Genomic DNA, 87,726 nt, shown 5'->3' with positions numbered 1-87,726 from the left:
GTTGACATATTGTCATTCAGTTTTCAATGTTCATAAATATTAAATGGAGCGGGTGATGGGAATCGAACCCACAACATCAGCTTGGAAGGCTGAGGTTTTGCCATTAAACTACACCCGCATGTAGTATTAAATATATGATTTGGTGCGGCCGAGAGGACTTGAACCTCCACGGGATTAACTCCCACTAGGCCCTCAACCTAGCGCGTCTGCCATTCCGCCACGACCGCTGGCAAAACGCATAATTAAACTTTTAATTATCGAGAACAATAACCATTGTAAATTGTCGGTTACATTTTGTCAACACAAAATTAACTTAAAATTAATATTGTTAATTAAGGTTTGTTTTGCTTTCCTTGTTAAGACAACGATATCTATAATATATCATGTAATAATTATTGTCAATGTTTTTCACAACAAAATTTATATCAATTATAAAAAAGGTTGTTAGAAAACAGCATCTGCTTTTAACAACCCTTTTACTAAATATATATTTATATTTTTTCTATTTCTCAAAAACTTTAACTAATTTAAGTTTGCCACCGCAATGCCCGCATCTCATTATTTGAGTGTTCACTCTTTTAATACGTAAATAATTAGCTTTACAACTGACACATTGATATTTGTAATTAGCTCGACTTTCATATGTTTCAGTCGGATTGCAAAACCTTGGTGCACCTACTTTAGCGCTTAAAGCTTTAAAATCTGTATCTCTGTGTTGATACCCTTTACCAGCAAGATGAAGAAAATAATGACAAAGTTCATGTTTAACTATTTGAACTATTGCATCTTCTCCAAAATGCTTTAATTGTTTAGGGTTTATTTCTATATTGTGGCTTTTTAACAAATATCTTCCACCTGTAGTACGTAATCGTTGATTAAAATAAGCCTTATGTTTGAAAGGTACTCCAAAGTATTTGATGGCCAAGTTTTCAGTTAATCTTTGAAGTTCAATATTATTCATTTGGATCAATCATCGTTAAAAATACTTTGCCTTTATTTTCATCGATATCCAGAATCCAAACATCCACAATATCTCCCACACTTACAATATCCATAGGATTCTTTACAAATTTCTTAGAAAGTTTAGAAACATGGACTAATCCATCTTGTTTAACACCTATATCAATAAATGCACCAAAATCTACTACATTTCTAACAGTACCATTTAATTTCATGCCTTCATTTAAATCTTCAATGGATAATACATCAGATTTAAGGATTGGTGTCTCAAATTCATCTCTTGGATCTCTATTAGGCGCAATAAGTGATTTGATAATATCTTCTAGAGTGGGTTCACCAATATTCAATTGTTTCGCAAGCCCTTCAATATTCACATCACTTAATGTTGATTTTAATTGATCCGTACCTATATTATCAGCGCCTAAACCTAGTTGCTCTAATATTTCATAAGTCACTTCATAACTCTCAGGGTGAATCGCAGTATTATCTAATGGTTCTGAGCCATCAACGATACGTAAAAAGCCTATACTTTGTTCAAAAGTTTTAGAACCCAACCGTTTAATTTTACTAATTTCTTTATTATGTTTAATAGGTCCATTTTCTTCTCTATAATCAATAATATTTTGCGCAATAGTTGAAGATAGTCCTGAAACATATTGAAGTAAAGATTTTGAAGCTGTATTTACATCTACGCCTACTTGGTTAACTGCAGTTTCAACTACGAAAGTAAGCGCATTGCTTAATTCTTTTTGATTTACATCATGTTGATATTGACCTACCCCAATAGATTTTGGATCTATTTTAACTAATTCGCTTAATGGATCTTGAACTCTTCTACCTATAGATACAGCGCTTCGTTCTTCAACTTGAAAATCTGGAAACTCTTGTCTGGCAATTTCTGAAGCAGAATACACAGAGGCTCCCGCTTCATTGACAATGATGAATTGAGCATCTAATTTATATTTTTTAATTACATTTGCTACAAATTGTTCAGTTTCACGGCTAGCTGTTCCATTTCCAATCGCTAGTAATTCAATTTGATAATCTTTAATCATGTTGACCAGTTCTTTTTCAGAAGCTTCGATTTTAGATTTTGGAGGATGAGGATAAATGACGCTTTTAGCAATAAACGTTCCAAAAGGATTAATAACTGCTAACTTACATCCCGTTCTAAATGCCGGGTCCACACCGAGAATTTGTTTTCCTTTCATAGGTGGTTGTAAAAGTAAGTTTCTTAAGTTCTCACTAAAAACATCGATGGCATGTGTTTCTGCTTTCTGAGTTAAATCTCCTCGAACTTCTCTTTCAATCGAAGGCATAATTAATCGTTTAAGACTATCTTCAATAGCCTCTGCAATATAAGGACTTGCTTCATTATTTACTTGAATTAATTGTCGTTCAATGTCTTTTTTAATTCTTGATGTGTCAAATTCTATTTTAACGTTTAATACTTTTTCTTTCTCCCCACGATTCATAGCTAAAATTCTATGATTTGCAACACGCTTTACTGGTTCAGAATAATCATAATACATTGAGAAGATTTCTTTTTCATCTTCTGCTTTTTTCTTCTTAGCAGACACAATTTGACCTTGATGATATACATCTTTTAAAAGTCTTGAACGATATTTAGGGTCATCTGAAACTTGTTCAGCAATAATATCCTGTGCCCCTTTAATAGCATCTTCTACTGTAGAAACTTCTTCATTTATGAATTCTTGTGCTTTTTCATCAACATTCTTATCTAAATTCTTCTGAAGTAACCATTTTGCTAAAGGCTCCAACCCTTTTCTTTTAGCTTCAGTAGCACGTGTTTTCTTTTTCTGTTTATAAGGACGGTATAAATCTTCAACTCTTTGTAGTTTTGTCTGTTTAATAATATCTTTTTTTAAGTCTTCAGTTAGCATGCCTTGTTGTTCAATACTATGTATCACTTCATCTTTTCTTTTTTGAAGATTTTCCATATATCTATATTCATCATCAATTTGCTTAATTTCAACTTCATCTAGACCACCAGTTGCCTCTTTACGATATCTTGCAATAAATGGCACAGTGTTGTTATCTTCTAAGAGTTCAAGAACTGATTTAATTTGTTTCTCTGAAAAAGAATACTTTTCAACGATTGTTTGAATTAAATTTTTGTCCATTGTTCTACCACGCTTTTCTTTAAAAATTTCTTCACTAGTTTAACATAATTTTATAACTAGATTCTTCCTAGATATAATTTAGAATGCTTTAATCTTTTTTAAAGTTAAAAATTCTAACATATAAAAAGAAGTTCATTAACTCAGTCAATGAACTTCTTTTTATATTTATTGTTTAGCTGCTTCTTGCAACTTTTTGATTGCAGTACGTTGCAAGCGAGAGACATGCATTTGACTTAAGCCAATACGTTCGCCTGTTTCCTTTTGGCTTAAACCTTCTATAAATGTACATTGAATAATTTGTCTTTCTCTATCAGATAATATAGGTAAAATACGTTCTAGAATCATTCTCTTTTCAGTTAAATCATAATTATCATCTTGTTGACCCATAATATCTAATAGAGTGACAGTTGATCCGTCTTTATCTGCTTCAATAGAATGATCAACACTGAGCGCATTATAACTTTGACCCATCTCCATCGCTTCCAAGACTTCTTCATCCGAAACTTCAAGTCGTTGAGCAATTTCACTGATGGATGGTGAACGCTCAAGCTCATTTGTAAGTTCGTCACTTATCTTTTTAATTCTTGGACCAATTTCTTTAATACGTCTTGGTACATGAACACTCCATGTTTTATCTCTTAAATACCTTTTTATTTCACCAATTACGGTTGGAACTAGGAATGCTTCAAATTTTCGATCAAATGACAAATCAAATCTATTGATGGCCCCTATTAAACCAACCATACCAACTTGAACTAAATCTTCATGATGTGATTGCCCTTTTGAATATTTATATGCTAAAGATTCTATTAGTTTGCGGTAATGCGTAACTAATTTATCTTGAGCTTGGCTATTTTCATTTTCTTGGTGCTCTTTAATCCATTGGTTAATTTGTTCAGGTGATACATCATTAGCTGATTTCGACTCTTTCGCCATTATTTCGCACCTGCTCTTTTTTAATATACTTAATCATACTGATTGTAACACCAGATTCTTTATAGACCTTCACTTCGTCCATTAATGATTCAATAAGGAATAATCCTAAGCCGCCTTCGCGAAGAAAATCAATGTTTTCGTTATCGTCGTAAGGACCTAATTTTGATTTTGTTGTTTCATAATCAAAGCTTTCACCTTGATCTGAAATAACTATTTTTATTTTATCATCAAATATCTCAAAACATAAATTAATCATACCGGTTTCAGTATTTTGTTTATAAGCATGTTTTACAGCGTTAGTCACTGCCTCACTTACAGCTATTTTAGAATCTTCAATATCGTCATAAGATGCTCCAGCTCTTGAGAATACACCAGATAATGTTAAACGTATTAAACTTACGTATTCCGCAGAGGCTGGTAACCGCATTTCAATGTAATCTTGTCTTGATTGCATGTTATTCAACCTCCGTTCCTTCATTAACATGCATTAAATCTTTCAAACCGGTAATATCAAATAATCTACTGATTCGATCAGAAACACCTAATATATATAAATCTTTATCATTTTGGTTTAATGCTTTTAACGTTCCTACAAATAAACCTAATCCTGTAGAGTCCATGTAACTTACGTTAGCTAAATTAACATGAATGTCATGAGTCCCTTCTTGTCGCATTGGTACAAGTACCTCTTCTAATTCAGGCACTGTATATACATCTAATTCTCCGCCAACTTTAACTTCATAATAATCGTCATGAGTTACAGTTTCTATATTAAGATTCATTCGATACACTCCTAGTCTTTATCAAATCTGCTTCATTTCTACATTTGTGTTCAAAAATATGTATACCCTACGACTTGAAACTTTAATCTAAATTAGTTAAATTAATTTACTCTTTTTATAATTAAAATTGTCATATCGTCTTTTCTACTAGGATTTTGAACTTTTAAAATTCCTTCATAAATAATTTGAACTATATCTTGTGGATGCATATGTTTATATTTTTGTATTAAATTTAACAATTTATCTTTATCGATAAATTCACCTTCTCTATTTCTTGCCTCAGTTACTCCATCAGTAAAGATAATTATTAAATCTTCGAGATAAATAGGTATCTCTTGTTGATTATATCGAGTCTTCTGACTTACTCCAAGCACACGCCCACGAACGTCAATCTCTTCAAATTGTTCTGTTTCAGCTCGATAAATATAACCAGGCTCATGCCCTGCAGAACTACAATATAAAAGATGATTCATTTCTTCATACAAGCCATAAAACATCGTTACAAACATATTTTGGTTGACGTTTTTTTCGACAACTCGGTTAAGACGCTTTAATCCATCACTAGGCAATTGAGAGTGACCATATGAATCCATTCCAAATTTAATCATACTCATAGCTAAAGCAGCAGGTATACCTTTACCGATAACGTCCGCAACAGCGAAACTCATAGTCCCGTCTTTATGATCAATTAAATTAAAATAATCGCCACTTACCTTTTGAGCCGCTACGGAAATTACACCGATTTGTATACTATCGAATTGAGGTATATCTGTTTTAAGCATAGTTTGCTGAAGTCTAGAAGCCAAATCAATTTCTTTGTCGTGAACTTGTAATTTATTAACTAATCTTTGATAATCTCTATAACTATAACCGAATCCTTTTACTACCTCTTGAAGGACATCTAATGTACCGAGTATTTCTTTTTCTTCTAAATCTAATTGGTTAATATATGATTTATGAATTTCTACAATATCTTCTGGCAGTAAATCCTTTTTAATTACTTCATTTGTAAATTCTTCGCACTTTTTTATAAGTTGCGTTCGGTTTTCAGTAGTTAAACTTTCTTTTACAAGTTCCATATAATCTTTCTTAAATTCTTCCACAAGATGTGCCTCCTTACTTCCAATTCACAATTCCATATGCTTTTAATCTGGTACTTTTTGGAATTCTTTTTTATCTATAAAATGAATAGCAAATAACTAAAAAGCCACAGTTTCTTAATATCTAAAAAAGACTTTAGGATTGGAATACCTAAAGCCGAAAAACTCAAGACATTCTTTTATAATAAATGTATTTACATAATAACTATAATTATATGCTATTTAACTAATGAGAGGTAGCACTAGTCTTGATTTGCAAAAATTCTTGATGTAAGCAATCGGTCTAAAGTTACCTAGTTAATTAAGAGTTATAATTATTATAAAGTTATTGTCTTTAAATTCATTATTTTATTTATGTTAACTACATATAAAACGCTATAATCATTGATGGTCAAAATTATGTAATCCTAGACTGATATCTAGGGCGTTGTCAACTTCCTTCATCTTACTTTCAGACAAATAGGTCAACTTCTCTTTTAAACGTTTTTTATCTAGTGTTCTAATTTGTTCAAGTAAGATAACAGAGTCTTTATCTAACTTATATTTTTTCTTTTCAATTTCTACATGGGTTGGTATCTTCGCTTTATTAATCCTACCTGTAATAGCAGCAACTATGACAGTTGGACTATATTTATTACCAGTATCATTTTGTATAATTACAACAGGTCTTACTCCCCCTTGTTCAGACCCTTGAACTGGTGATAAATCAGCTAAGTAAACATCGCCTCTTCTAATCATTCATTCTTAGAGTTAGAAGTAAGATATGTTTCATTACAATCGCAAGCTTCACATTCGATGGGAAAAGCTTCCGTTGCTAGGGAGAGGTTTAAATCGGCCATTTGTGCATAGCCTTCTTTTAATGATTGTTCAAGACTGTGACTCCTAGATTGATTAAAAGATAACATATGAAGAACCTCCATCTGATTCCAAAAAAGTTGTTATTTAACCTTTAATTTATGTTTATAATAACAAATTTTTAACGCAGTGACTATACTATTTTAACAAATCGTTCGTAACCAATTGTTCTTCATTATGGTGATAAATTCTTGGTAAACGTTTTGATAAGCTACACAATACTTCATAATTGATTGTATGTTGCTTTTCAGCTAGAGACTCAACGGACTGTGGTGAATCTATATGATTATCCATCAATATCACTTTGTCTCCCATCTTCACATCATCAGGCACGCTCACAATAGTCTGATCCATACAAACCCGACCTACCACTTCACATTGATGGCCATTAACATTCACATAAGCACCTTGCATAGCTCTTAAATAACCATCGGCATATCCAACTGGTAGTATAGCAATTTTCATTTCTTTTTCAGCTGTAAAAGTTCGTCCATAGCTCACAGTTTCGCCAACTTTAAGAGATTTCACTTGTACTATTTCAGTAACGAGTTGAGCACTTGGGCGAAGATGTACTTTGACATTATCCCTAACATATTGTGAAGGATAATACCCATATAATGAGATACCTAATCTAATCGCATTACAAAATTGTCCATCCATTAATAAAGAAGCTGCAGAGTTTTGTGAATGAATGTAATTTGGTTTTTCAACTTGATTAACAATATCTTTAAAAAATTCATACTGTTCATTCATAGAATCCCCTGGTTCATCTGCGCTAGCGAAATGGGTAAACACGCCTTCAAAAACAAGATCATCTTTTTTATTAATTATATCAACAACATCTTTATACTCTTCAACATCTTTCATACCTAATCGACCCATACCAGAATCTATTTTGGCATGTAACCAAAGTTTTTTCTCATTTTTTTCAGGTATATTTCTAATAGCTTCTTTAAGCCAAGCTTTTGAAGGTACAGTAAGAGCTACACGATGTTGAATAGCTTTACTTATGTCTTTAGTTGGAATGACACCTAAGACTAGTAGTTTTGCATCAATTCCATGCATTCTTAATTCAATAGCTTCATCAAGTGTTGCAACTGCGAAAAACGAAGCCCCATGTTCCTTTAGGTGATGTGCTACTTTTACACTACCTAATCCATAACTATTAGCTTTAATGACTGATATAACAGTCTTGTTATGATGTAACTGATTGAATGTTTGATAATTGTTTAATATTGCATCTAAATTAACATTTAAATAGGTTGATCTATAGAATTTTTCCGACATGAAAAGGTCCTCCTTGAAACTACTCGCTTAATACTAAAATATTAATACATTTATTATATAACGCCTTTATTCTAATTTTTCTAAGGTAACTTGACTCATTGCATAATTATCTGTATGGGTAATGCTTACATGAGCTCTAAATCCATCATAGTCGATACATGGCTTACCTAATTCATCGTTATAGCAATTGATATCTTTAAAAGATATCGTCTGACCTAACCCTGTACCCAATGCTTTACTAAAAGCTTCTTTAACAGCAAAACGACCTGCTAAAAATTCAATCTTACGCTTTTCATGAGTGAATTTTTCAAACTTTAGCTTTTCATTTTCAGTTAATACTCGGTCAACTAATTTAGGTTGTTTATATAACACCTTTCTAATACGCTCAATTTCTATCAAATCTATACCTATTCCATGTATCATAACTTCGCCTCTTTAATCACTTTCAATATAGTTTCTATTCATAGTATCTTATTCATCATCGCCGTTTAACATATCATGCGCATCTCTAGTTTTATTTTGTTTAATTAATAACTTTAATTTTTGAGCTTCATTTTTATCTATCAATTCAATTTCACTATTACCACCAGCTGTTGATAGCGTGAGAGTAGCTAGTTGATATCTTCTCATTATAAAGCCCTCATTAATATCGATGTTCTGAATTCTAAAGTAGGGAATGATATTTGTCTTTATGAAAATAATGCCTCTTCTAACATGTACTTCATCTTCTTCAATTGCGTATCTAAAATTTTTATATCGAAATATGGGCATTACAAATATAAAAAAGACTCCTAAAATAACGACTCCAACTATTTCAGCAATGATGAGTGTACGATTATCTATCCAATGAAATTTCAACACATTAAAGATGCTAAATACGATTAATGCAATAGTAAAGATTGTTATCCATAGCAAAGCATTCATTCGCATTGCTTTTAAACCCTTTTTATTCATATAGTTATAATTACTCATGAGTATCACCTCTCATGTACCACTCTTTAAATTCATTAACTTTAGAAACATCTGTGTATTTAAGACCTATTTTTTTATTTTCAAAACCTTTGGCGATTATAAATTTAAAATTGGCCAAATGCTTTCTTTCTAATAAAGGATGCTGTCTAATTTCCATACCTATGACTTTATTGAGTTTGAAGTAGAATCTTTTCATATTAAGTAATGATGCTTTTTGGATAACAATTTCTTCATTTTCAAGGTAATAACCACTATATCGCACATATAATACGGCCCTCATTATTAATAAAATGATTAATAACCCCGCAATAGCAAACGACCACGTAGACCAGAAATACCATCCAATAAAACTAGCAATAATAAGGATAAGTGATGGTATAAGAAAATGTCGATGAAAACCTCTAAGTGGCATGCCAGTATGAGCTGTATTATAACGCATTTCTGGTACCAGAGATTGAATCACTTCATAAGCTTGTTGCCGTTTAATAAAAGGTAAAATCATTATACGTCCATTAACATCACTCGTCTCTGCAGAAGTAACAACGTCACTAGTAATATAAAAATGAATAGAAGTATAACCAAATAATCTTCTTAGATATGATTGATGTTCAAGTACACCTTGAAGTCGATTTGTTGGTACAGTGACATTCTTTTTTGTAAATAAGCCATATTGAATTTTAAGTTGATGACCTTGTTGCGTTACTTTATATCCATAGTATCTTATGAATGCGAGACACGTACCGATGATATAGCTCATTATTAAAACGACAACCACTATAGCAATAATTATGAAGAAAGTAGATTTTAAGACATATGAGAGTTCCCCACCTAATTTTTCCCAAGGTATAATGTCCGAGAAACTTCCCACAATTGGAGACAATGTTATTAATGTAATACCAATCGCACCACTAGTCATTGCCATAAATAATAATTGTTTAAATGACATTTTAAAAATTGATTTAGTAGGTACATTTTTTAAGGATTCATTATCCTCGTCTTCATCCTTTTCAGAATCAACATTCACTTCAGCTTGTTGCGTTGCGTTCAATTGTTGTTGTATGTTTTTAATCTCACTTTCAATCGATACACTTTGCTTCTTTGATATTGTACTTAGTTCAATACCGTCACTTGGAGTTTTAATAATAAGTTCTACGCCACCTACTATTTGATTCACAAAACCTTCAGTGGTATCAACTGATTGAATTCTACTAATATTGAGTTCTTTTCGCTCTTTATTTAATACACCTGTTGTAAGGATGAAATGATTGTTTTCAATCCAATATCTAGTATTATAAACTTTGAAAATATTATAAAAGAAAGTTATTAAAAATATTAATGTCATGATACCTGGCCATAAGTATGAATAGAAATCATCATATTTAAAATCTTTAATATTAAACAGGAAAATAATAATTACAATAAAATTATTTTTAATAACATTAATTAGACTCGTTACATATGAGACCGGATGTAGCTTTTGTGGATTATACATCGTCATCTACACCTCTCAATCTATTTAATGCTTGATGCTCTATTACGTCTGCTTCTTTTTCTGAAACCATCGGCAGTGAAATTTCATGACCCGCTGTAACCAATTCAATTGTATTTATTTTAAATATTTTTGCTAGCGGATTTGTACTGACTGTAATATATTGCAACCTCTCTATCTTACTTAGTTCTTCCTTTTTAAAGAAAAAAGCTTGCTTCAAAATAATTGAATCGCCTTCAAATTTATAAAAATAGTATTTATATCTCAGAAATGGCCCAACAATAAAGTTTATAACTGAAATCACCGCAACTGTAATAAGTATGTATAGAATAAAGTTCCACCAATTATAAGTAGACCAACAATAATATAATATGCTCAAAATCACTAGTACTACAATTAAACCAATAAAACTAGTGATGTAATAGTACTTTAATGCATTTTTAGGACTGCGATGAAACGTACTATCAAGATTCATATTAAAGCTCCTTTAATTAATTTACTCACATTATAGCATAGAGTGTGATAGGTCTAAATAAAGCTTTAAATCTAAAAAAACCAGCTAAGTCAATAGACTTAACTGGTTAATAACATCATCGATTATTTTTGATGATCGGCAAATGTACGGCCTCTCATTGATTGGTTTGAACCTTTATTTTGTTTATCACGACGTTCGAATTTTTTATTATTTTTCTTTTTATTTGAATGACCTTTAGACCCTTTTGAACGTCTATTTTTATTATCAAATTTGCCATTGCCACGTTTGTTATTGTTACCTCTTCTTGAACCGCCACCTCTACTATTGCGATTCTTACGTGCTAATGGTTTCTCGAACGTTAACTGTACTTCAACTTCATCGTTTGCTTCTACTAATTCTTGTAGCAATGATGCAACTAACTCAGTGCTGTCATATTCTTCAAGTAATTCACTTGAAATGCGTTGTAAACGAGGTTCACTGTCTTTAGACATCCAGTTTTGAACTTTTTCTTTAATATCGTCTTCACGAGCTTTAAGTACTTCTTTACGGTGTGGTGGTCTTAAAGCGTTCATTCGACGTCCATTGACATCTTCAATTTGACGTATATAATCCATTTCAATTGGATTTACAAATGTTACCGCGATACCTTCTTTACCTGCACGTCCTGTTCGACCTATACGATGAGTATAACTTTCTGTATCTTGAGGGATGTCAAAGTTATAAACGTGACTTACACCTGAAATATCCAAACCTCTAGCTGCTACGTCAGTAGCAACTAAAATGTCAATTTGGTCATTTTTGAATTTCTTCAAGACTTCTAAACGTTTAGCTTGAGTAATATCACCATGCAAGCCTTCTGCTTTATAACCTTTAGATAATAGCGCACTAGTTAATTCATCAACACGACGTTTCGTACGTCCAAATACAATCGCTAAATCTGGTTGATGCACATCAAGGAAATTTGTAAATGTATCAAATTTCTCTAATTCTTTAACAATAGTATAGTATTCATCTATTTGTGGATCTGACATTTCATTATTCATTGTTTTAATGATTTTAGGCGTCTTCATAAATTGTTGAACTAAGTCTTGAATTGCTTTAGGCATAGTCGCTGAGAATAACATTGTTTGACGCTGGTCAGATGGAATTTTGTCCATAATAAATCTCATATCGTCGATGAATCCCATATTCATCATTTCGTCAGCTTCATCTAAAATTAATGTATGAATACCATTAGTTTTTAAAGTACGACGATTTAGGTGATCAATTACACGTCCTGGAGTTCCTACTACTATTTGTGGTCCTCTTTTAAGTGCTTTTATTTGTCGTTCAATCGGCATTCCACCGAAGACCGTAACGACTTGAACATTTTGGCCTTTACTAAACTCTCTTAATTGTTCCGCAACTTGCATAGCAAGTTCTCTTGTTGGCGCTAAAATGAGTGATTGTACGCCTTGTTGGCCTACAACTTTTTCAATTAAAGGAATACCAAAAGCCCCTGTTTTCCCCGTACCTGTTTGGGCTTGACCAAGGATGTCGTCTCCTTCTAACGCATAAGGGATACTGTCTTTTTGGATAGGTGTAGGTTCTTTAAATCCCATAGATTCCAGTGTTTGAACCGTTCTATCCGAGATCCCTAATTCTTTAAAATTTTGCAAAATAATTCTCCTTTTTAAGTGTTTATTTCTTAATATACGTTTTTGCATATATGTTCACTTTTGTTTCATCAACTTCTATATAGTACCACCTTAAAAATATTATAGCAATAAAGCAGTTACTTACTTTCTTTGTTTTACTCTTAAATTTTAAATTTATTACTCTTAAAAAAGATAGCGCATCACATGATGTAAGCGGTTAAAATTTTTAAATCATTTTCAACGCAAAAAAACATGCATTTCAACTTACTCATCAACGTTTAGATCGAGAATATTGAAATATGCATGTTCATTTACTTTAAAATATTAAATTAATGCTTCGACTACTTCTTCAAGTTTCATACCTCGTGAACCTTTAACCAATATTTTATCGTTTTCTTTCACAATAGTCTTCAATTCTTTAATCAGTTCACTTTTATCATCAAAGTGTTGTGCAGTAGGTACTTCATTTTGACCTGTGTTAAAAATAAATCGTGCTTCATCACCATAAGTGTATAATACATCAATTGCTTTATTATTGAGATAAGCCCCGACTTCTTCGTGCATAGATTGACTATTTTCACCTAGCTCTAAAACATCTGCTAGAATAAGGATTTTTCGCCCTTCCATACTACTTAGCGTATCGATGGCAGCTTTCATACTTGTCGGACTTGCATTATAAGCATCATTAATGACAGTTACGTTATTAGTAGTCTGGTGACGCTCCATACGCATACCTGTTAACTTAACATGATTAATATTGTCTTTTATTGTTTCATATGACAAACCAAGTTCATGTCCTATCGCAATGGCTATCGTCGCATTTTTCATATTGTGCGTACCTAGGATAGGTAGTGTAAAGCTTTCTTTATCATTTATTGTAAAAGCGATACCTTCTGTTTCTATATCATCAACATGACATACGAGCGTATTACTATTACCTAAACCTACACTTATTAATTTTGCTTTATTTAATTGTTCGAGATGCGGATTTAGTAATGGTTCATCACCGTCGTATATGAATGTCCCATTCTCTTTAAGACCAATAGTAATTTCAGACTTGGCTTTAGCAATACCCTCTCTTGAACCTAAATCTTGCATATGTGATTCACCAATATTTGTGATGACTGCAATATCCGGTTGAGCAATTGAAGATAATAACTCTATCTCATGGAAGCCAGACATGCCCATTTCAAGAATAGAAATTTCTGTATCTTCATCTAAGTCTAATATTGTTAAAGGCATTCCAATCTCATTATTATAGTTACCTTGTGTTTTCTTTACTTTAAATTCTGTCGTTAAAACACTCTCAATCATATCTTTTGTAGTCGTTTTACCGTTTGATCCAGTTACTGCAATCACTTTAGGGTTCACATATTTAAGATATGCTTTGGCTAAGTCTTGTAATGCTTTAAGTGTATCTTCAACCCAAATAATTGGACCTTCGATATGCTCGCTTAACTCAGTTCCCTTTTCTGAAAATGAAGCACCAGCACCATCCTTTAAAGCTTGTGCAACAAATCGATGGCCATCTACGTTCTCACCTTTGAATGGGATAAAAAGCATATCCTTTTCAATGTTACGAGAATCAATAGTTACACCATTGATAGAATGGCTTAAATATTGTTCATCAATTTCGCAAGGTATCCAATGTTTGATTTGTTCTAATGTAACGTTAATCATATTTAAAATCCTCTATTAATCAATTTTATATTTATTTTTCTTTTTATCTTCATGACGTTCTTTAGCGAGATTTATTAATTTTGCAATTAAATCTGGATATGATAATCCCATATTCTCCCACAAGCTTGGATACATACTGAATGAAGTAAATCCTGGCATAGCATTTGTTTCATTAATATAGATTTGGTTGTCTTCTGTAACAAAGAAATCTGCACGTACTAAACCTGAACAATCAGTGGCTTTAAAAGCCTCTAACGCCATATTACGTAATGTCATTTGAACGTCTTGATCTAAATCAGCTGGTATTTGAAGCTGAACTTTACCATCTTTATATTTAGATTTGTAATCATAAAATGCCACATCTTTAACAACTTCTCCAGGCCATGTAGTTTCAGGATAGTCATTACCCAATACAGCCACTTCAATTTCACGTGCTTCAATTCCTTGTTCAATTACAAGTTTACGGTCAAATTGGAAAGCTTCCTCAATACCTGATTTAAGTTCTTCTTCATTATTACATTTACTAATACCAACACTTGAACCTAAGTTAGCAGGTTTCACGAAAACTGGGTAAGTTAATTTATCATTAACTAATTTAATAATGTTGTTCTCATACTTTTCATATTCACTTCTTAAGAAACTAATGTATGGTAATTGAGGTAATCCTCTATGTTCAAACAATTGTTTCATAACTAATTTGTCCATAGAACTTGAAGCTGCTAACACACCATTACCTACATATGGAATATCTAATACTTCGAATAATCCTTGAATCGTACCGTCTTCACCATTAGGTCCATGTAAAAGTGGGAATACTGCATCATAAGAACGTCCAGTACTACCTTTACTTAATAATTGTGATATTTCTCCCGCTTCAACATTATTTAAAACTAATTCGTCAGTAGATTTAATTTCATCAGTGATGTTTTCTTTCTTCTTCCATTCACCATCATTTGTAATATAAATAATATCTATTTGATATTGATCTTTGTTAATTGCGTTTAATACGTTTTGTGCTGTTAATATTGAAACATCATGTTCAGCACTTTTTCCTCCAAAAACGATACAAATATTCTCTTTTGTCATTTCGTTTTCCTCCATTACAATTACTCGGCTTATATGCCATTTATCTGTTTAATAATTGTGATATTTTATTTATTATGTATAGCTCAATGTACATAACGGTCTCTGAAACTTAATATTATCATATTTCTAAAATCAATTGCATTTGATAATCCATCAATAAATCTAATTTTTAGTGACTGTTTTAATTCCTCTACCTTTGAATGGAAAAGAAAGCTTATTTCTATATAATTTGTCGACTTGCCACTTTGATATTCTAGCAAATTTAAAAAAAGTCATGTAAAATCAATGTAGACTATTTATTAACCGTTAAATTGTGATTTTATATAGATTCATGAATGGTTTATGCTACAAATGAATCATTCATATATCATATTAATACGCGCATGATTATAAAGGAGTAGGAAATGAATTATTCATCTCGTCAACAACCAAGCAAACATTGGTTTCGTAAAGTCGACTGGATATTAGTACTGGTAATTACTGTGTTAGCAATCATAAGCGTAACACTAATTAGTTCTGCAATGGGTGGCGGACAATATAGTGCGAACTTCAGTATCAGACAAATTATTTATTACATTCTCGGAGCTATTATGGCATTTCTGATTATGATAGTTTCCCCTAAGAAAATTAAACATAATACATATCTCTTATATTTCATTTTTTGTATTTTACTCATAGGATTGCTTATTTTACCTGAAACAGCCATCACACCTGTGATCAACGGTGCGAAAAGTTGGTATAGCTTTGGACCTATAAGTATTCAACCTTCAGAATTTATGAAGATTATTTTAATTTTAGCCCTAGCTAAAACAGTTTCTAGACATAATCAATTTACCTTTAACAAATCGTTCCAGTCAGATTTAATGCTATTTTTAAAAATTATAGGTGTCTCAATATTTCCTATGCTATTAATTTTATTACAAAATGACCTCGGTACTACGCTTGTTATTTGTGCAGTTATCGCCGGTGTTATGATGGTTAGTGGTATTACTTGGAGAATCCTTGCACCTATATTTATCGCAGCAATTGTAGGTGGTGCTAGTATTATTTTAGCTATCATTTTCAAACCTACATTAATTGAAAATCTATTAGGAATTAAGATGTATCAAATGGGACGAATTAATTCTTGGTTGGATCCTTATACTTATAGTAGTGGCGATGGATATCATTTAACTGAATCACTTAAAGCAATTGGATCTGGTCAATTAATAGGTAAAGGTTACAATCACGGTGAAGTTTATATCCCTGAAAATCATACAGACTTTATCTTCTCAGTTGTAGGCGAAGAGATGGGCTTCATTGGGTCTGTTGTGCTAATTCTCATATTCTTATTTTTAGTGTTTCATTTAATTAGATTAGCAAGCAAAATCAATAGTCAATATAATAAAGTCTTTATTATCGGGTATGTTTCTCTTATCGTCTTCCATGTACTTCAAAATGTTGGAATGACGGTTCAATTATTACCAATTACTGGTATACCTTTACCATTTATTAGTTATGGTGGGAGCTCTCTTTGGAGTTTAATGACAGGCATAGGCGTCATTCTATCTATTTATTATCATGAACCTAAGCGTTATCAAGAACCTGATACTTTAGATACTGCTAAAACTGCATAATTTACAAACAAAAAAGCACTCACACATAGTGAGTGCTTTTGATCATTTAAGCAAATTATTTTAACTCATGACTTACTTGATTAGATGTAGGTAAAGTATTAATAATATCTAAACGAGATTTAGTTTTTTTAATATTCACACCTAATGATGACAATAATTTGACTACGTTTTGAATCTTATCTGGATTCTTCACTATAATCACCTCGTTTGGATTGACTTCAAAATTATCATACCCCAATTTATACTACTTTACTACATCAATTGTTAAATTTTAAAAAATTATTTACAAATCTATAAATATGCTATATGTAAGTAAATTGAACATTACTCTAATAACGCACGCGAAAGCCAGAATCATATACTTCTTTTTCAATACTATTTAAATTCGCAGGTGTTTCAAATAATACCTTTATTTCTCCTACTTTACTATCAATATCTACTTTTTCGACACCAATCATATTTTCTAAACGTGTCTTTAATTGGTTTTCTTCCTCTATAGTCTCAATATTAGCAACATAAACAATTCCATTTTCCATTGTATTCTACCTCATTAATCTTTAATTAATTTTTGAAAAGTAACCAATAGTTCTTCCATCGCTTCTTCTTGTGCACCATTATTCACTTTATTCATAATACAACTTTTCATATGATGATCTAACAATTTAGTAGCCACACTGTTTAAAGCAGAGCGTGTCGCTCTTATTTGAGTTAAAACATCATCGCAATACACATCGTCTTCAATCATTCGATTAATTGCACGTACTTGACCTTCGATACGATTTAATCGTGACTTTAAATTTGCTTTCGTTTGCTCTGAGTGATGTGCAGTTTCATTTTCAGTCACAAGCGTCACCTCGTTTCTTTATTCTTCATCATCGTATTATTCAATAATTATTAAGTCAATTGATTCATTCACTTTTTAAAATAAAACCGACTATGATATTCAACATTCTTCATGCTATAATTGTATAGTTAAAACTTTTTTGAATATCTTCAACGAAATTATGAGAAATACAAAGGAGGTACCATATGTTAGAAGTCTTTACTATGGCGCTTCACCATTCAAATATAATCATTAATGTTATCTTAATTGGCGCTTTCATTTTAAACTTGATCTTTGCATTTACAATTATCTTTATGGAGAGACGTACAGCTAATTCTATATGGGCATGGTTACTTGTGCTCGTATTTCTACCTTTAATTGGGTTCATTTTATATCTATTGCTAGGTCGTCAAATCCAAAGAGATCAAATCTTTAAATTAAATAAAGAAGATAAAGTCGGTTTAGAAATGATTGTCGATGAGCAATTGGAAGCGCTCAAGAAACAAGATTTCTCTAAAGGTAACCATCAAATAGTTAAATTTAAAGAAATGGTGCAAATGTTACTTTATAATAATGCTGCCTTTCTAACGACTGATAATGATTTAACTATTTATACTGATGGTCAACAAAAATTCGATGATTTAATTAATGATATCCGTAATGCTCAAGACTACATACATATTCAGTACTATATCTTTCATAGTGATGGACTTGGGAAACAAATTCTTAGTGAACTTGAAAAGAAAGCCGAAGAAGGCATTGAAGTGAAAATGCTATATGACGATATGGGTTCGAGGGATTTACGTAAAAAAGATTTAAAACATTTTAGAAATAAAGGTGGGCATGCTGAATCATTCTTCCCATCAAAATTGCCATTAATTAATTTACGTATGAATAACCGAAACCACAGAAAAATCGTTATTATCGACGGTAAAATTGGTTATGTTGGTGGTTTCAATGTAGGTGATGAATATTTAGGTAAATCTAAGAAGTTTGGTTACTGGCGTGACACGCATCTACGTATTGTAGGTGATGCTGTAAATGCATTACAACTTCGATTTATTTTAGATTGGAATTCACAATCTACCCGAGACAATTTAACTTATCAAGAACGATATTTCCCTGATGTTAATTCTGGAGGAACAATCGGCATTCAAATCGCTTCTAGTGGACCTGATGAAGATTGGGAACAAATCAAATACGGTTACTTAAAAATGATATCATCAGCTAAAGAATCAATTTATATTCAATCCCCCTACTTTATACCAGATCAAGCATTTTTAGACTCGATTAAAATTGCTGCACTTGGTGGTGTGGAAGTCAATATTATGATTCCAAGTATGCCAGACCATCCATTCGTATACTGGGCTACACTTAAAAATGTCGCATCTTTACTTGAGGCCGGCGTAAAGGTGTATCATTACGAGAATGGCTTCCTACATTCTAAAGTATTGGTCATCGATGATGAACTCGCAAGTGTAGGTACTGCTAATATGGATAATCGTAGTTTCACATTGAATTTTGAAGTAAATGCCTTTATTTATGATGAGAGTGTCGCACGCTCCCTTAAGCAAGCATTTATTAACGATATGAAAGTGTCATCTAGACTTACAGAAGAAAGATACGAGCAACGCAGTACTTGGATTAAATTTAAAGAAGGTATTTCTCAATTATTGTCACCAATTCTATAATAAATTGAAAGGTCTGGGTTGTTCCTAGACCTTTTTAATATGTGAAGGAGACTTTTATGGAAAATGAATTAAAAATTAAACACGCATGTAACTATATGAAAATGGTTCATAAAGATGATCACACTGGGCACGATATCGCGCATGTAGAACGGGTTCATACATTAGCAAAGTATATCGCTTTAAATGAGGGTTTAGTACATACAACGATTATAGAACTTGCCGCTTTATTACATGACACAGTGGATAGCAAAATAACGAATGAACAACAAGCATATGATAAACTTTCTACTTTTCTAGAAACGATTGACTTAACCCAAGATGATATTCAACATGTTTTACATATCATACAAAATATGAGTTACCGTGGTGGGAAAAACAATCAAGCCACATTATCAATTGAAGGACAAATCGTGAGAGATGCTGATCGTTTGGATGCGCTAGGCGCAATCGGAATTGCTCGAACTTTTCAATTCGCTGGATATTTCGGCGAACCAATGTGGACTGAATCTAACGTGCCATTCGAATCACTACATACTGATAATATTGAAGCATTTGATCCTTCAGCAATTAAGCACTTTTACGAAAAATTATTAAAACTTAAAAGTTTAATGCATACCTCAACTGGAAGAAAGCTTGCTGAAGAACGTCATCATTTTATGCTTCAATTCTTAAAACAATTTTTACACGAATGGAATTTCAATAACAACACAAATTTGTAAATTTGACATATGAAAAAGCCAGCAAATCATAATTTAATTTGCTGGCTTTTCTTATAACCTATTTCTTATTCTTTTTAGAAACAACTTGCGTATTTTTGCCTTTTTTATTAGAAGACGGATTATGTTCTTTTTCATATTGTTCGATGAAAGGTTGAACTTCTTTTTTAGCAAGTTTAGAGTAATACATATTTGCAAAATGCGTTTGTATTACTAAGAATAAGGCACTGACTGACCAATATAAACCAAGTGCAGATGACGCTTGTAATGAAATCCAAATAATCATGATTGGTGAAACAATCATCATCATGTATCCCATTTGGCGTTGCTCTTGAGGCATCGTTTTACTTGAAACATATGCTTGAACAAAGTAAAGAACACCGGCAATAATCGTAATCCAAATATCTGGTTTAGTTAAATTAAACCATAAGAAATGTGGATGATCAGAAAGTCCATTAACAAGTTTATCTTTTAATACGAAATATAATCCCATGATAATTGGCATTTGAATAAGCATTGGTAAACAACCGAGCATGCTCTTCATCGGATTCATATCATATTTTTTATAAACTTCCATCAATTCTTGGTTTGCCGCCATTTTCTCTTCTTGAGTACGAGCACGTTTAACTTTTTCTTGAATACCATCAACTTCTGGCTTAGCTACTTTCATTTTTTCACGCATCATATGACTATTTTTATAGTTTGATAACATGAATGGTAACAAGATTAAACGTATAACAAGAACTAAGATAATAATCGCTAGTCCATAGTCGTTATTAAATACATCATTTCCTAACCATTGTAAGAGATGTTTCATTGGCTGAACGAATGTATTAAAGAAGAATCCGTCCTGCTTTTCAGGTTTAGAGTAGTCACACCCTGCTAGAAAAACCATTATCCCTAAAAACAAAGGTAGTAACGCTTTTTTCTTCATTTTTCCACCTCTATTGTAATATTCACATAGGATTCATTTTATCATACTCATACTATAGTAGAAAACAAAAAGTGGAAAAATATATTGATTAATTAAAGTATTTACGAAAATGCTTAACAGTCTTGTCAATATTCTTACTTCTAGTTATTGCAGAAATTACTGAAACGCCATCAGCACCGGCTTCAGCAATTGGTTCAATATTTGTTTCATTAATACCACCTATTGCTACAATAGGTAATTCTCCAACATAATCTCGCAATTTTGTAATCATATGAGGACCAACAGGAGCGTTAGCATCATCTTTTGACGAAGTGGTATACATAGGCCCTACACCTATGTAATCCACTTGAGATAAATCCGATTGTTGATACTCATCTAAATTACCCACACTCAAACCTATAATTTTATTTCTAAACTGCATAGCAAAATCTTTAACTTCTTTATCATCCTGACCAACATGAACGCCATCAGCATCAATATCTTTTGCTAACTCTATATCGTCATTGACAATGAATGGTACGTGATATCTCTCGCATTTTCGTTTTAAATTTATTGCTAACTGTTTCTTCTCTTCACCTATTAAAGATGATGGGCCCTTTTCACGAAATTGATACATAGTGATTCCGGCTTTCAAAGCCTCATCAAGTACTTGTTCAATGGTTCTATTTTCTGGTATATCTTGAGTTCCACAAATAAAATATACTTGTAATTGCTCTGAGCTAAACATATAAGATTAAACCTCTACTTTATGTACATATTTTTCAAATGTTGTCTCATCAATTTGATACATTTGATCGAGCAATTCTGGTAAAAATGATCCAGGGCCATGGACATGGTTTTTATTTTCAGCTAATTCTGCAGCAATATTGTACACACTAACCGCTTCAATTAACTGTTCAATTTCTGGTCGAGTATTTCTAAATAAGAAGCTTGCCACTACTCCTCCTAAAAGGCAACCTGCACCGGTAATTTTAGCTAGAAGAGGTGAGCCATTAGCAAGTTTAACAATTTGATTATTTTGTGCGACAACGTCTTCCTTACCTGTAATGACAATTGCTGTTTCGAGATTTTTATGGGCCTTTCTAGCAATTTCAACTGCATCAAGTGAACTATCACTATCTGTTCCTTTCATCGTAGTTTGAGAGTCAACAAGCGTAAGTAGTTCTGATGCGTTTCCCTTTATTACAGAAACTTCAATTTGTTCTAAAAATCTCTTACAAAATTGTTTTCTGTAAGAAGACGCGCCTACTGCCACTGGGTCGAAGACAATTGGCGTACCTTGTTCGTTAGCGATTCTCCCTATTTTCATAATATCTTCTTCATTATCATGAGTTAGTGTACCTATATTAATCACTAATGCACTTGCCACTTTGTAAAATTCTTCTGCTTCTTCAGGTGCTTCACTCATTGCTGGACTTGCTCCTAAACTAAGTAACCCGTTAGCTGTAAAATTTTTAACAACGTCATTGGTATAGCAAACAATAAGTGGATTTTCTGAACGTAATCTTTCTAAATTATTCATCATCTAAACCTACTTTCTTTAAATATGCAAAGTGATTCACTGGACCTCTTCCTTTACCAATTTCAGGCGTATGTTCAATACTCATTGAAATAAACGACTTAGCTTTTTCTACTGCTTGATATATAGAACGACCTTTAGCTAGTTCTGCAGTGATTACTGCTGAAAATGTACAACCAGTTCCGTGTGTATGTTTAGTATCGAAGCGTTTATTTTCAAAAGTATAAACATCGTCCTTCGTAAATAAGAAATCTTTAGCGTTATTTAAATCAGCAGAATGACCACCTTTAATAACAACGCCTTTACTACCAATCTCATTGATAAAAATATCTCCTGCTTTGCGGATATTGTCTTCACTATCTATTTTCAAACCAGTAATTTCCTCTGCTTCAGGAATATTTGGTGTTACAACATCAGCTAAAGGTAATAAGGTAGTTTGTAAGTGAGATTTAGTATCATCGTCCATGAGTGAATCTCCACTCTTCGCCAACATAACAGGATCAATAACATAAGGAATATCTGAATACTTTTTCAAATAACTTTGTATCAGTTCCATTGTTTCTTTAGTCGCAATCATTCCTGTTTTTATAGCATGTGGTAATTCATCATCAAAAACACTATCAAGTTGCTCTTGTACCCAACTTGTTTCCAAATTATGAATGCTCTGAACACCTAGAGTATTTTGCGCGACAATGCTAGTGTTTGCTGCCATACCGTATACGCCACATGAATGGAAAGATTTTAAATCAGCCATTACCCCTGCGCCACCAGTGGGATCTGTTCCAGCTATCGTTAATGCTATTTTAGGTTTATTCATGGTTTTCTCCTCCAAAATCCCATTTTTCATCGATATAAGCCATATTAAAGAAATGACGCTCATGTACTGTACTTTGCAAGAAGTTTTCTTTGATTTCTTGCTTTTCTTTGTCAGTACATTCTTCTGTTAAACGGTCCATCAATTGATCGAAAACATCAACAAGTGGATCCATTTCAGTACTATAAAAATCAAACCACTTTGCGGTAATTGAATCTTTATTTAATTTAGGATCTTTAATCGCACGCTTAGCTATAACTGCATAGACGTAAGGACAAGGTGCCATTGCAGCTATAGTGTATGCTGCATTTTCGTGAGCATAAGCATTATAATACATATGCTTAATATAGTGATCTCCACTTGGTGGCCAAACTTTTTCTTTAACAATTTCTTCATAAGATTCATTGATATAATCAGCCAGTACTTCATGTGCCTCTACTTCACCATCTAACATGAATTCAATCTGTTCAACTAAGAATTTTACATCTTGCATAGTGTGAACCTTTGGAATAAGTAAGGCATATAAGTTTGTAAATTCTTTTAAATATGATGCATCCGCTCTTAAATATTGACGTACTGCTTGTTTAGGTAAAGTCCCAACTAATAATTCTTGAATAAAGTTATCATTGTAAATTCTTTCAATAATTGGTTGAGCTTCTTCCCTTAATTCTTGTGAAAATTTCATTAAATAAGCCTCCTTGGATAATAAAAAAACTACTTTCCAACAATGAAAAGTAGCTAAATCTGGGCATAGCGATGCTTATTTGATAAAGACTACTTTCCTACGTTGGTACTAACCAAATCAGGTTATAAGGGTCTGAATCATATCATCTCAGCCTTGTGGCTCCCCTAGTAGTTAATATTTATTTAATTCAATAATTACATTATCAAACGACTCTCACTAAATCAATTAAATGTGCTTCTAAATAAAAAACCATCTTCTCATATTGAGAAGATGGTTAATAATCATATATTTAAATTATGCAGTTACCCATTGGCTAGCGCCTGCAGTGTTGTATAATTTAACTGCTGCAGCGTCTTGTACGCTTTCAGGAGCGTTAGCTGGAGATTGACCTTTATATTGTTCTGGAGCTACTGAATCCCAAGTTGATTGTAAGAATTGGAATTTACCAGCTGCGCCAGTTGAAGGGTTGATAGCGTGGATGTCGCCACCTGATTCACGTTGAGCAATTTGTTTTAAGTGTGAATTTAAGTTTACTGATGAACCACTTGAAGCTTGGTTTGATGAAGCTTGACTACTTGCAGTGTTGTTAGTTGGTGCACTGTAAGAAGTAGTTGCTTTAGCTTGTGGTTGTTGAGTTTGCTCAGTTTGTGGAGCAGAAGTTTGTTCTGGTTGAGCTTGTTGAGCTTGGCTAGTTTGTTGTTGTGAACTTACTTGGTCAGCTGAAGTTTGGTTGCTTACATCTTGTTGTGGAGTAGCTTGACCATTTTGTGCATAGTTCCAGCTCCAGTGAGTACCATTTGATTCAAAGTGATAATTGAAACCATTGTAATCAAAGTTTACGTTATAAGCACCTTTTTGGATAGGGCTTTCGTTTAATGATTGGTCATTTGATTGAGCTTTTTGAGCTAATTCTGCTTTATCAACGTTTGTTGCTTCACTTGCGTGTGCGTCGTGTCCAGCATTACCTGCTACAACGCCTAATCCTACTGCTAATGATGATGCAATAATTGTCTTTTTCATTATTAAAAATCCTCCTAAAAGTGATTTGTTTTCTTAACTAATTTACAAGTACTACTCTAACATCTGTATAAACAGTGTAGGTTACAGTGAAATAAAAAAAACAAGCTCTTTTTTACACTCGAATTACATTGAATATTAATTATAATTGGAATTAAATTTCTACTCAAAACTGTCATGACAGTTTTGAGATTGTATCGATTCTTAAACAAGTTTGTAATATAATTGAAATCTGTCAGATAATTATAAGTTGATTGAATGATTGATGACTTAAATATTAAAAGCGACCTTACTTTAATATTGGCCGATCAAAGTAGGTCGCTTGAGTATAATTGAAAGAAAAGGATAATTTAATTTTTATTAAAAATAGGATGGAGTTTAGGGAGAGAATTAATTTTTAGATATTAATAATTTCAATGTCGTCTGAATGATAAGTGTCTTCATCGTATTGATTTTGAGAGAGGATTTCATTATGTTTAGTTTTTGGAGACATAAATTTAATTGTTTCTACATATAGTTCGGTTACAAAATGCGTTTGTCCTTCTTTTTCATATTTTCTTGAACGCATTTGTCCTGTTATACCTACTAATGTACCTTGACTAGTATATTTTTCGATATTGGTTGCTGTTTTGCCGAAAGCTTTACACAATAAATAATCACTTGATATTTCATTATTTTCATCTTTGTAATTTCTTTCAGTTGCTACACAAAATGTTGCGACCTTACTATCCTCCTTCTCATAAATTTGAGCATCTTTAGTCAACCTTCCTACTATTACTATTTTGTTTAACATGTGTCACCTCCTTCTTGTAATACATAATAATTGACGGGTTATAATTTGGTCAAAATTACAAATACCCTTAAAATGATAGCTATTTGTAGTATGTTTTTGATATATTTAAAGAAAATAATCATTAATTAAGTTCATAACTGCTTATAATTTAATTTATTGTATATTTAAAAAACAATTGGGATGTGAAATAATGAAAACATTTAAGGCTGTTCGGTTTCAAATTGTAAATGAGAATGGTGGCGTTTCAGAATATGAAATCGAAGATGGCGTTATTATAAATAAAGAAGGTAGTGGAACAGGCTGGTTACTTGAGATTGTTATTTCAAATGAGCACTATGAAACATTTAAAACATATATGGAAGATAAACAATTATTAGATATTAGAGTAGTCATCACTAGACCTGCAAATGATCCAGCTTTATTTGATGCTACGGTTAAAAATGTCGCTAATTTTAAAAAATCAATGTCTGTTGTTTTTGAATGTCATATTTATACTTTAAGACAAGTCTATGCCGAAAGCTTGCTAGAGGAATTGGTAGATGATGGTTTAACTGGTGAAGAGCTCAAGAAGACCTTTAATCGAATGATGCAATCTAAACCTAAACTAAAAGAAGAAAAATTCGAGAGAAATTAAATAAATAAAAAAAGGAGTGTAAAAGGAACTAATTCATTTTAATTAGTTCTTGATACACTCCTTTTATAATATGGAATAGTTTAAGCATCTTGAATAGCAAATGTTAGTTCACAGCTACAAGCAAGTTGACCATCGACTGTAGCTTTCGCACTACCTTTACCGATTGGTCCTTTAATTTTAGTAATTTCTACTTCTAACATTAACGTATCACCAGGTGTCACTTGTTTTTTGAAACGACATTTATCAATACCAGCGAATAAAGCTATTTTACCTTTATTCTCTTCATTGTTTAACATCGCTACGGCTCCAGTTTGAGCTAGTGCTTCAGTTATTAATACACCTGGCATTACTGCGTATTCAGGAAAATGCCCTTGGAAAAATGGTTCATTACCAGAAACTTGCTTTAAACCCACGCAACGTTTTCCTTCTTCATATTCAACAACTCTATCAATTAATAAGAACGGTTGTCTATGAGGGATAATTTGTTTAATTTGATTATAGTCAAAAATTGTTTCCATTATATTAAACCTCCGAAATGTAAACTTTGATGTTTAAAAATGATTTAATCATTAATACGCTTAATATCTGCACCAAGGTCTTTTAATTTTCCGTGTAAATTTACATAACCTCGATCTAAATGCTTAAGTTCAGTAACTTGTGTAGTACCATCTGCAACTAAACCTGCTAAGATCAATGCTGATGCAGCTCTTAAATCTGTAGCTTTAACTTGCGCGCCTTGTAATTGACTTTTTCCTTCAATTTTAGCGCTTCTACCTTCAACATTAATATTTGCATTCATTCTTCTAAACTCGGCTACATGCATAAATCTATTTTCAAAGACCGTTTCAGTAATAACTTTATGCCCATTTGCTGTAAGTAATAAAGCCATCATTTGTGATTGCATATCAGTTGGGAAACCTGGATGTGGTAATGTTTTTACATCAACAGGCTTTAAGTCACCTTCAGCAGAAACTTGAATACCGTCTTCTTTGAAGTCTAAATTAACCCCCATCTCTTCAAGTTTATATACTAAGCTTGCCATATGCTCTTTGATGGCACCTCGAACAAAGATATCTCCACGTGTGATTGCACCGGCGATTAATAATGTTCCCGCTTCAATTCTATCTGGAATGATTGAATGTTCTACACCATGTAATTTATCAACACCGTGTATAGTGATTGTATCTGTTCCAGCACCAGTAATTTTACCACCCATTTCATTAATATAGTTGGCTAAATCTACAATTTCTGGTTCTTTAGCAGCATTTTCAATAATTGATTTACCTGATGCAAGTGAAGCTGCCATGATAATATTTTGTGTTGCTCCTACACTTGGAAAATCTAAATGAATTTGAGTACCTTTTAATCCATTTTTAGCATTAGCATAAATATTACCATTTTCTAAATGAATTTCGGCTCCTAGTGCTTCAAATCCTTTGATATGTTGTTCAATCGGTCTACTACCAATTGCACAACCACCAGGTAACGCTACAATTGCATGTCCGAGTCTAGCAAGTAATGGCCCCATTACTAAAATACTCGCTCTCATTTTACTCACATATTCATATGGAGCCTCTTCATTCAATTTTTGAGTAGCATCAACTTTAACTGCATTTTCTTCTTTATTATATGAAACATCTGCATTAAGTGTTGATAAAACATTATTTATCGTCTCTACATCACTTAAAGCTGGAACGTTAACAAGTTTACTTTGCCCCTCTGAAGCTAATAAAGAAGCTGTTAATACTGGTAATACAGCATTTTTTGCACCTTCAACTTTAACTTCACCTGTTAATCGGTTTCCACCATTTATTACTATTTTATCCATCTTAAATCCTCCACTTATAACTCCTATTACTTATTCATTTCCCTGATTAATAAGTTAATATTCATTTTATAATTATATCCAGTTTTTGATATAAATAACAGTTTTTGAATTACTTTAATAAATACTTAACTTGAGTTGAATATTGTAATAAATCGACAATAAAATTACTTACCGATGTACCTATTAAAATAGCTACAAATATCATACAAATTTGCACTTGTAATGCATAACCTTTTTTAAAAAATTGATCTAATCTAACAGAGTTTAGAGCCCAATAGGCTATACAGATACATATTACATGCAAGATAAGGTGTACAATTGCAAATTGACCAAGATAATCCATGTTCTACTCCTTCGTAAGATTACTGTATAACATTGTACACGAAATAACTTGATAAAGATACTTTAATAATTCCGATTGTGAAATTAAAATATTTAATAAAAAAAGGTTCGAAGCGTATATAACGCCTCGAACCTTTTTTGTTATTTTAATTCAGCCACACGTAAACGGTTATTAGCTCGTTCTAACGCTCTTTTGGCTCTATTAATGTCACTGTTATCATCATCATCTTCTAAATGTGATTCTGCTCTCGACTTAGCCAATTTAGCTCTCTCAACATCGATTTCGCTAGCAGTTTCTGCTGTTTGGACGATAATTGATAATTTATGTTGTCTAACTTCAACAAAACCATCACTAACTGCTACATATTCGTTACCATTATGAAAGTTAACTTTAACATAGCCAGTTTTTAATGCGGCAACTGTTGGAATGTGTCCACTCATGATACCCATTTCACCAGCTGTTGTTTGTAATACAGCTAGTTCTACATCTTCTCGTTCGTAGACAGAACCATTAGGAGTGACAATATTTAGGCTTAATGTATTCATTATCCATACCTCCTAATTATTAGACTTCAACACCCATATCTTTGGCTTTTTCAATTACGTCTTGCATACTACCTACTAAACGGAAAGCATCTTCAGGAATATGATCGTATTTACCATCTAAGATATCTCTGAAATCTGATACTGTTGTTTTAACTGGTACATAAGAACCTTTTTGACCAGTGAATTGCTCAGCTACGTGGAAGTTTTGTGATAAGAAGAATTGAATTCTACGAGCACGTTCTACAGTTTGTTTATCTTCATCTGATAACTCATCCATACCAAGAATTGCAATAATATCTTGTAATTCTCTGTATTTTTGTAAAGTAGACTGAACTTCACGAGCTACATCGTAATGGTCTTGACCAACGATTGATGGTTCTAACGCTCTAGAAGTAGAAGCTAATGGATCAACCGCAGGATAAATACCCATTTCAGTTAATTTACGCTCTAAGTTAGTTGTCGCATCTAAGTGAGCGAATGTAGTTGCTGGCGCAGGGTCTGTATAGTCATCGGCTGGAACGAATACCGCCTGAATTGAAGTAACAGAACCTTTATTAGTTGAACTAATACGTTCTTGTAATTGACCCATTTCAGTAGCAAGTGTTGGTTGATAACCAACGGCTGAAGGCATACGTCCAAGTAATGCTGAAACTTCAGAACCTGCTTGTGTGAATCTGAAGATATTATCAATGAATAATAATACGTCTTGGCCTTCTTCATCACGGAAATATTCTGCCATTGTTAAACCTGATAATGCAACACGCATACGAGCACCAGGTGGCTCGTTCATCTGACCGAATACCATCGCTGTTTTCTTAATTACACCACTATCGCTCATTTCATAGTAAAGGTCGTTACCTTCACGTGTACGTTCACCAACACCGGCGAATACTGAAATACCACCATGCTCTTGAGCGATATTATTGATAAGTTCTTGGATTAAAACTGTTTTACCAACACCGGCACCACCGAATAATCCAATTTTACCACCTTTAATGTAAGGTGCTAATAAGTCTACTACTTTGATACCTGTTTCTAAGATTTCTACTTTAGTAGATAATTCATCGAAGCCAGGTGCTTGTCTATGAATAGGATCACGACGTACTGAATCATCAATCTTTTCATCTAAATCGATTGTTTCTCCTAATACGTTAAATACTCTTCCTAAAGTTGCATCACCAACAGGTACGCTAATATCTTTACCTGTATCTTTAACTTCCATACCTCTTTGAACGCCGTCAGTTGAGTCCATTGCGATTGTACGTACTACATCATCACCTAATTGAAGTGCAACTTCTAAAGTTAAATGAAGTGTGCTATCTTCTTTAGGAACTTCGATGTGTAAGGCATTGTTAATATCAGGAACTTCATTATGTTCAAAACGAACATCGATTACTGGACCCATAACTTGAGTTACACGGCCAATTCCCATGTTGATTTCCTCCTTTTAATATTATTCAAGAGCTGCTGAACCACCAACAATTTCAGTGATTTGTTGAGTGATCGCTGCTTGTCTCGCTCTATTATATTCTAATGATAAATCATCAATAAGTTCAGTCGCATTATCAGAAGCATTTTTCATTGCAGTCATACGTGAAGCATGTTCACTTGCTTTAGCATCTAAAATAGTTCCATAGATTAAGCTTTCGACATACTGCGGTAGAATAACACTTAAAATAGATTCTTTGTCAGGTTCAAATTCGTAAGATGACATTTGACCATGACCTTGGCTAGAATCTTCTTGAGATAATGGTAATACTTGCTTAGTTGTTGGTTTATTTTCAAGAACACTAACATAGTGACTATAATAAATTGTCAATTCATCAATATTTTCTTCGCTATATAAATCAATTGCGTGCTTAGCAATCGCTTGAACTGATTTAAATGAAGGTTGATCCGGAAGGTCAACTAAAGAACTTTCGATTTCATAACCTCTATTATTAAAGAAATCAACACCTTGTTGACCTAAAACAATAATACTGTATTCACTACTGTCATTATGTTTCGCTTTAATATCATTCACTAAACGTTTTAATACATTTGTACTATAAGCACCTGCAAGTCCTTTATCACTAGTAATGATTAAATAACCACTACGTTTTACATCTCTAGCTTTAAGCATAGGATGGTTAGAAGAACTATTAGCACCTGCTACTGCAGTAATAGCATCTTGCATTTTTTCCATATAAGGTCTGAACTGCTTCGTATTCTTTTCTGCTCTACGCAATTTAGAACTAGAAACCATGTTCATCGCCTTAGTGATTTGCTTCATCTTTTTAGTCGATTTTATTCGATTATCAATCTCTTTTAGAGAGCCCATTATCTCACCACCTTTTTTAATTAGAGTATTAACGTTGAAAATGTACTCTCATATTTGCAGTTACAATTTTTCAATTAAGAATTATTGTTCTGATTTACTAAAACCTTTTTTGAATTCTGTAATAGCAGAATCAAATTTATCAGCATCTGGTAATGCACCAGTTTCTCTGATTTCATTTAATAAGTCAGTTGCATTTGCATCTGCCCAGTGGTTTAATTCGTCTTCAAATCGAGTAATATCTTCTACTGGAATATCATCTAAATAACCTTTAGTTAATGCATAAATTGTTAAAACTTGATATTCAACTGGTAGAGGGTGGTTTTGGTCTTGTTTTAATACTTCAACAGTACGTTTACCACGTTCTAATTTTTGAGCAGTAAATTCATCTAAATCAGAACCGAATTGTGCGAATGATTCTAACTCACGATAAGAAGCTAAGTCTAAACGTAGCGTACCAGCTACTTTCTTCATAGCTTTAATTTGAGCAGAACCACCAACACGAGATACTGATTGTCCAGCATTAATAGCTGGTCTTACACCAGAGAAGAATAAATCTGATTGTAAGAAAATTTGTCCATCAGTAATTGAAATAACGTTTGTTGGGACATAAGCTGAAATGTCACCAGCTTGCGTTTCAATAATAGGTAAAGCAGTGATTGAACCGCCACCCAATTCATCATTAAGCTTCGCTGCTCTTTCTAATAATCTACTATGTAAGTAGAAAACGTCACCTGGGTAAGCTTCACGACCTGGTGGTCTACGTAATAATAATGATAATTCACGATAAGCTGCTGCTTGTTTAGTTAAATCATCATATACGATAAGAACATGTTTACCATTAAACATGAATTCTTCACCCATAGTTACACCTGAATATGGTGCGATATAAAGTAATGGTGCTGGATCAGCTGCAGAAGCAGAAACAACGATTGTGTAATCTAAAGCGCCTGCTTGTCTTAATTTCTCAACATTTGCACGTACTGTTGAATCTTTTTGACCAATAGCTACGTAAATACAAATTGTATCTTGATCTTTTTGGTTCAAGATTGAATCGATAGCAACAGTTGTTTTACCAGTTTGACGGTCACCAATGATTAACTCACGTTGACCACGACCAATTGGTACTAAAGCGTCAATTGCTTTGATACCTGTTTGTAATGGTTCATCAACTGATTTACGATCCATAACACCAGTTGCTTTTTTCTCAACTGGACGTGTTTTAGTTGCATTGATAGGACCTTGTCCATCAATAGGTTGACCAAGTGGATTAACGACTCTTCCAATTAATTCGTCTCCAACTGGTACTTCCATAATACGGCCTGTACGTTTAACTTCGTCACCTTCACTAATATCGTTGTATGGTCCTAAAATAACCACACCAACATTTGATTCTTCAAGGTTTTGTGCTAAACCTAATACGCCGTTGTGGAATTCTACTAGCTCACCAGCCATAACGTCGTTTAATCCGTGAATTAATGCGATACCGTCACCAATTTGAAGTACAGTACCAACATCAGTTACGGACATTTCAGACTCATAATTTTCAATCTGTGAGCGAAGTAATGCACTGATTTCTTCAGCTTTGATGGCCATCTATGTCACTCCTCTTTAAATATTAATTAGCTCTTTCAAATTTTCTTTGTAATTGAACAAGGTCATTCTTAACACTACCATCCATAACAGTTGTGCCGACCTTAACTCTAAATCCACCAATTAAATCTGGATTGATTTTAGTGCTAACAATTACTCTAGATAAATGTGTTTGATCTTTAATCAATTGTTCTATCCTTGCTAATTCATCTTCATTTAATTCATAAGTAGATTCTACAATTGCAAAGTCTTGGTTATGATGCGCATTATATAAACTTTGAAAAGCTCTAAATACATCTTCAATTAATGATAAATGACGATTATCAGCTAAAACTTTTAGCGTATTAACGACGTATTGATTTGCACCACTATATACTTCATTAACGAATGATTTACGCTCATCTGCTGTTAATGAAGGATTACTATCAATTGCTTTTAAACTTTTATTATAGTCGAAAGATGAATGGCTGATTGTTTCTAAATCTTCATAAACTACATCTAATTGATTTGTATCATTAGAGACATCAAATAATGCTTTGGCATATTTATTTGCTACCTTTACCATTATTTATCCCCTGCCTCTTTTAAATACTTTTCAACTAAATCTTTTTGATCTTGCTCTGAAATTTCTTTTCTAAGAACTTTAGATGCGATTAATACTGATAGTTCAGATACTTGATTATTAATATCAGCAAGTGCACGTTCTTTTTCACTGTTAATTTCACTTTGAGCAGTCTCAATCATGCCGTTAGCTCTTACATTAGCTTCATGAATAATTTCTTCATGTTGCTTACGTGCTTGAACCTTAGCATCGTCTAAGATTCTTTGAACTTCATCTTGAGTTTCTTTAAGTGTCTTTCTGTTTTCTTCTTCAAGTTTTTGAGCGTTAATTTTAGCTTGTTCAGCATCATCAATATCTTTATTGATGTCTCGCTCACGTTTGTCCATTACTTCTTTTAATGGACCCCAAGCAAATTTCTTCAATAGCGCAAGAAGAATTACGAATGTGACAAGTGTAACAATTGTTGTTCCCCATTCGACTCCTGCACCTAAAACGAACATATTAGCTGTTGCAGTCACGGGCTCATGACACTCCTTTCGTAGATATAATCACTAAGCTATAAAAAACAAAACGAACGGCGATAGCCTTGTACAGGCCTCGCCTTAATATGTCTTATCCAGCAAATGTCATGAACGCAATTACAACACCAATGATAGGTAAAGCCTCAACTAAACCAACACCAATGAACATAATACCCATTAATTGACCACGTGCTTCTGGTTGACGTGCTACACCTTCAACTGTTCTAGATACGATAAGACCGTTACCGATACCTGCACCTAATGCTGATAAACCAATTGCGATTGCCGCTGCGATTAAATTCATAATAAATTTTCCTCCTAAGAATTGTATATAATTATTAAATTAATTTAGTGTCCATCTGCCACTTTATGTGACATATAAACCATTGAAAGCATGATGAAGATATACGCTTGGATTGAACCAACGAATATTGAGAACGCTTGCCAAACGATTAATCCTGGAATACTTATAATCCAACCCCATGCTGGTTGTTGGAAAAGTAAACTTGCTAGTAAACCAAGTAATAATTCACCAGCAAAGATATTACCGTATAGTCGTAAACCTAAAGTTAATGTAGATGTAAACTCCTCAAATACATTAATGATTGCAAGTGGCCAGAAAGGTTTAAAGTATCCGGCTGCATATGCTTTAGGCCCACGCATTTTAATACCGTAATAATGCGTTAGTAGAATCATAGTTGTAGATAACGTAAGAGTTACCGTTGCGTCTGCTGTCGGTGATTTCCACCATAGATAGTGATCTTTAGTAACAATAGCAAACGGTAAACCAAGCATATTGGCTACAAAGATGAACAAAATTAATGTCACTGCTAAGAAGTGAAAGTTTCCACCTTTTTTCCAAGCCATGTTACTTTCTATGATGCCTCTTACAAAATCAAATACCCATTCAATGAAGTTTTGCTTTCCAGTTGGTCGTTTTTTAAGATTACGCGTGCATATTAAAGCTATGATAAAAACTAAAATCGCCGTAATGAGCACCATCATAACACTTGCCATGTTAAAGACAATATCGAATCCAAACACGTTCCAACTGACGAGTGGGGATTTGTGATCCATAAACTCACCTCTTTCTTATTTAATTTTTACTCCCTTTTAAGTAGAGGGCGCAATATGATTACAATATAAGAAATCATTAAACCAATTAATACACCTATGATATTGATGTGGTCTTTGAAGAAAAACCATAACAAACACGCAATGATTGCTACAAGATATCTCCATATATTGCCCGTTGAAATATGTATAGCATCTTGTTGTTGTGCCTTTGCAAAATAACTTTCAAAGATGTATGTATTAACCAAAGAACCACATGTTCCTATCATTAATCCTAAAATAAAGGGTCGGGGTATAATTAGATACAATATTCCTAATACTATTAAGAGATAAAGATAATATTGGATATATTGTTTAAAAATGATGTAGAAACGACTCATCTATATGCCTCCGAGTGTCTTATACCAATCATGTAAACCGTTCCACTCATACAATCTAAATGATAATATAGCCTATTGTATGGTGTCAATTCTATTCAAAGTCTTGTTAAAATTTACGGCATTTTTGTCACAAAATATTCACAAAAAGTAACGTAACAAACTTTTTATTTTTCAAAATGATTGGGTTTATCACTAATTAATCCAAAATAATATTTAATATGATTTACTATCCTATTACTTGCATTCCCATCTCCATAGGGATTGTTTGCTTCACTCATATGTTTATAAAGCTGTTTATCGTCTAAAAGACGCTTAGTTTCCTCATAAACAGAGTCCTCATTAGTACCAATAACCCTTAAAGTACCTGCTTCTACCCCTTCAGGTCTCTCTGTACTATCTCTCAATACGAGTACAGGTTTATGTAGAGATGGAGCTTCTTCTTGTATTCCTCCAGAATCAGTCATAATTAGGTAAGCGTGCTTAGCAAAATTATGAAAGTCTATCACATCTAAAGGTTCAATTAACTCTATACGATCATGGTGACCTAAATACGCTTCAGCGAGTTCTCTAACTCTCGGATTCATGTGAACTGGATATACTAATGCTAAATCTTCATACTGATCAATTAATTTTCTAACTGCCTTAAACACGTTAATCATAGGTTGACCTATATTTTCCCTTCTATGAGCAGTTAATAAAATAAATTTCTTGTTACGATGTTTATCGATGATTTGAGAAGTATAATTATCATTAATTGTATAGTTCATAGCATCAATCGCTGTATTACCAGTTATTACCACATTGTTAGATGATTTGCCTTCATCAAGCAAATTCTTAGCTGCATTAAAAGTTGGGGCAAAATGCAAGTCTGCCATTACCCCAACCATTTGTCTATTCATCTCCTCAGGAAAAGGAGAATACTTATCATAACTTCTTAACCCAGCTTCAACATGACCAATAGGTAATTGATTATAAAAAGCTGCTAGTGACCCAGAAAACGTAGTAACTGTATCACCATGTACTAGTACCATATCTGGTGATTCTTTTTTAATTACTTCTTCTAAAAGAACCATCGATTTTGATGTAATATCAGACAAAGTCTGCCCAGATTTCATAATATTCAAATCATGACAAGGTGTTATATCAAATGTATTTAATACTGAATCAAGCATTTCCCTATGTTGAGCTGTAACAACAACGACGGGTTCTAATTCAGCATCTTTTTCTAATGCTTTTACTAGTGGTGCCATTTTAATAGCTTCAGGTCTTGTCCCGAAGATGGTCATAATTTTTTTCATCAAACTATCTGTCTCCGAATCTATTATTTAGTACCAAATAATCTGTCACCAGCATCCCCTAATCCAGGTGTGATGTAAGCTTTGTCATTTAATTTTTCATCAAGTGTCGCGATATAAATATCTACGTCTGGGTGAGCTTCTTGCATCTTTTCCACACCTTCTGGTGCAGCAATTAAGCACATAAAACGAATATTTTTCGCACCACGATTTTTCAGTGATGAAATGGCTTCTATTGCTGAAGCACCAGTCGCTAACATAGGGTCTACAACGATAATTTGTCTTTCATCGATATCTTGAGGTAGTTTAGCAAAGTACTCTACTGCTTTAAGTGTTTCTGGATCTCTATATAAGCCAATGTGACCTACTCTTGCTGAAGGAACTAAACTTAAAACACCATCAGTCATTCCTAATCCTGCTCTTAAAATTGGTACTATAGCTAATTTTTTACCCGCTAGTCGTTTAGCTGTCATTTTAGTTACAGGTGTTTGAATTTCAACATCTTGTAATTCTAAATCTCTAGTCACTTCATAAGCCATTAACATACCTACTTCATCAACTAGTTCTCTAAACTCTTTTGTACCGGTATGAGCATCCCTAATATAACTTAGTTTATGCTGTATTAAAGGATGATCGAAAACATGTACTTTACTCATTTATAATTTCCTCCAATGTGTTTCTCTATTATTCATATAATGGATATTTTGAAGTAAGGGCGTGCACTCTTTCTTTAGCTTCATTAAGTTTAACTTCATCGTCAGTATGTTTTAAAGCTAAGCTAATAATTTTTGCCACTTCCTCGAATGCTGATTCATCGAATCCACGTGTAGTTGCAGCTGGTGTGCCTAACCTAATTCCACTTGTAACGAATGGTTTTTCTTGATCGAAAGGAATTGTGTTTTTATTACAAGTAATACCTACTTTATCAAGAGTTTCTTCAGCGACTTTACCAGTAATCTCAATAGAACCTTTAACATCAACTGCAACTAAATGATTATCAGTACCACCTGAAACCACTCTGAATCCTTCATCAATTAATGTTTGAGCTAAAACTTGAGCATTTTTAATCACTTGTTGTTGATACGATTTGAAGTCACTGTGTAATGCTTCTCCAAATGCTACTGCTTTCGCTGCAATTACGTGTTCTAGTGGGCCACCTTGAATTCCAGGGAAAATTGTCTTATCAATTTCTTTTTTATATTCTTCTTTACATAAAATCATACCTCCACGAGGGCCACGTAAAGTTTTATGTGTAGTAGTAGTGACAAAATCAGCATATTCAACAGGATTTGGATGTAAACCAGCTGCAACTAATCCAGCAATGTGAGCCATATCCACCATTAATTTAGCACCTACTTCATCTGCAATTTCTTTGAACTTTTTAAAATCAATAGTTCTAGAATAAGCAGAGGCACCCGCTACAATTAATTTAGGTTTATGTTCTAGTGCAAGTTTGCGTACTTCATCATAGTTAATTAATTCCGTTTCTTTATCAACTCCGTATTCAACGAAATTATAAAACTTACCACTAAAGTTAACTGGAGATCCATGAGTTAAATGTCCCCCATGACTTAAGTTCATACCTAGAACAGTATCTCCCATCTCAAGAGCAACTAAATAAACAGCCATGTTGGCTTGTGAACCAGAGTGAGGTTGTACATTAACATGTTCAGCGCCAAAAAGTGCTTTAGCACGATCAATTGCTACTGTTTCAGAAACATCAACATATTCACAACCACCATAATAACGACGGCCTGGATAACCTTCGGCATACTTATTAGTCAATACTGAACCTTGAGCTTCCATAACAGCTTCAGACACAAAATTCTCAGATGCAATTAATTCGATATTACTATTTTGACGGTCATACTCCTTTTGAATTGCTTCAAAAATCACTTTATCCTGTTTTTCAATGTAAGACATAAATAATTCCCCTTCTTTCATTAAATTATTGATATTTAGCACGTTCGCCACCAATTTTCTTAGGTCGTGATGTCGCTATGGTAACGATAGCTTCTCCAACTTGTTTAACGCTTGTTCTGACTGGAACACATACATGCTTGATATGCATACCAATTAATGTTTGGCCAATGTCAATACCTTTAGGTACACTGATATGTTCTACAACCATTGGATCATCCATATGTTGGTAGGCATACGTTGATAAACTACCACCTGCATGTACATCTGGAACTACATTTACCTCTTCCATAGACAGTGGGTTAAAATCTGCTCTTTCAATCGTGATTGCTCTATTAATATGTTCACATCCTTGAAAGACAAATGACACACCTGTATCCTCTTCAATTTGTTTCAAAGCATCAAAAATCTCTTTAGCTATCTCTAATGATCCAACTGAACCAATTCGTTCGCCAATGACCTCAGATGTTGAACAACCGACAATACACAATTCGCCTTTCTTAAAGAATGACATATCTTTTAATTCAATAAGTAGCTTTTGTAAATCACGCAATGAAACCCACCCCTTTGAATATAATAAAAAGGAACATAGCAAACTTGCTATACCCCTTTATTATAACTTATTTAAAGCTTAACATATACTAATTATATATAATTTACTCTGTTATCGATTCATTTCAATTTTTTTCAATAAATCGTAGATATTTTGAAAAGTTTTTTCATATACTTCAAAAGAACATCCAAATGGGTCTTCTATATGCCCCTCAATACCTGCATACTCATTTATCGTGTACACATTTGAATATTGACCGTATTGAGACTTAATTAAATCTTTATGTGAAGGAGACATTGTGAGAATTAAATCTGCTTCTAAATCTTCCAAAGTAAATTGTTGAGCATTTGAAGGCTTAGGTAGATGATGGCTATGAATCAATTGTAATGATTCTTTAGAGATTTTTTGTCCTTCCATAGCAAATAAACCACGTGATTGAATGTCATCGTTTGGCAACAATTTCTTAGCAATACTTTCAGCTAACGGACTTCTACACGTATTACCTGTACAAACAAATATTAATTTCATAATTCGTCACCTTCTATCACTTCATTACCTGCTGCTTTCAACATTCTATTCATAATCGCTTCAGACTGATCCTTTTTTTCAAAACTATAAATATAAGCGTGTTTAATATCATTAGAGCTATCTATAGAGTGCAATACACTATATAAATTATGGTTTGCCCCTTTAATATCTTGCTCATCATCACATAGTGGAATAAATTGAGCATTCTCAGGCAATAAATATTTCATACTAATAGGAAAAATAAATACTACATCATTCCATTTTTCATTATTATCAATTTTGTGAGTTAAATTTTCAACAATTGTTAGTGGCGTATCTGGCGAATAATGTTTATATTTCATCCCAGGAGCAATAGGTTTGTCCTTTTCAAAATAATTAGCCTTTTGAATACTCCCCGGTAAAACTTGTTCTATCATTGAAGTGGTTATAGAACCTGGGCGTGCTATTCTAAAAGGATATTGAGTACAATCTAACACTGTACTCTCAAGACCTTCTTCACTTTGATCTCCATTAACAATTCCGTCCACTTTTCCGTTTAAATCCTGAAAAACATGATCAAACTTTGTAGGTGAAGGTCTACCACTTAAATTGGCACTTGGTGCAGCTATAGGTTCGTCAATATATTGAAGTAACGCCCGCCCTATTTTATGACTTGGCATACGAACTGCAATAGAGTTTAATCCACCTGTCACTTTTTCACATAAATAACCTGTTTTAAGAGGTAAAATAAATGAAATTGGTCCAGGCCAAAAGGCATCCATTAATTTTGAAACACGTTCATCAATTCCATCTACAAACTCTTCAAGTTGCTCCCTTTGATGTATATGAACGATTAAAGGATTATCAGAAGGACGTCCTTTAGCTTCATATATTTTTCTTACCGCATGTTCATTTCTTGCGTTCGCACCAAGCCCATAAACTGTCTCTGTAGGAATCGCTACTAATCCACCATTTAATAATGTCTCTTTAATCTCGTTTAACTTAGGATATTTAACTACATTCTCTTCATATTTTCTAAGATCCCATATTTGAGTATTCACCATTTTCACCTCTTTCTTATCTATATTATGAATTTAAAAAGAGTGGAACTCAATTCAGTTCATTATTGTTGAAGTTGAAGTTCCACCCATTCATTTTTAATTATGTTTAAAACTTAATCCGCATATAAAGATACATTTAATTTCACAAAAAAACGCATTATAATCTCATAAATTCTTTACCATTTGAATGACACGATGCGTTCATTACCATTAATATCTCTAATAACTTTGACTAACTTGTTAGGATACATAGAATTAATTAATGCTTTTAGTTGGTTGCCTTGATTATATCCAATTTCAAACACGACATGTCCTTGTTCTTTCATTACTTGTGGTAAATCTTTTAAAATACCCTCATAGATGGCGTAGCCTTCATTTTCAGCAAACAGAGCATGGTGAGGCTCATATTTAAGTACAGTATCATCCATATCTCTTGCTTCACCTTCATCAATATAAGGTGGATTAGAAATTAATCCGTCAACTTTAATATTATTATCAATTAGAGGTTTCAATGCGTCTCCTTGTAGAAATTGAATTTCTTGCTGATGTAATGTTGCATTATTGCGTGCAACATTCAGTGTATCTTCATATAAATCTGTAGCGAGAACGTTTAAATCTGGCTTAAGCAACTTAAGTGTAATAGCAATCGCACCGCTTCCTGTACCAATATCGGCAACTGTATCTTGATGATGACATTGATTTAGAAAATGAAGCATCACTTCTTCAGTTTCAGGACGAGGGATTAGACAATTATTATCTACCTCGAAGGTATAGCCGTAAAAAGATTGAAAGCCTACGATATATTGAATAGGTTCACCACTCAACATTCTATGTAGAGCTAGGTCAAATTTTGCTAAATCAGCTTGTGACATCTGTTCTTCACGATGGATAAGATAGTCTGTTCGTGACCATTTAAAAAGGTCCAACAGTAGCCATTCTGCCCTAGTCTGCTCATACCCTTTATCTAATGTTAATTGAATAGCCTCTTGAAGTTTATCTTTATAGTTCACCATTATTAAGTTCTTTCAATTTCTCAGTTTGTTCAGATAGAGTAAGTGCGTCTATGATTTCATCTAAATTACCTTCCATAATCTGACCAAGTTTTTGTAGCGTTAAGCCAATTCTATGATCAGTCACACGACTTTGTGGATAGTTATATGTTCTGATACGTTCTGAACGGTCACCTGTACCTACAGCAGATTTTCTTTGTGACGCATATTTTTGTTGTTCTTCTTGTAACTTCATATCGTATAAACGTGCTTTTAAGACTTTCATCGCTTTCTCACGGTTTTGAATTTGTGATTTTTCTGATGACGTTGCAATAACACCAGTAGGTAAGTGGGTAATACGCACTGCTGAGTCAGTTGTGTTAACGTGTTGACCACCCGCACCACTTGAACGGTACGTGTCAATTTTTAGATCTTCGTTACGAATTTCAATCTCAACATCTTCTACTTCTGGCAATACAGCTACTGTTGCCGTAGAAGTATGTATACGGCCACCTGATTCAGTTTCTGGTACACGTTGAACTCGGTGAGCACCGTTTTCAAATTTTAATTTACTATAGGCTCCACTACCTGATACTGAAAAACTAATTTCCTTATAACCACCATGGTCACTTTCAGAAGCTTCAACAATTTCAGTTTTAAAACCATATGCTTCGGCATATTTAGAATACATTCTCATCAAGTCCCCAGCAAATATGGCCGCTTCGTCACCACCTGCAGCTGCTCGGATTTCAACGATAACGTCTTTTTCATCATTTGGGTCTTTAGGAATTAATAAGATTTTAAGTTCTTCTTCCATTTCAGGTAATTCAGCTTTTAAAGACGCACTTTCTTCTTTAAGCATATCCACTTCTTCTTTATCTGAAGTTTCTTTTAACATTTCTTCAATATCTTCAAGTTCTTCTTTTTTAGATTTATAACTACGATAAACTTCAACAGTTTTTTGTAAATCAGCTTGTTCTTTTGAATATTTTCTAAGTTTATCTGAATCATTCACGACATCAGGGTCGCTTAACATCTCATTTAATTGTTCATATCGTTCCTCTACTATATCTAATTGATCAAACACTACATTTCCTCCTTCTCATTTTCACTTGGAGCCACAATATGATGTGCTCTACAACGTGGTTCGTAACTTTCATTCGCACCAACTAATATAATTGGGTCATCTATTTTAGCTGGCTCTCCATTGATTAATCTTTGTGTACGGCTAGAAGGTGACCCACAAACAGCACAAACTGCCTGTAATTTAGTCACTTGTTCACTAACAGCTAATAATTTCGGCATAGGTTCAAAAGGTTCTCCCCTAAAATCCATATCTAAACCTGCAACAACAACTCTGTGACCATTTTTAGCCAGTTGTTCTACAATATTTACTATTTCACCATCAAAAAACTGCACTTCATCTATTCCGATAACGTCTACATTGTCTAAATCTTGGTTTAAAATTTCTCTTGACGTAGAAATATTTATCGCTTCAATTTCATTACCATCGTGTGAGACGACCTTTTCTTTATGGTAACGATCATCAATAGCTGGCTTAAAAACAATGACTTTCTGTTTCGCGTAAATCCCTCGTCTTAAACGACGAATCAACTCTTCTGATTTACCACTAAACATACTTCCAGTAATTGTTTCAATCCATCCGGAATGGTACATTTCATACATTGAGAGTTCCACCTTTTTCAAAACATAATCGCTTAATTATATCATATTTTATGAGTAGTTAAATGCATTTTCAAAGTATTATTCTAAATTAAACGACGATACTCTCATTTTACAAACAAATTGAGTAAAAACAAAATCTACTCACATAATAAAGGGTTAAAAAATAAAAAAACTGTCTACATTCCCTATATGGATACGTAGACAGTTGAAATTCAAATTTAGTTGTTGTTTGATTTGAAACCAAACTTTTTGTTGAAGCGTTCCACACGACCATCCGCAGCAGCGAATTTTTGACGGCCAGTATAGAATGGATGTGAATCAGATGATACGTCTAAACGAATAACTGGGTATTCATTTCCATCTTCCCATTCCATAGTTTCTGAAGATGTTTTAGTAGAACCACTTAAGAATTTAAAGTTTGTAGTAGTATCTAAAAAGATAACTTTGTGGTATTCAGGATGAATTCCTTGTTTCATTTCTTTCAGCTCCTTTGCCCTGAACCATCTGGAACAGAGTTATTTGTGAGTTTTTTACCCAATACTGTGTAATTATAATAGTTATCAAATCAAAACGCAACCCTTTATCAAAGATAACTTAGATAATTGGTTTACCTGTCTTTGTACTTTCTTCTGCTGACTTTTGTAATTGTGAAAAGAAGTCTTTATTATTTTTAGAGCGTTTTAACTTGCGAATAAAACGTTCAGTAAAGTCTGTAGAGTCTGTGAACAAGTTACGTAATTGCCATAATGAGTCAAGTTCAGCTTTCGTAATAAGTAATTCTTCTTTACGTGTTGAACTACGACCAATGTCAATTGCTGGGAAGATACGGCGTTCTGATAATTTACGATCAAGGTGTAATTCCATATTACCTGTACCTTTAAATTCCTCGTAAATCATATCATCCATTCTTGAACCAGTTTCAACAAGTGCAGTAGCTAATATGGTTAAACTACCACCTGCTTCAATGTTCCTTGCTGCACCGAAAAATGCTTTAGGTTTATGCAGTGAAGCAGGGTCTAAACCACCAGATAGCGTACGTCCACTCGGTGGGATTACAAGGTTATAAGCACGTGCTAAACGTGTAATAGAATCCATTAAGATGATAACATCTTCACCTATTTCAACTAATCTTTTAGCACGTTCTAATAATAATTCTGCTACTTTGACATGATGTTCTGGCGGTTCATCAAAAGTGGAGTGCACTACTTCCGCAGATTCAACTGAACGTTCAATATCAGTTACCTCTTCAGGTCGTTCACCTACTAGTAAAATAAAAAGTTGAGCTTCAGGTTTATTTGTAGCAATCGCATTAGCAATCTCTTTTAATAAACTTGTTTTACCTGCTTTAGGTGGCGCTACAATTAAACCACGTTGCCCTAAACCAATCGGCGTCACTAAATCCATAATTCGAGTTGAATAATTAGTCGGAAGCGTTTCTAATAAAATTCTTTCTTCCGGATAGAGCGGCGTTAACGCTTGGAAATGAGGGCGTTTTTTAACTTCTTCTGCATTTTGATCATTCACAAAATCGACTTGAAGTAACCCATAATATTTTTCATTATCTTTCGGTTTACGTACTTTACCAGTTACTTTGTCTCCACGTTTGATCTCAAAACGTCGGATTTGACTTGCAGAAATATATATATCCTTTTCACCTTTAGAATAGTTAACGGTTCTAAGGAAACCATACCCATCCTGTTGAATATCATCAAGGATACCTTCCATGTAGTAGTTGCCATCTTTCTCCATTTGAGCTTCCATGATAGCTAAAACTAATTCTTTCTTATTTAATTTACTATAATTTGTTAATTTTAAAGATTTGGCTTTTTGAGTGAGCTCTTTAGTAGTGTTGTTTTTGTATAATTCGTGGAAAGATTCATACTGAGGAGATGTTCGTTCTCTTTCAGGCATAGACTTGCACCCATTTCATTATTTTTTATATTGCGAGACTTTGACATATAAATATTAAATATAGACGTTAAATGAAATTTTTAAATTTTAAGATGTGCGAGTAAAATTTAAGAATTTCAGTAAGCCTTATCGTCTTTATTTTATATTCAAATGTGTCATGACCTTCTAATTACTAGAATAACTATAGCAAATTTTCAATTTAATTACAAAATGAATTTAGAAAATATAACAATAAAAACAAAACACGGAACTAATATAGTTCCGTGCATCGTTTAATTGCAAGTTTTAATTAATTTGTTCAATTATTTAAAATAACCAGCAATTGATTTAACTTCTAAGAATTCTTCTATACCATAGTCGCCCCATTCACGACCTAAACCTGATTGTTTATAACCTCCGAATGGTAAGTCAGGTTTTCTGCCAGCTTCATTGATTTCAATAGTTCCTGCCTCAACTGAACATGCTACTTTACGTAAAGTCTCTTGATCTTTACCAATAACGTAGCCAGCAAGACCATATTTAGTATCATTAGCAATTTCAATTGCTTCATCTAAATCATTATAAGTGATCACTGACATAACTGGACCGAAGATTTCTTCTTGAGCAATTGTCATATGGTTATCTACATTGATGAAAATAGTTGGACGTGCGAAATAACCTTTATCAAGGCTTTCTGGTTTACCAGGGCCACCGTAGAATAATTCAGCACCTTCATTTACGCCTTTATCAATATAGTCTTGAACTTGATCGAATTGTTTTTTGCTGATAATTGGTCCGACCTGTGTACCATCTTCACGAGGATCTCCTACTTTAACTTGGCTAAATTCTTCTTTAACTGCTGTTAAGAAATCTTCTTTAATGCTTTCAGGTATAAGTACACGTGTACCTGCAGTACATACTTGGCCAGTGTTATTAACAACTTTGCCAGTTGTAGCTTTAGCTGCTTCCTTGATATCAGCATCGTCAAGAACGATATAAGGAGATTTTCCTCCTAATTCAAGAGACACTTTTTTGAAGTCTTTTGCAGCTTTTTCCATGATTTTAGATCCTGTTGGGCCAGAACCAGTAAATGACATCATTCTCACTTTAGGGTGTTCACTTAATGGATTTCCTACACCTTCACCATCGCCATTAACTAAATTGAATACACCTTTAGGTACGCCAACTTTATCAAAGATTTCTGCTAAGATAATAGCTGCAAATGGTGTTTCTTCAGAAGGTTTAAGAACTACTGGACTACCTGCAGCAAATGCAGCAGCTAATTTTAATGATGTTTGATTAGTAGGGAAATTCCAAGGTGTAACTAATCCTGAGACACCAATAGCTTCTTTAACTACTAAATCATCTCCACGTTGCTCTTCAAATTCAAAATTATCTAAAGCATCTCTTGCTGCCGTAAAGTGATTTAGTCCCATTTGATAGTGAACATTTTCAGAAACAGATAATGGAGAACCTAATTCATCTGTAATCGCTTGTATAATATCGTCTTTTCTATTTTCATATTCTTTTACAATTTTATCTAACAAGTTTCTACGTTCTTCAACTGAACTATGACGAAATTCTAAATAAACTTTGTCTGCCGCTTCAACAGCTTTGTTAACATCTTCTTCATTTCCGTTAGCTACAGATCCCATCACTTCTTCAGTTGCAGGATTGATTACGTCAATTGTTTCGCCACTCGCACTATCAACCCATTCGCCATTAATATATTGTTTAGTGAAATTTCTCATATTAAATCTTCACTCCTTAGAAAAGTTATATGTGTATTCTATCCTTTAAAGCGTTACTTTAAACATATGCAACACCAAAATGAATTACGCTCAATTCATTTTATATTGGAAATTATAAAGCATCATTTTGCATCTACATAAAAAACTGTTTATAAAGTTTTTTACTTTATAAACAGTTCATCATGTCTTATTTATTTTGAAGAATTTGCTTCTAACTCAACGTATTTTTGTGCCCAAGCTTCCATAGGCTTTAATGCTTCGGCTAAAGCTTGTCCTTTATCAGTCAATTGATAAACAATTTCTAATGGGCTAGATGAAATAATTTGCTTCTCTACTAGTTTCCATTCTCCTAGGTCGGTTAATTTTAAGCTCAAAGCTCTAGGAGTAATCGTCTTTAGATCTCTTTTCATATCGGAAAAGTGAGCTGATTGACTTTCACATCTTGATAAATAATTAATAATTAGCCCATTCCAACTACGACCAACAATTTTGAAGGTTTCTTCAAGATATGGACAGATTTCCATTTGCCTCACCTCACATTTAATATGCTTATAATTGTAGGCATTTCTCTATTGTCTTCCAATTATTAATATAAATATTATACCATAAAACCTTAAATTTCTTCAGTCCAAATATCTGCTCCAAGTGATTTTAAATGTTCAACAATATTTGTATAACCTCTGTATATATGTTTTACATTGAATATTGTTGTTACACCTTCAGCGATTAATCCCGCAGTAATTAAACATGCACCGGCACGTAAATCACTTGCATATACTTCTGTTCCTTCCAGACGCGAAGGTTTAATAGTTGCTGTACCTTCATCAGCATAAATATTTGCGCCCATACGTTGTAGTTCATCAACGTGTTTAAATCTAGCTGGATAAATTGTATCTGTAACAAATGATGGCCCATTAGTCATAAATAATAATGGTGTAATAGGTTGTTGAAGATCCGTAGCAAAGCCAGGATAAACTAAAGTTTTGATATCAACATTTTTATATGGTGATTGTTTACGAATAATTGCTTTCTCATCATCTATTTGGATATCAACACCAAGCTCTCTCAATTTAACAGTTAACGCTTCTACATGCTTAGGTACAATATTATTTAATACAACTTCTTCACCCATAGCAGCAGCCATACACATATAAGAACCAGCTTCAATTCTATCAGGAATAATTTGATATTCTGAACCGTGCAACTCTTCCACGCCATTAATTTTGATGGTAGTTGTTCCTGCGCCTTTAATCTTAGCTCCCATACTCATTAAAAAGTTAGCGACATCTACAACTTCAGGTTCTTTAGCTGCATTTTCAATGACAGTCTGACCTTTAGCATGTACAGCAGCAAGCATAATATTTATTGTAGCACCAACACTAACCATATCTAAAAAGATATTTGCACCTTTTAATTCTTTAGCTTCAATTTTCATAGAAGTATCGCTTGATTCATCAATTTCTGCCCCTAATGCTTTGAAACCTTTTATATGTTGATCAATAGGACGTGGTCCTAATGGACATCCACCTGGTAGCCCAATGACACATTTTTTAAAACGTCCTAGCATCGCTCCCATCATATAATAAGATGCACGCAATGATTCAACCTTATTATTAGGTAACGGCGCATTTTCAATTTCAGTTGTATCTACATCCAATTCTTTGCCTTTTAAAGTCGTGTTAATATTTAAATCTTCTAACAAACTTACTAAAGTTTTTACATCAGAGATTTGGGGAAGACCTTCCAACTTTACATGTCCTTGAGCTAATAAAGTTGCGGGGATTATAGCTACTGCACTATTTTTCGCTCCACTAATTTCTACTTCTCCTTTTAGTGTTTGTCCACCTCTTATTTTTATTACCTCTTGAACCATATGATTTATCTCCTTTGTTTCCTTCGTTTTAAAATTTCACATTATTAGCATTATAAAATAATTTTACTTTGTTTGTAAAATAGTTCAAATCTAATCAATGTTAAGTTATTTTAGCAACTTTACACATAAATAGTGTCAAAGTTTCTCGCTAAATAATAATACTCTAATAATTAATATTAGACTATTACCTCATATACAACTTCTTAATCGTTAAATTTTTGTTTATTTATGATTTATATATCTTTTATTTTTATGTAACATCTGATTAATTTGAGGAAATTCATTTAAATGAATTTCATTCTGATTCAAGTATAGCATAAATAAGACTATTGAAACCTTTGTTCAATGGGCTCAGACTGTAGACAAACCCTTTCACTCATTGTCATTTCATTCATGCCTAGCTCATTTACTAGTGGTAAACTCCCGTCGTTATGCATTTTAAAACCTTGATTAAAAGGGAATTCTATCAGTATTCATCTTCTAAAATATTCCATAAAAAAGACCATTGAAACCTTTGTTCAATGGTCTATGATAATGATTTATCAAATTATTTAGCTCGGTTAGAAGTTCCGAATTCTCTAATTTTACCTTTTACTGTTTCTTTAATTGCTTCACGAGCTGGTCCTAAATATTTACGAGGATCGTAAACATTTTTATCGTTATTTAATACATCACGAACAGCTTTAGCTGAAGCAATTTGGTTTTCAGTATTTACATTGATTTTAGCAGTACCATAAGGAATTGCTTTTTGAATGTCTTTAGTTGGGATACCAGTTCCACCATGTAATACTAATGGTAATCCAGTAGAAGCACCAATTTCTTCCATTTCTTTAAATCCTAATTTTGGTTCACCTTTGTAAGGACCATGAACTGAACCTAATGCAGGTGCTAAAGTATCAATGCCAGTCTTTTCAACTAATTCTTGGCATTCTTTAGGATCAGCGTAGATAACGCCGTCAGCTACTACGTCGTCTTCTTGTCCGCCTACCGTACCTAATTCAGCTTCTACAGAAACGCCTCTTTCATGTGCATATTCAACTACTTTAGAAGTAATTTCAATATTTTCTTCGAATGGACTATGTGAAGCGTCAATCATTACTGAAGTGAATCCAGCATCAATCGCTTCTTTACATTTTTCGAAACTTGAACCATGGTCTAAGTGAATTGCAACTGGAATTGTAATGTTTAAATCGTGAATTAAACCTTCAACCATTTTTACTACAGTGTAGAAACCACTCATATAACGAGCAGCACCTTCAGATACACCTAAAATAACTGGTGCATTCTCTTCTTGTGAAGCTTCTAAAATAGCTTGTGTAAACTCAAGGTTATTTAAGTTGTATTGACCAACTGCATAACCGTTTTCTTTCGCATCAATTAACATTTCTTTCATTGAAACTAAAGGCATGAAAGTTCCTCCTTGAGTGCATAAGTGCACGTATTTTTCAAAAATCATTATATCAAAAATACATAGTTAATGCATTCGAATACTTTATATAATATTAATAATTTTCACAATCCTTAGATTTTAAACTGTTGCAACCGCATTCATTTTAACAATCAGTCAAATATTGCATTACTATAATGTATTATTTAAAATGTTTTATTGAAAAGAATGGAGGAAAATCATGTCAAAAATTCTAAATACACAATTGACTGGTATCTTTAATAGGCTTGAAAAGCAAGCATTAGATATACAAATGGCAGCACAATGTTTAATACAAGCTATTGGCGGTGAGGGTTATGTTTATGTTAAAGGATATGAAGATTTAAAATTTTATGAAGCTTTTGTATTGAATAGTAATGAAAAGCTCGAATCAAGCCGTTCACTAGATGACTTAAAATCTATGAGTGAAATTGATTCTACAGATAGAGTGTTTTTATTCTCACCTTTTTACAATGAGGATGTAGAGCAAGACGTTCAACGTTTAATTGAATTAGATGTCGATTTTGTATTAGTTTGTAACAATCCAAAACGTGATGATTTTCCAGAACATTTAATGCATTACGTTAACCTTTCAACACCTAGACCTATTGTTTATACTGAAGATTACGATAAGATTGTTCAACCTCATGCGATGGCATTTAATTATGTATATTATGAAATTTACACTCAAATGATAGAGATGACACGAGATTTAAATCTATAACTTAAGTTTCTACATTTGCGCAAACTATATAATCAGGTATCAAACTTATCGCTATTCATATTAAATTTTCATAAATTTATACACTTCATTATTTTAAACATTAACTCAAGTTACACTAAAAAAATTGAGATTGCTATAAAAAAATTAGCAATCTCTTTTTTTATATTTTAAAAGTAGTTTATTTGTAAAAGTAGCCTCTTACGAATGTGAAAGCACACGACACAATATACAGATAAAAAAACAGTAAAAAGATTGTTATCAATCTTCTTACTGCTTTAGTTTTAATACTTATTTATCTAAATTTTTATATATAATCAATTAATGATTATTGTTGTTGATATTTAAGTGAAGCTTCAATAAATGATTTAAATATTGGTTGAGGACGGTTTGGTCTTGATAAGAATTCAGGGTGGAATTGACATGCAATGAAGAAGTCATTTTCCGGAATTTCAACAATCTCTACTAAACGTCCATCAGGGCTTGTACCTGAGAATACCATTCCATTATCTTCTAATTGCTCTCTAAATTCATTGTTAAATTCATAACGATGACGATGACGTTCTTCGATGTCATTTTCAGAATAAATAGATTCTGCAAGTGTACCTTCTTTAATATGACAAGGGTATAAACCAAGTCGAAGTGTACCACCTAAATCTTCAATATCTTTCTGTTCAGGTAATAAATCAATTATTGGGTATGGTGTACTTGGATCTAACTCAGCTGAATGTGCGCCCTCCAAACCTAAAACATTACGTGCATATTCAACTGTAGCTAGTTGCATACCTAAACAAATTCCAAAGAAAGGAATGTTGTTTTCACGGGCGTATTTAATTGCTGAAATTTTACCTTCACTTGCACGGAAACCGAAACCACCTGGAACTAAGATACCATCAACGTCAGATAAATAACTTTCAACGTTATTATCAGTCACTTCGCTTGAATCTATCCATTTAACAACAACATCTTTCTTGAATGGATAGCCGGCGTGTTTTAATGATTCAACAACTGATAAATATGCGTCTTGTAAGCTAACATATTTACCAACTAATCCTATTGTAATCTTACCATCAAGATGATTTACCGTATCTAATAAGTGCTCCCACTCATCAAGTTGAGTTTCATACTTAGCGTTTAATTGTAGACGTTTAATGACGATATCGTCCATATCTTGGTCACTTAATTGAAGTGGAATTTCATAAAGTGATTCAGCATCGCGACATTCAATCACGCTTTCTTTGTTTATATCACAGAATAATGCAATTTTGTCTTTTAAATCTTGAGTCATTTCGTATTCTGTTCTAACAACAATTAAATCAGGTTGAATTCCTAATCCACGTAATTCTTTTACACTGTGTTGAGTTGGTTTCGTCTTCATTTCACCTGCTGCTTTAATGTAAGGTAATAAAGTACAATGTACATACATTACATTATCGCGGCCTAAATCACTTCTTATTTGACGAATTGCCTCTAAGAATGGAAGTGATTCAATATCACCTGTCGTACCACCTATTTCTGTAATAACAACGTCAGCGTTTGTACTTTCTCCAGCTAATAATAATCTTTCTTTAATTTCATTTGTAATATGTGGGATAACTTGTACTGTGCCACCTAAGTAATCACCACGACGTTCTTTCTTTAATACATGAGAGTAAACTTTACCTGCAGTCACATTTGAATATTTATTTAAATTAATATCGATAAAACGCTCATAGTGACCTAAGTCTAAGTCTGTTTCTGCGCCATCATCAGTTACAAATACCTCACCATGTTGATATGGACTCATTGTACCTGGATCCACATTTAAATATGGATCAAATTTTTGAATTGTAACTTTAAGACCTCTATCCTTAAGCAATCTTCCTAGAGAAGCGGCCGTAATCCCTTTTCCTAATGATGACACTACTCCGCCTGTTACAAAAATAAATTTTGTCATTGTCTGACCTCCTGTATAATTTAGGGTTGCTACCTCGTTGTTATTATATTAATTAAAATTGTGAGTAACATGACGACCATGATATGACATGTTTATAGATTTTAAATTACTCTACAATTCTGTTCACTTTAAAATATTTAGTTATTTAAAAATAAAAAAACGCTCCCTCTCACAACAATTGTAAGGGGGAGCGTATCTAGTTAATACACGTGTCCTAATTAAATGAGCCCGAATAAAATTCTATCATCTTTTAATTAAAAATAAAAGTCCCACTTTAAAGTTCAGAAAATAAGAATTAGTCGTTGAAGTCTTCCTCATCTTCAAATTCTTCTTCTTCCTCTTCAGCAATATCATCATCGTCATCTTCTTCAATCACGATATCTGAATCATTGATTTCTTCTTCTACTTCTTCGTCTTCTGGATCATTTAAAGTTTCTTGATCATCAGTTTCAGCAGGAATATCATCGTCCTCATCAATATCATCTTCACCTAATAATTTAAGGTTTTGATCTTCTTCATCATCGTCATCAAGAATATCAAATTTTTGAATTGTAGGTGCAATCTTTTCTTCAATATCGTCTACAGAGTACCAATCGCGAAGCCCCCATTGATTTTCGCCGACATTTAAGAAACGACCATCTGTATTAAGATCAGTATAGAATTGAACAACACGATTCTCAATATCATCGTACTCATAACCACCCAGAGATTTGAACTCGTCGATAATATCGTATAAATTCATTGTTGTTTGTTTATCATTTAATAAAGTGTAAGCCATATCGATAAATGACTTCTCATCAACCATTTCTTTTGTGTAATCTTGAATTTTCATTAAAATACTTCCTTTCAAAGGATTTTTCTCTTATTTAAACGTCAAATTTTCATTAATTAATAGTAACAAAAATAAATTATAAATGACAACTACTGATTTAGCAATCACTACTCGTAGTTCAATTGATGTAAACTTTCAGTTGATAGACTAGTAGTTGATATACTTCTCAAATAGAACATAGTCTTCAGCTTCTTCAATAACCACAAAATTACTATTATCACATAAAGGTTTTAATTCATTATTCTCTCCATATAACGTTATAGCCAAAACCTTGATATCATCAAAATGTTTACGAATATAAGTTGGCAATTGTCTTAGAGCACTTTCCGCTATACCTTCGTTACGATGCTCTTTATTAACTTCTATTGCTGAAATTCTCATTCTATCTTCAATCTGTTCAATAGCAATAAATCCAACTTTTTCATTATCTTTAAGTAAATTAATTACATGAATATTAGCCTCATTTGAAGTTTCGCTTTCAACTAAGCGAAGTGAAGAAACATGTTTAGAATCTAAGTCTAAATAATAGAGTCGTTCTTTACCAATAGGGCCTTCCTCTTTAGTAGCAGTGTGCATAAAGCCAGCGCGTTCATAAACGTTCCACGCTCCTTTATTTTCAGCATCAACTACTAGATACAAATGATTAAAATCTGGGAATAATTCTTGCACATATTGAGGTAAGAACATCATCATCTTCGTTCCATAACCATGACCTTGATATTTCTCATTTACTGATAGAGATCGAACATAAACGACATTTTCAGGTGTATCATAGCCTTCATGTTGATAATATTGATGTAAGACAAAGAATCCCACCACTTGTCCCTCTTGATTCATTGCAATATTGGCTACTCTGTTTTCATCATTTAAAGCATCATCCAAAACTGTTTTAGGTAATGAGGAATAAATCTGCTGTCTCTCACTTAATTTAAATTCATTCACTGCTTCACGATACTTTTCTTCAAACACTTGGACTGTAATACCTTCAAATTCTTTTTTGATAAACATTTATTTAATCCCCTATTTGTTAATTACAACTTCTATTATATATGAAATAAATATTGATTACTATTTAGCTCAATTTTCTTTTTGAAAATTTATCTTACAATAGCATTACCCTATTAAGTAATTAAACAACCTTAAATATAAATTTATTTAAATAATGCTTGTTTTTCAGAGATTTTAATATACTATAGTGAGTGACATATTTTTAATGTGGAGTGAGAGTCAAATGAAGGTAGGTATTGATGCCGGAGGTACATTAATAAAGATAGTTCAAGAACAAGGTAATGAACGCTTTTATCGAACAGAACTTACAACAAATATTGATAAAGTCATTGACTGGCTAAATAATGAAGACATTGAGTCGCTTAACTTAACTGGTGGTAATGCTGGCGTCATTGCTGAGCATATCAAAATTTCAGCCCAAAGCTATGTTGAATTTGATGCATCGTCCAGAGGATTGCGTATATTGTTGGAAGAACAAGGTCATCATATTGATACTTACATATTTGCTAATGTTGGTACAGGGACTTCATTGCACTATTTTGATGGTCAGGATCAACAACGTGTGGGTGGTGTAGGCACCGGTGGCGGTATGATTCAAGGGTTAGGTTACTTGTTATCAAATATTACTGACTATACAGAGCTTACTAATTTAGCACAAAAAGGCGACCGGGATTCTATTGATTTAAAAGTCAAACATATATACAAAGACAGCGAACCACCTATTTCAGGAGATTTAACTGCTGCAAACTTTGGGAATGTGTTACATCACCTAGATAACAATTTCTCATCCGCAGATAAGCTTTCATCAGTGATTGGTGTAGTTGGTGAAGTCATTACAACAATGGCTATTACCTTAGCGCGTGAGTATCAAACCGAAAATGTAGTATATATAGGTTCATCATTTAATAATAATAATTTACTACGTGAAGTAATTGAAAATTATACAGTATTGAGAGGTTTTAAACCTTATTATATTGAGAATGGTGCATTTTCAGGTGCACTAGGTGCTTTACATTTGTAAATAATAAAACAACGGTAGTGAGTTAAAGGAAAATAATTTTTTAAAATTAATTTTCCCATTCACTACCGTTGTCATTATTTAATAAGTTAAAAAGTTATTTCGTTAGATAATTTTTGTGCAGATACAACTGTGCCCACGACTCCAGGTTTTAAGTCAATAGCTACTGCTTTATCATCATCACGTAACTTATCTAACCACTCTCCAAAAACTTTACCTTCAATTTCGATAATTTCACATTCCTCAAAATCTTCATCTCGTACCTTAGACGCACGATTTTTAATACTCCAAACCGGCATAATATGAGGTTTTTGATGTTCATCATCACTAATCATGACAAAGTTTTTCTCATTTTTATTAGTTAAACCATAAACTTCATCATATTTAGCTACATCTTTAACAAATTCTTTAATTCTGATGTCATCAAGTTCTGACATCAATTCATCAGTCATTTTAATAACATCCACTAGTTGTCCATCTTCTTCATTATTTACATTAACTAAGATTTCATCACCTTCATCAAATAAATCATCTAATTCATAAGTGACGAATCTGTCAATATCAGCTCGAACAACCTTATCATAATCTATAGAATGTTGAGATAAATATGATTCAGCCATAGCTTCATCTGTCCACATAGCAATATAAGATTGTTCTTTTTGATTTAACCTTACTAACTTCTTATTTTTTGAAGCAAAATAAATATATTCGTTTATTAAAATATCCTTGAAAAATGCTTCATATTTGTACGACATGTCAAACCCTCAATTCATTAGTTATTCGTATAGTGTGTCAATTTAAATGTTAAACGACTAATAATTGATAGTCAATCGTGTACAATTAATAATATTATTTCGTTATATCCTGTAATTAAATCTGGTTATTTCTGAAAATTTCGAAAATATAAATTTTACTAAATATCTATTTGCATTTGTCGAGTATGACTTATAAACCTAATTCTTTAATAAACTCACTTTCATGCTGAATAATTTCTTCTTTACTTGATCCGTGCCATATACATCCAAATCGAGAATTCACTTTATCTTTGCCATACCAATCGCCATCATAATATGAAAGTGGATAAAGAACACCCTTCTTGATATATTTAATAATTGTATTATAAAAATGTGTATTATCACCGTTAGAAAAATAACTATAAAATTTATGATATCCTTTTGCTAAATCCTTTGCGAGCAACAACATACTTGTTGAACCATTTTGTCTAAAATTCAAATCAATTGCAAAGACGTCATTATTTTTATCTACTAACAAATCAAATCCAGCAACCCCAAAGAATCCTTTACTCACACCTATCTCCATAATTTCTTTGCCGGCATCAATGACATGCTGAGGTACATCATTAACATTTTCATTCCCGTTATAAAAACCATACTCATTCGTTAGTTGTTGGGCTGTACCTAAATATTTAATTCCCAAATCAGGAGCATAAGCATATTGAACGCAGTAGTTATTAACCGCTTCAATTTTTTGTTCAATTATTAAATAATCTGTAGCTTCAGTGGCTTCTTTAATGCGAATTTTAGCTTGTTCTAAATCTTGATCATTGTAGCAAATCATTACACCATAGCCACCTGCTGTAGGTAAGTCATCTCCGGGTTTAATTACGAATGGATAAGACCAAGACTTAATTCGAGTTTCAAATTCTTCTATAGGTACAATCTCTCTATCAGGTAAATATTTGTTGTTCGTCCATTCAGGTATCCTTGATTTATTATTTAAAGCAACAAATATGTCTTTATTAAGTGCATAATACTCTTTCTCTAAAATATCTTCATCATGTATATATTGAAAATAAATTTTCTTACCATCTTTATGAGCTAAAGTTTGTAATAATTCTTCATATGTCTCTTTATTATTAAACTTGTAAATGTGAGTTGGAATTTGCTTTCCTACTAATTTAAATAGGTATGCTAATTTCTCAGTAACACTTGCTTCATGCACAATAACTGGAAAGCGATTAGCGATGAGTAATTCTCTTCCAGTTAAAAAATTAGATTGATGTTCATCAGGTTTTAACCATGGATTAGAGATATATGAAGGTCTAGATGTATAAACCACATCATCATTGTATAAATCACTTAAAGTCAACATCGGACCATTTACTTTTTCATTCATTATTTAACATGCCCCTTTATATGAGTATGTTCTTCAACAATTTCATTGAATAACTTCTCATTTTCAATTAATTCTAAGCCCATTAAGGCTAAGATTTTAGCTCCTCTTATTAAAGCTTGATCACCATGAACACTTGCAGCCGCTTCTCTGAAACGATGTGTATGCCCTACAAGATTACGTGAACCGATTTTAATATGAGGATGAATAGTTGGAACTATGTGACTCACGTTACCCGTATCTGTTGAACCATAACCGAAGTCATCATTAATGACTTCCTCTCCCATTTCTTCAGCATACTTTTCAAATAAGTCATCTAATTTAGGCGATTTGATAAATTCATTCACACCGTTTTGAATGGGACCAAATTCATAATCACAACCTGTTTGAATGGCTGCCCCACGCGCAATTTCCTTCACCTTTTCTGTTAATACATCTAGTTCTTTACGAGATGTAGCTCTGGTATAAAAACGAGCATGTGTATAATCAGGTATAATATTTGCAGCTTTCCCACCATCTAATATAACGCCATGTACACGTTGTCCCTTTTTTATATGTTGCCTTAACTGTGCAACACCATTGAAATAAGAAATCATGGCATCAAGGGCATTAAGTGCTTCGTTTGCATTTTCAGAAGCATGAGCACTTCGTCCATAGAATTGAATATCTAATACATCCACTGCCAGAGTGTTGATGGTACGATATGTTTCATTACCTGGATGTACCATGAGCGCAACATCTATATCTTCTATAATGCCTGCTTTAACATAAGACGCTTTAGCAGAACCATTTTCTCCACCTTCTTCAGCCGGACATCCTAGTACAACAACTTTACCACCTATCTCGTCTATAACTTGTTTTAAAGCTGTACCCCCTAGAACGCTTGCTGTTCCAATAATATTGTGACCACATGCATGTCCTAGTCCAGGTAGTGCATCATATTCTGCTAAGAAACCAATTGTAGGACCTGGTTTATCAGACTCGTATGAGGCAATAAAACCTGTAGCATGTCCAGCAATATCTGTTTCTATTTCGAATTCATGCAATTTTAGAATATCGATTAACGTTCTTGACGCAAATATTTCTTCATTTCCTAGTTCAGGGCGCTCATGAATACGATGACTGATTTCAACATAATCATATTTTTTATTTTCTATAAAATCTAATATCTCTTGTTTTGCACTCATTGTACCTAACTCCCTTGAAAACCTTACTAGCTTAATTCAGTTTATACTTTATTCATACTCATTATTTAATGATTATTACTCAAAACTATTACTTAAAGAGGAGGAAAGATAACTAACTTTTTTCTAACATACACTAGCTTTTTTCACTTTCCTCAATTTAATTATTACTTATTCTATCGGAATAAATAATTGTTGTCATTACTTTTTAACATATATACACAATTTTCTTACAATTCAAACGCTAATTGCTTTGCTACTTTTTTCAAAATTGTCATTCACATCGAGGATTGTTACAATCAAATTATTGAAATGAACAATAAATTGCGTAATTGCAATAAGGAGGATACAATCATGCCTAAAATGAACGTTGAAAGTTTTAATTTAGATCATACTAAAGTTGTTGCACCATTTATCCGTTTAGCGGGTACGATGGAAGGATTGAATGGAGATATTATCCATAAATATGACATCCGTTTCAAACAACCTAATAAAGAACATATGGAAATGCCTGGTTTACATTCTTTAGAACACTTAATGGCCGAAAACATTAGAAATCACACTGATAAAGTTGTTGATTTAAGTCCTATGGGTTGCCAAACTGGTTTCTATGTATCATTTATTAATCATGACGATTATGATGATGTTTTAAATATTGTTGAAAAGACATTGAACGATGTCTTAAATGCTACAGAAGTGCCAGCTTGTAATGAAGTGCAATGTGGATGGGCAGCAAGCCATTCATTAGAAGGTGCTAAAGAAATTGCTCAAGCTTTCTTAAATAAACGCGACCAATGGAATGATATTTACGGTACGGAAAAATAAATGAATTTAATATTAAATAAGACTCTAGATTTACTTGCTTATCGCAAGATGATCTAGAGTCTTTCTTTTACTACATAATTATTTATTATTTAGAATTTCAACGATATCTTGAGGTTTACGTCCCAATAAATCTTCCAATAAAGAAGAAGATTCATCAAAATCACCATCAACACTTGCTTCAAAAATATCGACAAACATTTGTTTCATTTAAAAAAAAATAAAACTACAACTACTCAATAGCAGTTGTAGTTCAATAATGAATTATAGTTTCTTAACAATACCCATTAATACAAATTGTAATGGTAATCTTAAATAAAGTGCCCATTTAGGAACTTCTTTATCACCCAATGGTAATTTTTTACGTGCCATATAAATATTTGCAGGGAATACTGCTAATAGGAATAAGTTAATTCCTTTCTTCAACCAACTTGCTGGTCTTTGAATTAATAGCATCATTCCAAAGAAGATTTCAAAAACACCTGTAACTAATACAGCTGTTTTTTGTAAAGGTAAATAATCTGGAACAATATTTCTAAATTGACGTTCATTCGTAAAATGTAATACACCAGCTGTTCCAAATGCGATTCCTAATAGAAATCTTAAGAATTTCATTTATGTTCAACTCCCATTTCTTTTAAATAACTTTTACCGTATTCTGGTAATTCTACGTTGAAGTTATCTGCAATTGTAGCACCGATTGAACTAAATGTCGTGTCTTGAGATAGTTCATGATACTGATTAATCTTAGGACTAAACATTAATACTGGTATATATTCGCGTGTATGATCCGTACCATCGGCTATTGGGTCATTTCCGTGATCAGCTGTAATAATCACTAAATCGTCTTCTTGTAAGTGTTCAATTAATTCCGGTAAACGATTATCAAAGTCTTTAATAGCTTGAGCATAGCCTTCTTTATCTCGTCGGTGACCATAAAGCGCATCAAAGTCTACTAAATTTAAGAAACTAATCCCTTTGAAGTCTTTTTGTACTACTTCAATGAGTTTGTCCATACCATCCATATTATTTTTGGTACGAATGGCTTCTGTCACACCTTCACCATCATAAATATCATTAATTTTACCAATAGCAATGACATCGTAATCATTATCTTTTAACGTATTCATCACTGTTTTACCAAAAGGTTTCAATGCATAATCATGGCGATTTGATGTACGTGTAAAGTTGCCAGGTTCACCTACATATGGTCTTGCAATAATACGTCCAATTAAATACTTAGGGTCTTTAGTTAATTCACGAACTTTTTCACATATATCATATAATTCATCAAGTGGAATGATATCTTCATGAGCAGCAATTTGAAGTACAGGGTCAGCACTTGTGTAAACAATTAAATCGCCTGTCTTCATTTGATGTTCGCCCCACTCATCGATGATTTGAGTACCTGAAGCGGGACGATTTGCAACAACTTTACGTCCTGTCATCTCTTCAATTTCCTTAACAAGTTCATCTGGGAAACCATTAGGATATACTTTAAATGGTTGCATAATATTTAAACCCATAATTTCCCAATGTCCAGTCATTGTATCTTTACCAACAGAAGCTTCGCTCAATTTTGTATAAAATGCACCTGGTTTTTCAACCTTAGAAACTACTGGTAAAGAATCAATATTTCCTAATCCAAGTCGTTGTAAATTTGGAAGTTCTTGATTAAATCCTTCTAAAGTGTGTTTGAGTGTATGAGAACCCTCATCTTTAAATGCAGCCGCATCTGGACCCTCACCAATACCTACTGAGTCCATAACGATAAGATGGATTCGATTAAACGCTGTAGTCATTCTTTACATCTCCTACTCGGTTATAATTTTGTGAATTAAGGTTGGTGTTTCACCTTTTTCTTCAATTGTAATACTCTCGTCTAATTTGTCTAATATTTCATTAACATTTTCTTTATTGCTATGAATAGTGAGAATATTATCTCCTTGTTTGACAGAATCCCCAACTTTTTTATTTAGAACAATCCCTACACCTAAATCAATTTTATCTTCTTTAGTTTGACGTCCTGCACCAAGCATCATTGAAGCAACACCGATTTCATTTGCAATCATCTTGGTAATCACGCCATCCTTTTTCGCTTGAAAATGAATTTGATAGCGTGCATGAGGCAACTTATCTGGGTTATCAACAATAGACGAATCACCACCTTGGTGACTAATAAAGGTTTTAAATTTCTCTAAAGCTTTACCTGATTGAATAGCTTCCTCAAGCATTTGACGTGCTTCTTCTAATGATTGAGCTTTTTGAGCTAACACTACCATTTGTGAGCCTAATGTTAATACAAGTTCCGTTAAATCTTTTGGCCCTTGGCCTTTTAGTGTCTCAATCGCTTCTTTTAATTCTAAAGCATTACCAATTGCACGACCCAATGGTTGGCTCATATCAGAAATAATCGCCATAGTATTTCTACCTACATTATTACCTATACTTACCATTGCATCTGCTAATGCTTCTGCTTCCTCTAACGTTTTCATGAAAGCACCGCTCCCGGTTTTAACATCAAGAACAATTGCATCTGCACCAGCTGCGATTTTTTTACTCATAATTGATGACGCGATTAATGAAATAGAATTAACAGAACCCGTCACATCTCTTAGTGCATATAGTTTTTTATCAGCTGGTGTTAAATTTCCAGATTGACCTATAACAGCAACTTTGTTTTCATTAACAAGTTTAATAAATTCTTGTTCACTTATCTCTACATTAAAACCATTTACTGATTCTAATTTATCAATCGTTCCACCAGTATGACCTAAACCACGACCACTCATTTTAGCTACAGGTACACCCAATGACGCTACTAAAGGCGCTAATACTAGTGTTGTCGTATCTCCTACACCACCAGTAGAGTGCTTATCCACTTTTACACCTTGAATTTGAGATAAATCAATCTTATCTCCTGAATTAACCATTGCCATCGTCATTGCTGCTCTTTCTTCTTGGTTCATATCTTGGAAAAAGATGGCCATAGCTAAACTCGAAGCTTGATAATCAGGGATGTCACCTTTCGTATAACCATTAATAAAAAATTCAATCTCTTCTTCTGTTAGCGCATGTCCGTCACGTTTTTTCTCAATAATATCTATCATTCTCATAAAAATCATTCCCTTAAATGAATCTTTTAATAATCTGAGTTGGAATCAAGACCCTCTATAATTTGGGCTCCCGCACTTGCACCAATTCTTGTCGCACCTGCTTCAATCATTTTTTCAAAGTCTTCTAGACTTCTCACTCCTCCAGACGCTTTTACTTCTAAGCGGTTGCCTACAGTATCTTTCATTAATTTGACGTCTTCTGGTGTAGCTCCCCCACCAGCAAATCCTGTAGATGTTTTAATAAAAGTAGCGCCTGCTTTTTCAGCTAATTCACAAGCCTTAACTTTTTCTTCATCAGTTAAAAGTACTGTTTCAATTATCACTTTAACTGTTTTTCCATTAGCAGCTGCGATAACACCCTCAATATCTTTTTGCACTTCATCATAGCGTTGATCTTTTAAAGCCCCAATATTAATAACCATATCTATTTCTGAAGCACCATTTTTAATTGCATTTTCAGTTTCGAAGACCTTTACGTCAGTCGTAGTTGCCCCTAATGGAAATCCGATTACAGTACACACAAGTACATCTGTATCTAGTAATTGTTGACTTGCATAACTAACATGAGTTGGATTAATGCACACTGATTTGAATTGATACTTTTTAGCTTCTTCAAGAATTTTATCAATTTGTTCTCTAGTTGAATCAGGTTTTAGTAAAGTATGATCTATATATTTTGCTACGTTCATTTCCGTTCCTCCATTTTTCAAAATATATGTAACAGCTTACTAAGAATGAAACTAGCAAACAAATATAAGTCCTGGTATACTTCTGAAGATGACAGAAAAAAGTGTCTAGAAGTCACTAAATTTTAATTTAATTTGTTATACAGCTTCACACTTAGTTAATAATCACATAATATTTACTTACAATTATATAGTACAAAAATTCGCATAAAAGATAAACAAATGTTATCTTATATTGTGATATAAAGCTTTTTAATCTATATTGATAACTTAAATAATAAGGAGAAGATAACTTATGACGAATGGTACACCTCATATTCAACCAAATGGTGTAAAAATTGCTAAAACTGTATTAATGCCAGGTGACCCGCTACGTGCAAAATATATTGCGGATAACTTCTTAGAAAATGTTGAACAATTTAATGAAGTACGCAACATGTTCGGTTATACAGGAACATATAAAGGTAAAGAAATCTCAGTTATGGGGTCAGGAATGGGAATTCCAAGTATTGGTATTTACTCTTATGAGTTATATAATTTCTTTGATGTAGAAACAATTATTCGCGTGGGTTCATGTGGTGCACTTCAAGAGGATGTTAATTTATATGATGTAATTATTGCTCAAGCTGCATCAACAAATTCAAATTATGTAGATCAATTTAATATTCCTGGACATTTTGCGCCGATTGCTGATTTTGACTTAATTACTAAAGCTAAAAAAGCAGCAGACGAAATTGGTGCTACTTCACATGTGGGAAATGTATTATCATCTGATACTTTTTATAATGCAGATGCAACATTTAACGATGCATGGAAGAAAATGGGTATATTAGGAATTGAAATGGAATCAGCAGGTTTATATTTAAATGCCATCAATGCAGGTAAAAAAGCACTTGGCGTCTTCACAGTTAGTGACCATATTTTACGTGATGAAGCTACAAGTGCAGAAGAAAGACAAACATCATTCACTCAAATGATGGAAATTGCACTTGAAATTGCTGAATAAAATATTAAAGGATCAACACTAGTACTTAGTGTTGAAAATAAAAATAGCAGTAAGAAGATTCTAATTGAAATCTTCTTACTGCTATTATTTTTAGCAATTATGTCCAAATTTATTTTTTAGAACGTTGTCTATCAAATTATTTACCTAAATAAGATTGTAACATCCAATTATGTTTATCAACTGAAGTTTGCATGCCAATAAACATATCTTCTGATACATCATCACCTGCATTACCTGCTACTTCTATTGCATGTTCTAATTGTTTAGAAATATTAGTGAAATCATGTGAAAGTTCTTCTACCATTTGTTCAGCTGCATAATTTTTTCCAGCCTCTTTAACAATTGATTTATCTAAGCTTTCAGTTAAAGTACCGATTGGGTTACCACCAATAGCTAAGATTCTTTCTGCTAAATCATCTACATATTGGCTAGCTTCATCATAAAGTTCTTCGAATTTAGTGTGTAATGAGAAGAAGTTTGGTCCTTTTACGTACCAATGGAAATTGTGTAATTTTGTGTATGCTACTGTCCAGTTTGCTACTTGTTGATTTAATTCTTTTACTACATCTTGTTGATTACTCATTTAAAATACACTCCTTAATTAATCAGCTTTCCTTGATTGCAATAATTATTATATTATAATAATTCTAATCTGTAAAGCAAAATCACACTTTTATTTATAATTATTTCAAATTGTTGTCGAAATTATGACGATGCTTATTTGCATTAATAAATGAACTCATTACATACAAATTCTAATATTTTCTAATATTGAAAGTTATTTTAACTTTTTGACTTCCACCTATATATTATCAATTAGTAGTCAAAATTATCAATTAAGTTAACTTGATTTTAGCATTATCATCTAAAAAGAATGATTTTTCATATTCAGTAGGCTTATGCCAGTGTGTCTTCCACATTTTGTCTCTATTATTAGCAAATAAATTATAACCTAAATCACGTATTGTTTTCGGCAGTACTCTTAGACCTATACCTAACCATTTTTTATTGTTTGGCAACGAAGTAATAAGCGTAGCAATCGCGTCTGATTTATATTCTAAATGCTCACCTTTTTGCAAGATTACACTATTTCTATTTTTGGCTTCGGGATGTTGATTAAAAAATTGTTCGCCAATCTCACCTTTTATAGTTGCGAACTCATAGCTCTTAGAAAGTCCATTTTGAATAAGCCAAATCGCATAATTATAACAATAAATGCAATTACCGTCATAATATATAATAGGCATATTAAATACCTCCTTTATTAACTCTTACAATTACATTTCCTTTTTTCAAAACATCATAAACACGGCCTCCTCCTCATTTACAAACATTTCTTTAGTAATTTTAATTAATTGAAATAAAAGCATTTGTATTTAACTTAATGGCGATTAAGAATCTTTAAAACATAAAAAGCTCCCCTCAAAACTTTCACTTATTAACGTAAAGAGTTTGAGGAGAGTCATTTCAAATTTAATTTCTAAAATTTAATTAAGATATTCTATTAAACTAACTTACTCTGAATGATTAACGCGTACAATGCGCGTATACTTAAGAAACTGTTGAGAATACTTCTGTTTAATGTCCTCTATAGAATCATATGTTACACCAATAATATGCCAATTAGGATTAAAGTGATAGAAGGAATCTTTGTTTTTAGACCATTTAATCATACTTCCATCTTTATTGTACCTAGGTAATGTCACCTCATAACCTTCTAATACATTAATGTACGTTTGGAAGATATCTGGATCGATACGATTAAAATTATCAATAACTAAATAATTTTTATCTTTGGTAGGCATTAATTGCGTAATAAATCCTTCGCGATAATATAGAGCGCCTGATTCATTTGGTAAATATTTGCCATATAACATATCCTCTGTAAAATCAGGATGTCCACTAGTAATGACAGGATTTGCATTTGTTTTTTGCAATAAATCATTAGCTGCTTTTAAGCCTTCTTCTTTTCTATCAACAACTAATAATATAAATGGTTTGAGTGAATCATCATTTTGATATTCAGTGACTTCTGATTTTTGAACTGTCTCGAATGGATTTTTAATACCATTATTGTCACTCATTTCTAATATAGCATCATATTGTGTTTGTGACATACTCGCGATAGCTTGTTTAGCATTTTCTTGTAAGAAATATAAATTCTTTAATTTCTGATGTTTATTTAAATGACCTAAAGAAATTGGGTCAATATTCTTGCCATACAAGATTTCTATAGCCGTACTATTCGTTCTACCTGGAATTGGAGGTTTCTCATGAATATGACGAGCCACTTCGCCGATACCTACTACTGATTGATCTTTTTCTTTATTATAGATAATAATATTATCTCCAACTTCAAGTTGTGTATAGAAGTGATAACCATTTCTTTTTATTCCATTGTAAGTATGCGTAAAAATTGTATAATTTTTACCTGGTTCAAAGTCATCTGTTTCAGATAATAAAAAGTATCTTGGGATTTTAGTTTCCCCTTTTCCTAAACTTACAATTAAATCAAATTCTGATTGTTTAATTTGATTAAACAACGTTTCTTTCATATTATTCATACGAAAATCTAAAGCTTCACTTCGTTTTAAATAGTCGGTTGTCAATGATTTCAGTTCTTCATTGAATTTAAATTCTACCCTGATTTTATTTTGAGCGCCTGCTTGAACACTTATGATTTCGCCTATACCTAATAAACCAGAATCGGTTTGTACTTGATAAAAGATGACTTGATCTCCTGCTTTGGCCTTTTTAAAAGCACGAAATCCTTGAGAAGGATTGAAATGTGCACCCGATTCAAATAAAGTTGTTTGACCTACAAGGGGTTCATTGTGATTCCATCTATTATAACCACAGTTTAGCCAAAAATAGTTAATTTCCTCAGTCATTATGATACTCCTTATCTAACCTATAATTTAAATAAATGTGTATTACGAATACTTTGATACAAATTTTAAATTCATTTTATCATAATTTTTATCACACATTTTCAATATTCTCTAACAATTAGCTGTTTTTATCATTTTAAGAAAAAGAAGCTAAGACAACTCATCTGTCTTAGCTTCGAATAAAAAGTCATTAAAACTTTTGATAAACATTTACATAACCTATAATAAACAAATTTATTAATGAGGTGTAATCATGCTACCTAATAACGGAATGACGTTAATCATTACTCCACCTAATTTAAGCATAGCATTAATATCTTTATCTTTAATCGTAATCAAAGCACTAATAATACCTACAATTGCTACAACTCTCGGTAGAATTAATGTAGGGTAATGTGGCATATGTAAAAATATTCCAGCTCCTGAAATCATTCCACAAATGAGAGAAATATATAAAAATTGCTTCAAAACTAACGCTCCTTGTATGATTAATCTCTATATAATTACTAGCAATTTATTTTTAATCAAGCTTAAATATAACTAATTATAAGCGTAAAATCACCTTCGAATACGCTATCTAAATCTTCAGATGTTAAAACAAAATTAGTTCCCTTTTCAATCTCAAAAATTTCACCATCAATAATAATTTTACCATTACCTTCTAATACAGAAATTAAGCAAAATTCACGTGGCTTCATATAATTTAATGTACCTGAAATTTCCCATTTTACTATAGTAAAGAAGTCATTAGACACTACGTGGGTGCAATTGTGATTCTCTATCACTTCGTTCTGAGGTACAATATTTGGCAGTTCACTAGAGTACTCCATTACGTCTAATGCTTTAGAGACATTTAGTGTCCGTTGTTCATTGTTATTAAGTTTACGATCGTAGTCATATACTCTATATGATACATCAGATGACTGCATTGTCTCATATGCCATGATTCCAGCGCCTATAGAATGAATTGTGCCAGCAGGAATAAAATAAAAGTCTCCAGGTTTAACTTTAATCTTTCTTAAGTTTTCTTGGAACTTGCCTTCCTTTATTTGTTGTTCAAATTCTTCACGAGATGATGCTTTAGTGCCAATGGTAATTTCAGCATCTTCCTCCGATTCGATAATGTACCAACATTCGGACTTGCCATATTGACCATTTTCATTTTCATAAGCATATGAATCATCAGGATGAACATGTATTGATAAAGGTGCCTCAGCATCAACAATTTTAGCCATTAAAGGGAAATCTTTACTTGGAAACTCGCCAAATAGTTCTCTATGGTCGTTCCAAACTTGATCTAGTGTCTGCCCCGCATAAGGTCCATTGAGAATTTCACTCTTACCATTCGGATGTGTGGATATTCCCCAACACTCACCTATATGCTCATTTGGAAGATGATATCCAAATTGTTGGAGTTTACTTCCACCCCAAACCTTTTCATGAAAAATAGGCTTTAAAAATAACGGCATCATTACACCTCCATTATCTTAAACGTCAACTTAATCTATCATTCTAAAGTTAACTTAAGTATACTTATCTCCTTAAAGACATTTTTCACTTTATTATTAAGTAGTTTCTATATTTCTAAAGAGACAACAGTCAATTTAATAATTATGTATTGAGTTCCCTAACTTTAAGTTATATCCATTATTTTTCATTATCACTATTTATGATTGTACCACATTTCAAAACCTAAAGAAGTACCGAATTTTTTGAATAAAAATTATTATTTAAAAACAAATAGAACAAATCATCTTTAATTCAATTTTAGTTTATCAAACGCTTCACTAATTAATTAAAGTTTTGCATTATTATTAACAATATCAATCTGAAGTTAAATAAACCATTTTTCACTCGATAATTTAAAACAAATAACAGCCGAATCACCTAAAAGGTAACTCGACTGCTTTTGCTAATATCATTTTTATAACGATTATTCATATTTTTGTATCGCATCTTTAATTTCTTTATCGCCACTAAGAATTTGAAATTCTTGATTAGCAAATTTATCTGATGTAACTACTTCTTTAAGCACTGTTGCTACATCGTCTCGAGGAATAGACGCACGTTTATCAAAGTATAAATCTGCTTCAATTTTACCAGTACCTTCATCATCAGTAAGTCTTCCAGGATGCACAATTGTATAATTAAGACCAGAATTTCTTAAATAATCATCTGAGTAGTGTTTAGCAATTGTATACGGTTTTAAATCGCCAGCAGAATCGAAAGCTTCTCTTCTTGAATCATAAGTTGAAACCATTACATAGTGCTTAATGTCCGCCTCTTTACTTGCTTCAATAGTTTTAACAGCACCGTCTAAATCAACTATAATTGTCTTATCATCGCCTGTACTGCCACCTGAACCTACTGAGAAAATAACTTTATCGTAATTGTTGAAGAGTTGAGTTAAATCTTTAACAGTGGCTTTTTCAACATCTACCAACGTTGCATCGACATCTTGGTCCTTTAATTCTTTCACTTGTTCCTCTTTACGAACACCTGCAGTAAAATCAATATTATCTGATTTTAATTGTTGTACTAATCTTGAACCTACGCCACCATTAGCACCGATTAATAAAATACTCATTCTTAACGTCCTCCCTTTTTAAAATCGTAATTGATGTTTACCACTCATTTTCAAAAAGTAAACCCAATAAAAATACGATTGACATCACTACCGCAATAAATTATATTAATATATGAACAAATATTCATATAAAGAGGTGCTTCAAGGTGAATGACATTGATCAAAATAAACATACCGATGTAGATACTTTAAGCAAAGTCACTGAGATATTCAAAGCTTTAAGCGATCTCAACCGTTTACGTATTATGGAATTATTAGAATTTGGAGAAGCAAGTGTAGGACACATTTCACATACATTGAATATGTCTCAATCAAATGTGTCACATCAACTAAAGTTATTGAAAAGTACACACTTGGTTAAATCAAAGCGACAAGGTCAATCTATGATATATTCTTTAGACGACAAGCACGTATCTACATTACTCAAACAAGCCATTCATCATGCTAGTCATCCAAATGAAGGTGGAAGTTAATATGACAAATCACAATCATCAACATCATAGTCACAATCATGCACATGGTCATGTCCATACAAATAATAAGAAAGTACTTTTAATCTCTTTCTTTATTATAGGATTATTTATGTTAGTAGAAATCATCGGTGGATTTATTGCCAATAGCTTGGCCTTACTCTCTGATGGATTTCACATGTTAAGTGACACCATCTCACTTGGCGTAGCACTTATCGCATTTATATATGCGGAAAAGAATGCTACACAAACTAAAACCTATGGCTATAAACGCTTTGAAGTGCTCGCTGCTTTATTCAATGGCGTAACTTTATTTATTATCAGTCTTATGATTATTATCGAAGCTATTCGTAGATTTTTCGCCCCTCCAGAAGTGCAATCTCAAGAGATGTTTATTATAAGCTTAATTGGCTTAATCGTTAATATTGTAGTTGCAGCGTTAATGTTTAGAGGCGGTGATACATCTCATAATTTAAATATGCGTGGCGCCTTTATCCATGTATTAGGTGATCTCTTTGGTTCAATTGGTGCAATCGTAGCAGCATTATTAATTTGGGCGTTTAACTTTACTCTTGCTGATCCTATCGCTAGTATTCTGGTGTCACTAATTATTTTAAAAAGTGCTTACGGTATAGCAAAATCTTCACTAAATATTTTAATGGAAGGTACACCTAGTGATGTAGACCTAGAAGCAGTGATATCTACAATCACTAAAGACGAACGCATTCAAAATGTACATGATTATCATGTTTGGACTATATCAAATGATATGAATGCACTCAGTTGTCACGCAGTTGTTTCAGAGCAATTAACAGTTAAAGAATGTGAAAATCTTTTAGAAACCATTGAACATGATTTATTGCATCAAAATGTTCAACACATGACAATACAACTTGAAACACCTAAACATAAACATGATGATTCAACATTATGTTCAGGTATTCATGAACACATACACACTCATACACATGCCAATAGTCATTAAAAATATCCTCAAGGGCAAGACACTTCCAATGTCTCATCCTTGAGGATATTCAATTATTTACATAAAGTTTTTAAAAATAAAGTCTCTTGCTGGTACTTGTTTTTCAGCAAAACCTTCAATAAATTCTTCTTCATCATAGTCTAGTTTTACACGTTCAACAGAAATGCCTTGTTCATTAATTGTAACAATACCATATACAGTATGAGCTCCGTTATTTAATCCCACTGCACCTGGATTAAAGTAAATTGTAGATTTATCATCAAATAAATGTAAACGATGATTGTGGCCAAATAGTATTAAATCCGCGTCTTTATCTTCAAAAAGCTTAGAAATCTCTTGCTCATCATCACTAGCCATCGGTGCGAAAGGTTGCCCTTCAATTCCTACTTCTAATTTTTCATTAGGAATTTCATAATGAATAAATAAAACCTTTTTACCTTTAATAGTCTTCTCAATGTATCGTGGTAATTGATTTAATTCATCATAATATGATTCATCGAGGTGGCTTTCTATCCATTGATGATGCTCATAAAATTTGCCTTTAAGATCTTCAGGATATTGTGTGTTATTAACTAGTGTCATGATTGCTTCATCATGGTTACCGGCAATCATTTCCATATCATCACGATCAAATACAGTATCTAAAACTTTGTTTGTCTCGTGTCCAATACCTATATTGTCACCAAGATTATAAATTTTATCGATATCTTCTCTACTATCAATATCATCTAACACCTTTTCTAATGCATCATAATTACCATGGATATCAGTAATAACTGCAAATTTCATGATGATATCTCCTTTCAATGTGAATTTACTAGCATATTTTAACACTTCAATACCCTTTTATGTTAGATATTAATTTAAAAAAAATAAGATTTTTGATATTGTATTTATATTACGTTAAAGGAGTGCTTAAAATTTGTTTAGATATTATAAATCGGCATTTAAAAATGCTAAACCGCAACTACTCAAAGCTTTATTATTCGCTTTAATTAGTTTTGCAGTTTGTTTTATTGTTTATCGATTTGCATCAGCATTTATAGCTCAATTTTCTACTCAGATGCAAATGTTACAACAATTCGGACAATCCGTTTCATTAACAATGTACATCCCTATTATTATTATTTATCTTATTTTAGCTTTACTATTTATTTTCCTTGGATATCAACTATTAGCAGGTGCTATTAATGTTATCCAAAAGGCTATGAAGCACGAAAAAATTAAATTTAGTGATTTATTTTTTGCCTTTAAAAAAGGCCGTTATGCAACATCTTTATTATTAGCATTGATCTCAGTTGTTGCTATTATGATTATGTTTATCATTGCATACTTACTAAAATTATTGTACAACGTCACTTTTATTCAATTGTATGCGTGGATACAACAATCAGTAAGTAATGTGGATAATTCAATTGCTATTTTAATTATTTCTCAAATTGTAATTATTTTACTAATGGGATTCATTACTTCAATCGTTTATTGGTTCTTCTTAATCTTCATGATTAATTACACAGTTGCATTTGCAGAAAATCCACATCGAAAAGCAATGAGTAATGTTAAAGAAGGATTTAATGGAATTAAGAATGGTAAGAAAACTTGGTTAAAATTCTTTATTGGTATTTTATTACTTAACCTAGTTGTTCTTATTACAGGTCAACCATTAATTACCCTATTTAGTTATTTAACTAGTCATATGTCACAATCAGTTGCTCAAATTCTTGCATACGTTGTGCTTATTTTAATCATTCTAATTAGAATTGTTATTTACTTTATCATTCTTATGGGTATCATTTATTACTTCATCACACGTGGTGATAAAATTGATAAACCTGGTAAGAAAGCTCGCAAAGGTAAGAAGAATGACAAAGATTCATTAGCTACATCTAAAGACGATAACAAAGGTAAAACATCTAACGTAAAAGAAAAAGTTCAAGATAAAGTGAACGACAATGACTCTAAAGGTGATAATCTTAAAGATAAAGCTGAAAATCAATTTAGCAATCAAAAAGATAACGCTTCTAGTAAGGGTCAAGATTTAAAAGACAAAGCTTCTGAAAAGGTGTCTGACAATAAAGACGACATTACAGATAGAGCTAAAGACACTTTTGACAAGAAATAATAGTTATTAAATAAACTCGCAAGTAACCTATTATCGTTACTTGCGAGTTTTTAATGTTTATATATTTATTTGTCTAATAATCGTGATTTTAAGTATTTAGCTGCCCCATCTTCTTCATTTGTTTCCTCAGTCACTTCATCTGTGATATCTTTAATTTCTTGTCGTGCATTTTTCATTGCAACTGTATATTGCCCAAAGTCGAACATCGCACGATCATTATCACTATCTCCAATGACTAATGTTTCCTCTTGCTGAATACCAAAGTGTTCAATCATTTCTTTAATCCCCGTACCCTTATCGGTATTATACGCCATTGTTTCTGCATTATAACGAGACGAGTTAGAAACACTGATACTTAGCAAAACTTTATTCTGAATAAGTTCATCTCTGAATGTGGTAATTTTATCAAGATTTGGATTAAACAAATAGATTTTAGAATAATCTAAGTCCGGCAACTCGTCACGCCAATCAATTTTATCTTTCATAGCGTCTAGTCTTGAAGTCCATTCACTATGACTTACATTATTGGGTGGCGTTTCACCAGTAATCATGTCACGCATCCATTGATAATCTTCTTTTAAAACGATACGTTGTGCTCCAAAAGGAAATACTTCATAGTAGATATGTTGTTGTTGAGCTAATTTAACAATTTTTTTAACTTGTTCTAAAGATAAGCTGTGTTTAAACAAATTTTGATCCTCGATTTCACCAGTAGTACCATTAGAACTAATAATTCCATCAACTTTAAAACCTTCAGGTACGAGTTGATGTATCTCAGAATATGAACGACCTGTGGCTAGAAATACCTTAAAACCCTTTTCACGTAATTCATCTACCACATCCTTGGTATAGTTAGATGCTTTATTATTTTCATGTAAAATTGTTCCATCCATATCTAGGAATATTGCTTTAACGTTATTCATATTATCCTCCACTCGTTACTTTAATTACTTAAATAAATTGTGTCACTGTTTGATATAAAGTGCAACGACTTTAACTTTAATAAAGCGTTGATATCATATATATAGCTTAGAAACCTTTACCTTTTGTAGAATTAACGAAGATGCATTTCAATTTAAAATACAACATTGATATTGTGAGCTACCGCGACGATATTTTTCGGAATATTCTGTTAAAAATGTTTTTTAAAAAACCAGCAAGGTTTCCCTTAACTGGTTTTAAAAACTAGTTCAATTATTCAACTGTAACTGATTTAGCTAAGTTACGTGGTTTATCAACGTCTAAATCTCTGTGCAATGCAGCATAATATGAAATTAATTGCATAGTAACAACAGAAACTAATGGTGTTAATAACTCATGTACATGAGGGATAACATACGTATCACCATCTTTGTCTAAGCCTTCCATTGAAATGATACAAGGATTAGCACCACGAGCTACAACTTCTTTAATATTACCACGGATAGATAAGTTAACATTCTCTTGAGTTGCTAAACCGATAACTGGCGTACCCTCTTCGATAAGTGCAATTGTACCGTGCTTCAATTCACCACCAGCAAATCCTTCAGCCTGAATATAAGAGATTTCTTTAAGTTTTAATGCACCTTCTAAACTTACATTATAATCAATTGTACGTCCTATAAAGAATGCATTACGAGTTGTTTCTAAGAAATTAGTAGCAATTTCTTCCATTACTGGTGCATCATCAACGATAGTTTCAATAGCAGTTGTTACTTTAGCTAATTCTCTTAATAAGTCGATATCAGCTTCACGACCGTGATTTTTAGCTACGATTTGTGAAAGTATTGATAATACTGCAATTTGAGCTGTATATGCTTTTGTAGATGCTACAGCAATCTCAGGACCTGCATGTAAGAGTAATGTATGATCCGCTTCACGAGATAACGTTGAACCAGCAACATTAGTAATAGTTAATGATTTATGACCTAATTTTTTCGTTTCAACTAGTACGGCACGACTGTCTGCTGTTTCACCTGATTGTGAAATATAGATGAATAATGGTTTTTCAGATAATAAAGGCATATTGTAAACAAATTCTGAAGCAACATGTACTTCTGTTGGCACTCCTGCCCATTTTTCGATGAACTCTTTCCCTACTAAACCGGCATGATAACTTGTACCTGCTGCAATGATGTAAATACGATCTGCATCTGCGACATCTTTGATAATGTCTTTATCAATTTTCAAGTTACCCTCTTCATCTTGATATTCTTGGATAATGCGACGCATAACTGCTGGTTGTTCATGAATTTCTTTCAACATATAGTGATCATAAACACCTTTTTCAGCATCTGAAGCATCGATTTCAGCAGTATAAGATTCACGCTCTTGAACATTACCTTCAGTGTCTTTGATTACCACATCATCGCGTTTAACAATTACGATTTCATGGTCATGAATCTCCTTATATTGGTTAGTAGCTTGTAACATTGCTAATGCATCTGAAGCGATAACATTGAAACCTTCACCCACGCCAACAAGCAATGGAGATTTGTTTTTAGCTACATAAATCGTATCTTTATCTTGCTCATCCAATAAACCTAAAGCATATGAACCATGTAATAAAGTCACAACTTTAGTAAAGGCCTCTTCTGTTGAAAGTCCTTCATTTGAAAAGTGTTCAATTAACTGAACAATCACTTCTGTATCAGTTTCAGAAAGGAATTTAATATCTGATAGGTACTCAGCTTTCAACTCCTCATAGTTTTCAATCACACCATTATGTACTAATGTGAAACGACCTGTTGCTGATTGATGAGGATGAGAGTTTTCATAGTTTGGTACACCATGAGTTGCCCAACGTGTATGACCAATACCTACTGTTCCATCTTGATCACTGTTATCTGCGACTTTACGTAGTTCAGCAATTCTACCTTTTTCTTTAAATACTTTAGTCCCTTGATCATTAACTACAGCAACACCTGCTGAATCATAACCACGATATTCTAATTTTTCTAAACCTTTTAAAAGTAATTCCTTAGCATTGTCGTATCCAATATAACCAACAATTCCACACATAATCTATTTCCTCCAAAATGAGGGATAGCAAGAGCAATATGATTTGTTATTTTAATTTATATTAATAACCTTCTACCATATCAATGATGTCATACGAGGACATCAAGAAATAAGCGTGTGTAATTGATCATTTTAACACGCTACTCTACGCTTCCCTTAGTAGTATTTTATTTCGGCGATCTTATTAACTTTGTCCACTAAGTTGCCCTAGTGTTTTACTTAATAAGCTAACGAATGAGCCACATCCGGGATAGCATCCGCCGATCTATTCGATCACTATCCTCCTCGTCTACAAAAGCTATATTATTCTCTATAAAAGTTCTCATAATTAACTTTTAATTTTCAACAATAATATAGTCATTTGCACAGGCGCTATAACTATTTATTTACTTTCTTTCCTCCTTTCCATTAATCATTATTGTACACTGACGATGATTTATTTTGCAAATGATTTAACAATACTTCCTAAAATAAGTTAAAAAACTTATTTTTTTAACCTTTGAAAAAACTTATTAATATAAACTAATTCAAAGTTCTACTATATAATAGTTAGACTTAATCTTGTCACAAATATCATGACAAACTCAATTTTTGTTTATATTGAGAGAAACTAACTACAAGATTTAAACTAAATATAGTCACATACTAATTAAAAAAAGAGGTGTAGAGATGTCACAAACTCAAGAGAAAAAAGGAGTCGGTCGTAAAGTCCAAGCGTTTGGATCATTCTTAAGCAGTATGATTATGCCTAACATTGGTGCATTTATCGCATGGGGTTTTATTGCCGCAATCTTCATTGATAATGGTTGGTTCCCTAACAAAGATTTATCTCAATTAGCTGGACCGATGATTACGTACTTAATTCCATTACTCATCGCATTTAGCGGTGGGCGTTTAATTCATGGTTTACGTGGTGGTATTATTGCAGCTACAGCAACTATGGGGGTTATTGTAGCTTTACCTGAAACACCAATGTTACTTGGTGCCATGATTATGGGGCCACTTGTTGGTTGGTTAATGAAAAAAGTAGACCAATTCGTGCAACCTAGAACACCACAAGGTTTTGAAATGTTATTCAATAACTTTTCTGCAGGTATCTTAGGTTTTATTATGACAATTATTGGTTTTGAAATTTTAGCTCCAATCATGAAATTCATCATGCACATCTTGTCTGTAGCTGTTGAATTCTTAGTTCACCTTCATTTACTACCTATAGTAAGTATTATTGTTGAACCAGCTAAAATTTTATTCTTAAATAACGCGATTAACCATGGTGTATTTACACCACTTGGTACCGACCAAGCAGCACATGCTGGTCAATCTATCTTATTTACTATTGAATCTAACCCTGGACCTGGTCTAGGTATTTTATTGGCCTATATGATTTTCGGAAAAGGAACTGCTAAAGCAACTTCATATGGTGCAGGTATTATCCACTTCCTAGGTGGTATTCATGAAATTTACTTCCCATATGTTTTAATGCGTCCATTACTATTTATTGCAGTTATTTTAGGTGGTATGACGGGCGTTGCAACTTATCAAGCTACTGGCTTCGGTTTCAAAAGTCCAGCGTCCCCAGGTTCATTTATCGTTTACTGCTTAAACGCACCTAGAGGCGAATTCTTACACATGTTACTTGGTGTAGTACTTGCTACATTAGTATCATTTGTCATCGCAGCACTTATTATGAAATTCACTAAAGAACCTAAACAAGATTTAGAATCTGCTACAGCTCAAATGGAAGCGACGAAAGGTAAAAAATCTAACGTTTCATCTAAACTAACGCATTCTGATAAAGAAGCAACTCGTTCAAATGCACAGAATGCGAGCACAGCTGGAACAACAGGTGTTACTACGTCTTCTACAGAAAATGAGAAAGAAAATGATGAAGATAATACTGAACAACTTTTAGATAACTACAATACTGAGAATGTTGATGCACACGATTATAGCGGTGTAAATCATGTTATATTCGCATGTGATGCGGGTATGGGTTCAAGTGCTATGGGTGCAAGTATGCTACGTAATAAATTTAAGAAAGCTGGTATTACTGACGTCAATGTGACTAATACAGCTATTAATCAATTACCTCATGATGCACAACTTGTAATCACGCAAAAAACGCTAACAGATCGTGCCATTAAACAAGTTCCAAATGCTATTCATATTTCAGTGGATAACTTCTTAAATTCACCAAGATATGAAGAGTTATTAAATAATTTAAAGCACGAAGATTAACTTAATTATTTTCAAAAATGGAGGATACCGCCATGTTACTGAGTACACGTGAAAAAGAGATTATTGAAATATTAATCAAGTATCACGGCCAATATGTCACTATATACGACATCGCTCAACAACTAGCGGTGTCCTCTCGTACTATTCATAGAGAGTTAAAACAAATTGAATCGTACTTAAGTACATTTTCAATACAATTAGAGCGAGCCAATAAAAAGGGTATACGATTGTCTGGAGAAGCTAACAATATTAGACGATTGAAGGAAGCAGTTACAACTCAACAAACATTAGATTTATCAATTGAAGAACAAAAAGTAATCATTCTTTATGCTCTTATACAAACTAAACACGCAATAAAACAATTTAGTTTAGCACACGAAATTGGTGTTTCAATTCAAGCTCTAGCTAAACTTTTAGATGATTTAGAAGAAGAATTATTATCTTATCAACTGTCACTTTCAAGAAAACGTGGCGAAGGTGTCTACTTAAAGGGTCCTGAGTCTAAAAAAAGAGAATTTCTTAGTCAACTTATGGTAAATAACTTAAATAGTACAAGCGTTTATTCTGTAATTGAAAATCACTTTGTTTACCAATCTTTGAATCATTCTCAACAATCTCTCGTAGATTTAGATAGAATATTTAAAATTGAACGTATATTGATGGACTATTTAGGTCAACTGCCCTATACCCTAACAGAATCTAGTTATTTAACTTTGACGATTCACATTGTGTTAAGTATTACACGTATGCAAAATGGTGAATACGTCTCACTAAATAAAGATATATATGAAACAGTTAAAGATACCTTCGAGCATGAAGTTGCAACAGAAATTGCTAAACGTCTTGAAGAAATATATAACGTTGAGTTTAACCAAGCTGAAATCACTTTTATAACAATTCATTTGCGTGGTGCTAAACGTAAAGGTACAAAGGATTCTAATTCTGAGGAAGATAATAGTAGTAAAAAGATTCGTCAATTTGTTAATACAGTTACACGAATATCAGGACAACATTTTAAAGATAAGGAAAACTTAATCGAGGGGTTAACATTGCATATTAATCCTGCAATTAATCGTTTGAAATCTAACATTGAAACCTACAATCCTTTAACTGAAATGATTAAATTTAAATATCCACGTCTTTTTGAAACGATTCATAAAGCATTGCATATGGTGTGGTCTGATTTAATTTTTCCTGAAAGTGAGATTGCTTTTATAGTGCTTCACTTTGGTGGATCCATTAAAAATCAGGGAAATCGCTTTTTAAATATCCTAGTCGTATGTAGCAGTGGCATTGGAACAAGTCGTTTATTAGCCAATCGTCTTGAGCAAGTCTTTAGTGAAATTGAAAGAATTACTCAAGCTTCTGTAAGCGACTTGAATGTATTAGATTTAAATAACTACGACGGAATTATTTCGACTGTAAATTTAGATATCGAAGCCCCATTTCTAATTGTTAATCCATTATTACCAGAACATGAAGTGTCTTATGTAGCTTCTTTTCTAAGTACGAATTCAAATCAAACTCTTCTAGCTGAAAATGATAACTCAAATACCTTTACAAATCCTGAAGAAACAATTCAAGATATGCGCATAGGTTTAGAGGTATTAGATTCAGTGAAAATAGAATATAAATTAGTAGATAATTGGAAGCAATATTTAGAAACTTACTTATTAAATGAAAATATAATTGAGGACAGGCAATCATTCGCTGATTTACTGCAATCAAAGTTTGAACAAAATCCTAATTGGGTGTTACATACTTATCCGGTAGCAATCCCACATTTAAAAGATAACATGTTCAAAAAACCTTCCATACTTATTACTATTTTGGAAGAACCGATACAATTGCAACGTAATCAAAATGATTTAAATTCAGTTCATTATTTGATAAGTATGTTTATTCCAGATAATCAAAAAATGGCTCAATTCGTAAGTGCCCTCTCAGAGGCGGTAAGCGAGCATTTGAATGACATCGAAGAATTTATGCAAAATCCATATGAATTTAAAACTATTTTAAGAAACAAATTATTAAATCAAATGAAAAATCAATTACAATAGGAGTGTTTTAAATGAGTGAATTATTTAGTAATGACAATATCTTTTTAAATGTATCAGCATCTGATCAAAATGATGCAATCGAAAAAGCAGGACAAGTTTTAGTTGATAGTGGTGCTGTAACACCAAACTATATCGAAGCTATGAAAGACCGTGAAAACGTAGTATCAACTTTCATGGGTAATGCATTAGCAATTCCTCACGGCACTGAAGAAGCTAAAGGTAATGTGATTCGTTCAGGTTTAAGCTTATTACAAATTCCTGAAGGTGTTGACTGGAATGGCGAAGAAGTAAAAGTCGTAGTTGGCATTGCAGGTAAAGATGGCGATCATTTAGATTTACTCTCTAAAATTGCAATTACTTTTAGTGAAGAAGAAAATGTTGATCGCATCGTAAATGCTACATCTGCAGATGAAATTAAACAAGTATTCGAGGAGGCTGACGCATAATGAAAGCAGTTCATTTTGGTGCCGGCAATATCGGCAGAGGTTTTATTGGATATATATTAGCTGACAATAACATTAAAGTTACCTTTGCAGATGTAAATGAAGATATAATTAATGCACTGGATAGTGAACATCAATACGATGTTATTTTAGCTGATGAAGCTAAAACAACAACTCGAGTGAATAATGTAGATGCTATTAATTCAGCTAAACCCTCAGATCAACTTAAAGAAGCAATACTTGAAGCAGATTTAATCACAACGGCTGTTGGAGTAAATATTTTACCAATTATTGCTAAATCATTTGCTCCATATTTAAAAGAAAAGAAAAATCATGTAAATATTGTTGCTTGTGAAAATGCTATTATGGCCACAGATACTTTGAAAAAAGCCATTCTGGATATTACTGGGCCATTAGCTGACAATATCCATTTTGCAAATTCAGCAGTGGATAGAATTGTGCCATTACAAAAAAATGAAAATATATTAGACGTCATGGTAGAACCTTTCTTTGAATGGGTTATCGAAAAAGATGCTTGGTACGGTAAAGAATTAGAACATATTAAATATGTAGATGACTTAACACCATATATAGAAAGAAAATTGTTAACAGTTAATACAGGACATGCATTTTTAGCTTACGCTGGTCATTTTGAAAATAAAGCTACTATTTTAGATTCTATCGAAGATAAACAAATAGAAGCAGGCCTTCGCCAAGCTCTTAGTGAAACGAGTCAATATATCACAGATCAATTTGATTTCTCTAAAAATGAACAAAAGCAATACGTTGAGAAAATTATTGATCGTTTCAATAATCCTAATCTATCTGATGAAGTTACACGTGTTGGTCGAGGAACAATACGTAAAATAGGTCCTAAAGATCGTATTATCAAACCATTAACTTATTTATATAATAAAGGTTTAGAACGTGAAGGTTTAGTTAAAGCAGCTGCTCTTCTTCTTGCATACGATGACAATGCTGATCAAGAAACAGTAGAAAAAAATAACTATATTAAAGAACATGGTGCTAAGGCCTTCTTAAAAACATATGCCAAAGTTGACGATCAATTAGCTGATGAAATTGTTAAAGAATTAGAATTATTACAGAAAAAGTAAATGATATAAAAAACACCTTCGAAAGAAGAAAGATTCTTTCGAAGGTGTTTTAATTTATTAATAAGGAATATAAGAATAACTTATTCGTTACGCATTATCTAATCCCATTTTATCTTGAACAACATCTGCAATCTCTTGAGCAAAACGTTGAGCGTCTTCATTAGTGGTTGCTTCCACCATAACTCTTACTAAAGGTTCTGTACCTGAAGGGCGAACTAAAATTCTACCTTCCCCATTCATTTCAGTTTCAACTTTAGTCATCACTTCTTGTACATGAATATTCTCTTCTACTCGATATTTATCAGTTACTTTAACATTGATAAGAGATTGAGGATATTTTTTCATTTGTGATGCTAATTCACTTAGTGATTTACCGCTCATTTTAATTACAGAAGCAAGCTGAACACCTGTAAGTAATCCATCACCCGTTGTATTATAATCCATCATCACAATATGACCAGATTGCTCGCCACCAAGATTATAGTTACCTCTTCTCATTTCTTCGACAACGTAACGATCTCCTACTTTTGTTTTGTTAGATTGAATACCTTCATTTTCTAATGCTTTATAAAAACCGAGATTACTCATAACTGTTGAGACAATCATATCATTGTTTAATTCATGGTTTTTATGCATTTCTTGACCAATTATAAACATGATTTGGTCTCCATCAACAATTTGACCATTTTCATCTACAGCAATAATTCTATCTCCATCGCCATCAAAGGCTAAACCAAAATCACTTTCAGTCTCTAAGACAGTTTCCGCTAATTTCTCAGGATGTGTAGAACCACATTGTTCATTAATATTATATCCATCCGGATTACATCCAATTGTTTCAGTATCAGCTTCTAAATCACCAAATAAGAACGGTGCTAGTGATGATGTAGAACCATTAGCTCCATCTAAAGCAATTTTAAGTCCTTCAAAATTAACATCTACAGTTGATTTTAAATAGCTTAGATATTTTTGAGCACCTTCAAAATAATCTGAATAATGTACAATGTCTTCACCGATAGGACGAGGTAATTCAGGATTATCTTGATCTAACAATTCTTCGATTTCATTTTCTTGATCATCAGATAATTTAAAACCATCTGAACCAAAGAATTTTATGCCGTTATCTGCAACTGGGTTGTGAGAAGCTGAAATCATAACACCTAAAGCAGCTTCCATTTCTTTAGTTAAATAAGCTACACCTGGTGTTGAAATAATACCTAAACGCATGACTTCAGCGCCAATAGAGATAAGACCTGCGATTAAGGCTGATTCAAGCATTTCACCTGAAACACGCGTATCTCTACCCACTAGTACTTTTGGATGCTTCTCCCCTTTATTATGTGCTAAAACATATCCACCATATCTACCCAATTTAAAAGCTAATTCAGGTGTAAGCTCTTGGTTGGCAATGCCTCGAACACCATCAGTACCAAAATATTTTCCCATTTTTAAACTCTCCTTTATATCTAACAATTATTTAACGTTTATATATGCTTTCGTTTCCTTAGGACTTACTTTTGTAACATTGTCTGGCAAGTCAAATTTTACTGTTTTCTCAGTTGATTCTGATACGCCATCTAAATCAACTTCAGCTGTTACTTCATTGATGCTTTGTAAATCGTCTCTACTACCGTAAATCTCAACTTCTTTATCGTTTAATTTGATATTATCTAATTCTCTATCATTATCTAGTTTACCCGTTGATTTAGTACGAACTTTTACTTTTTTACTATAAGGTTCAACTGCAACTTTTAAATCTACTTCACTAGGATTAATTGAGACATTTAATTTATTTAATTCTTTATCAAATGCATTGACTTCAGCTACATCATTTGTATCTTTTGAAATTTTACTAGCCTTTTTAAATGTAGCTTTTAAATAAGCAATTTTTTTAAGCTGTTGCTCCCCACCTGTCACTTTAACAGTTTCAGGAGAAATGCTTTGTTTACTTACTTTATACTTTGCATCAATATCACTTTGACTTACATCAGGTTGAACATGCATTTTTTTAGTAATCTTTTTCTCTAGATGAACATCTGCGCTTTTAGGTTTTACACTGTAGCTTACATCGTCATCTATACCTTTAACCTGAAATTTCTTGTGATACTCTCCAGCTTTTTTATCGGATAAATCAATTGTTACTTTAAGGTCTTCTGGATTTTCAATTTTAATTAACTTTGATTGGGGGCCTGATAAATTAACATCGACATTATCAGGCGCTTTCGTAACATGTAAATCTTTATTATTGTAAATTACATCTACAGGTACATCCTGAATTGTTTTAGTGGATTTCTGTGATATATCGTCTGTATTAAACACATTTCCAAATACATTATTAACTGATAAAAAGAAAAATATAGCTAGGATTAACGCTACAAATCTTAATCCCCACTTACTTTCTAACATTTTAATTCACACCTTTCTTTTGAAAGTGTGCGCCAAACCAATGTTCAGCAAGTAATTCTTCGAAAACTTCATTAGATATATCTCTTCTAAGTTTACCATCAAAAGTTACAGATATATCTCCAGTTTCTTCTGAAACTACAACTGTAAAAGCATCAGATACCTCTGAAATCCCAACTGCTGCTCTATGTCTTGTTCCTAAACTTTTAGATATTTTAACACTGTCTGATAAAGGTAAATAACTCGCTGCTACAGCTATTTTACTACCTTGAATAATCATCGCACCATCATGTAATGGTGTGTTTGGAATAAAGACGTTTGTCAATAACTCTTGAGAAATATCTGAGTTCATTGGAATACCAGTTTCTATGTAGTCTTGTAATCCTGTTTCTTTTTCAAAAACAATAAGTGCACCTATTCGTCTTTTAGCCATATACTGAACAGCTTTAGAAACAGATTGTATTAATTTCTCTTCATCACGACTATAAGTGTTGGTATAACGTTTTAAAAAGCTACCTCTACCTAATTGTTCTAATGCTCTTCGTATTTCAGGTTGGAAAATAACAATTAGTGCAAGTACTCCCCACTGAATAACGATATCAAATAATTTAGAGGTTGCTGTTAAATTAAGCATCTTACTGACTTGTTGGCCGATAACAATTACGACAATCCCTTTTAGTAATTGAATCGCTTTAGTGCCTTTAAAAACTGTTATGAGAAGATAAAGTACATACCAAACAATCAGTAAATCAAGTACACTAGTAATAATTTTTAATGTACTAAGATTTTGAAAAAAGTTGGAAAAATCCATAACATCTCCTCCGGGTAATATTTTTCCATATTAATTATTATACCAATCATTGTTAATAGTGTCATATGAACAAAGACTAAAAAATAAAAAAACTTACACAGTATATACCATGTAAGTCGTGCTTTCACAATTTTATTTATAGAAGTGTTTCACCAAAGAAAGTACCTAATAGCGCAACAGCTTGTTCAGCAGTATGATTCGAATTGTCAATAAGAGGATTAACCTCAACTATATCCATTGAAGTAACTAATTTTGATTCATTTAACAATTCGAGTGCAAAGTGACTTTCCCTATAGCTCAAACCACCCATTACTCTTGTACCCGTTCCAGGAGTTTCAGCGGGATCTAAAGCATCAACGTCTAGTGAGAAATGAAGGCCATCTATATTTCTAGATTTTAGATACTCAAGAGATCTTTCAATCACCTCTTGTATTCCGAACCGGTCGATATCCGCCATAGTAAAAGTTTTAATATTCTTATCCTTTATGTATTTCCTTTCACCTTCATCTAAATCCCTCATACCAATTAATACGATATTTTCAGGTTTAACTTTAGGCGTAAAATCATTTATATTGACAAGTTCATCTGGTCCATCACCTGCTAATATTCTTAAAGGCATACCGTGAACATTACCAGAAGGAGATTCTTCAGGTACATTTAAGTCACCATGAGCATCGTACCAAATGACACCTAGATTTTCGTAATGTTGACTAATACCTGAAATCGAACCAACAGCTATTGAATGATCGCCACCAAGTGTAAGTGGAAAGTTTCCTTTCTCTACTATTTCTGATGTAGCTTTGCTAAGATTTTCAGAAACAGTTACTATTTCATCATAGTTCCTTAACCCTTCTTGATCAGAGTTAAATTTCTGTACATCTAATGTTGGTACTTCTATATTACCTTTATCTATAACATCAAGTCCCATTTTTTTAAGACGTGACAATAATCCTGCATAACGAATTGCATCTGGTCCTAAGTTTACACCAAGTTTCTTTTGACCGAATGTGGAAGGTGCACCAATAATTTCAATACGTTGATTCATGACAATACCCCTTTCATTTACATAGATTCAGAATAATGTATACGCTTGCATTTTTCAAGAAGTATTGTAGTTATATTTATTTAAATCAAATAATAAAAAAACACCTTCAATAATGAAGGTGTTTAAAAGTGAGCCATAGAGGATTCGAACCTCTGACCCTCTGATTAAAAGTCAGATGCTCTACCAACTGAGCTAATGGCTCAAAAGATGGTGCCGGCCAGAGGACTTGAACCCCCAACCTACTGATTACAAGTCAGTTGCTCTACCAATTGAGCTAGGCCGGCAAATTTAATTGTTATAAATGGTGGAGAATGACGGGTTCGAACCGCCGACCC

92 protein-coding genes, 4 tRNA genes and 1 riboswitch are annotated in these 87,726 nt (G+C 32.8%); of the genes, 15 read left to right on the top strand and 81 right to left on the bottom strand.

Going from position 1 to position 87,726, the window contains the following annotated elements; genetic code table 11:
- Positions 1-44: 44 nt before the first annotated feature.
- The 18 genes from HMPREF2706_RS00765 to HMPREF2706_RS00680 form a co-directional block, all read right to left on the bottom strand.
- Positions 45-118 (bottom strand) — tRNA-Gly (locus tag HMPREF2706_RS00765).
- 22 nt (positions 119-140) lie between these two features.
- Positions 141-227 (bottom strand) — tRNA-Leu (locus HMPREF2706_RS00760).
- 275 nt (positions 228-502) lie between these two features.
- Complete coding sequence (locus HMPREF2706_RS00755) at positions 503-961, bottom strand: SprT family protein (RefSeq protein ID WP_037551231.1); 459 nt, start codon at positions 959-961, stop codon at positions 503-505.
- A complete protein-coding gene (locus HMPREF2706_RS00750) occupies positions 954-3,104 on the bottom strand; it encodes a Tex family protein (RefSeq protein WP_049427316.1) in 2,151 nt (716 codons plus the stop codon). Before HMPREF2706_RS00750 ends, HMPREF2706_RS00755 begins: the two co-directional genes overlap by 8 nt.
- A 165-nt stretch (positions 3,105-3,269) precedes the next feature.
- Positions 3,270-4,040 carry an RNA polymerase sigma factor SigB gene (gene sigB / locus HMPREF2706_RS00745; RefSeq protein WP_002435824.1) on the bottom strand — a complete coding sequence of 257 codons (771 nt, stop codon included), beginning with the start codon at positions 4,038-4,040 and terminating at the stop codon, positions 3,270-3,272.
- Complete coding sequence (gene rsbW / locus HMPREF2706_RS00740) at positions 4,015-4,494, bottom strand: anti-sigma B factor RsbW (protein WP_002435518.1); 480 nt, start codon at positions 4,492-4,494, stop codon at positions 4,015-4,017. Before rsbW ends, sigB begins: the two co-directional genes overlap by 26 nt.
- Position 4,495: 1 nt before the next feature.
- Positions 4,496-4,822: an anti-sigma factor antagonist gene (locus HMPREF2706_RS00735; RefSeq protein ID WP_002435753.1), complete on the bottom strand. Its 327-nt coding sequence runs from the start codon at positions 4,820-4,822 to the stop codon at positions 4,496-4,498.
- Between the two features lie 101 nt (positions 4,823-4,923).
- The gene (locus HMPREF2706_RS00730; RefSeq protein ID WP_211181889.1) at positions 4,924-5,901 is read right to left on the bottom strand and encodes a SpoIIE family protein phosphatase; all 978 of its coding nucleotides are present in this window, start codon (positions 5,899-5,901) and stop codon (positions 4,924-4,926) included.
- Positions 5,902-6,303: 402 nt separating this feature from the next.
- Positions 6,304-6,660, bottom strand: a complete 357-nt coding sequence (locus HMPREF2706_RS00725) for a type II toxin-antitoxin system PemK/MazF family toxin (protein WP_002435799.1) — start codon at positions 6,658-6,660, stop codon at positions 6,304-6,306.
- Positions 6,657-6,827: a type II toxin-antitoxin system antitoxin MazE gene (gene mazE / locus HMPREF2706_RS00720; protein ID WP_002435513.1), complete on the bottom strand. Its 171-nt coding sequence runs from the start codon at positions 6,825-6,827 to the stop codon at positions 6,657-6,659. The genes HMPREF2706_RS00725 and mazE overlap by 4 nt, the downstream gene beginning before the upstream one ends.
- Positions 6,828-6,915: 88 nt before the next feature.
- Entirely contained in the window at positions 6,916-8,064 is a 1,149-nt protein-coding gene (alr, locus tag HMPREF2706_RS00715; RefSeq protein ID WP_070862105.1) for an alanine racemase, read from the bottom strand.
- Positions 8,065-8,130: 66 nt separating this feature from the next.
- Positions 8,131-8,487, bottom strand: coding sequence for a holo-ACP synthase (acpS, locus tag HMPREF2706_RS00710; protein WP_002435510.1), 357 nt, complete (start codon positions 8,485-8,487; stop codon positions 8,131-8,133).
- Positions 8,488-8,535: 48 nt separating this feature from the next.
- Positions 8,536-9,036: a PH domain-containing protein gene (locus HMPREF2706_RS00705; protein ID WP_049427301.1), complete on the bottom strand. Its 501-nt coding sequence runs from the start codon at positions 9,034-9,036 to the stop codon at positions 8,536-8,538.
- Entirely contained in the window at positions 9,029-10,528 is a 1,500-nt protein-coding gene (locus HMPREF2706_RS00700) for a PH domain-containing protein (RefSeq protein ID WP_049427299.1), read from the bottom strand. The genes HMPREF2706_RS00705 and HMPREF2706_RS00700 overlap by 8 nt, the downstream gene beginning before the upstream one ends.
- On the bottom strand, positions 10,521-11,000 hold the full coding sequence (locus HMPREF2706_RS00695) for a PH domain-containing protein (protein WP_049427295.1): 480 nt from the start codon (positions 10,998-11,000) through the stop codon (positions 10,521-10,523). Before HMPREF2706_RS00695 ends, HMPREF2706_RS00700 begins: the two co-directional genes overlap by 8 nt.
- A gap of 122 nt (positions 11,001-11,122) precedes the next feature.
- Positions 11,123-12,658 (bottom strand): degradosome RNA helicase CshA, encoded by a 1,536-nt coding sequence (locus HMPREF2706_RS00690; RefSeq protein ID WP_002435499.1) that lies wholly within the window; start codon positions 12,656-12,658, stop codon positions 11,123-11,125.
- A 303-nt stretch (positions 12,659-12,961) separates the two neighbouring features.
- A complete protein-coding gene (murF, locus tag HMPREF2706_RS00685; RefSeq protein WP_070862103.1) occupies positions 12,962-14,317 on the bottom strand; it encodes a UDP-N-acetylmuramoyl-tripeptide--D-alanyl-D-alanine ligase in 1,356 nt (451 codons plus the stop codon).
- A gap of 15 nt (positions 14,318-14,332) precedes the next feature.
- Positions 14,333-15,403 carry a D-alanine--D-alanine ligase gene (locus tag HMPREF2706_RS00680; RefSeq protein WP_002435813.1) on the bottom strand — a complete coding sequence of 357 codons (1,071 nt, stop codon included), beginning with the start codon at positions 15,401-15,403 and terminating at the stop codon, positions 14,333-14,335.
- A 404-nt stretch (positions 15,404-15,807) separates the two neighbouring features.
- Between HMPREF2706_RS00680 and HMPREF2706_RS00675 the strand changes: the two genes are divergently transcribed.
- Positions 15,808-17,019, top strand: coding sequence for an FtsW/RodA/SpoVE family cell cycle protein (locus tag HMPREF2706_RS00675; protein WP_064212371.1), 1,212 nt, complete (start codon positions 15,808-15,810; stop codon positions 17,017-17,019).
- Positions 17,020-17,074: 55 nt separating this feature from the next.
- Here HMPREF2706_RS00675 and HMPREF2706_RS11980 read toward each other — a convergent pair whose 3' ends face one another.
- The 3 genes from HMPREF2706_RS11980 to csoR form a co-directional block, all read right to left on the bottom strand.
- The gene (locus HMPREF2706_RS11980; RefSeq protein WP_002435861.1) at positions 17,075-17,212 is read right to left on the bottom strand and encodes an Lmo0850 family protein; all 138 of its coding nucleotides are present in this window, start codon (positions 17,210-17,212) and stop codon (positions 17,075-17,077) included.
- Between the two features lie 136 nt (positions 17,213-17,348).
- Complete coding sequence (locus tag HMPREF2706_RS00670; RefSeq protein WP_023351364.1) at positions 17,349-17,555, bottom strand: putative copper chaperone CsoZ; 207 nt, start codon at positions 17,553-17,555, stop codon at positions 17,349-17,351.
- Positions 17,556-17,569: 14 nt separating this feature from the next.
- Complete coding sequence (gene csoR / locus HMPREF2706_RS00665) at positions 17,570-17,863, bottom strand: copper-sensing transcriptional repressor CsoR (protein ID WP_002435858.1); 294 nt, start codon at positions 17,861-17,863, stop codon at positions 17,570-17,572.
- A gap of 185 nt (positions 17,864-18,048) precedes the next feature.
- Between csoR and cls the strand changes: the two genes are divergently transcribed.
- Together cls and HMPREF2706_RS00655 are read left to right on the top strand one after the other, a co-directional pair.
- Positions 18,049-19,533: a cardiolipin synthase gene (cls, locus tag HMPREF2706_RS00660; RefSeq protein ID WP_002435854.1), complete on the top strand. Its 1,485-nt coding sequence runs from the start codon at positions 18,049-18,051 to the stop codon at positions 19,531-19,533.
- A gap of 56 nt (positions 19,534-19,589) precedes the next feature.
- Positions 19,590-20,252 carry an HD domain-containing protein gene (locus HMPREF2706_RS00655; protein ID WP_002453696.1) on the top strand — a complete coding sequence of 221 codons (663 nt, stop codon included), beginning with the start codon at positions 19,590-19,592 and terminating at the stop codon, positions 20,250-20,252.
- A gap of 58 nt (positions 20,253-20,310) precedes the next feature.
- On the opposite strand, the gene yidC is transcribed toward HMPREF2706_RS00655, so the two are convergent.
- From yidC to HMPREF2706_RS00620, 7 genes are all read right to left on the bottom strand, one after another.
- Entirely contained in the window at positions 20,311-21,183 is an 873-nt protein-coding gene (gene yidC / locus HMPREF2706_RS00650; RefSeq protein ID WP_002435877.1) for a membrane protein insertase YidC, read from the bottom strand.
- Between the two features lie 88 nt (positions 21,184-21,271).
- Complete coding sequence (thiE, locus tag HMPREF2706_RS00645; RefSeq protein WP_037551262.1) at positions 21,272-21,910, bottom strand: thiamine phosphate synthase; 639 nt, start codon at positions 21,908-21,910, stop codon at positions 21,272-21,274.
- A 6-nt stretch (positions 21,911-21,916) separates the two neighbouring features.
- Complete coding sequence (gene thiM, locus HMPREF2706_RS00640) at positions 21,917-22,705, bottom strand: hydroxyethylthiazole kinase (protein WP_002435520.1); 789 nt, start codon at positions 22,703-22,705, stop codon at positions 21,917-21,919.
- On the bottom strand, positions 22,698-23,519 hold the full coding sequence (gene thiD / locus HMPREF2706_RS00635) for a bifunctional hydroxymethylpyrimidine kinase/phosphomethylpyrimidine kinase (protein ID WP_049427284.1): 822 nt from the start codon (positions 23,517-23,519) through the stop codon (positions 22,698-22,700). Before thiD ends, thiM begins: the two co-directional genes overlap by 8 nt.
- Positions 23,512-24,201: a thiaminase II gene (gene tenA / locus HMPREF2706_RS00630; RefSeq protein WP_002435801.1), complete on the bottom strand. Its 690-nt coding sequence runs from the start codon at positions 24,199-24,201 to the stop codon at positions 23,512-23,514. The genes thiD and tenA overlap by 8 nt, the downstream gene beginning before the upstream one ends.
- Before the next feature lie 77 nt (positions 24,202-24,278).
- Positions 24,279-24,377, bottom strand: a riboswitch (TPP riboswitch).
- A gap of 118 nt (positions 24,378-24,495) precedes the next feature.
- Positions 24,496-25,221: a transglycosylase family protein gene (locus tag HMPREF2706_RS00625; protein WP_002453702.1), complete on the bottom strand. Its 726-nt coding sequence runs from the start codon at positions 25,219-25,221 to the stop codon at positions 24,496-24,498.
- Between the two features lie 394 nt (positions 25,222-25,615).
- The gene (locus HMPREF2706_RS00620) at positions 25,616-26,011 is read right to left on the bottom strand and encodes a single-stranded DNA-binding protein (protein WP_002435780.1); all 396 of its coding nucleotides are present in this window, start codon (positions 26,009-26,011) and stop codon (positions 25,616-25,618) included.
- 190 nt (positions 26,012-26,201) lie between these two features.
- Between HMPREF2706_RS00620 and HMPREF2706_RS00615 the strand changes: the two genes are divergently transcribed.
- The gene (locus HMPREF2706_RS00615; protein WP_049427281.1) at positions 26,202-26,645 is read left to right on the top strand and encodes a YwpF-like family protein; all 444 of its coding nucleotides are present in this window, start codon (positions 26,202-26,204) and stop codon (positions 26,643-26,645) included.
- 80 nt (positions 26,646-26,725) lie between these two features.
- On the opposite strand, the gene fabZ is transcribed toward HMPREF2706_RS00615, so the two are convergent.
- The 27 genes from fabZ to fdaB form a co-directional block, all read right to left on the bottom strand.
- On the bottom strand, positions 26,726-27,163 hold the full coding sequence (gene fabZ / locus HMPREF2706_RS00610; RefSeq protein ID WP_002435844.1) for a 3-hydroxyacyl-ACP dehydratase FabZ: 438 nt from the start codon (positions 27,161-27,163) through the stop codon (positions 26,726-26,728).
- Between the two features lie 44 nt (positions 27,164-27,207).
- Positions 27,208-28,473 carry a UDP-N-acetylglucosamine 1-carboxyvinyltransferase gene (gene murA, locus HMPREF2706_RS00605; RefSeq protein WP_070862101.1) on the bottom strand — a complete coding sequence of 422 codons (1,266 nt, stop codon included), beginning with the start codon at positions 28,471-28,473 and terminating at the stop codon, positions 27,208-27,210.
- Between the two features lie 109 nt (positions 28,474-28,582).
- On the bottom strand, positions 28,583-28,816 hold the full coding sequence (locus HMPREF2706_RS00600; protein WP_002453705.1) for a DUF1146 family protein: 234 nt from the start codon (positions 28,814-28,816) through the stop codon (positions 28,583-28,585).
- A 140-nt stretch (positions 28,817-28,956) separates the two neighbouring features.
- Positions 28,957-29,361, bottom strand: coding sequence for a F0F1 ATP synthase subunit epsilon (locus tag HMPREF2706_RS00595; protein WP_002435826.1), 405 nt, complete (start codon positions 29,359-29,361; stop codon positions 28,957-28,959).
- A 19-nt stretch (positions 29,362-29,380) separates the two neighbouring features.
- A complete protein-coding gene (gene atpD, locus HMPREF2706_RS00590; RefSeq protein ID WP_002435865.1) occupies positions 29,381-30,793 on the bottom strand; it encodes a F0F1 ATP synthase subunit beta in 1,413 nt (470 codons plus the stop codon).
- A gap of 21 nt (positions 30,794-30,814) precedes the next feature.
- Entirely contained in the window at positions 30,815-31,681 is an 867-nt protein-coding gene (gene atpG, locus HMPREF2706_RS00585) for an ATP synthase F1 subunit gamma (RefSeq protein WP_002435866.1), read from the bottom strand.
- 81 nt (positions 31,682-31,762) lie between these two features.
- Positions 31,763-33,274 carry a F0F1 ATP synthase subunit alpha gene (atpA, locus tag HMPREF2706_RS00580; RefSeq protein ID WP_002435859.1) on the bottom strand — a complete coding sequence of 504 codons (1,512 nt, stop codon included), beginning with the start codon at positions 33,272-33,274 and terminating at the stop codon, positions 31,763-31,765.
- Between the two features lie 22 nt (positions 33,275-33,296).
- Positions 33,297-33,836, bottom strand: a complete 540-nt coding sequence (locus tag HMPREF2706_RS00575) for a F0F1 ATP synthase subunit delta (protein ID WP_049427279.1) — start codon at positions 33,834-33,836, stop codon at positions 33,297-33,299.
- On the bottom strand, positions 33,836-34,351 hold the full coding sequence (locus tag HMPREF2706_RS00570) for a F0F1 ATP synthase subunit B (protein WP_002435523.1): 516 nt from the start codon (positions 34,349-34,351) through the stop codon (positions 33,836-33,838). Before HMPREF2706_RS00570 ends, HMPREF2706_RS00575 begins: the two co-directional genes overlap by 1 nt.
- 94 nt (positions 34,352-34,445) lie before the next feature.
- Entirely contained in the window at positions 34,446-34,658 is a 213-nt protein-coding gene (gene atpE, locus HMPREF2706_RS00565; RefSeq protein ID WP_001048816.1) for a F0F1 ATP synthase subunit C, read from the bottom strand.
- A gap of 44 nt (positions 34,659-34,702) precedes the next feature.
- Complete coding sequence (atpB, locus tag HMPREF2706_RS00560) at positions 34,703-35,431, bottom strand: F0F1 ATP synthase subunit A (RefSeq protein WP_002453710.1); 729 nt, start codon at positions 35,429-35,431, stop codon at positions 34,703-34,705.
- Between the two features lie 26 nt (positions 35,432-35,457).
- Positions 35,458-35,808: an ATP synthase subunit I gene (locus HMPREF2706_RS00555; protein ID WP_070862100.1), complete on the bottom strand. Its 351-nt coding sequence runs from the start codon at positions 35,806-35,808 to the stop codon at positions 35,458-35,460.
- A gap of 164 nt (positions 35,809-35,972) precedes the next feature.
- On the bottom strand, positions 35,973-37,106 hold the full coding sequence (gene wecB, locus HMPREF2706_RS00550) for a non-hydrolyzing UDP-N-acetylglucosamine 2-epimerase (RefSeq protein ID WP_049427274.1): 1,134 nt from the start codon (positions 37,104-37,106) through the stop codon (positions 35,973-35,975).
- Between the two features lie 23 nt (positions 37,107-37,129).
- Positions 37,130-37,759 (bottom strand): uracil phosphoribosyltransferase, encoded by a 630-nt coding sequence (gene upp / locus HMPREF2706_RS00545; protein WP_002435776.1) that lies wholly within the window; start codon positions 37,757-37,759, stop codon positions 37,130-37,132.
- Between the two features lie 28 nt (positions 37,760-37,787).
- The gene (glyA, locus tag HMPREF2706_RS00540) at positions 37,788-39,026 is read right to left on the bottom strand and encodes a serine hydroxymethyltransferase (protein WP_049427319.1); all 1,239 of its coding nucleotides are present in this window, start codon (positions 39,024-39,026) and stop codon (positions 37,788-37,790) included.
- A 25-nt stretch (positions 39,027-39,051) separates the two neighbouring features.
- Positions 39,052-39,576 (bottom strand): TIGR01440 family protein, encoded by a 525-nt coding sequence (locus HMPREF2706_RS00535; RefSeq protein WP_037551281.1) that lies wholly within the window; start codon positions 39,574-39,576, stop codon positions 39,052-39,054.
- A 111-nt stretch (positions 39,577-39,687) separates the two neighbouring features.
- Positions 39,688-40,104, bottom strand: a complete 417-nt coding sequence (locus HMPREF2706_RS00530; protein WP_002435769.1) for a low molecular weight protein arginine phosphatase — start codon at positions 40,102-40,104, stop codon at positions 39,688-39,690.
- On the bottom strand, positions 40,101-41,144 hold the full coding sequence (locus HMPREF2706_RS00525) for an L-threonylcarbamoyladenylate synthase (RefSeq protein ID WP_002435873.1): 1,044 nt from the start codon (positions 41,142-41,144) through the stop codon (positions 40,101-40,103). The genes HMPREF2706_RS00530 and HMPREF2706_RS00525 overlap by 4 nt, the downstream gene beginning before the upstream one ends.
- Before the next feature lie 176 nt (positions 41,145-41,320).
- Positions 41,321-42,157 carry a peptide chain release factor N(5)-glutamine methyltransferase gene (gene prmC, locus HMPREF2706_RS00520; RefSeq protein ID WP_049427271.1) on the bottom strand — a complete coding sequence of 279 codons (837 nt, stop codon included), beginning with the start codon at positions 42,155-42,157 and terminating at the stop codon, positions 41,321-41,323.
- On the bottom strand, positions 42,144-43,220 hold the full coding sequence (gene prfA, locus HMPREF2706_RS00515) for a peptide chain release factor 1 (RefSeq protein WP_002435511.1): 1,077 nt from the start codon (positions 43,218-43,220) through the stop codon (positions 42,144-42,146). Before prfA ends, prmC begins: the two co-directional genes overlap by 14 nt.
- Complete coding sequence (locus HMPREF2706_RS00510; protein WP_049427269.1) at positions 43,220-43,819, bottom strand: thymidine kinase; 600 nt, start codon at positions 43,817-43,819, stop codon at positions 43,220-43,222. Before HMPREF2706_RS00510 ends, prfA begins: the two co-directional genes overlap by 1 nt.
- A gap of 218 nt (positions 43,820-44,037) precedes the next feature.
- On the bottom strand, positions 44,038-44,295 hold the full coding sequence (locus HMPREF2706_RS00505; protein WP_002435494.1) for a type B 50S ribosomal protein L31: 258 nt from the start codon (positions 44,293-44,295) through the stop codon (positions 44,038-44,040).
- A 118-nt stretch (positions 44,296-44,413) separates the two neighbouring features.
- Positions 44,414-45,730: a transcription termination factor Rho gene (rho, locus tag HMPREF2706_RS00500; RefSeq protein ID WP_049427267.1), complete on the bottom strand. Its 1,317-nt coding sequence runs from the start codon at positions 45,728-45,730 to the stop codon at positions 44,414-44,416.
- A gap of 302 nt (positions 45,731-46,032) precedes the next feature.
- On the bottom strand, positions 46,033-47,460 hold the full coding sequence (locus tag HMPREF2706_RS00495; protein ID WP_070862098.1) for an aldehyde dehydrogenase family protein: 1,428 nt from the start codon (positions 47,458-47,460) through the stop codon (positions 46,033-46,035).
- 191 nt (positions 47,461-47,651) lie between these two features.
- Positions 47,652-47,984 carry a winged helix-turn-helix transcriptional regulator gene (locus HMPREF2706_RS00490; RefSeq protein ID WP_002435794.1) on the bottom strand — a complete coding sequence of 111 codons (333 nt, stop codon included), beginning with the start codon at positions 47,982-47,984 and terminating at the stop codon, positions 47,652-47,654.
- An 89-nt stretch (positions 47,985-48,073) separates the two neighbouring features.
- Complete coding sequence (locus HMPREF2706_RS00485) at positions 48,074-49,333, bottom strand: UDP-N-acetylglucosamine 1-carboxyvinyltransferase (RefSeq protein WP_049427265.1); 1,260 nt, start codon at positions 49,331-49,333, stop codon at positions 48,074-48,076.
- Between the two features lie 547 nt (positions 49,334-49,880).
- Positions 49,881-50,741: a class IIb fructose-bisphosphate aldolase FdaB gene (gene fdaB, locus HMPREF2706_RS00480; RefSeq protein WP_049427263.1), complete on the bottom strand. Its 861-nt coding sequence runs from the start codon at positions 50,739-50,741 to the stop codon at positions 49,881-49,883.
- A 220-nt stretch (positions 50,742-50,961) separates the two neighbouring features.
- Here fdaB and HMPREF2706_RS00475 point away from each other — a divergent pair, with 220 nt between their 5' ends.
- Positions 50,962-51,483 carry a DUF2529 domain-containing protein gene (locus HMPREF2706_RS00475; protein WP_002435809.1) on the top strand — a complete coding sequence of 174 codons (522 nt, stop codon included), beginning with the start codon at positions 50,962-50,964 and terminating at the stop codon, positions 51,481-51,483.
- A 325-nt stretch (positions 51,484-51,808) separates the two neighbouring features.
- On the opposite strand, the gene HMPREF2706_RS00470 is transcribed toward HMPREF2706_RS00475, so the two are convergent.
- The 3 genes from HMPREF2706_RS00470 to HMPREF2706_RS00460 all read right to left on the bottom strand — a co-directional run bounded on the left by HMPREF2706_RS00470 (position 51,809) and on the right by HMPREF2706_RS00460 (position 55,256).
- A complete protein-coding gene (locus tag HMPREF2706_RS00470) occupies positions 51,809-53,416 on the bottom strand; it encodes a CTP synthase (protein ID WP_049427260.1) in 1,608 nt (535 codons plus the stop codon).
- A gap of 295 nt (positions 53,417-53,711) precedes the next feature.
- A complete protein-coding gene (rpoE, locus tag HMPREF2706_RS00465) occupies positions 53,712-54,248 on the bottom strand; it encodes a DNA-directed RNA polymerase subunit delta (protein WP_002435872.1) in 537 nt (178 codons plus the stop codon).
- Positions 54,249-54,395: 147 nt separating this feature from the next.
- The gene (locus HMPREF2706_RS00460) at positions 54,396-55,256 is read right to left on the bottom strand and encodes a GNAT family N-acetyltransferase (protein ID WP_023351346.1); all 861 of its coding nucleotides are present in this window, start codon (positions 55,254-55,256) and stop codon (positions 54,396-54,398) included.
- A gap of 223 nt (positions 55,257-55,479) precedes the next feature.
- Here HMPREF2706_RS00460 and coaW point away from each other — a divergent pair, with 223 nt between their 5' ends.
- A complete protein-coding gene (coaW, locus tag HMPREF2706_RS00455; protein ID WP_049427259.1) occupies positions 55,480-56,277 on the top strand; it encodes a type II pantothenate kinase in 798 nt (265 codons plus the stop codon).
- Positions 56,278-56,363: 86 nt separating this feature from the next.
- On the opposite strand, the gene HMPREF2706_RS00450 is transcribed toward coaW, so the two are convergent.
- The 3 genes from HMPREF2706_RS00450 to HMPREF2706_RS00440 form a co-directional block, all read right to left on the bottom strand.
- Complete coding sequence (locus HMPREF2706_RS00450) at positions 56,364-57,029, bottom strand: DUF2750 domain-containing protein (protein WP_002469798.1); 666 nt, start codon at positions 57,027-57,029, stop codon at positions 56,364-56,366.
- Positions 57,030-57,219: 190 nt separating this feature from the next.
- Positions 57,220-58,410: an L-aspartate--L-methionine ligase LdmS gene (locus HMPREF2706_RS00445; RefSeq protein WP_049427256.1), complete on the bottom strand. Its 1,191-nt coding sequence runs from the start codon at positions 58,408-58,410 to the stop codon at positions 57,220-57,222.
- Positions 58,410-59,594 (bottom strand): M20 family metallopeptidase, encoded by a 1,185-nt coding sequence (locus HMPREF2706_RS00440; protein ID WP_049427254.1) that lies wholly within the window; start codon positions 59,592-59,594, stop codon positions 58,410-58,412. Before HMPREF2706_RS00440 ends, HMPREF2706_RS00445 begins: the two co-directional genes overlap by 1 nt.
- A gap of 351 nt (positions 59,595-59,945) precedes the next feature.
- Here HMPREF2706_RS00440 and HMPREF2706_RS00435 point away from each other — a divergent pair, with 351 nt between their 5' ends.
- Positions 59,946-60,416, top strand: a complete 471-nt coding sequence (locus HMPREF2706_RS00435; protein WP_049427253.1) for an S-ribosylhomocysteine lyase — start codon at positions 59,946-59,948, stop codon at positions 60,414-60,416.
- A 78-nt stretch (positions 60,417-60,494) separates the two neighbouring features.
- On the opposite strand, the gene HMPREF2706_RS11975 is transcribed toward HMPREF2706_RS00435, so the two are convergent.
- Genes HMPREF2706_RS11975 through deoC form a run of 5 tightly spaced genes read right to left on the bottom strand, consistent with a single transcriptional unit; the run spans position 60,495 to position 64,218 of the window.
- The gene (locus HMPREF2706_RS11975; RefSeq protein ID WP_256322921.1) at positions 60,495-60,623 is read right to left on the bottom strand and encodes a hypothetical protein; all 129 of its coding nucleotides are present in this window, start codon (positions 60,621-60,623) and stop codon (positions 60,495-60,497) included.
- Positions 60,624-60,677: 54 nt separating this feature from the next.
- Positions 60,678-61,028 carry a DoxX family protein gene (locus tag HMPREF2706_RS00430; protein ID WP_023351341.1) on the bottom strand — a complete coding sequence of 117 codons (351 nt, stop codon included), beginning with the start codon at positions 61,026-61,028 and terminating at the stop codon, positions 60,678-60,680.
- Positions 61,025-62,215, bottom strand: coding sequence for a phosphopentomutase (gene deoB / locus HMPREF2706_RS00425; RefSeq protein ID WP_002435879.1), 1,191 nt, complete (start codon positions 62,213-62,215; stop codon positions 61,025-61,027). The genes HMPREF2706_RS00430 and deoB overlap by 4 nt, the downstream gene beginning before the upstream one ends.
- A 12-nt stretch (positions 62,216-62,227) precedes the next feature.
- Positions 62,228-63,529 carry a pyrimidine-nucleoside phosphorylase gene (locus HMPREF2706_RS00420; RefSeq protein WP_049427250.1) on the bottom strand — a complete coding sequence of 434 codons (1,302 nt, stop codon included), beginning with the start codon at positions 63,527-63,529 and terminating at the stop codon, positions 62,228-62,230.
- Between the two features lie 26 nt (positions 63,530-63,555).
- Positions 63,556-64,218, bottom strand: coding sequence for a deoxyribose-phosphate aldolase (gene deoC / locus HMPREF2706_RS00415; RefSeq protein WP_070862096.1), 663 nt, complete (start codon positions 64,216-64,218; stop codon positions 63,556-63,558).
- A gap of 292 nt (positions 64,219-64,510) precedes the next feature.
- Between deoC and deoD the strand changes: the two genes are divergently transcribed.
- Positions 64,511-65,221 carry a purine-nucleoside phosphorylase gene (gene deoD / locus HMPREF2706_RS00410; protein WP_002453735.1) on the top strand — a complete coding sequence of 237 codons (711 nt, stop codon included), beginning with the start codon at positions 64,511-64,513 and terminating at the stop codon, positions 65,219-65,221.
- Between the two features lie 136 nt (positions 65,222-65,357).
- On the opposite strand, the gene HMPREF2706_RS00405 is transcribed toward deoD, so the two are convergent.
- From HMPREF2706_RS00405 to HMPREF2706_RS00380, 6 genes are all read right to left on the bottom strand, one after another.
- The gene (locus HMPREF2706_RS00405) at positions 65,358-65,804 is read right to left on the bottom strand and encodes a Dps family protein (protein ID WP_002435760.1); all 447 of its coding nucleotides are present in this window, start codon (positions 65,802-65,804) and stop codon (positions 65,358-65,360) included.
- 253 nt (positions 65,805-66,057) lie between these two features.
- Positions 66,058-66,468 carry a thiol-disulfide oxidoreductase DCC family protein gene (locus HMPREF2706_RS00400; RefSeq protein WP_002435797.1) on the bottom strand — a complete coding sequence of 137 codons (411 nt, stop codon included), beginning with the start codon at positions 66,466-66,468 and terminating at the stop codon, positions 66,058-66,060.
- Positions 66,469-66,735: 267 nt separating this feature from the next.
- Complete coding sequence (locus HMPREF2706_RS00395; protein WP_070597713.1) at positions 66,736-68,112, bottom strand: EVE domain-containing protein; 1,377 nt, start codon at positions 68,110-68,112, stop codon at positions 66,736-66,738.
- A gap of 237 nt (positions 68,113-68,349) precedes the next feature.
- Positions 68,350-68,580, bottom strand: coding sequence for a hypothetical protein (locus tag HMPREF2706_RS00390; protein ID WP_002453738.1), 231 nt, complete (start codon positions 68,578-68,580; stop codon positions 68,350-68,352).
- 62 nt (positions 68,581-68,642) lie between these two features.
- Positions 68,643-69,581: a mannose-6-phosphate isomerase, class I gene (manA, locus tag HMPREF2706_RS00385; RefSeq protein WP_070862095.1), complete on the bottom strand. Its 939-nt coding sequence runs from the start codon at positions 69,579-69,581 to the stop codon at positions 68,643-68,645.
- Between the two features lie 464 nt (positions 69,582-70,045).
- Positions 70,046-70,699, bottom strand: coding sequence for an SDR family oxidoreductase (locus HMPREF2706_RS00380; RefSeq protein WP_049427241.1), 654 nt, complete (start codon positions 70,697-70,699; stop codon positions 70,046-70,048).
- 155 nt (positions 70,700-70,854) lie between these two features.
- Between HMPREF2706_RS00380 and HMPREF2706_RS00375 the strand changes: the two genes are divergently transcribed.
- Positions 70,855-71,172, top strand: coding sequence for an ArsR/SmtB family transcription factor (locus tag HMPREF2706_RS00375; RefSeq protein ID WP_030062749.1), 318 nt, complete (start codon positions 70,855-70,857; stop codon positions 71,170-71,172).
- A 1-nt stretch (position 71,173) separates the two neighbouring features.
- Entirely contained in the window at positions 71,174-72,154 is a 981-nt protein-coding gene (gene czrB / locus HMPREF2706_RS00370; protein ID WP_049427239.1) for a CDF family zinc efflux transporter CzrB, read from the top strand.
- Between the two features lie 57 nt (positions 72,155-72,211).
- Here czrB and HMPREF2706_RS00365 read toward each other — a convergent pair whose 3' ends face one another.
- Positions 72,212-72,943 (bottom strand): metallophosphoesterase family protein, encoded by a 732-nt coding sequence (locus tag HMPREF2706_RS00365; protein ID WP_002453743.1) that lies wholly within the window; start codon positions 72,941-72,943, stop codon positions 72,212-72,214.
- A gap of 133 nt (positions 72,944-73,076) precedes the next feature.
- Between HMPREF2706_RS00365 and HMPREF2706_RS00360 the strand changes: the two genes are divergently transcribed.
- The gene (locus tag HMPREF2706_RS00360; protein WP_064212370.1) at positions 73,077-74,276 is read left to right on the top strand and encodes a hypothetical protein; all 1,200 of its coding nucleotides are present in this window, start codon (positions 73,077-73,079) and stop codon (positions 74,274-74,276) included.
- Positions 74,277-74,341: 65 nt separating this feature from the next.
- Here HMPREF2706_RS00360 and HMPREF2706_RS00355 read toward each other — a convergent pair whose 3' ends face one another.
- Complete coding sequence (locus HMPREF2706_RS00355; RefSeq protein ID WP_002453745.1) at positions 74,342-75,199, bottom strand: Cof-type HAD-IIB family hydrolase; 858 nt, start codon at positions 75,197-75,199, stop codon at positions 74,342-74,344.
- Positions 75,200-75,470: 271 nt separating this feature from the next.
- Positions 75,471-77,276, bottom strand: coding sequence for a glutamine--fructose-6-phosphate transaminase (isomerizing) (glmS, locus tag HMPREF2706_RS00350; RefSeq protein ID WP_037551327.1), 1,806 nt, complete (start codon positions 77,274-77,276; stop codon positions 75,471-75,473).
- A gap of 669 nt (positions 77,277-77,945) precedes the next feature.
- On the opposite strand from glmS, the gene HMPREF2706_RS00345 reads away from it, so the two are divergent.
- From HMPREF2706_RS00345 to HMPREF2706_RS00330, 4 genes are read left to right on the top strand one after another with little or no spacing between them, the layout of a single operon-like run.
- Positions 77,946-79,514 carry a PTS mannitol transporter subunit IIBC gene (locus tag HMPREF2706_RS00345; protein WP_049427232.1) on the top strand — a complete coding sequence of 523 codons (1,569 nt, stop codon included), beginning with the start codon at positions 77,946-77,948 and terminating at the stop codon, positions 79,512-79,514.
- A gap of 32 nt (positions 79,515-79,546) precedes the next feature.
- Positions 79,547-81,574, top strand: a complete 2,028-nt coding sequence (locus tag HMPREF2706_RS00340; RefSeq protein WP_070862093.1) for a BglG family transcription antiterminator — start codon at positions 79,547-79,549, stop codon at positions 81,572-81,574.
- Between the two features lie 11 nt (positions 81,575-81,585).
- Entirely contained in the window at positions 81,586-82,020 is a 435-nt protein-coding gene (locus tag HMPREF2706_RS00335) for a PTS mannitol transporter subunit IIA (protein ID WP_002435784.1), read from the top strand.
- Positions 82,020-83,132: a mannitol-1-phosphate 5-dehydrogenase gene (locus HMPREF2706_RS00330; RefSeq protein ID WP_002453750.1), complete on the top strand. Its 1,113-nt coding sequence runs from the start codon at positions 82,020-82,022 to the stop codon at positions 83,130-83,132. Before HMPREF2706_RS00335 ends, HMPREF2706_RS00330 begins: the two co-directional genes overlap by 1 nt.
- 87 nt (positions 83,133-83,219) lie before the next feature.
- Here HMPREF2706_RS00330 and glmM read toward each other — a convergent pair whose 3' ends face one another.
- The 6 genes from glmM to HMPREF2706_RS00300 form a co-directional block, all read right to left on the bottom strand.
- Positions 83,220-84,578, bottom strand: coding sequence for a phosphoglucosamine mutase (glmM, locus tag HMPREF2706_RS00325; RefSeq protein ID WP_049427228.1), 1,359 nt, complete (start codon positions 84,576-84,578; stop codon positions 83,220-83,222).
- Between the two features lie 27 nt (positions 84,579-84,605).
- The gene (locus HMPREF2706_RS00320) at positions 84,606-85,538 is read right to left on the bottom strand and encodes a CdaR family protein (RefSeq protein WP_023351328.1); all 933 of its coding nucleotides are present in this window, start codon (positions 85,536-85,538) and stop codon (positions 84,606-84,608) included.
- Position 85,539: 1 nt separating this feature from the next.
- Entirely contained in the window at positions 85,540-86,346 is an 807-nt protein-coding gene (gene cdaA, locus HMPREF2706_RS00315) for a diadenylate cyclase CdaA (protein ID WP_002435856.1), read from the bottom strand.
- 136 nt (positions 86,347-86,482) lie between these two features.
- On the bottom strand, positions 86,483-87,391 hold the full coding sequence (rocF, locus tag HMPREF2706_RS00310) for an arginase (RefSeq protein ID WP_070862092.1): 909 nt from the start codon (positions 87,389-87,391) through the stop codon (positions 86,483-86,485).
- Between the two features lie 129 nt (positions 87,392-87,520).
- A tRNA-Lys gene (locus HMPREF2706_RS00305) sits at positions 87,521-87,593 on the bottom strand.
- Between the two features lie 6 nt (positions 87,594-87,599).
- Positions 87,600-87,675, bottom strand: a tRNA-Thr gene (locus HMPREF2706_RS00300).
- Positions 87,676-87,726 lie beyond the last annotated feature (51 nt).

Source organism: Staphylococcus sp. HMSC067F07, assembly GCF_001837405.1.
GTDB classification, from domain to species: Bacteria; Bacillota; Bacilli; order Staphylococcales; family Staphylococcaceae; genus Staphylococcus; species Staphylococcus capitis.
The sequence above is the reverse complement of the archived record's forward strand: the minus strand, read 5'-3'. Positions and strand labels throughout refer to the sequence as shown.

What these genes read in the sequence shown, in the direction of transcription:
- HMPREF2706_RS00490 (WP_002435794.1), bottom strand. Translation starts at nt 47,984, where the DNA reads ATGGAAATCTGTCCATATCTTGAAGAAACCTTCAAAATTGTTGGTCGT.
- HMPREF2706_RS00475 (WP_002435809.1), top strand. Translation starts at nt 50,962, where the DNA reads ATGTCAAAAATTCTAAATACACAATTGACTGGTATCTTTAATAGGCTT.
- deoB (WP_002435879.1), bottom strand. Translation starts at nt 62,215, where the DNA reads ATGACTACAGCGTTTAATCGAATCCATCTTATCGTTATGGACTCAGTA.
- HMPREF2706_RS00345 (WP_049427232.1), top strand. Translation starts at nt 77,946, where the DNA reads ATGTCACAAACTCAAGAGAAAAAAGGAGTCGGTCGTAAAGTCCAAGCG.
- HMPREF2706_RS00675 (WP_064212371.1), top strand. Translation starts at nt 15,808, where the DNA reads ATGAATTATTCATCTCGTCAACAACCAAGCAAACATTGGTTTCGTAAA.
- thiE (WP_037551262.1), bottom strand. Translation starts at nt 21,910, where the DNA reads ATGTTTAGCTCAGAGCAATTACAAGTATATTTTATTTGTGGAACTCAA.
- HMPREF2706_RS00430 (WP_023351341.1), bottom strand. Translation starts at nt 61,028, where the DNA reads ATGAAATTCTTAAGATTTCTATTAGGAATCGCATTTGGAACAGCTGGT.
- fabZ (WP_002435844.1), bottom strand. Translation starts at nt 27,163, where the DNA reads ATGGAAACAATTTTTGACTATAATCAAATTAAACAAATTATCCCTCAT.
- acpS (WP_002435510.1), bottom strand. Translation starts at nt 8,487, where the DNA reads ATGATACATGGAATAGGTATAGATTTGATAGAAATTGAGCGTATTAGA.
- thiM (WP_002435520.1), bottom strand. Translation starts at nt 22,705, where the DNA reads ATGAATAATTTAGAAAGATTACGTTCAGAAAATCCACTTATTGTTTGC.
- rsbW (WP_002435518.1), bottom strand. Translation starts at nt 4,494, where the DNA reads ATGCAATCAAGACAAGATTACATTGAAATGCGGTTACCAGCCTCTGCG.
- rocF (WP_070862092.1), bottom strand. Translation starts at nt 87,391, where the DNA reads ATGAATCAACGTATTGAAATTATTGGTGCACCTTCCACATTCGGTCAA.
- HMPREF2706_RS00625 (WP_002453702.1), bottom strand. Translation starts at nt 25,221, where the DNA reads ATGAAAAAGACAATTATTGCATCATCATTAGCAGTAGGATTAGGCGTT.
- thiD (WP_049427284.1), bottom strand. Translation starts at nt 23,519, where the DNA reads ATGAATAAACCTAAAATAGCATTAACGATAGCTGGAACAGATCCCACT.
- HMPREF2706_RS00495 (WP_070862098.1), bottom strand. Translation starts at nt 47,460, where the DNA reads ATGAGAAATTTCACTAAACAATATATTAATGGCGAATGGGTTGATAGT.
- HMPREF2706_RS00505 (WP_002435494.1), bottom strand. Translation starts at nt 44,295, where the DNA reads ATGAAACAAGGAATTCATCCTGAATACCACAAAGTTATCTTTTTAGAT.
- manA (WP_070862095.1), bottom strand. Translation starts at nt 69,581, where the DNA reads ATGCCGTTATTTTTAAAGCCTATTTTTCATGAAAAGGTTTGGGGTGGA.
- fdaB (WP_049427263.1), bottom strand. Translation starts at nt 50,741, where the DNA reads ATGCCTTTAGTTTCAATGAAAGAAATGTTAATTGATGCGAAAGAAAAC.
- glmM (WP_049427228.1), bottom strand. Translation starts at nt 84,578, where the DNA reads ATGGGAAAATATTTTGGTACTGATGGTGTTCGAGGCATTGCCAACCAA.
- deoC (WP_070862096.1), bottom strand. Translation starts at nt 64,218, where the DNA reads ATGAACGTAGCAAAATATATAGATCATACTTTACTAAAACCTGATTCA.
- HMPREF2706_RS00450 (WP_002469798.1), bottom strand. Translation starts at nt 57,029, where the DNA reads ATGTCGTACAAATATGAAGCATTTTTCAAGGATATTTTAATAAACGAA.
- HMPREF2706_RS00695 (WP_049427295.1), bottom strand. Translation starts at nt 11,000, where the DNA reads ATGAATCTTGATAGTACGTTTCATCGCAGTCCTAAAAATGCATTAAAG.
- HMPREF2706_RS00530 (WP_002435769.1), bottom strand. Translation starts at nt 40,104, where the DNA reads ATGAAATTAATATTTGTTTGTACAGGTAATACGTGTAGAAGTCCGTTA.
- HMPREF2706_RS00615 (WP_049427281.1), top strand. Translation starts at nt 26,202, where the DNA reads ATGAAAACATTTAAGGCTGTTCGGTTTCAAATTGTAAATGAGAATGGT.
- wecB (WP_049427274.1), bottom strand. Translation starts at nt 37,106, where the DNA reads ATGAAAAAAATTATGACCATCTTCGGGACAAGACCTGAAGCTATTAAA.
- glyA (WP_049427319.1), bottom strand. Translation starts at nt 39,026, where the DNA reads ATGTCTTACATTGAAAAACAGGATAAAGTGATTTTTGAAGCAATTCAA.
- HMPREF2706_RS00330 (WP_002453750.1), top strand. Translation starts at nt 82,020, where the DNA reads ATGAAAGCAGTTCATTTTGGTGCCGGCAATATCGGCAGAGGTTTTATT.
- HMPREF2706_RS00340 (WP_070862093.1), top strand. Translation starts at nt 79,547, where the DNA reads ATGTTACTGAGTACACGTGAAAAAGAGATTATTGAAATATTAATCAAG.
- HMPREF2706_RS00440 (WP_049427254.1), bottom strand. Translation starts at nt 59,594, where the DNA reads ATGAGTGCAAAACAAGAGATATTAGATTTTATAGAAAATAAAAAATAT.
- HMPREF2706_RS11975 (WP_256322921.1), bottom strand. Translation starts at nt 60,623, where the DNA reads ATGAAACAAATGTTTGTCGATATTTTTGAAGCAAGTGTTGATGGTGAT.
- HMPREF2706_RS00435 (WP_049427253.1), top strand. Translation starts at nt 59,946, where the DNA reads ATGCCTAAAATGAACGTTGAAAGTTTTAATTTAGATCATACTAAAGTT.
- HMPREF2706_RS00725 (WP_002435799.1), bottom strand. Translation starts at nt 6,660, where the DNA reads ATGATTAGAAGAGGCGATGTTTACTTAGCTGATTTATCACCAGTTCAA.
- HMPREF2706_RS00380 (WP_049427241.1), bottom strand. Translation starts at nt 70,699, where the DNA reads ATGAGTATTTTATTAATCGGTGCTAATGGTGGCGTAGGTTCAAGATTA.
- murF (WP_070862103.1), bottom strand. Translation starts at nt 14,317, where the DNA reads ATGATTAACGTTACATTAGAACAAATCAAACATTGGATACCTTGCGAA.
- HMPREF2706_RS00595 (WP_002435826.1), bottom strand. Translation starts at nt 29,361, where the DNA reads ATGAATACATTAAGCCTAAATATTGTCACTCCTAATGGTTCTGTCTAC.
- HMPREF2706_RS00680 (WP_002435813.1), bottom strand. Translation starts at nt 15,403, where the DNA reads ATGACAAAAGAGAATATTTGTATCGTTTTTGGAGGAAAAAGTGCTGAA.
- HMPREF2706_RS00735 (WP_002435753.1), bottom strand. Translation starts at nt 4,822, where the DNA reads ATGAATCTTAATATAGAAACTGTAACTCATGACGATTATTATGAAGTT.
- HMPREF2706_RS00320 (WP_023351328.1), bottom strand. Translation starts at nt 85,538, where the DNA reads ATGTTAGAAAGTAAGTGGGGATTAAGATTTGTAGCGTTAATCCTAGCT.
- HMPREF2706_RS00420 (WP_049427250.1), bottom strand. Translation starts at nt 63,529, where the DNA reads ATGAGAATGATAGATATTATTGAGAAAAAACGTGACGGACATGCGCTA.
- HMPREF2706_RS00485 (WP_049427265.1), bottom strand. Translation starts at nt 49,333, where the DNA reads ATGGTTCAAGAGGTAATAAAAATAAGAGGTGGACAAACACTAAAAGGA.
- cdaA (WP_002435856.1), bottom strand. Translation starts at nt 86,346, where the DNA reads ATGGATTTTTCCAACTTTTTTCAAAATCTTAGTACATTAAAAATTATT.
- atpD (WP_002435865.1), bottom strand. Translation starts at nt 30,793, where the DNA reads ATGGGAATTGGCCGTGTAACTCAAGTTATGGGTCCAGTAATCGATGTT.
- glmS (WP_037551327.1), bottom strand. Translation starts at nt 77,276, where the DNA reads ATGTGTGGAATTGTTGGTTATATTGGATACGACAATGCTAAGGAATTA.
- HMPREF2706_RS00575 (WP_049427279.1), bottom strand. Translation starts at nt 33,836, where the DNA reads ATGGTAAAGGTAGCAAATAAATATGCCAAAGCATTATTTGATGTCTCT.
- HMPREF2706_RS00705 (WP_049427301.1), bottom strand. Translation starts at nt 9,036, where the DNA reads ATGAGTAATTATAACTATATGAATAAAAAGGGTTTAAAAGCAATGCGA.
- alr (WP_070862105.1), bottom strand. Translation starts at nt 8,064, where the DNA reads ATGTCGGAAAAATTCTATAGATCAACCTATTTAAATGTTAATTTAGAT.
- HMPREF2706_RS00335 (WP_002435784.1), top strand. Translation starts at nt 81,586, where the DNA reads ATGAGTGAATTATTTAGTAATGACAATATCTTTTTAAATGTATCAGCA.
- HMPREF2706_RS00460 (WP_023351346.1), bottom strand. Translation starts at nt 55,256, where the DNA reads ATGTTTATCAAAAAAGAATTTGAAGGTATTACAGTCCAAGTGTTTGAA.
- prmC (WP_049427271.1), bottom strand. Translation starts at nt 42,157, where the DNA reads ATGGTGAACTATAAAGATAAACTTCAAGAGGCTATTCAATTAACATTA.
- mazE (WP_002435513.1), bottom strand. Translation starts at nt 6,827, where the DNA reads ATGTTATCTTTTAATCAATCTAGGAGTCACAGTCTTGAACAATCATTA.
- HMPREF2706_RS00555 (WP_070862100.1), bottom strand. Translation starts at nt 35,808, where the DNA reads ATGAGTCGTTTCTACATCATTTTTAAACAATATATCCAATATTATCTT.
- HMPREF2706_RS00405 (WP_002435760.1), bottom strand. Translation starts at nt 65,804, where the DNA reads ATGAGTAATCAACAAGATGTAGTAAAAGAATTAAATCAACAAGTAGCA.
- HMPREF2706_RS00700 (WP_049427299.1), bottom strand. Translation starts at nt 10,528, where the DNA reads ATGTATAATCCACAAAAGCTACATCCGGTCTCATATGTAACGAGTCTA.
- HMPREF2706_RS00730 (WP_211181889.1), bottom strand. Translation starts at nt 5,901, where the DNA reads ATGGAACTTGTAAAAGAAAGTTTAACTACTGAAAACCGAACGCAACTT.
- HMPREF2706_RS00365 (WP_002453743.1), bottom strand. Translation starts at nt 72,943, where the DNA reads ATGAAATTTGCAGTTATTACTGATATCCATGGTAATTATGATGCATTA.
- HMPREF2706_RS00750 (WP_049427316.1), bottom strand. Translation starts at nt 3,104, where the DNA reads ATGGACAAAAATTTAATTCAAACAATCGTTGAAAAGTATTCTTTTTCA.
- HMPREF2706_RS00655 (WP_002453696.1), top strand. Translation starts at nt 19,590, where the DNA reads ATGGAAAATGAATTAAAAATTAAACACGCATGTAACTATATGAAAATG.
- czrB (WP_049427239.1), top strand. Translation starts at nt 71,174, where the DNA reads ATGACAAATCACAATCATCAACATCATAGTCACAATCATGCACATGGT.
- atpB (WP_002453710.1), bottom strand. Translation starts at nt 35,431, where the DNA reads ATGGATCACAAATCCCCACTCGTCAGTTGGAACGTGTTTGGATTCGAT.
- coaW (WP_049427259.1), top strand. Translation starts at nt 55,480, where the DNA reads ATGAAGGTAGGTATTGATGCCGGAGGTACATTAATAAAGATAGTTCAA.
- deoD (WP_002453735.1), top strand. Translation starts at nt 64,511, where the DNA reads ATGACGAATGGTACACCTCATATTCAACCAAATGGTGTAAAAATTGCT.
- HMPREF2706_RS00755 (WP_037551231.1), bottom strand. Translation starts at nt 961, where the DNA reads ATGAATAATATTGAACTTCAAAGATTAACTGAAAACTTGGCCATCAAA.
- HMPREF2706_RS00670 (WP_023351364.1), bottom strand. Translation starts at nt 17,555, where the DNA reads ATGGAAAATGGAATTGTTTATGTTGCTAATATTGAGACTATAGAGGAA.
- HMPREF2706_RS00355 (WP_002453745.1), bottom strand. Translation starts at nt 75,199, where the DNA reads ATGAATAACGTTAAAGCAATATTCCTAGATATGGATGGAACAATTTTA.
- rho (WP_049427267.1), bottom strand. Translation starts at nt 45,730, where the DNA reads ATGCCTGAAAGAGAACGAACATCTCCTCAGTATGAATCTTTCCACGAA.
- HMPREF2706_RS00400 (WP_002435797.1), bottom strand. Translation starts at nt 66,468, where the DNA reads ATGCCTATTATATATTATGACGGTAATTGCATTTATTGTTATAATTAT.
- HMPREF2706_RS00445 (WP_049427256.1), bottom strand. Translation starts at nt 58,410, where the DNA reads ATGAATGAAAAAGTAAATGGTCCGATGTTGACTTTAAGTGATTTATAC.
- atpA (WP_002435859.1), bottom strand. Translation starts at nt 33,274, where the DNA reads ATGGCCATCAAAGCTGAAGAAATCAGTGCATTACTTCGCTCACAGATT.
- yidC (WP_002435877.1), bottom strand. Translation starts at nt 21,183, where the DNA reads ATGAAGAAAAAAGCGTTACTACCTTTGTTTTTAGGGATAATGGTTTTT.
- HMPREF2706_RS00395 (WP_070597713.1), bottom strand. Translation starts at nt 68,112, where the DNA reads ATGACTGAGGAAATTAACTATTTTTGGCTAAACTGTGGTTATAATAGA.
- HMPREF2706_RS00470 (WP_049427260.1), bottom strand. Translation starts at nt 53,416, where the DNA reads ATGACAAAATTTATTTTTGTAACAGGCGGAGTAGTGTCATCATTAGGA.
- cls (WP_002435854.1), top strand. Translation starts at nt 18,049, where the DNA reads ATGTTAGAAGTCTTTACTATGGCGCTTCACCATTCAAATATAATCATT.
- HMPREF2706_RS00510 (WP_049427269.1), bottom strand. Translation starts at nt 43,819, where the DNA reads ATGTATGAAATGTACCATTCCGGATGGATTGAAACAATTACTGGAAGT.
- upp (WP_002435776.1), bottom strand. Translation starts at nt 37,759, where the DNA reads ATGAGTAAAGTACATGTTTTCGATCATCCTTTAATACAGCATAAACTA.
- atpE (WP_001048816.1), bottom strand. Translation starts at nt 34,658, where the DNA reads ATGAATTTAATCGCAGCGGCAATCGCAATTGGTTTATCAGCATTAGGT.
- sigB (WP_002435824.1), bottom strand. Translation starts at nt 4,040, where the DNA reads ATGGCGAAAGAGTCGAAATCAGCTAATGATGTATCACCTGAACAAATT.
- HMPREF2706_RS00620 (WP_002435780.1), bottom strand. Translation starts at nt 26,011, where the DNA reads ATGTTAAACAAAATAGTAATAGTAGGAAGGTTGACTAAAGATGCTCAA.
- murA (WP_070862101.1), bottom strand. Translation starts at nt 28,473, where the DNA reads ATGGATAAAATAGTAATAAATGGTGGAAACCGATTAACAGGTGAAGTT.
- tenA (WP_002435801.1), bottom strand. Translation starts at nt 24,201, where the DNA reads ATGAAATTTTCACAAGAATTAAGGGAAGAAGCTCAACCAATTATTGAA.
- HMPREF2706_RS00600 (WP_002453705.1), bottom strand. Translation starts at nt 28,816, where the DNA reads ATGGATTATCTTGGTCAATTTGCAATTGTACACCTTATCTTGCATGTA.
- rpoE (WP_002435872.1), bottom strand. Translation starts at nt 54,248, where the DNA reads ATGAAAATTCAAGATTACACAAAAGAAATGGTTGATGAGAAGTCATTT.
- atpG (WP_002435866.1), bottom strand. Translation starts at nt 31,681, where the DNA reads ATGGGCTCTCTAAAAGAGATTGATAATCGAATAAAATCGACTAAAAAG.